The organism is Microbacterium sp. F1-18 (genome assembly GCF_052921305.1).
Window position 1 is genome coordinate 336,417 of record NZ_JBREVD010000003.1, and the last position, 110,768, is coordinate 447,184.

Sequence of the window (110,768 nt, forward strand, 5' to 3'; positions counted from 1 at the left end):
CGCGATCTGGGCGACCGACTCCGTCTCGGGACGCGGCACGAAGACACCGGGACCGACGCGGAGTTCGAGGTGACGGAAGGGCGCGACCCCGGTGAGATGCTGCAGGGGCTCGCGGGCCGCGCGACGCGCGACCAGTTCGGCCAGTCGCGCGGCATCCTCGGAGCCGATCGCATCGCCGCGGAAGACCGCGGCCGACAGCTCGCCGCGCCCGATGCCCAGCACGTGCGCGGCGAGGAGCTCGGCATCGACCTGTGGAGTCGGCACGAAGGCGGCCTCGAGCTCGGCGGTCGCGGCACGCAGGACCTCGGTCAGGGGCGGTGCAGGGAGGGACGCGGTGCTCATGGCGCCGACAAGCCTAATCACGCTCGCGGATTCGTCACATTCGGCTCTCTCATCGGAGCACGACAATAGGCTGGGGCGACGATCCCGCCGCGACGCGGCATCCGCTCGAAAACCCTGAAAGGCAGACATGTCCGACCCGGTCACCCACGGCATCCATCCCGACATCACCACCGCGTACGGCAACACGCCTCTCGTGCGATTGAACCGCGTCAGCGAGGGTCTGCCGGGCACCGTGCTCGCCAAGCTCGAGTTCTACAACCCCGCGTCGTCCGTGAAGGACCGTCTCGGCATCGCCATCGTCGACGCCGCCGAGAAGGCCGGCGCCCTCCAGCCCGGCGGCACGATCGTCGAAGGCACCAGCGGCAACACCGGGATCGCTCTGGCGATGGTCGGTGCTGCGCGCGGATACCGCGTCATCCTCACCATGCCCTCGTCGATGTCGATGGAGCGCCGCCTGCTGCTCAAGGCATACGGCGCCGAGCTCGTGCTGACCGACCCCTCGCTGGGCATGAAGGGCGCCGTGTCCGAGGCGGAGAAGATCGCCGCCGAGACTCCCGGCGCCGTTCTGGCGAAGCAGTTCGCCAACGAAGCCAACCCCGACATCCACCGTCGCACGACCGCCGAGGAGATCCTCCGCGACACCGATGGCCAGGTCGGCTACTTCGTCGCCGGCATCGGCACGGGCGGCACGATCACGGGGGTCGGTCAGGTGCTGAAGGAACGCGTCGCCGATGTGAAGGTCGTCGCGGTCGAGCCGAAGGACTCCCCCCTGCTGACCGAGGGCAAGCCCGGACCCCACAAGATCCAGGGCATCGGGCCGAACTTCATTCCGCCGATCCTCGATCAGGGAGTCATCGACGAGGTGCAGGACGTCACGTTCGACGACGCGATCCGCGTCGCGCGCGAGGTGGCGCAGAAGGAGGGCATCCTCGTCGGGATCTCGTCGGGAGCGGCCGTCTGGGCCGCACTCCAGGTGGCGGCACGCCCCGAATCCGAGGGCAAGAACATCGTCGTGATCATCCCTTCGTTCGGAGAGCGCTACCTGTCGACCCCGCTGTTCGAGGACCTGCGCGAAGACTGATGGGAACGCTCCGCGCACGCATCCGCGAGGATCTGGCCGCCGCGAAGCTCCGCGACCCCGCGGCTCGCAGCGGCCTGGAGATCGCGTTGCTGTACCCGGGGCTGCACGCGGTCTGGTCGTACCGCATCATGCACCGGCTGTGGCTCCGGCGTGCGCGGTTCCTCGCGCGCGCCGGGTCGCAGCTGACCCGCTGGCTCACGGGCATCGAGATCCACCCGGGAGCGCGGATCGGCCGGCGGTTCTTCATCGACCACGGCATGGGCGTCGTGATCGGCGAGACCGCCGTCATCGGCGACGACGTCATGCTGTACCACGGCGTGACGCTCGGCGGCCGCACCCGTCACGCCGGCAAGCGGCATCCCACTCTCGAAGACGGGGTCGCGGTCGGCGCCGGCGCGAAGATCCTGGGTCCGATCACGATCGGCGCCGGCAGCGTCGTCGGCGCCAACGCCGTGGTCACCAAGGATGCGCCCGCCGACTCGGTGCTGGTCGGTGTCCCCGCCCGGCCGCGTGCCCGCCGCGAGGGCGAGGACACCCGCGCGGTGCTCACCGCTCCCGAGTACCACATCTGACTACTCCCCCGACGCCCCCGTCGACTCGCCAGGAACGGCGGGTGCCAGGCCCGCCGGACCCGCAGATCTTGGCGAGTCGACGGACCGAAGCGAGAAGGGGCTGGGTCAGTCGTCGGCCAGAGCGGCTAGGCGCGCCTCTTCGTCGGCGGCGATACAGCTCTCGATGACCGGCGCGAGGGCGCCGTCCATCACCTGATCGAGGTTGTATGCCTTGTAGCCCGTCCGATGGTCGGCGATGCGGTTCTCGGGGAAGTTGTACGTGCGGATGCGCTCGGAGCGGTCCATGCCCCGGATCTGCGAACGGCGGGCGTCGGATGCCGCGGCATCCCGCTCCTCCTGCTGCTTCGCGAGCAGGCGGGCCCGAAGCACGCGCATGCCGGCCTCACGGTTCTGCAGCTGGCTCTTCTCGTTCTGCATCGAGACGACGATGCCCGTCGGCACATGCGTGATCCGCACGGCGGAGTCGGTCGTGTTGACCGACTGTCCACCCGGCCCGGACGAACGGAAGACGTCGATCTTCAGGTCGTTCGGATCGATCGTGATCTCTTCGGGCTCGTCGACCTCGGGGAACACGAGCACGCCCGTCGTGGAGGTGTGGATGCGGCCCTGCGACTCGGTCGCGGGCACGCGCTGCACGCGGTGCACCCCGCCCTCGTACTTGAGGTGCGCCCACACGCCCTGTGAAGGGTCGGTCGACGATCCCTTGATCGCGACCTGCACGTCTTTGTAGCCGCCGAGGTCGGACTCGTTGCGTTCGAGCAGCTCGGTCTTCCACCCGCGCGACGCGGCGTACTGCATGTACATCCGCAGCAGATCGGCGGCGAAGAGAGCGGACTCCGCTCCCCCCTCGCCCTGCTTGATCTCCATGATGACGTCGCGGGCGTCGTCGGGGTCACGCGGGATGAGCAGGCGCCGGAGCCGCTCCTGCGCCTCACGCAGCCCCTCCTCGAGAGCCGGGACCTCCGCCGCGAACGCGTCGTCCTCGCGGGCGAGTTCACGCGCCGCAGCGAGGTCGTCGGATGCCGCGACCCACGCATCGTGGGCCGCGACGATCCGCGACAGTTCGGCGTAGCGCCGGTTCACGCGCTTGGCGCGCGCGGCGTCGGCGTGCACCGCGGGGTCGGAGAGCTCCTCCTGAACCGCGCGGTGCTCGTCGAGCAGCCCTCGGACCGACTCGAACACGATCAGCGGATGCTGTTGTCGTGCCCGCCGGAGTGCGTGGTCGGCGCCGGGATCGACTTCTGCATCTGAACGAGGAACTCGACGTTGGACTGCGTCTCCTTGAGCTTGTCGAGGATGACGCCGAGCGCGTGCTGCTGGTCGAGGCCGGCGAGGGCGCGACGCAGCTTCCACGTGATCTTGACCTCGTCGGAGGAGAGCAGCATCTCTTCACGACGCGTCGAGGAAGCGTTGACATCGACGGCGGGGAAGATGCGCTTGTCGGCCAGCTGACGCGACAGGCGCAGCTCGCTGTTGCCCGTGCCCTTGAACTCCTCGAAGATGACCTCGTCCATCTTGGAACCGGTCTCGACCAGCGCCGTGGCGAGGATCGTCAGCGAGCCGCCGTTCTCGATGTTGCGTGCCGCACCGAAGAAGCGCTTCGGCGGGTACAGCGCCGACGCGTCGACGCCACCGGTGAGGACACGGCCCGACGTCGGGGCCGACAGGTTGTACGCGCGGCCGAGGCGCGTGATCGAGTCGAGCAGCACGACGACGTCGCGGCCGAGCTCGACCAGACGCTTGGCACGCTCGATCGCGAGCTCGGCGACCGTCGTGTGGTCCTCTGCGGGACGGTCGAAGGTCGAGGCGATGACCTCGCCCTTGACGGTGCGCTGCATGTCGGTGACCTCTTCGGGCCGCTCGTCGACGAGCACGACCATGAGGTGGACCTCGGGGTTGTTCTGCGCGATCGCGCCCGCGATCTGCTGCAGCACGATCGTCTTGCCGGCCTTGGGCGGCGCGACGATGAGACCGCGCTGTCCCTTTCCGATCGGAGCCACGAGATCGATGATCCGCTGGGTCAGCTTCTCGGGGCCGGTCTCGAGGCGCAGACGCTCCTGCGGGTACAGCGGCGTGAGCTTGCCGAACTCGACGCGGTCGGCGGCGTCCTCGACCGACAGGCCGTTGATGGAGTCGACCTTGACGAGCGCGTTGTACTTCTGGCGGCTCGACTGCTCGCCCTCACGCGGCTGCTTGATCGCGCCGACGACGGCGTCGCCCTTGCGCAGGTTGTACTTCTTGACCTGTCCGAGCGAGACGTAGACGTCCTGAGTACCCGGCAGGTAGCCGGTCGTGCGGACGAACGCGTAGTTGTCGAGGACATCGAGCACACCGGCGATCGGGATGAGGATGTCGTCCTCGTTGATCTCGGTCTCGAACTCGTCGCCACCGCCGCCCTGACCGCGGCGCTTGTTGCGCTGGCGGCCACGGCCGTTCTGGCCCGCGGCGTCATCGTCGTCGGGGCCGTTGTTGCCGGCCTGGTTCTGGTTGCCACCCTGGTTCTGGTTGCCGCCCTGGTTCTGGCCGGCCTGGCCCGGGTTGCCCTGGGCGTTGTCCTTGTTGCGGTTGCGGTTGCGGTTGCGTGAACGGCTCCGCGAGCGACCGGACGACTCGCCGTCGCCCTCACCGGAGTCGGACTTCGACGACTCGTCGGACGAGGCGTCCGTCTCCGGCGCCTGCTCTGCCGGAGTCTCGGCGGCGCTGTCGGCCGCCGGAGCGTCGCCGGGCTCGGCCGCGGCGTCGGGGCTCGGGGTGGCCTCGGCCTCGGCATCCTTCTTCGCGTTGCGGCCGCGCCCACGGCCGCGGGCCGGCTTCTTCGGTGCCTCGGCGGGCTCGGCATCGGCGGGCTCATCAACAGCCGCGTCGGCGGCAGCGGGTGCGCTCTCGTCAGCAGCAGCCGCGACGTCGGCCGAAACCGCCTCAGCAGCAGGCTCGGCGCCCGCATCCGTGCTCGTCGACGCATCGGTGACCGGCGTCTCGGCAGGAGCCTCGGCGACAGCCGGGGTCTCGTCGGCGGCGGCGGGCGCGACATCCGTGCTCTTGGCCCGGCGGGGCGCACGCTTGCGCGGAGCCTTCGCGGGCTTCTCCTCGGGCTCGGCCACGACGGCAGGCGCGGCAGCCTCCTCCGCAGCGGGGGCGACCTCGGGCGAGGCCTCCTCGGCGGGCACGTCCTCGGCGGGGGTCTCGACGACGGCATCCGGCTGCGCAGGCGTCTCTTCGTTCGGTGCGTCGACGGTCTCGTCGATCGTCAGGTTCTCGGAGTTGGACTCCACGAGTGCTCCTCTTAAACGGTGGATATGACAGAACCGCGTCCAGCGCCGTCCACGGCGGGCGCCATCCACCTGCCACACGCGTCCGGCCGACGGCACGGGGTATGGATCAGGGGTGTTCGCGGTGATTCGCAGAATTGCGACGGAGGCTCAGATCACAAGGGTGTGGAACCCTCCGTATGGTCCCTCACCATACCACCGCGTACATCGACCGCCAGCATCCGTGCATCCCACGGGGTGTCTGTGGTACGCGCGGCGACCTCGACGGCTGCCAGACGCTGGCCCGGACCGTCTGCGAGCACGAGCACGCTGGGGCCGGCGCCCGACACGACCGCCGCGAAGCCTTCGGCGCGCAGGGCACGGACGAGTTTGTCGGTCTCGACCATCGCCTGGGCGCGGTACGACTGATGGAGTTTGTCTTCGGTGGCGGCCAGCAGCAGGTCGGGGCTCTGCGTGAGGGCCGCGACCAGCAGCGCCGACCGCGAGAGATTGAAGATCGCGTCCTCGCGCGTGACCTGCAACGGGTCGAACCCGCGCGCGACCGACGTCGACATCGTGAAGTCGGGTACGAACACCAGCGGCGCGACACCGCGGTGGACGAGCAGCTTCTTGTGCTGCGGCCCGTGCTCGTCGACCCACGCGATGGTGAGGCCGCCGAACAGAGCGGGCGCGACGTTGTCGGGGTGGCCCTCGAGCTCGGTGGCGAGTCGGAGCAGCGCGTCGGCGCCGATCTCCACGTCGCCCGCGAGGAGCCCCTTCGCCGCCAGCAATCCGGACACGACCGCGGCGCCCGACGATCCCATCCCGCGCCCGTGCGGAATCGCGTTGACCGCCTCGAGACGAACGCCGGGCATGGTCCGCCCGAACGCCTCGTAGGCGTAGGCCATCGCCCGCACCACGAGGTGCGACGCGTCGGTCGGGACGTCGGCGGCCCCCTCGCCCGAGACGGTGATCTCGAGGCCGGGGCCGGGCAGCTCGGTGACGATCAGCTCGTCGTAGACGCTGAGCGCGAGCCCCAGGGTGTCGAAGCCGGGACCGAGATTGGCGCTGGTCGCGGGGACGCGCACCTGGACCGAGCGGGTCATGCCGTCGCCTCCGGCGCGAGGTCGAGCACGGATGCCACCTCGGCGGTCGAAGCGTCGACGACGACCGGTTCTGCCTGTGTGCCGTCCGCGTTGCGGAGGGCCCACTGCGGGTCCTTGAGCCCGTGACCGGTGACGGTCAGGACGACTCTCGAGCCCGCGGGGATGACGCCCGCCTCGGCGCGATCGAGCAGACCGGCGACGGTGATCGCGGATGCCGGCTCGACGAACACGCCCGCCGTGCTCGCGAGGAGCTTCTGCGCCGCGAGGATACGGTCGTCGTCGATGGCGCCGAACCAGCCCCGGGTCGCGTCGCGCGCCTCGAGAGCGAGGTGCCACGACGCCGGGTTGCCGATGCGGATCGCCGTCGCGATCGTGTCGGGATCCTTCACGACCTCACCGCGGACCAGCGGCGCCGACCCGGCGGCCTGGAAGCCGAACATCCGCGGGACCCGCGTCGCAGCCCCACGGGCCGCTTCCTCGCGGTACCCGCGCGCATGCGCCGTGTAGTTGCCGGCGTTGCCGACGGGAACGAAGTGGAAGTCCGGGGCGTCGCCCAGCTGCGAGACGATCTCGTACGCCGCGGTCTTCTGACCGTCGATGCGATCGGGATTGACCGAGTTGACCAGGTGCACCGGATAGTGGTCGGCCAGTTCCCGCGCGATCTCGAGGCAGTCGTCGAAGTTGCCCCGGATCTGGATGAGGCGACCGCCGTGGGCGACGGCCTGGCTCAGCTTGCCCATCGCGATCTTGCCTTCGGGGACGAGAACGGCGGCGGTGATGCCGGCGTGCGCGGCGTAGGCCGCCGCGGACGCCGACGTGTTGCCCGTCGAGGCGCAGATGACGGCCTTCGCGCCGTGCTCGACGGCACGCGAGAGAGCGACCGTCATGCCGCGGTCCTTGAACGAACCCGTCGGGTTCATTCCTTCGAACTTCACCCAGACGTCGGCGCCCGTGCGGTGCGAGAGCTCGCGAGCGGGGACGAGCGGCGTGCCGCCCTCGCCCAGGGTGACCACCGTCGAGGAGTCGGTGACGTCGAGGCGGTCGGCGAACTCGCGGAGCACTCCCTGCCACACGTGTGCCATGTCAGTCCCCCTCCACCCGCAGCACCGAGACGACGCGCTTGACGACGCCGCTCTCGCCGAGCGACGCGACCGCGTCGCTGAGGTCCTGCTCGCGCGCGGTGTGGGTGCCGATGACCAGGCGGGCGGTCTGGACGTCGCCGTCGGCGACGATCGTCTGCTCGAGCGTCGCCACCGAGACCTTGCCGTCGCTGAGCAGCCCCGCCACCGCGGCGAGGACGCCGGAGCGGTCGTCGACCTCAAGGGTGATCTGATACCGCGTCGTCACATGGCCGATCGGGACGACCGGCAGATTCGCGCGCGTCGACTCGCCCACCCCGACGCCGCCGGCGATGTGGCGGCGGGCCGCCGAGACGACATCGCCCAGGACGGCCGAGGCGGTCTGCACACCGCCCGCGCCCGCACCGTAGAACATGAGGTCGCCCGCAGCCTCCGCCTGGACGAAGACGGCGTTGTTCGCTCCGTGCACGCTCGCGAGCGGATGCTCGCGAGGAACGAGGGCGGGGTACACGCGCACCGAGATCGTCTCGCCGGAGGGCGACACCTCGGCGTCGGCGAGACGCTCGCACACGGCGAGGAGCTTGATGACGAAGCCGGCCTTGCGGGCGGCATCCATCATGTCGGCGTCGATCTGCGTGATGCCCTCGCGGTGGACGGCGTTCAGCGGCACGGCGGTGTGGAACGCGAGAGAGGCGAGGATCGCTGCCTTCTGCGCCGCGTCGTATCCCTCGATGTCGGCTGTCGGGTCGGCCTCGGCGTAGCCGAGCGCCTGCGCGTCGGCCAGCACGTCGGCGAAGTCGGATCCCTCGCGGTCCATGCGGTCGAGGATGTAGTTCGTCGTGCCGTTGACGATGCCCATGATGCGCTGCACCCGGTCGCCGGCGAGCGAGTCGCGCAACGGGCGGATGATCGGGATGGCGCCGGCGGCGGCGGCCTCGTAATAGATCGAGGCACCGACCTGGTCGGCCGCCTCGAACAGCTCGGGGCCGTGCGTCGCCAGCAACGCCTTGTTCGCTGTCACGATGTCGGCACCGGCACCGATCGCCTTCAGGATGCTCGTCCGGGCCGGCTCGATCCCGCCCATGAGCTCGATGACGATGTCGGAGCCGACGAGGAGCGGCTCGGGGTCGGTCGTCAGCAGCTCGCGCGGAAGCTCGACGTCACGCGGCGCATCGATGTCGCGCACCGAGATGCCGACGAGGTCGAGGGCGGCGCCGGCCCGATCGGCCAGTTCGTCTCCGTGCTTGAGCAACAGGGCGGCGACCTGCGAGCCGACGGCGCCGGCTCCGAGCAGGGCCACACGCAGGCGGCGGTAGTCCGTCATTCGGCTCCTTCTGTGGGGATGCCCGCATCACGGGCGAGCAGGTCGTCGATCGTCTCTCCGCGAACGATCACCCGGGCCAGGCCGTTCGAGACGGCGACGACGGGCGGACGCGGGACGTAGTTGTAGTTGCTGGCGAGCGAGAAGCAGTAGGCGCCCGTCGCGGCAACGGCCAGCAGGTCGCCCGGCGCGACGTCGGCCGGCAGGTACTCGGCGTCGACGACGACGTCACCTGATTCGCAGTGTCGCCCGACGACGCGGGCGAGCGCGGCGGGAGCGTCGCTGCGACGGTTGGCCACCCGCGCCGAATAGGCCGCGCCGTAGAGGGCTGGGCGGGCGTTGTCGCTCATGCCCCCGTCGACGCTCACATAGAGGCGCTCGAGCTCGTCGCTGACGCGGACGGGCTTGGTGGTGCCGATCTCGTACAGGGTGACGCCGGCGCGGCCGACGATGGCCCGACCGGGCTCGAAGGCCAGGGTCGGGACCGGGACGCCGTGCGCGGCGCACTCGCGCGCGACAGCGGCGACGATGCCGTCGGCCAGCTCCTCGATCGGGGTCGGGTCGTCGACACTCGTGTAAGCGATGCCGAAACCGCCCCCGAGGTTGAGCACCGGCACGTCGCCGTCGTCGAGCAGGCGCGCGTGGACGGCGACGAGCCGCGACGCCGACTCGGCGAAGCCCGCGGTGCCGAAGATCTGGGAGCCGATGTGGCAGTGCAGCCCGACGAAACGCAGTGACGGCAGCTCGCGGACCCGAGCGACCACGGCTTCGGCATCCGTCAGCGCGAATCCGAACTTCTGGTCCTCGTGGGCGGTGGCCAGGAAGTCATGGGTCTCGGCGTGCACGCCGCTGTTCACCCGCACGAGCACGGGCTGAACGGCCCCGCGCGCAGCCGCGATCTCGGCGAGTCGGTCGATCTCGATGAGACTGTCGACGATGACGGACCCCACCCCCAGCTCGACGGCGCGCGCCAGCTCGAGCGGCGACTTGTTGTTGCCGTGCAACCCGATGCGAGCCGGATCCGCCCCCGCAGCCAGGGCGACCGCGAGCTCGCCGCCGGTTGCGACGTCGATCGCGAGACCTTCCGCCGTCACCCAGCGCACGATCTCCGTGCTCAAGAACGCTTTCGAGGCGTAGTACACGCGCGCCGTCGTGCCGTGGCGCGCCGCGGCGCCGTCGAACGCCTCGCGAACCCGTCGCGCCTGTGCCACGACGGCATCCTGGTCGAGGACGTACAGGGGCGTGCCGAACTGCGCGGCCAGGTCGGTGGCCGCGATGCCGCCGATCGACACCGCGCCGTCGTCGTCGCGCTCGGCGCGGGGCGGCCAGACGGCTTCGACCAGCGCGTTGACGTCAGCGGGAGGGAGCAGCCATTCCGGCACGGCGGGGCGGACGTCGGACGCGGACACGGGAACACCAATCGGGAGAGACGCTGACCGTCAGGCAGACGGGGCCGCGACGGTGCCGCCAGTCTAGGACACCAGCCGCGCGCGCCCCGCCCGTGTGACCGCGGGCGACGGCCCGCACCGTCACCCTCCTCACGGAGACGACGAGACCTCGTCATCGCCCTCGAGACGCGCCACGACGCGGCGGATACGCGCTGCCCGTGCGGCCTCCGAGGGAGCGCTGAGCACCGGGTGCAGGACGGAGTACCGCTCGGCGGCACGCAGAGCTGCGAATCGGCGGGCTGCCGCGGGTGAGGCCGAGAACGCTGCCTCGAGATCGGCCGGGACCGCAGCTCCCGCTTGTCCGGCATAGGCTCGTTCCCAGCGCCCGTCCGCGCGCGCACGCTCGACTTCGATCCAGCCCCTCTCGCGCATGCGGCCTTCGCCCGTCAGCCGTTCGATGATCCCCACGTTGCGCTGTGACCAGATCGAGCGCGCTCGTCGTGGCGTGAACAGCTGCACGAACGTGGTCTCGTCCCGCGAGTTCCGCCGACCGTCGATCCAGCCGCTGCACAGCGCCTCATCGAGTGCTTGGGCGTAGGTGAGCGATGTCGGCTCGGTGACGTTCTTCTTCGCGAGCACCAACCTCACACCGTCGGAGTCGGATTCGTGCGAATCGAGCCAGGCCCGCCAGGCGACGGCGTCGGCGACCACGAGAAGAGCCGGACCTTCATCGCCGGCAGTCATGAGCACTCCACGCTTGTAGCCTGGCGCAGGAGGCGATCATGGGCAATGTCACGCACGAGTCGGCAGGACTCGACGAACGCATCGGAGCGCTGAAAGAACGCATCTACGCGACGGTGACCGGACTCGCGATCCTCGCGGGGCTCTTCACCGCCGAGCACGTCACGGTCGGTGAGTCGATCTTCGCGCTCGCGGTCGGCATCTTCGCGATCGCTGCCGCCGGCTTCGTCGCCGAGGTCATCGCGCATCAGATCGGTCATCGTCAGTTCCCGAGCGGACGGGAGCTGGCCGTGATGGCGCGGACGGCCACGGTCGCCCTCGGAACCGCGTCTCTCCCCCTGCTCGCGCTCGTTGTCGCCCTGTTCGACCTCATCGACCTCGATACGGCGCTGATCATCGGGATCATCGCCGACGCCGCCGTGCTGGTGGGCGTCGTGCTTCTCGCCAGCGCGCGCACGGGCTTGACCGCGTTGCAGCGTCTCGTTGCATCGGCACTGCTGCTCGGGCTGGTCGCCGTGGTCGCCGTTGCGCTGCTCCTCGCCCACGGCCACTGAGCCCCGGGCGGGCGGGTTCAGGCGCAGGTGCCGTCGGCCTGAAGCGCCGGATCGCGGACGATCGCCCCGTCGACGTCGACCTCGGCCACCAGCGCACCGCGTTCGACGCGCACCTCGCGCAGCGTCAGCCCGGCAGGCAACCGGTCGCGGATGCAGATCGAGTAGTCCCGCAGCACGCCGTCGGCGGCGGAGCCGAACCGCTGCCGGAGGTCGTCTCCGGTCAGCGCCGCACCCCCGAGCCGCACGGCCGTGGGCGTCAGGACGATGTCGCCGTCTACGGCGCTCGGAGTCAGATCCAGTCCGAGCGGCACCGACAGCGCGAACAGCGGCATCTCGACCTCGACCGTCACGTTCGGCGGATCCAGCTGCACGCCGGCGCCCGAGACGCCCGAAACCTGCGAGAGCAGGGTCTCGAGCTGGTCCTCCGCGAAGACCACCGTCGCCTCCGCCGATCCGATGTCACCCCCGTCGGCGCGAATGGGAACATCCGTCGCGCGCACGGACACATCGGCCAGGACGTCGCCGAGCGGGATGCCGTCGCTCGCGACGTCGAGACGGTCGAGCCGCCCGCCGATGACCTGGGGCAGCACCGGCTCGTCGAATCCGACGTCGATCTGCTGGTCCTCGGGCAGCGCGAGCCGGGTGATGACCTGCTCGCGCACGGTGTTCGTGAGGATGCTGCGCGTGATGCTCTCGGCGACGAACCAGGCGGCGACCGCGAGACCGACGACCACCACGAGAGCGATGATCCACGGCAGCGCCCGACGTCGCCGCTTCGGCGGGACCGCGGTCGCCTCGAAGAGCGGGAGGGTGGGCTGCGTGGCACCGCTCACGTCGGTCACATCCGTTCGGGGGCGCTGACACCCAGGAGGTCGAGCCCGTTGCGCAGCACCTGTCCCGTGGCGTCGTTGAGCCAGAGGCGCGTGCGGTGAAGGTCGGTGACCTCCTCGTCGCCGAGCGGCGTGACCCGGCACGTGTCGTACCAGCGGTGGTAGAGGCTCGCGAGCTCTTCGAGGTACCGGGCGACGCGGTGCGGCTCGCGCAGTTCGGCGGCGAACGCCACGATCCGCGGGAACTCCTGGAGTGCGCCGAGGAGAGCCGATTCGGTCTCGTGGTCGAGCAGCTCGGGGGCGAATGCGTCGCGGGTGACGCCCGAGTCCGCGGCGTTGCGCGCGACGTTGTGCGTGCGGGCGTGCGCGTACTGCACGTAGAACACGGGGTTGTCGTTCGTGCGCTTCTGCAGGATCTCGGGGTCGAGGGTCAGCGGCGAGTCGGCGGGGTAACGCGCGAGCGAGTATCGGAGCGCGTCGGTGCCGAGCCAGTCGCGCAGGTCGTCGAGCTCGATGATGTTGCCCGCGCGCTTGGACAGGCGAGCGCCGTTGATCGAGACGAGCTGTCCGATCAGCACTTCGATGTCCTTCTCGGGATCGTCGCCGGCTGCGCCCGCGAGGGCCTTCAGACGGTGGACGTAGCCGTGGTGATCGGCTCCCAGCAGATAGATCTTGTGCGCGAAACCGCGGTCGCCCTTGTTCAGGTAGTAGGCGGCATCGGCGGCGAAGTAGGTGTACTCGCCGTTGGAACGGCGGATGACCCGGTCTTTGTCGTCGCCGAAATCCGTCGTCCGCACCCAGACGGCATCGTCCTGATCGAAGACGTGCCCCTGCGCGCGCAGCCGGTCGACCGCCTGGTCGACGAGGCTCGGCCCACCGTCGGCGGGGGTCGCGTGCAGCAGCCGCTCGCTGAAGAAGACGTCGAAGTGCACGTTGAACTTCTCGAGCGAGTCCTTCAGATCCGCCATCTGAAGCTCGTAGCCGAGGTCGAGCGCGACCTGCTCCTGCTCGTCGGGGGCGAGGGCCAGCAGGTCGGGGCGCGCCGCCAGCACGCGCTGGGCGAGGTCATCGATGTACGCGCCCGGGTAGCCGTCTTCGGGCGTGGGCTCGCCCTTGGCGCTGGCGAGCACCGAGCGACCGAACCGCTGCATCTGCGCGCCGGCGTCGTTGATGTAGAACTCGCGGACGAGCTCTGCGCCGCTCGCGAGCAGCAGCCGGGCGATCGCGTCGCCGAGGGCCGCCCACCGCGTGTGGCCGATGTGCATCGGCCCGGTGGGGTTCGCGCTGACGAACTCGAGGTTGATCGAGTTGCCCGCCTGGCTGTCGTTGCGGCCGAAGGCAGCGCCCGCCTCGACGATCTCGCGGGCGAGGGCGCCGGCGGCCGCGGCATCCAGACGGATGTTGATGAACCCGGGGCCGGCGACCTCGACGGACGCCACACCGGGCGCCTCGGCGAGCGCTGCCGCGATCTCGGCGGCGAACTCACGCGGGTTCGCGCCGACGCGCTTGGCCAGCTTCATCGCCGCGTTGGACGCCCAGTCGCCGTGGTCACGGTTCTTGGGGCGCTCGAACACGAAGTCGGCGGCGGTGAGTCCGTCGCTCGACCCGGGGCGTCGCGCCTCGGCGAGCGGGGCGACGACGGACAGGAGGGCTTCGGCGAGAGCATCGGGATTCATAGCCCTCCGATTCTAGGCGGGCGCCGCAGCGCCGATGCTGAACGCCTCCCGCCGGCGTCAGGCGAGGACGACCCAGGCCTCGTGGTCGTCGCTGGCGGGGTCGTCGACGGCGGGGGCTCCCCCGTCGACCTCCGCGTCGACTCGCAGATGCGTGAGCGCGACGTTGCCGCCGTAGTAGCTCAGGAATGCGCAGTCGGCGGCATCCCGACCGGTCGCGATACGGACGAGACCGCGCCGGTTCGACAGCCGGGTCGCGTCGATGACGTGCCATGCGCCGTCGACGTACGCCTCGGCGACGGCGTGGAAATCCATGGGACGAAGGCCCGGCGCGTAGCAGGCGGCGTAGCGCGCGGGGACGTCCATCGCGCGCAGCAGCGCGATGACGAGGTGCGCGTAGTCGCGGCACACACCCTGACCGCTCGCGAGGGTCGTGACCGCCGAGTCGGTGCCGAGGCTGAGTCCCGGCGCATACGTCGTGCTGGTGGCGACGAAGTCGCTGACGGCCGAGACCAGCTCGCGGCCCTGCAGGCCCCGGAACTGTCGGCGCGCGTGCGCGAACACCTCGTCGGACTGCGCGTAGCGACTCGGCCGCAGGTAGGCGATGGTCTCGAGCTCGCTCGTCGGCGACGGGGTGGCGACACCCTCGACGACAGCGCGGTAACGGATCGCGATCGTCCCCGCGTCGCCCGCGACGCGGTGGATGCGGGTGCCCGCGGGAGACGCCGGAGGGTCGACGATCTCGGAGACGGAGAGCGCGCGGCCGGCGAGCGTGACGCTCAGTTCTTCGTCGCGAAAGGATGCCGCCCGCGACGCGGCGATCTGCAGGATGACATCGACGGGACCGGTCAGCTGGAGGTCGAGTTCGGCCGTCAGGATGCGCTGCACCGGGTAATCCTCGCACGCGGCGAAGCGGCGACGGGCCGCTCACGGAGGTGATCGGATCGGACGCGATGGCAGGCTGGTGCGCGGCCACGAAACGAGGAGCCCTCATGTCGAAGACCGTCACCCTCATCCGCGCGTCGTCCCTCTCGGATGCCGCCGAATACGCGTACGCCGCCACCGCCCCCGCGGATGCACGCCTCATCTTCCTCGCCGGGTCCTGCCCGCTCGCCGCGGACGGATCGACGGTCGGCGTCGGCGACTACGCCGCGCAGGCGGCATCCTGCATCGAGAACATGACGGTGGCGCTGAGCGCGGCCGGAGCGAGCATCGAGGACGTCATCAGCACCCGCGTGCTCGTCGCCTCGAGCTCGCAGGCCGACCTCGTGACGGCCTGGGAGGTCGTGCGCGGTGCCTTCGGAGACCATGACGTGCCGAGCACGCTGCTGGGCGTGACGGTGCTGGGGTACGACGACCAGCTCGTCGAGATCGAAGCGGTCGCCGCCGTCCGCGACTGAGCCGGCGCGTCGGGACCGGATCGCGTCACCACGCGGACGTCCCGCACACCCGATCCGATGACGTACCCTCAGCGTGTGCAGACCCGAAGCGCCCGCCCCCGCCGCAGGACCGTGTGGGCTGTCTCGGCGATCACGGCTGCGGTCGTCGCGCTGGCGCTCACGGCCGTCCTGCGCCCCTGGTCGGCTCCGACAGCCGCTCCGGTGGCGGCTGCGGACGGACCGGTCGCCAGCGTCGAGGCGCCGCCCCTCTCGCTTGCGTCGGGGGCGCGCGTCCTGATCTTCGGCGACTCGTGGACCTACGGCTCCGCGGCATCCGATCCGGCGCTCGGCTACGCGTACGTCGTCGCACAGCGAACCGGCTGGACGACGATCGTCGACGGCGTTCGGGGCAGCGGGTATCTCAAGCCCGGTATCGACGGCCCCTCGTTCGGCGACCGCATCGCCGCTCTCGACCCCGCGCTCGACCCCGACCTCGTGATCGTCCAAGGATCGATCAACGATCGCAAGCAAGGCGCGGCCGGATACCGCGACGCTGTGAACGCGGCATGGGATGACCTCGCGGCGATCTATCCCGACGCGCGCATCATCGTGCTCGGGCCCGCGCCGCAGGTGCTGCCGGTGGAGGCCGAGACGGCCCGCATCGACCGGGATCTCGCCGAGCTCGCCGGTGCCCGGGGCTGGTGGTATCTCTCCCCCATTGCGGAGGACTGGATCACCGACGCCAACTACGGCGACGTCATCGACACCAGCGCCACGGGCCGCGACCATCCCTCGACGGCGGGGCATGCGTATCTCGCCGATCGCCTCGCGGCCGACGTTGCGGCGATCACCGAAGCACCGGCGGTCGCCGCCGAGCCCGCCCCCGAGCCACTCGTTCCCTGACGGCGGCTGTCGCTCCGCGGCGCCCGGCACGCTCTCCCCTGCGAGGAATGCCCGGATGCCGTCGGCGAGTTCCGCCGACAGAGTCCGGTGCAGGTAGTGCTCCCCGGCCATCCGGACCACCACACCCCGCGATACCGAAGCCGCCTGCGCCTCGTGCAGCTCAACCCAGCCCTCGACGTCGGAATCATCGGCCACGACGAACAGGAGCACCGGGAGGTCCGCCGGGAAGGTCCGTCCGGTCGCCGCGGCGAAGTTGTCCGCCGCGCGTCCCATCTCGTCGATCATCGTGGGGGCCGCGGTGTTCCGAGCTTCGAGCATGCGGATCTGCTCCCGCGTCGTGTCGTCGTAGGCCTCGACGTCGTAGGGATCGTCAGCGAGGCCCCGCAGAAGTCGGCTGATCCCGAGGTCTCGCAGCAGCACGACGGCGTCGGTCGCGATGGGCTCATCGGCGCCTGGCTGGCCGGGAACGCTGCTGTCGATCCCGACGAAGGCGACCACCTCGTCGCGGTAGTCCTCGACGTACGACAGGGCGTACACACCCGAGATCGAGTGCCCCGCCAGCACGTACCGCTCGATGCCCAGCTGCTGCAGCGCCTCGTGCACCTCGGCGGCGATGTTCTCAGCGGTGCGCGGCACGTCGGTCTGATCGCTCAGTCCCGTCCCGAACGGCTCGACCGCGACGACGCGGTAGGTGTCGTCGAGCTCATCGATGAGCGGGGCGAAGTCGAGGCCGGGTGCCGCCGTTCCGAGCCCGGGGAGGAGCACGATCGTCTGCCCGTGGTCGCCGCTCACGACGACGTTCAGCTCACGCCCGCCGACCAGCACACGCTGCCCGTACGGCTCGATCCGGCCGGCCTCGTCTCGCGTGGCGACGGCGTTGACCGTCGCGGTCGTCGCGAGGGCCCCGGCGAGAGCGGCGACGAGCAGCACGGGCGGGAGGATGATGGCGAGCTTGGTCGATCTCTTCACGGGACTTCCTCGATGACGGGACCGCCGGGCGAGTGCGCCCGGCGTGTTCCCTCAGTCGACCAGGGCGCCGAGTTCCACGGGAGAGGCGACTGTCATCGATCGGAGTGACATATGTCATCGCCGTCGCTGCCTGCGCCAGCGGCCTCCGCGGGGCCCGCGCTCAGGTGCTCGTGCACCAGGCGCCAACCCGAGTCGGTCCGGTGGAAGACGTTGGTCGCCCGACCGGAACCGCTGCGGGTCTGTCCGTCGATGTGTCCGCTCCAGCGGTACGTGTAGACGGCCACCGCTGCGTCGGCGGCATCCACGACCCACGTGATGTCCTCCGCGCCGTACTCCTCGTCGGGGATCAGTGCCCAGGTCCGCTCGAAGTAGGCGCGCACGGCCGCGAGCCCGGCGCAGGTGGCATCGCCGAAGTAGTAGACGGCGCTCGCGTCGAGCAGCTGCTGCACCTCGTCGAAGTCGTGCGTGTTCGTCGCGGCGATGTAGCGCGCGAGAGTCTCGGATGCCGTCACGCCCGGGTCCTCCCGTTCGCCGGAGCGGCGTCGGCGACGACGGCTCTCATCCCCCACACCGGCGGCCCGTCCGGCGGGTCGACCCGTGAGACGACCGTGAAGCCGTGTCGTTCGTACAGCCGCACGTTGCGCTCGTCGGACGTGTCGAGGGCGAATCGGCCGGCTCCCCGCCGCGCACCCTCGGCGAGCGCGAATCGGATGAGCTCGGACGCGAGGCCGCGCCCCTGGCGTGCCGGCAGCACGCCGACAGTCTCGATGCGCCATGACCCGGGCTCGGGCGACGCGCCCTCGGAGTCGCCGAGCCGCCCGAGCCGGTCGCCGTGCAGCTGGACGATGCGGTCGACGGCGGCGGGCTCCGGCTCGGGCGCATCGGGCGGCAAGACGGCGATCACGCCGTCGGCCGGGCCCGTGATCCCGACGAAGCCGTGGGCGTGCGCGTGCCGCAGGTAGACGAGCTGCAGCTCACGGAGCCGCCACGCGTAGTCATCGTCGGGGATGACGTGACGCGTCCACGGGTAGTTCTCGAACGCCGCCGCGAGCGCGTCGGCGGCGGCATCCAGTTCGTTCTCGGCGGCGAGTCGGAGGTGAGATGTCATGCGGGGGTGTCCTTGTGTTCGGGGGCCGGTTCGGGTGCCGCTGCCGGTGGGTTCACGGAGCCGGATTCGACGATCGCCTGCAGCGTCTCCAGGTGGCGGGCGAACGCCTCGCGACCGGCATCGGTGATGCCGACCCACGTGCGCGTGCGCCGGCCGACCGCTTCCTTCCGCACCTCGACCAGACCCGCGTCGGCGAGCACGGTGAGCGTCTGCGACAACGTCGAGTCGCTCACCTCGAGCAGATCGGCGAGGAAGCGGAAGTCGACGTCTTCGAGATTGCGGAGGGCCGCGAGCAGAGAGAAGCGCACGGGTGAGTGGATGAGCGCATCGATGTCCTTCCGGGGATGACTCATCGGCGTGAGCTCGGGAAGAGGCAGGCGAGGATCGGAGAGATCGACACGACTCCCGCGAGCACCCACCACCACGGCGACGAGAGCTGCAGCAGCTGCAGGGCCGGATCGAGCATCAGCGTGTAGAGCGCGAACCACGTCGCGACCGCGATACCCATGTTGCGCATCCCGTTGCGCGGCGCCGATCGCTCGGATCGGAGCGCGATCATCCAGATGCAGACCGACGCGAGGACGAACGGCAGGAAGGCCTTCCAATAGTCCGCCCCGGCGACATCGACCGACAGCGTGAAGGCGAGCGCGTAGGCCGCCTGCAGCACGACGAAGATCCGGAACCAACGCGTCGCGCGACGCGCATCCCTCTCGGCCTTCGTCCCGACGGCGACCATGCGGGCGGCGTCATCGTATGCGAAGTTGTTTTGCGTCATGCAACGACTTTAACACTTGTAAAGCGCTCGTCGCCACTTCTCCCCCGGTCGTTCCGGTCGCCTCTGCGGTGATAGTCTCGATCGGCACGCCTCCGTAGCTCAGGGGATAGAGCGTTGGTTTCCGGTACCAAAGGTCGCAGGTTCGATTCCTGTCGGGGGCACCAGTGACAGAAGGGCAGTCGAGGATTCGGCTGCCCTTCCGTGTACCCAGACGGGTGCCCGATGGAGCCGGCCCCGGGGATGACGTCGCCGGGTCGCTCGGCGGGATCGAACCTCCGCGCCGTCGGCACGTCCGCGCAGACGAAATAGCTCGTGATCGAGAAAACAACGGCGCTCCCTCTGTGAGATTCGTTCCGATAGTGCGGCGCATCGAAAATCACATCGCCGGGAGTCGGTAAATCACCGACCTTCCTCGCGTCTTATCGATGGGCATTACGCTCGGGGCAAAAGCGGAGGGGTACCGTGCGACTGAAGTTGATTGTCCGTGATCAGCAGGGGGACCGTGACGTCGTCGTCACGTGCGACGCGACGGCGACGGTGGGAGATGTCGCAGCCGCCCTCGCGGGCCAGGCGGATGGCCAGCGTCGGTCTCAGCCGCTGACGCTTTGGGCCCATGCACCCGGCGCCCCGGACGCTCAGACGCTGAACCCGCTGTTGTCGCTGCACGATTCGGGGCTGCGTTCCGGAACGAGCGTTGCGCTCGTCGAGCCGCGGACCGCGCCGCCGTCCGAAGCCGACGCGCGGGCCACGCTCGCCGTCACCGACGGGCCAGACGCCGGCCTGACGGTTCGCCTCGGCTCGGGCGTGAGCTTCGTCGGCCGTGATCGCGCCGCTCACGTGCGACTGCGCGATCCACTCGTGTCGCGACGGCACGCGAGCGTGACCGTGTCGGGGAGGTCCGTCGTCGTCTCGGATCTGAACTCCGCCAACGGCGTGGAGGTCGACGGCGAACGCGTCGACCGCGCCGTCCTGCTGCACCGGTCTCAGGTGCGCATCGGGTCGACGAGGTTCCGCGTCGACCCGGTATCCACGGCGAGCGGCGCCGAAGCGACGCGAGAGTTCTCGCGATCTCCCCGTGTCGTGGAGCCCTGGCGAGCACCCGAGTTCGAAGCTCCCACGCTGCCGTCGGTCGGCGAGCGTCCCCCGTTGCCGTGGATCGGCATCGCGGCACCGATCATCGCGGGCGCCGCCTTGTTCGCCATCACTCAGAATCCGCTGATGCTGCTGTTCATCGCTCTGTCTCCGATCCTCATGCTCGGCATGTGGGTGGATCAGGTGTTCCGACGCCGGAAGCAGAAGAAGGAGCAGAGCGCCCGGTTCCGTACCGGTCTCGCGTCTCTGGAAACCGATCTGAGCGAGCATGCGGCAGCGGAGCACGCCGCACGATTGGCGGAGTCGCCGTCGGTGAGTGACATCGCCGAGGCGGTCTCGACCCGGTCGCCGCTCGTCTGGACGCGCGTCCCCGAGCACGGCGCCTTCCTCTCCGTACGATTCGGGCGCGGAACCCTGCCGTCGCGGGTGTCGGTCACGATGCCCTCGCGCGACCTCGGCGCGACCGACGAGTGGCACGAGCTCAAGCGCATGGTCGACCGCTTCGGGAATCTCGAGGGTGTGCCGGTGGCCGAGCGATTCCGGGATGCGGGAGCCATCGGCGTGGCCGGCCCCGACCAGTTCGCCGGTGATGCCGCGCGGGCGCTCCTGCTGCAGATCGCCGGCCTTCACTCCCCCGCGGATGTCGCGGTGTGCGCGTTCGCCGCGGGAGACGCCGCCGCGGAGTGGTCGTGGGTGAAGTGGCTCCCCCATACCGATGGCCCGCACAATCCCCTTCCCACTCCGCTCGCCGCGGACCTCCCCGCCAGCACGCGACTGCTCTCCGACCTCGAAGAGCTGATCCAACAGCGGACGCTCGCCCGAGGCGGAGCCGCGCAGGTGCGCTCGCACATCTCGGCGGAGACCCCGGGCGCACCGGGGTTGTGGGAGCCGGCGGAGCGCGAACCGCTGACACCCGCGGTGGTGGTCTTCATCGCCGGCGACCCGGCGGTCGACCGGGGGCGGCTCGTGCAGGTCGCGCACGACGGACCGGATGTCGGCGTCTATACGGTGTGGCTGGCCGGCGACGTGAGCCATCTGCCGGTGGTGTGCCGCACCTACATCGCTGCGCGCGCTGCGCAGGCCACGGTGTCGTTCGTGCGTCACGGCGCGGAGGTCGCCCTGACGCATATCGAGCTGGTCGACCCGCCGCAGGCGGAACGGGTGGCTCGCGCTCTCGCACCGCTCGAGGATGACGGCGCGCCGGTGCTGGACGAATCCGATCTCCCCTCCGCCGTGTCGCTCGTAGAGCTCTTCGACGACGACATCGCGGGCGATCCCCACGCCGTCGCGGGGCGGTGGGACAAGAACGACTCGCTCATGGCTCGCTGGATTCCTGGCGTCCCGAGGGAAGCCGGCGGGCTGGGAGCGCTCGTCGGCCAGGGTGCGACCGCGCCGCTGCGTATCGACCTGCGTCGCGATGGTCCCCATGCTCTCGTGGGTGGCACGACCGGCTCGGGAAAGTCCGAGTTCTTGCAGACGTGGATCCTGGGGATGGCCGTCGAGCATTCGCCGGATCGCCTGACCTTCCTCCTCGTCGATTACAAGGGGGGTTCGGCATTCGGCGACTGCGTCACCCTTCCGCATACGGTCGGACTGGTCACCGACCTGACGCCTCACCTGGTCAAACGCGCGTTGATCAGCCTGCGCTCCGAGTTGAAGCGCCGCGAGGAGATCCTGGCGGCCAAGGGAGCGAAAGACCTCGTCACGCTGGAGGAGCGCGGCGACCACGACGCACCTCCATCCCTCGTGATCGTCATCGACGAATTCGCCGCACTGGTGACGGAGGTGCCGGAATTCGTCGACGGGGTGATCGACATCGCACAGCGAGGACGCTCGCTCGGTCTTCACCTCGTGATGGCTACCCAACGACCGGCCGGCGTCATCAAAGAGTCACTGCGCGCCAACACGAATCTCCGTGTCGCCCTGCGCGTGGCGGACGAAGCCGATTCGCAGGACGTGCTCGGCATCGACCGCGCCGCGCACTTCGACCCCGGCACCCCCGGACGCGCCGCGGCGAAGCTCGGCGCCGGACGGGTCATCGACTTCCAGACCGCGTACGTCGGGGGACGCGCCGACCACCGGGATGCCGCAGAGGTGGAGATCCGTGATCTTCCCTTCGCCCCCGCGGCCGCCTGGCCACGACCGGCGGCAGCCGCGGCACCGACATCCGGGGAACGCGACATCGAGCGGCTCGCGGCATCGATCGGCGCCGCATCCGCCCAGCTCGCGATCGCGGCTCCACGCCGTCCCTGGCTGGACGCGCTTCCCGACGCCGTCGACCTCGCCGACCTCCGCGCGTCGGGCGACGGGCTCGCCATCGGGATGCAGGACGAGCCCGAGCATCAGACCCAGACGCCGTTCGTCGTCGACCTGGATGCCGTCGGCAACCTCGTGGTGTTCGGCACCGGCGGCGTCGGCAAGACGACGTTGCTGCGCACCCTCACCATCGCCGCGAGCGTGGGACGCGCCCCGGCGTGGGTCTACGCGATCGACTCCGTCGGCGGCGCACTGTCGAGCCTGTCGGCGCTGCCCAATGTGGGTGCGGTGATCGCACTCTCCGACGCCGAACGCGTCACCCGACTGTTGACCCAGCTCCAGGAGTGGGTGAACGAGCGGTCCCGCCTGTTCGCCACGGCGAATGCGGCCACCCTCTCGGCGTACAACCGCACCGCGGCGAATCCGCTCCCCCGCATCATCGTGCTCATCGACGGAATGGCCGCATTCCGTTCGGAGTACGAGTTCCGCGACGCCGGGCGGCTGTTCGACGGCTTCACCGGACTCCTCACGAACGGACGGCAGGTCGGCATCCATTTCGTCCTCACCGCAGACCGCCAAGCGGCCATCCCGCAGTCGATCCTCGCCTCGCTGCAGGAGCGCATCGTGCTCCGTCTGGCCGCCGATGTCGAATACGACCTGATGGGGGTGCCCCGCGACGCTCTCACCGACGCCCCGGCGGGGCGCGGATACGCGCGCGGGCGGGAGGTTCAGATCGCCACACCCGGCGGAACGGCCGACCTCGCCGCGCACACGCAGGCGCTGACCGACCTGGCGCGAGAGATCACCACGACAGCCACGCCGGTCCGCCGACTCGATGAGACCATCCCCTGGGCGAGCCTTCCGGCAACGGTGGACGGGAGCCCCACTCTCGGAGTCGCGGATGACACCCTCGAGCCGGTCGGCATCACCGACGGCCTGTTCGTCGTCTCGGGTCCGTTCCAGTCGGGTCGCACCACGGCGATGCGAACCATCATCCATGCCGTCACCGCGACGAGCCCGCCACTGCCCGCCTACCTCCTCAGTGCACGCCCGGGCGACCTCGCACACGCGACCGCATGGACCGCAGCGGGGACGGATGTCGACGACGCCGACGACCTCGCGAACCGACTCGCGATGGATCTGCAATCCGGCGCCGTGCCCGAAGCGCTGATCGTCATCGAGAGCAGCCCCGAGTTCGAGGCGACCGCGGCGGAAGGCTCGATCGCTCGTCTGCTGAAAACGGCGCGCCGCGCGCCCGGCATCCGCGTCGTCGTCGAAACGGATACCGTCACCGCGGGGGCGGCATGGCAGATCTTCACCGAGCTGAAGACCGCCCGGGGCGGCATCGTGCTGCAGCCCGAGGAGACCGACGGCGCGGGAATCTTCCGAGTGCCATTTCCCCGATCGACGCGCGCCGAGTTCCCCGTCGGCCGCGGGTTCCTCGTCACTTCCGGGAGAGTCCGCCGCGTTCACGTCGCACTTCCTCCTCGGTGACACCGAAAAGCGCCAGCATTGACCGTTCTGTCCCCCAAAAGGTGGACACGGGGGTTATCGGCGAACAATGTATGGTGGAAAAGCCTACGTAGAAGGGGATCTCACAATGGCGAACATGAATGTCACATATGGCGAAATGACCTCCCGCGCCGACCAGCTCATCGCCGGTCGCGACGAAATCAACACCACCCTGCAGCGCCTGCAATCGCAGATCAACGCGCTCGTCACCCAGGGCTTCGTCACCGACCGGTCTTCGGGCGCATACCAAGAGGCATACAACCGGTTCAACGCCGGAGCAACCAACACCATCGGCGGCCTGAACGACCTCGCCGCGTTCCTCCGCACCACCGCCCAGACCCTGCAGGACGTCGACACCCAGATCGCCTCCCGCATCGGCCGCTGAGCAAGACGAACATTCGCATGACCTCGGCTCTGTTCGCTGACTACGGTCGGATCCGAACCGCTGGAGAGCGCCTGGCAAGCGGCCCGAATGGGCTGCGAACATTCTCCGTAGAGGGCGACTCGTCGTGGCTCGGTTCCTCGGCCGTCGGTTCGGCCCTCATGGAATCGACCCGGCTCCGAATGGCTCGGGCGCAAGCGCTGGCCGATCAGCTCTCCGTGACCGCGGCGGGCGTCCAGGACGCCGTCGCGCAGCTGACGTCGGCAGACTCCTCTGCCGCTCAGGCGGTGGGTGGCTGATGGCGCAATGGACGACATCGGATCCGGGGGCGGGAAGCCCGGCCGACATCCGTGCGAGCGCGGGCCGTAGGCAGAGCGAAGCCGCTCGCACCCGTGACGCCCAGCACAACGTGTCACTTGCCGGCGCTGTCGCGGGCGACGGGTGGCAGGGCGCGGCGGCCGGGGCGCTGAGCGCGCGGACCGCGGCCCTCGCGGCAGAGATGAACGCGCTCGCGGGCCAAGCCGAATCGGATGCTGGAGCGCTGCGTCGTTACGCGGATGAGGTGGAGACCATCAAGCATCAGCAGAACACCCTCGCAGCTCGGCGCGGACGACTCGAGAGCCAGCTGCGCGCCGCGCAGCACCAGGATCCGGTGCAGCCCGTCCTGCCCGATGATCCCGCCCGCCGGATTCTCGAGCGGCAGATGACCGGGCTGCGCGATCAGATCGCAGTGCTCGACGCCCAGTTCGCAGCGCTCGCGCAACAGCGTTCGGCGGCCGACGGCGCAGCGATCATGGCGCTGACGAGCTCGTCATCACGGGGAGGCTTGGCTGCGCACCCCGCAGTGACATCGGGATCCGTCAGCGGAATCGGGCTATCGGACCTCGCGGGCATGAGCGAACTCGACCTGGCAACGCTGTTTCATCTTCACCCCGAACTCGCGACTCAGGTGCAGCAGAACGCCGGAAGCGCTCACGAAGTCGCTGCGTGGTGGGCCGCGCTGTCAGCCATTCAGAGACAGAACCTCGTTCTGGGTGCACCCGCTCTCATCGGCAACCTCGAAGGCGTGACGTACCGTGCCCGAGACGTCGCAAACCGTATCGTCCTCGACCGACGCATCGCCGAGGAGGAAGCCAGGCAGAAGCGACTCATCGCACCGCCGGGAGGATTCACCCCGACCGCGCCGGACGTGGTGGTCGTATCCGGAGACCTCATAGCACTCCGCAACATCCGAGACTCGCTGGAGTCGCCTGCCGGGGGCGGGCCACGCTTTCTCGTCTCTCTCACGGCCGATAGCCCGCCGCTCGCAGCGGTATCGATCGGCGACCTGGACTCTGCTGACAATGTCACCTACGCGGTTCCCGGGATGGGGACCACCACCGCCGGAATGTATGACTGGGCGGAATCCGCACAGAACATCTCTGACGCGCAGACTCGCGCGGATGCGACCCGGTCTCATGCGGTGGTGGCGTGGGTCGGATACAAGGCCCCTGAAACCCCGCCAGCCAGCCTCGATGTTTTCGGGGTGGAGCTCGCACATGCCGGGGCGACGAAACTGGTCACCGCGCTCGAGGGGTTCGCGGCGCTGCGGACCGATGCGCAACTGAATGTCGTCGCGCACTCCTACGGAAGCACCACCGCGGCCGCGGCGCTGTCCCGACCCGGGGTTCATGTGGATAGTCTTGCCATAGTCGGGTCCGCGGGTCTGCCCGCCACCATCGACTCCGCCTCCGATCTGCATGCCGATCAGATATTCGCCGGACAAGCCCAAGATGTCATGAGCATCGACCCTGCCGGCGGCGACCAATGGGCTTGGGTGGGCAGGCTGTCGGAAGAGCACCCCGTGAACCCCATCGACCCCAGTTTCGGAGCGAAGGGATTCAGCGTGGCAGGAACCAACGGCATGAGCCCCGTCACCGACCACGCCGTCAGCACGTCCGAGGGCAACGGATACCTCGACCCAGGAACGGAATCTCTCCGTAATGTTGCATTCGCGACGGTGGGCAGAGGGTCAGAGGTCACGCCTTATGAGCCGCCCCACCTCACCCCCTTCCAAGAAGCGCTGCTGTCAGGACTCGCGCGTGGCCACTAACCGACGCTGGACCCACGTGATCAGCGCAGCGACTGCCGTTGTGGTCTGTGGCGCCCTGTCTTCGAGCTGCACCCCGATTAAGGAAGCGTCAATGACCCCACACGAAGCACGCGACACCCTCATCTCCACGATCGAGGAGAGCGCTGCCCTGCTGGACGTGTCCGGGTGGAACCGCGACCACGCCGCCAACGTACAGAGTTGCGGCCCCGACGGTCAGAGTGCGAAGTACGGCTACGGGTACGGCGCACCCCAACCAGACCCTCCTCGAGACCGCCACGCCGACGCTAAAACGATCGCCGACTACTGGACCTCATTAGGCATGACCGTCCGCACCGTGGAGACCAATGGCACGCCAGCCGTCTTCGCAAACGGTGGCCCGATCGCCGCACTGAGCTTCTCCCCGGCCCCCGGCGACTACTACATCTCCGGAACATCACTCTGTGTTCCCGGCGACGTCAGCGAACTACGCAAAGAACAAACCCGCGGCTGACGACGACCACTCGCAGCACATCGCTTGACCCCGGCACACCCCCACGACCGAGGACGGTGATGCGATGGCACTTCCGGGAGAGTCCGCCGCGTTCACGTCACACTTCCTCCTCGGTGACACCGAAAAGCGCCAGCATTGACCGTTCTGGGGCTCGGGTGGGCGGGTCAGCGCTTATGCTCCGCCAGACCGAACACCGTTCGAGAAAGCGCTCATCTCCGGGATCGTACATGGACGCTAAACGACGGTGGATGCGAACGATGGTCGCGGCGGCCGTGGCAGCGGCGCTGGCGTCGATGTCTTCGAGCTGCACCGCGAGTCAGGGAGACCCAATGACCCCCCAGGAAGCACGTGACCTGCTGATCGCAACGATCGAAGAGAGCGCCGCCCTACTGCACGTGCCGGGGTGGAACAGTGACGGCGCGCCCGGCGTCCAAAAGTGCGGCCCGGATGGCACCAGCGCGAAGTACGGCTACGGATACGGCGCGCCTCAACCGGACCCACCCCGGGACCGTCACGCCGACGCCAAGAAAGTCGCGGATCACTGGAGGACGCTGGGCATGACCGTGCGCGTCATCATCAATCCCGAGGGTGATCCTGTCGTCTTCTCGACCGGCGGTCCGGTCTCCGGTCTAAGGTTCGTCACTGCCGCACCCGGCGACTACTACATCGCCGGCTCGTCGCTGTGCGTCCCCGGCGACGCGGACGACTTACGGAAGGAAGAAGCCCGACGGTGACGATGACGTATCGCGCTGACCAACACAACCATCGACATACCCGGGCAATCGCATCCGTCATCGCCGCCGGGCTCCTCCTGACCGGCTGCACAACGAATCAGCACGACACAATGACCCCGCACGAAGCACGCGACACCCTCATCTCCACGATCGAGGAGAGCGCTGCCCTGCTGGACGTGTCCGGGTGGAACCGCGACCACGCCGCAGGCGTCCAAAGTTGCGGTCCCGACGGCACGAGTGCGAAGTACGGCTACGGGTACGGCGCACCCCAACCAGACCCTCCTCGAGACCGCCACGCCGACGCTAAAACGATCGCCGACTACTGGACCTCATTAGGCATGACCGTCCGCACCGTCCTAAACCCCGAAGGCGACCCCGTCGTCTTCTCGACCGGCGGGCCGGTTCAGGGGATGAAATTCGTCACTGCGCCACCCGGCGACTATTACATCGCCGGAACATCCCTCTGTGTTCCCGGCAACGTGAGCGAGCTACGTAAAGAACAAACCCGCGGCTGACGACGACCACTCGCAGCACATCGCTTGACCCCGGCACACCCCCACGACCGAGGACGGTGATGCGATGGCACTTCCGGGAGAGTCCGCCGCGTTCACGTCGCGCTTCCTCCTCGGTGACACCAAAAAGCGCCATCATTGACCGATTGTCCCCCGAAAGGTGGACACGGGGGTTATCGGCGAACAATGTAGGGTGGAAAAGCCTACGTAGAAGGGGATCTAAATATGGCGAACATGAATGTCACATATGGCGAAATGACCTCCCGCGCCGACCAGCTCATCGCCGGTCGCGACGAGATCAACACCACCCTGCAGCGCCTGCAGTCGCAGATCAACGCACTGGTTTCTCAGGGTTTCGTGACGGATCGCTCATCGGGCGCATACCAAGAGGCGTACAACCGGTTCAACGCCGGAGCGACGAACACCATCGGCGGCCTGAACGACCTCGCCGCTTTCCTCCGCACCACCGCACAGACCCTGCAGGACGTCGACACCCAGATCGCCTCCCGCATCGGGCGCTGACCAGCCCGGCCTCGGTCGTCATCGTGGCTGAACAACTCGTCGCCGATTACGGTGCCATCGAACACAGCGCCGCACAGCTCGCGCTCGCCTCGAGCCTGGTGACGCTCGGCGCCGCGTTCCTCAACACGCCAGGCGCACTCGGATCGGGGAGCGTCCACAGCGCCCTCGAACAGACCACGGCCCTTCACCGCGCGCGGGTGAACGCTGTCACCGAAGTACTCGCACTCCAATCCCAGGGAGTGCGGCAAGCGGTCACAGACCTCATCGCAGCAGACGCCGCCACCGCGCAGGCCGCCTCGTGAGCGTCCAGTGGACGCTCGATAACCCCGGCGCCGGGGTTCCCGCAGACATCCGCGCAGAAACCGGCCGCCGAGACACCATGAGCACCCTCGCCCGGAGCGCGGCCGGCAACACGACCAGCGCCGCCCCGACCAGCGGATGGCAGGGTAAGGCCGCATCCGCGCTAACCGGTAGGACCGCTCAGCTATCCGCCGAACTTCGCATACTCAGCGACCACGCCGCGACCCATGCCGGCATCCTGCGGCGATACGCCGCGGAAGTCGAAGCCATCAAGGCCGAACACGCCATCCTCGCATCGTCCCACCAACAAACCGCCCACATCTTCGCCCGCGCGCACCGTGAGCACGACGCGATAGCGATGTTCGTCGAAGGCAGCGTGGTCGATGAGAAGGCCCGACTCGCCTCCCGAATCGACACCCTCGAAGCCGACATCGCCGGCCTCAACGCCCGCTTGCGGATCCTCGCGGATCGCCGCGCAGCTGCCGACAACACCGCCATCATGGCGCTCACCAGCCCCGAAGCTCGAGGGGATATCTCCGGCATCCTCGCCAACACCGTCGGTCTCCCCGGCTCCGCCGCGGCCAGCGGCCACACCCCGTCCCTGGAACAGCTCGCGGAACTCAGCGAGGTCGAGCTCGCCATCCTCTTCGCACTCCAACCAGGCTTGGCCCGCCAACTGCAGTCCGAATCGCAACCAGCAGACGTCGCCGCATGGTGGAGAACCCTCACCACCGACCAACAAGCCGCGTTCGTACTCGGAGCGCCCGCACTCATCGGATCCCTCGGCGGCATCACCCCCGCGAGTAGAGTCGCGGCGAACCTCGTGAACGCATACCACCGCATCCAAGCCATCGACGCTGAACAAGCGAGTACAGCCGCTCTTGCAGCAGAACGCGGCGGAAGATACTCCATGCCGGGTGCCTTGGCGAACGCGTCCACCCTTGCTCAAGAGAGGGAGTATCTGGAGCGAGCCGTGAGAGGCGATATCCAGCTCTACCTCTACGACCCCGAACAGGGTGCGCTCATCGAGATGACCGGAGATCCCGCGACAGCCAAGAGCGTCCTCTTTGTCGTCCCCGGTACCAACACCACAATGCAGAGCTTCATGGGCGCAGGTGATGTGACCGATTTCGCGACCTGGCAAGTGGAGAACGCATACGAGCACGCCCCGGTGCTTGCATTCACCGTTCTCGCCGGTGCGATGCCGCAGCTGTCAGCCAACATCTTCGAGGGACCACAGAACAACACCATCGCGACCGCGGCGGGTGCCAACTACGCTCGATTCGTGAAAGAGATTGACGCGTCCATGCCGTCGCTCCCGACCATGAGCTACGAGCACAGCGCAGGGTCCCAGGTAGGTAGCGCCGCCGAGCAGGACAACGCTCGTTTTGACATCAGGTACCTAGCTGCAGGAGTGGGTGCCACGGATGGCTTCCAGACCAGCGCCGACACGAAGTACTTCGCCGCGCAAGCACCGGACGACATCAACCGCTATTACGCCGGAATACAGGTCGGCGACGTCGGTTACGGCGTCGGTCCTGAGGAGTTTGCCGGGGTCGAGATCGTCGACACTGGAGTGCCGACTCAAGGTGCCACCGACAACCTGAGGGACATCAGTTTCGGCCTTGCGCTCCCTGGAGCTTGGCCCACGGCGGCCTTCGCGACCGCGAATCTCATCTCCGACAGCGTGACCCACCATAACTACGTTTTCAGCGCGAATGTGTCCCTAAACGGGCCTGTCCTCGATCATGTCCGCCAGCAGCTGGCCGGCATCGGGGGCGTACAGTGAAGCGAGCGACGAAGACCGTAGCGGCCATCGGGGCCGTTGCAATGGTCGCGCTGTTAGGAGGGTGCGCTGTGAACGACAGTCCCAGCTACGATGAGGTGCGCGCACAGACCGAGCAAGCCATTCGTCAAATAGTCGACCTGCTTCCTGATGGCGCTCAGTACGCGCCTGGTGACGAACAACAGCCGTACAGTTGCGGCGGCGATATCCTCCCACTTCAGGAAGGGCCAAAGGGAACCGCCTTCTACACCCGCCGCGGCGAGGCGACGATGCCCGAACGGTCGGACGTGGACTCTTTCGTCACCGGATTGCCGGCCGCCCTCGGGGAGAACTGGCGCGAGAAAGATCCCGCCGGTAGCGTTCCCTTCACCACGGTGTCCCTGACACACATCGCTACAGGGGTGAATGTGAGTGTGGATGCAATTGCCGGACCGGATCAGATGATCATTGGCATCACTGCAACTTCACCGTGTGGCAGCGTTGAGTAATGATCTTCACCGAACCCCGAACGTAGTTCCTCGCCGCATGAGTACGCCTACGGAATCGGCTCTGAACAGTTCGCCGGAATCCAGATCATCGACACCCGGGTTTCCGCGGACGCTGCAGCGAGGAACACCAATCAGATCCGTGGGGTCTTGGCGTCACGTTGACTGCCTCGACAGCTGGAATCACCATCTGGCCCGCGGCCGGCGAGCTTGTCGCGCGCAGCGTGGAACACCACAATTGGCTCATGAGCGTTGACAGAGCGGTGAACGCGCCGGTTCTCGATACAGTTCAGGACAAGCTCCTTCACCTCGGGGGGTTCGTGGTGAAGCCTCGGGGGCGGGTGGCCGCTATGGCGGTGGTGTTGAGCATGATGCCGACATTGGGGGGATGCACCGTGGCCGCAGAGCCAACGCCGACGTACGACGAGGTTCGTTCACAGACTCGAGCGGCTGTGTCAACCGTCACCGCCTTGTTCCCGGATGGCGTCGATTACGTCTCCCGCGACGAGTTGGAACCTTTCGGATGCGGCGGTGATGAGGCGCCGTTGGCGAACGTACCCGAGGGGACGGCGTTCTTCACCGAGCGGGGCGAAGCTGTGGTACCGGAGGGCTTCGATGCGAACGCATTCGTCCTCGGGCTACCCGACGCGCTAGGCGAGGACTGGACGGCGACCGAACCTCGAGACGGATTACCCTTCGTGTCTTTCACCATGACTTACCTGCCGGATCATGTGGACATCGCTGTCAACGCATCAACGCTCGAGGGAGAGACCCTCATCAACATCACGGCGCGCTCTCAATGTGGTCGACTCTCGGCTGCTCAGCAGTGAATCGGCGACAGTCCTGGAAGCTTCGCCTATGCGTCGCTCCTTATCTCGGGCAGGGCGACTGAATCTCTCAGTGATGTTGCATTCGCGACCGTGGGTAAAGGGCCAGAGCTCACACCTCATGAGCCGCCGCACCCCACTCCCCTCCAGAAGCGCTGCTGTCAGAATCCTCGCGTGGCCACTAACCCGCGACCCCGGTGATCAGCGCAGCGACTGCCGTTGTGATTTGTGGCGGACTTTTACCTATCCGGCCACGGCGCCGCGTTCTCACCGAATCCTCCTCCGTCCATTCCGGCAATGACGGATCCTATGGGCAATCACTATTTGCTCTCATCCCAGCAGGATGACAAACAAACCGCGCTACGGAACATGTATCTCGCGACCGAGGAAGAAGGGAAGCGATGAAGCGCATCATCTTCACCTCTTTGAGCGTGCTTACCCTTGGGGCGATGCTGGTGTCATGTGGACAAGGAGCAACAGTGGAGAACTCCATATCGGATCTCACCGTAGATGAGGCTAAGCAGACAGCGATGTCGATGGAGCGGGACCTCGTCAGCCACCTCGATCCCGACCGTGTGGTTTCCGTCGACCAGTTGCAGGTGGGCGGTTTTTTTCGGTGCGGCGAAGAGCAGGTCGTGCAATGGACGGGCCACACCGAAGTGGTCGTGACACCTGACTTCGATATCGAGGCCACGGTAGATCGAATCGTAGAAGAGTATTCCGATCGCGAAGGGTTCGAGGTCAAGCGAGATGTCACTTCGCTTGGTGATCCGGGAGTTCACATCATCGGTAGGTACGGCGCAGGCTACCTCCTCAGCCCTGGAGTCGACGACAATGTCATCGAGATTCTCTCGTTCTCGCCGTGCTTCACGTTGCCGGAAGGCATGTCCGGAGTCGACGAATACTGACGTCGTACGCAGAAGTTGGTGCTGTGACCAAGTTGAGGGCCCGTTGGGTCGGGCTGACGGCCCTCGTTGTCCTGGCCGTCGCGGTGAGTGGGTGTCAGTCCGGGGAGGAGTGGCCGGTGGATGAGTCGTTGACGGTGGAGGACGTGAAAGCGAGGACGCAGGCGATGGAGCTGCGGATCGCCGACGGTGTCCCGAAGGAGCTGGTGGATCGGGTTGAGCAGAACGAGTTCGGTGTGCTGACCGTCTGCGACACGACTGAGCGCCTCTACGCCTGGACCGGGGTGACCCGGGTACATCTTGTCGGCGAGTTCGATGCCGCCGCCGGCGACGCACTCACCAAGCGGATCGCTGGGGACCTCGGCGCGATAGCTGAGGACGGTTACGTCGTCGGCACTTCCGCAGCAACTTCCCGGCTCGCGATCGAGATACTGAATCAAAACGGTGAGTTCTACAGAGCCGGCACGACCCCGACGGGCGTGAGAGCCAGCGGGCAAGCGGAGTTCTTCATCATGTCCCGCTCGGAGTGCTTCCGTCTGCCTGCCGATGTCGACCCCGGAATGCACTTCTGACCTTGCTGTCAGCCACCTCCCGCACCGCCCGCATGTGCCTGCGATCGCGGTCCGTCGGCGAAGTGGATCCCGAAGTCGGTTCGCCCCGGGTGGATGTCGCTCCGCAGCGACCGGGTGCCGCGGTAGTCGCCGTCGCGGAGCGCCCGGTATCGGCGCGGCGTCTCGCTGTCGAGCCCGGCGATGCGGGCACGCAGACGTTCGGCCTCGCGGTCGACGCCCGCGGCATCCAGGCCATCGGCGTCGTGGACGACATGGAGGTCGAGGGTTTCGATCCCCACATACCAGAGCGCACCGTGGGTGAGGGGGAACAGGAGTGAGTCGAGGTCGCCGCTGATCCCGCGTTCGCCGATCGAGCGCTCATCCTCGCCCACGGTCACCACGACGAGTGCACGGCGGCCGGTGAGCCCACCGTCGCCGTAGCGCCTCGGCACGCCGAGCTCGGGGTCCATGTCTCCGTAGGCGAACCCGTTCGTGAACACCCGGTCGATCCACCCCTTGAGGATCGCGGGCGGCCCGTACCACCACAGCGGGAACTGCAGCACGAGCAGTTCGGCGGCGGCGAGCTTGCGCTGCTCCTCGATGACGTCATCCGGGAAGGGGGCGCGGCCGTACTCGCCACCGGCGGGGCCAGACGCGCGGCCAAGCGTCACGTCGAGCTCGCTGTCGGGGAAAACGGGATCGAACCCCTGTGCGTACAGATCGGATGTCGCCACGCTCCGCGTTCGTGACAGCTCCGCCACACCGTCGCGGAAGAGCCGGGCATTGAACGAGGTCGGTCGCGGATGCGCCAGCACCCAGTGGGCGGTGCCTGGCGTGGGCTCGTGCGAGATGGTCATGATTCCTCCGGTGGGGTGGCTGGGGTGACGAGGGCGTGCAGGACGCGCGTGAGGGTGGAGCGCGCCGCCGCGGGGCTCACGCGTTCGTCAAGTGCCGCCCGCGTGAGGGCGTCGCCGGCACCGATGAGGGCCCGAGCGCCCGCGTCATCGAGACGGACGCCGCACGAGACGAGCACGTCGTCGCACAGCGCGAGGTAGGCCCCCTCCGCTTCGCGCCGTACTTCGACGAGCGTCGCGGATCCATCGAGCGCCGAGACAACGTCCGCCAGCTCGCGCCCCTCGGCGAGCGAGCAGTCGATGTAGGCCCCCGCGACGGCGCGGCATACCGCATCGAGCGTGAGCGACGCTTCGGCGAGCGCCGCGGTCAGCGTCGCCCGCTGCTGCTCCTCGAACTCGCGGTAGAGCTCGGCGAGTGCGCCCGCACGATCGCGGAAGTGGTCGTACACGACGGGTTTGGTCACCCCCGCGCGCTCCGCGAGGCGGCCGAGCGTGAACTCGTCGGTCCCTCGCTCTCGGATCAGCTCGCGCGCGACCGCCAGCAGTTGCGCGCGCCGCTCGCCCCGCGGCATCCGCCGTCGCCACCCGTCGTCGCTCATGACGCCTCCCCGCTAAGTTACCAACAGTAGCTTAGCGGGGTTGGTGGCCGGATGGGCGTTGACTTGGCAGTTCCCGCCGCCAACACCAACGGGAGGCGGCGGGAACTGACAACCGAGCGACCGTCGCGAACCGGGATCAGCTCGCCGGCGCCGCCAGCTCCGCCTCGGCGGCGCCGGGCAGGACCTCGCGCAGCAGGTCGTCGAGCGTGACGACCCCGAGCAGCCGGTCACCGTCGACGACCGTCGCGAGCTGCACGTGTCCCCGGCGCATACGGGCGAGCGCGTCGTACGCCGAGGCATCAGGCGCGAGCACGAGCGCCTCACGCGCGATGTCGAGCGCGGGCGTCTCAGGCACGACGGCGAGCGTGTCGCGAACATGCGCGACACGGCTCGACGCGCCCTCCCCCACCAGGATGCGCAGATGGGCGGAGGATGCCGCGACCGCCTGCACATCGGCGGCGGTCGCCGTCGCCGGCACCGCGGTGGGCACCCGGTCGGTGCGGACGATGTCGCCGACCGTCAGCGATCCGAGCGCGATGGCACGTGCGATCGGCTCGGAGTACTGCTCCTCGAGGGTTCCCGCCGCACGCGAATGCGCCACGAGCTCGCGGATGGTGTCGGCGTCCTGCCCGCCCGCGGCGGCCTTCTCGACGGGCTCGACGCCCGAGGCCTTCACGAGCCGGTTCGCGATGTGGTTGATCCACAGCAGGAACGGGCGCAACGGCCAGGTCAGCGCACGGGCGGTGATACCCGTCGCCTTCGCCGCGACCTCGGGGTGGGCGATCGCCCACGACTTCGGCGCCATCTCACCGATGACGAGGTGCAGGAACGTCACCACGATGAGGGCGAGCATGAACGCGATGATGTCGGCGAGGACGTATGGCAGACCCCACTGCTCGAACACGGGCGCGAGGGCGTAGTCGATCGCCGGCTTGGTGATCGCACCGAGCAGGAAGGTGCACGCCGTGATGCCCAGCTGGGCGAACGCGAGCATGACGGTCAGCTCATTGACGCCGCGGAGCGCCGCCCGCGCCGACGCGCTGCGGTCGGCCTCCTCTTCCAGGCGGTGGCGACGGGCAGCGAGGAGCGCGAACTCGACGATGACGAAGAACGCGCTCGCGAGGATGAGTGCGATCGTGATGATCGTGACGACCCACCAGCTCATCGGATGACCTCCTCATCGCTCGCGCCAGCAGCGACGACGGCATCGCCGCCGCCCACGGGACCCGCCTCAGCGGCATCCAGATCCACCTCGTACAGGCGCACGACGAGTTCCGAGGGGACGAGTCGGGCGACCTCGGCGACCTCGACGTCGAGCCAGCGCTGCATCCGCAGCCCCTGCACGGTCTCGGACGCCCGTTCGGGCAGGTCGATGCGCACGACCGCACCCTCGGGCAGCAGGTCGCCGTGCTCGCTGATGATGAGTCCGGCGATGGTCTCGGCGTCGTCCCTCGGCAGGTCGTAGCCGATGAGGCGCTCGACCTCGTCGAGGTGGATGTCACCGGGCAGACGCCAATGGTCGGCGCCGACGTTCACGATCTCATGGATGTCGAGGTCGTGCTCGTCGGAGATCTCGCCGATGACCTCTTCGGTCAGATCCTCGATCGTGAGGATGCCGTCGAAGTTGCCGTACTCGTCGACGACGCAGGCGAGCTCGTTACGCGTCTGCCGCATGCGATCGAGGGCGACCGGCAGCCGCATCGTCGTCGGCAGCACCACGGCCTCGCGCATCATCGTCGAAACGGGAGCGTCGTCGGCGTAGTGCCCGCGCAGCAGGTCGATGAGCTCGACGACGCCGACGGGGTCGTCCTCGGCGCCGATGACCGGGTAGCGGGTGTGGCCGGTCGCCATGAGCGCACGCACCTCGCCCACGGTCGTGTCGGGCGAGATCGAGTCGATGCGTGAGCGAGGGACCATCGCGTGCTCGACGTCGCGCTGCGGGAAGTCGAGGATGCGGTCGATGATCATCGACAGGTCGTCGGGTAGATCGCCGCTCGCGCGGGACTCCTCGATGATCGCCTCGAGGTCGCGGGCGGTCGCGCTCTCGTCGACATCCTCTAGCGGCTCGATGCGCAGCAGACGCAGCAGCGCATTCGCGGCGACATCGAACACGGTGATGAGCCAGCCGAAGAGCATCAGGTAGATGCGGGTCGGCATCGCGAGGGCGCGGGCCAGCGGCTCGGGGCTCGCGATGGCGAGGTTCTTCGGATACAGCTCGCCGAAGATCATCGTGACGATGGTCGCCAGCAGCAGCGCACCCACCGTGCCGATCAGCACCGAGACGGCCGGGTCGATGCCGACCCCGCCCAGCAGCGTGCCGATCGACTCGCCGATCAGGGGCTCGGCGACGTAACCGATCAACAGACCGGTCACCGTGATGCCGAGCTGCGCGCCGGAAAGCATGAAGGACGTGCGCTTGGTGATCGCCAGCACGCGTGCAGCCTGCGCATCGCCCTTCTCGGCGCGCGCGGCCATGCGCGACCGGTCGACAGACATGTACGCGAACTCCTGGGCGACGAAGAAGCCGCAGGCGGCGATGATCGCCAATGTCAGCAGGATGCCGAGCAGCAGTGTCAGAACTGCTTCGATCATTCGGATTCACCCCCTCTCTCAGCGAGGGGGTACGAAGATCGACCCTCCTGGTCGGTGGAGGAATGGCGATTGCTCACGGGTGTTCTTTCTCGATAGGGCACGGGTGGGCTCTCACAGGATAACGGGCGACGGGACCGCGCGGGCCGGCGGCTCCGCGGGGCTGCAATGACCGGAAACCGCGGCAGTGGTCCGCTCGGCGAAGCATCCGGGACGTTCTCCAGATGGCCACGACTAAGGTGACTCCATGTCGGGAAGACGAGCCGGTCGTCCGCGCGCGCAGGACACCACCGATGACTTCATTCGCGCGGGCGAAGAGATCATCGCCGAACAGGGCTTTTCGGCTCTCACCGTCGACGGTCTCGTGAGTCGCGTCGGGTCGACACGACCCACCTTCTATCGGCGGTTTCGGAGCGCGGCCCACCTCGCCGTCGCTGTTCTCGCGCGACGCTTCGCACCCGGTCCGGCCCCCGAGACCGGATCCCTCGACGGTGATCTGCATGCGGTGCAACGCGAGGAGATCGCTGTCCTCTCAGCCCCGGTCGCCCGCAACAGCGTGGTCGACCTCATCGGAGTCGCGCGCACGGACGACGACCTCGCGGGACTGCTCGACGCCGACTTCATCCGACCGCGCCGTGAGCGCGTGAAACATGCCATTGACGCCGCTGTCGCGCGCGGGGAGATCGAACGGCCCGACACGGATGCCGATCAGATCTACGACCTCCTGATGGGACCCCTCATCACGCGGATGTTCGTGCCGCCGCACGCGCTGCCCGACGATGCGCTGGCCGCGAGCAGCCTCCGGTCCGCGCTGGCCCGCCTGGGATTCGGCAGGAACGACGACCATGGCGACGGCCCCGGGCTCAGTCCCGGGTGAGCCCGCTGCCATCGGCCGACATCCGAAATGATGCGCTCTCGTAGTCGCCGTCGAGCGAGAACCTGATCGCGACCGGCCCCACCATCTGGCCGAACGAATCGGTGTCGGGGGCACCCGAGGTACGCATGACCGTCGCCCCGGCGTCACCGACCGGGAGCCCGCTCTGAGACGCCGCCTCGTCCATGCCCGGAAGGACGGCGCTGAGGTCCACGTCGTCCCAGGAGAAGGCCTCCTCGGGAGTCTTGGGCTGCACCGATACCGGCCCGGAGTGCGAGACCTGCCCGCCGCGGTACATCCAGCGGTCGGTGTGCGTGGTGCCCGGGCTCACCGGAGCCTCGACGATGACGAAGTCGGGAGTGACGTAGATCGACATCACGCGGTCGTGGCCGATCTCGCGCCGGAGCGCAGCCTCGGCCTGCGCCAGCGGCTCGGGCTGGCGCAGGTCGACGTGCGCGCGACCGTCGAGAACCGCCGCGACGGTCTGCGCCACGGCTTCTCGATAGGGCATGACGACGGCCACCGCCACCGCGACGGCGACGATCGCGAAGACGAGAAGGCGAAGCGGACGACCGCGCCGCCCGACGCCGATCAGCGGGCCCTTGCGTCGCCCGCCAGAGATCCGCGTGTGGCTCTGCATCGGAACGAAACGCACCGCCGAACGATCCGGGACCGCGAGGTGGGCGACCTCGGCGGGCGAGAGTTCGCCGTCGACGAAGGCGACCTCGGGGCCCCCGTCGAGGAGGATGACGACCTGGCGCAGAAGTCCGGGCTGGAAGGCGGGAAGCTCGGTCAGCGCGACGACCGTGCGCAGAGTCGTCGCATACGAGTCGCCCCGGAGCGGGCGCACCGTCAGATCGATCTCGCACAACGGCTGATCGTTGATCTGCGTTCCGGTCTGTCGAATCGCGTCGACGCGGGCGAGGCCGAGCCGTCGAGAGTCGATCGCACGACGGATGTCGTCGTTCGACGCGGCCACTCCCCCGGCCATCGATCGACCGATGAGGATGAACGTCCCGCTGATGATGGCGACCGGAAGCGCGATGCTCATGATCCCCCAGCCGGCATCCGGCGGTCCGACATACTCGACGACCGCGCCACCCAAGAGCGCGCCGATAGCTGCGAAGAAGATCAGACGGAGCACCTTCCGACCCTATCGACGGCGCTCGTCACGGGGAGAATCAGCGCGGTGCGGGGTGCGCGGATCACGCGAACCTCGGCGGAATCTCAGCATCCTGTTAGGTTCTTCTCGTGTCGACGGACGAGAGCAAGACCCCGCGAGCGCTCAGCCGCCGCACAGTGCTGCTCGGATCCGTTGCCGCAGGCTCTCTCGTGCTCGCCTCGGCGGCACCCGCTCGAGCCTTGACGTACACGGTGAAGACCCCCGCGGAGCATGCGGCACTCCCGATCGTCTGGGGTTACCCCTTCGCGAGCCGCGCGACGCGCGGTTCGGGCGTGGACGGGTATCCCGGGCAGACGTACAGCGGTCACATCGGCGCCGACTACTACGTGAACCCACGCGTCGGCACCACGATCCTCGCGGTCGCCGACGGCACCGTGACCGCTGTCGGCGACGACGGCGACGTCAGCAGGGGTGTGTTCGTGATCGTCCAACATGCGGCGGGCGTACGGTCCGAATACCTGCACATGGAACGTGGCAGCCCCCTGGTGAGCGTGGGCCAGCGCGTCTTCCGGTGGACTCCCCTGGGGCGAACAGGGAACACCGGAGATGTCCGCCCGCGCACCGAAGCCAACGCTCACCTTCACTTGGCGATATTCTCGGGCCCGCACCGCACCGGAACGGTGTGGAACCCGGCCTGGCTCATCGAAGGAGCTCCGCTTCCGGTCACGTCGCCTACCGCCGCGACCCCGGTCTATCGCTTTTGGAGCGCCCGCTATCAGGGGCACTTCTACACGGCGAGCGCCGCCGAGCGCGACGGCATCGCGGCCCGCTGGCCCGACATCTGGTCGTACGAGGGAACCGCGTACCGCGCCTTCACAACTGAGGTCGTCGGCACCGTACCGCTCTTCCGATTCTGGAGCGCCCAGTACAACGGCCACTTCTACACGACGAGCGCCGGCGAACGTGACTCGGTCATGGCTCGCTGGCCAGACGTCTGGTCGTACGAGGGCACCGCATTCTTCGTGTACCCCGCCGACTCGTCTGCACCCGATACGGTCACCGTCGCCCGGTTCTGGAGTCCGTCCGCGCGACACCACTTCTACACGGCCAGCGCGCAGGAACGCGACGGCGTGATCGCGCGGTGGCCCGATATCTGGCAGTACGAGGGAGACAGCTTCCGAGTTCCCAGCGCGAGCGTCGAAAACTGAGACCGAGGAGAGCCCATGAGCAGCATCAATCTTCGGCGTCGGATCGGCCTACCGACCCTCGCCCTGTTCGCGCTGCTGGCCACAGGCTGCGCGACCGTCGGCGTCGGCGGAGCCGCGGGCTCGACCCTTCCCCCCTCGCCGACTGAGGACGAGACTCCGTCGTCCTCCCCGACGGCGCAACCCGAGTCATCCGCGACGCCTGAGCCGACAACGCCTCCCACCGGCGAGTCAGACACCATGTGGACGACATCCGAGCTGGTCGACGCATGCCTCGTCTCCGTCAGGGACGATAACGCGCCAGCATCGGAGCAACTCGATCGGTCGACCATCCGACGCGAGAACGCCCGGTCCGCCCTGCGGCCCGACGCGCTCTGGTACGTCGTCGTGCCCATCGTGGACCCCACCGTCGACGCGCGACTCGAGTACGCGTGCTTGCTGGCCGCCGACCTGAGCGTCGATGCGAGCTGGGGCCGGATCGCCCCGGAGGTGGATGACTTCGATCAGTGGTCGACAGCCACGGAGCCGCCTGAGGGCATGTGACCCCGTAGACGGCCTCGCCGGCCGCGCCCGTTCTCCCGCGAGAACACGAAGATGCCCGGCGAGAGAATCTCCGGGCATCTCGGGCAGAGCTTCAGGACTTCTCGTCCTCTTCGGGTTCGAAGGTCGACGCAGTCCCGGTGTGGCCCGCAGCGACCCCGTCCGGGTGGCTCGGGATCGTCCCGTCCTTTCCGAGTCCGCCCGGCTCTTGCGTACCGTCGCTGTCGGTCTGGGCCGTCGAGACCTCGACGTCCGGACCCTCGTAGGCGTTCTCGTCCGTCTCGCGACGGGTGTCGTCATTGCTCATGTCGTTCTCCTTCTCTTCGTGGACGGCTGCTGCCGTCCGGTCTCAGATGAACGGGGCGAGCGCTCCCGCCGTCAGGGCGAGCGCCCCGGCCACGGCACCCGAAGCCGTGGCGGTCATGCGCAGGTGGCGACGTGCACGCGACCTGCGAGCTCGGTTGCCCGGGGCTTCCGTCGTCAGGAGCGATCGCTGCGCGTCTTTCAGCGTGGCGTAGCGCCCGATCGGGGTCGCGTGACCGTCGAGGGCGATGTAGTGACCGTCGGGTGAGGTGTCGATCGAACCGACGAACTCCCCGTCGGTCGAGGCGACGTAGAAGCCGGGTGCGACCGTCGACCAGGTGATGTTGCGGGCACTGAGAACGCGAGGCGTCGCGGCGGGCCGCTCGAGCATGCTCATGCTGCGGTCGCCAGCTCACGCGAAGCAGGGACGACGTCGCCGCCGGGCAGTGCCGACGCGATCGGGGCCGCGGGAGCAACCTCGAAGTCTGCGAAGTCGACGACGAGGCCGGTCGACGACGTGGCCGCGCGGGCCATCTCGGTGAGCAGCGCCGAGTCGAGCTTCTCCGCCTCGATGCCGGTGAAGACGAAGCGGAGCGGGATGGACGGCTGCAGCCAGATCGTCTGCCGCCCTGCCGCTGTGTCGGCACCATGCCGCCAGGTGAGGGTGAAGCTCTCCGAGCGGCGGAGCTTCGTCGCCGTGAGCACCTTGAGGTGCGCGAGCAGACGGTCCGGGATCTCGATCGATTCGGACGTGTTCCCGTAGAACAGCTGGCCCATGGTGGCTCCTCACAGATGCTGGATGACTTGTTGGGAACGCTACTAGTTGGGCAAGTATCTCGTCAAGTTAGATATCTGCTAAGGTAAAGCTCGCAAGCCAATGACGCGGAGGTGTGCAGATGACCGGCTTCTTCTATGACAACGAACGTCGGCGTGCGACCAGCGCGCTCGAAGCCCTGCGGCTCTACCAGGCAGCCGAGGCCGCCATGCGGCGGCGCACGCGCGAGTCGATGTCGATGGGCGAGAACGAGCTGCTGGTCATCCGACAGTTGCTCCGGGCACAATCGCGCAACCTGCAGGTGAAGCCGGGAGACGTCGCCAAGTACCTCGGAATCTCGACCGCGAGCACGACGAGCCTCCTCGACCGCCTCGAATCGGCGGGGTATCTGCGACGAGTGCCGCACCCCAGCGACCGACGCAGTGTCTACCTGGAACCGACGGAACGAGCCGACGAAGAGGTGCGTGCGACCCTCTCGGCGATGCACGACCGCATGCACCAGGTCGCCGACGAGACCTCCCCCGAGGCCACGGCGGCCGTGATCGATTTCCTCTCCCGTATGCAGGACGCCGTCGACTCGGTCGAGCCTGCCCCCACGCTGCGACGCGAACGCGGCAGCGCATCCGCCGTCTGAACGATCAGCTCTTCCGGGGCTGACAGGACGGACACCACCAGGTGCGTCTGCGCCCGGGATCACCCGGACCCTCGGCGCGCACGACGATCGGAGTTCCGCACCTCAGACACGGCTTCCCGGCACGACCGGTCACCCAGTGCGCACTTCCGCGCCGGGCTGAGCCCGTCGTGACCTGGTACATGCCGGGCACCGAGGCCGAGAGCCGCAGAGCCCGCGCGGCACGGTCGACGAGGACCGCGAGGTCGGCCGTGCCGACGGGGTCGAACGGATGCACCCCCGAGAGGAATGCCAGCTCGTTCACCCACAGGTTGCCCAGACCAGCGATGTTGCGTTGATCGAGGAGGGCGGCGACGAACGAGCAGTCGGGCCGCACATCGAGGCGCCGGACCGCCTCGGCCGCTTCCCAGTCCGTCCGCAACGGGTCCGGGCCCAGGTGTCCGAGCACCCTAGCGACGTCCCCGGCTCGCAGCATCTCGACGACCGGCATGTCAATGCCCCAGAGCGTGGCACCGCCGTCGAGTTCCGCGCGCACGCGGACCGCCCGGTTCACTCGCGTCGGCACGGAGCGGCCGGCGCGCGTCACCGTCCACGATCCCTGCATCAGCAGGTGAGTGTGAAGTGCGAATCCGGGTTCGAGCCAGGTGATGAGGTGCTTGCCATGGGTCTCGAGCCCGGCGATCATCCAGCCGGCGAGAGACGTCCCGGCGGCCGCCCCAGAGCGCAGCTCGCCAGAGACGATACTTCGACCGGAGACGTGCGGACGCAGTCGGGCGGCGAGCCGGAAGACGCTGTCACCCTCCGGCACAGACGCCTCTGAGAGTCACGTCAACCTCATCCCTCCAGTCTGCCGCCTCACCTAGCCTCGGGGCGGTCATGCGTCAACTGCTCGAAAATCCTCGCGAAGGGGATGACGATGGCGTCATGACTGAGATCACCGCGCACAAGGGCCTCTTCAACGACATCGAGCTGCACGTCGACGACACCGGCGGGTCGGGCCGCCCCGTCGTCCTGATCCACGGGTGGCCGCTGTCGGCTGAGTCATGGTCCGAGCAGATCCCCGCGCTCACTGCGGCCGGATACCGCGTCGTGTCGTACGACCGCCGGGGCTTCGGGCACAGCGACAAGCCACGATCGGGCTACGACTACAACACCTTCGCGCAGGATCTGGCATCCGTGCTCGACACCCTCGACCTGCGTGACGCGACCCTCGTCGGCTTCTCGATGGGCGGCGGTGAAGTCGCCCGCTACGTCGCGAACCACGGTCAGGAGCGGCTCCGCAGCGTGGTGTTCGCCGCCGCGGTGCCGCCGTACCTGGCGCAGACGCCCGACAACCCCGAAGGTCCGCTGACGCAGGAAGCCGCAGACGAGATGGAGAACGGCCTGAAGTCGGATGAGGCGGCGTTCTACGACACCTTCACGACGGCCTTCTTCTCCGTCGACGGCGAGCTCAAGGTCACCGAGGAGCAGCGGCAGGAGGCGCTCGCGCTCACACGCCAGGCGGACCATCACGCGGCACTGAAGTCGATGGAGGCGTGGGCCACGACCGACTTCCGCCGCGACCTGGATGCCGTGACCGTTCCCGCACTCATCATCCACGGCGACGGCGACGGCACCGTGCCTTTCGAGGGTTCGGGAAAGCGCACCCACGAGCAGCTTGCGGGGAGCGAACTGGCTCTGATCCACGATGCCCCGCACGGCTTGAACGTGAGCCACGCGCGCGCGTTCAACGACGCGCTCCTCGCCTTCCTCGCGAAGTAGGAGCCACCCGCACGGCGACGAAGGGCCGTTCCGCATCGCGGGACGGCCCTTCGTCGTATGGGAGCCCGAGAGCTCAGAGCTCAGAGCTCGAGCTTCTCGTTGCGCCCCTCGTAGGTCTCGCCCGTGAGCTTAGACTTGATCAGACCGATGGCCGTCGCGATGCGCCCGCCCGCACTGCTCCAGTACTCGCCCGAGATCGCATCGACACGCAGCAGCGTGATCCTCGGGTCGTCCGGTCCGTCGGGGAACCACGCCTCGAGGGTGCTCGACCAGTAGTGCTCGAGCCGGGCTCGGTCATCGACGATCGCAGCTTCACCGGCGAGGGAGACCCACGCGTCATCCTTGCTGAGCGCCACCCCGACGGTGGGACGGACAGTCACATGCGAGGCGACGGACGAGCCCCGGTCGACGACGAACCACAGGTCGCCGTCGAATTCCGCTTCCTGAACGGTCAACGGGCGCGCGGTGAGCTTTCCCGCGTCGTCGATCGTGGTGACCATGGCGAACCGGAAGTCCGGCAGCAGCTCGGCGAGAATCGTCCGGGGGTCTTCGTTGTCGCTCATCGTGTCTCCTTCAGTGGGGCGGGTCCGGCGTTGGTGGGTACAGGCTGACACCGCTCATCGCGGCGCGTCGTGCTCTTGACAGGCGGTGCAGATGCCCGGCGGTGACGCCGTCAACCGCCCGACGGGTTCTCGAGCGGCTGTCCGCCTTCATCGGTGGTCGTGTCGACGTCGCCATCATCAGGCGCGGGCTCGTCGGGTGCCGCGCTGGGGGCGCCGGGGAAGGCCGATGCCCCGCCCGTGGTCGTGCCCTGCTCGGGCCCGTCGTGCTCGCCGCGCTGCGGATCGGAGTCGCTCATCGGATCGTCCTTTCGTCGATTGCTGCCCGCGACGGTACGCGCCGCATCCGCGCGGTCCGAGGGGATTGACACGCGTCGGGCCCGGATCATCCCCCAGTCGGATGCCTCTCAGCCGATCGACCGACGCGCAGACACCTCTCCGCTTCGTAACGTCGGAATGTGACCGCCGCACCTCTTTCGCCTCTCGACCGCATCCACCTCGCCGCAGGCCGGGGCCGCGCCCTGGTGGGGTCGATCCTGGGCAACATCGCCATCCTGGGCATCATCGCTCTAGCGGCGCTCGTGGTTCCGATCGCGGCGGCCCTCGTCTTCGGCCCGGCGCTCCTCGCCCGCCTGTGATCGCCTGATCGGGGCCGAGGCAGGCACGAGCTTCAGCCCGATGACGGCGATGACGATGCCCGCGATGAAGACGATCTTGCCCGGCGAGAACGCCTCGGCGCCGGTTGCCATCGACCAGGCGACCGTGAGCGCCGCCCCCACGCCGACCCAGACCGCGTACGCCGTGCCGATCGGGATCCGCTTCATGGCTTGTCCGAGTCCGATCATGCTCACGAGCAGTCCGGCGACGAACACGAGGGTCGCCACGGGCTCGCGGAACCCGTCGGACTGCCCGAGCGCCGTGGCCCAGACGGCCTCGCAGACGGCACTGGCGAGGAGGACGACCCATGCCCGCGCCATGTCAGCTCACCACCTTGAGGCCGATGACGCAGGCCACCAGCAGCACGAGCAGGAGGACACGCGCCACCGAGGCGCGCTCGCGCTGAGTCACCATCGCCCACACCACCGTGAGGGTCGCGCCGACGCCGACCCAGACGGCGTAGGCCGTGCCGGTGGGCAGCTCGGTCATCGCGATGGCGAGACCCGCAATGCTGCCCACGAGCGCGACGGCGAAGAGCAGAGCGGGCCGCTTGCGGCGGAACCCCTCGGATGCCGCGAGCGCGGCCGCCCATACCGCCTCGAGGACGCCGGATGCGATCAGGATCACCCATGACATGACAGACCTGTCCGAGTCAGTCTTGTCTGGTGCGGGTACTGCTCCCTCGTCCGCGGACCCGCGGTCGGGGCCCCGCGACCCAGGGTACCCCGGCCCTCAGGGCGCCGGGACGAGGAAGAGGGCGTCGAGGAGCCCCGGATTGTGCGCATGGACGAGCACGCCGAAGACGACGGCGTCGAAGAGCAGGTGCACCGTCACGACGTAGGCGAGCGAGCGCGTGCGCAGGAAGATGTAGCCCTGCAGCAGCGCGAACGGGATCGTCAGCAGCGGCCCCCAGGCTCGATAGCCCAGCTCCCACAGGAAAGATACGAAGACGATCATCTGGAGGACGTTCGCCGACGCGTCGGCGAAGTGCCGTCGCAGCAGCGCGAAGCAGGTGCAGATGAAGAACAGCTCGTCCCAGATGCCCACGGCGCCGACTCCGACGAAGAGCCTCGCGATCAGGTCGGGAGTATCGACGACCGGCCAGTTCGTGTACACGCCCGAGGTGATGAAGTAGAAGGGCAGGATGAGCCATCCGAGCACGAGGACGGCGGCGAGCCACACCCATTGGAAGGTGGTCCAGCGTCCCCCGCCGCGCCAGGGGAAGCGGATCGCGTGGTCGCGGTAGACGAAGCGCGACACGAGATAGGGCAGAAGCACAGCGCCGCCGAGCGCAAGGGTGAATCGCACCATCGCGAGGTTGTCGAGCTCGGCTTTCAGGTCGATGAGGCTCACGACGACGAGACCGAGGGCGATGAGCGAGAGGTCGCGGGCCAGCGAGGGCCGTCCCGCCTCGCTGACGCGCCAGCGGTCGACGCCGAGCGCAGCGACGAGACCGACGATGAGGAGCGCCCAGCCGAGCCAGGGCTGCAGGAGCACGAAGAACGCCGGTGCGGCCAGGCATACCAGCAGGGCCGGCAGCGTGCTCGCCGAGACGTAGGGGCGGGCGGCCAGGCCCGGATGCGTCTTCACAGCGACCGCATCCCGTCAGGCCGCGTCGACGCGGCGGTAGGCGAGATCGCGGATGTCGCGCCCCTTGGCGATGCCCTTACGCTCGAAGGCCGTCATCACCCGTCCCTCGAAACGCGGCGCCCAGTCGCCGTCGAAGTCGGGCGCGAAGCCAGCGGCATCCCCCATCACCTCTCGCATCTGACGGGCGTAGTCCTCCCAATCGGTCGCCAGACGCAGCACGCCGCCGGGTTTCAGCACCCGCGCGGCCAGCGGCGTGAAGTCGGGAGAGATGAGGCGCCGCTTGGTGTGCCGAGTCTTGTGCCACGGATCGGAGAAGAAGATCCACAGCTCGTCGACGGATGCCGCGGGCAGCAGGTGTTCGAGCACCTCGGGCGCATTCGCCTCGACGAGGCGCAGGTTGCGCACGCCCGCACGATCGGCGTCGAGCATGGTGCGCGCAAGGCCGGCGCGGAACACCTCGACCGCGAGGAAGTCGGTCTCGGGCGCGGCTTGTGCGGCCGCGACGATCGCGTGCCCCTGGCCCGAGCCGATCTCGACCACGAGCGGAGCCTCGCGCCCGAACAGCGACGCGGGATCCACGTGCGAACCCGGCCTGACGCTGAGGAGGGCCTGATCGCGCTCGACGGGGATGTTGTAGAAGTCGCCGAGCTGGTTCCAGGCGCGCTCCTGGCCGTCGCTCATGCGACCGCTGCGGCGCGCGAACGACACGGGCCGCTCGCGGTAGCGGGGTTCGTCACCGGTGTCGGGCGCGTCGGTCTGCGGCATGAGTCCAGGGTATCGAGCAGCCGGGTCGGCGCCGAGCCGAGGTGCCTGGTCAGGTGGTGACGAAGTCGATGAGCTCTTCGACCCGGCCGAGCAGGGCAGGGTCGAGGTCGCGATACGTACGGACCGATCCCAGGATGCGCTGCCACGCATGCGCGATGTCGGCTTGATCCTCGGCGGGCCAGCCGAGCGCCCGGCAGACGCCGGTCTTCCAATCGACTCCGCGCGGCACCTGCGGCCACGCGCGGATGCCGACGGCCTCGGGGCGGACGCACTGCCAGACGTCGATATGGGGGTGTCCGACGATCTTCAGGTGCGCGCCGTGCGGTCCGCGCAGGATCTGCTCCGCGATACGGGTCTCCTTCGAGCCGGCGACGAGGTGGTCCACGAGCACTCCGTAGCGGCGGTCGGCGGACGGAGGCTCGTCTCGGAGGAGGTCGTCGAGCAGGTCGATGCCCTGCAGGTACTCGACCACGACGCCCTCGACGCGGAGGTCGGCACCCCACACCTTCTCGACGAGCTCGGCATCGTGACGTCCTTCGACGAGGATGCGCGATGCCCGCGCAACGCGCGCCCGCTGCTGAGGCGCCACGAAAGAACCGGAGGCGGTCCGCATCCGTCCCGTGGGTTGCGTGGCCTTCGGCGCCACGAGCTTGACCGGTTCGCCATCGACGAGGAAACCTCCACCGAGCGGGAACAGGCGCACCTTTCCGAGGCGGTCCTCGAGTTCGACGTTGCCGCCACGGACGGCGACGACGGCTCCGCAGTAGCCGTCTGCCGCAACCTCGACGACGAGATCGGGATCGGCGGGGACGTCGGGAACGACTTTGCGTCCGGCGTCCCGCCAGCCCGCTGCGAGAACATCCGAGCCGTACCTGTCGTCCATGCTTCCTCCACCTCGAGCCTCTCCGGCCGCCGGTCAGCGTAACCGCGGCCCTTCCCGTCCCGCGGTATCCGCGCCGCGATTCCGCTGCCCGCTGATTCACAGTCGCGGCATAGGCTCGGACCCCGGGCCCTCAATAGAGTGGAAGCGAGGCCGGTCCTCCGACCTCGGAAGGGGAACGGATGCGCGTGCTCCGAGCAGCGACGCTCTCGATAGTGGCGAGCCTGATGCTCGTCGTCGGCGGCTCCGCCGCGGCCTGGGCGACCGACCCGGTCGACCTCGGTGCGGGGCGCGTCGTGGATCAGGCCGATGCGTTGTCGTCGGGTGAAGAGCGTGCCGTCGACGAGAGGCTGACAGCACTGAGCTCCGAGGCGGGTATCGACCTGTGGGTGGTCTACGTCGACGCCTTCAGCAGCCCGTCCGACGCCGAAGGCTGGGCCAACGCGGTCGCCGACCGGGGCGGCCTGGGTATCAACCAGTACGTGCTGGCCATCGCCACCGAGCAGCGCAACTTCTACCTCTCGGGCGACACCAACGGTCCCGTCGACGGCGACACGCTGGGCACGATCGAGACGCGCGACATCCTGCCCGAGCTCCGCTCCGAGGATTGGGGCGGAGCAGCCTTCGCCGCAGCCGGAGGGCTCTCGGCTGCGGTCGGCGGTTCCGGCGGCACGACCGAAGGCTCCGGAGGCGCCGCGCAGGGCTCCGGCATCCCGGTTCTGACGATCGTCCTCGGCATCCTCGCGGTCGGAGCCGTGATCGCGGTCGTCGTCGTCCTCGTGCGCCGTCGCCGAAGCGGCGCCGGCGGATCCGCTCGCGGTGCAGCCGCGGAACCGATCGAGTCTCTCGCGCGCCGCTCCGCCAGCGCGCTGGTCGCAGCCGACGACGCCATCCGGACGAGCGAGCAGGAGCTCGGCTTCGCGACGGCGCAGTTCGGCGACGACGCGGCCGCCGCTTTCGCGCAGACGCTGGCGCAGGCGCGGCGCGACCTCGACGAGGCGTTCTCGCTGCAGCAGCGCCTCGACGACGACCAGCCCGACACCGAGGCCGACGTCCGCGCCATCCACACGCGGATCCTCGAGCTGTGCGCGCACGCCGACTCCGAGCTCGATGCGCGTGCCGACGAGTTCGACCGCCTGCGCGATCTCGAGCAGAACGCACCCGAGGCGCTGGTGCGCATCCAGCAGGACCGCGCGGCGGCCGGAACCGGGCTCGACGGCGCGATCGCGTCGCTCGAACGGCTCCGATCGGCGTACGCGCCCGAGGAGCTCGCGACCATCGGCGACAACCCCGATCAGGCGCGCAGTCGCCTGACCTACGCCGACGAGCAGCTCGACGCGGCCCAGCGCGCGATCGCGGCCGGCGACGGCGCCAGCGCGGCCATCGCCCTGCGCGCAGCGGAGGGGGCCGTGACACAGGCCGCCCAGCTCGAAGCCTCCGTCGAGAAGGTGGCCGCCGACCTCGCGACCGCCGAACGCGACGCCGCCGCCCTCGTGACCGAGCTGGAGCAGGATGTCGCCGCCGCCGTCGGCGTCCCTGATCCCGACGGCTCGCTCGGCGCGGTCGCGTCCGCCACGCGCCAGCAGATCGACGCCGCCCGCGCTCAGCTGACGGGCGAGCACCGCCGCCCGCAGGCTGCGCTGTCGACGCTCCTGGGCGCGAACTCGGCGATCGATGCCGCCCTCGCCGGTGCGCGCGACGCCGCACAGCGCGCGGCCCGCGCACGGCAGACGCTCGACCAGCAGTTGCAGCAGGCGCGCGCACAGGTCTCTGCCGCGGAGGACTACATCGGCACGCGGCGCGGCGCCGTCGGCGCGACGGCCCGCACGCGGGTCGCGGAAGCGCGGGCGTCGCTCGATCGCGCCGAGGCGACATCGCAGATCGAGCCCGAACGCGCCCTGGCCGACGCGACGCGCGCGACACAGCTGAGCGGGCTCGCGATCGATGCGGCGCGCACCGACGTCGGCGGCTTCACGTCGGCCTCCGCCGGATCGAACTCCAGCGGCATGATGGGTGCCATGATCGGCGGCATGGTGCTGAACTCGCTCCTCGGCGGCGGCTCATCCGGCCGACGCTCGTCGGGATTCGGCGGCAGCGGCTTCGGCGGCGGTCTCGGCGGATCGCGCGGCGGATTCGGCGGCGGATCCCGCGGCCGCACCGGCGGTGGTGGATTCGGCGGCGGCGGTCGCTCCCGCCGCGGCGGCGGCCGCTTCTGACGATTTCTCCCTCTTCCGTACCAACCACGAAAGGAACCCCGATGGCAAAGCAGTCCATCTTCGGTCGCATCTCGACGCTCATGAAGGCGAACATCAACGCCCTTCTCGACCAGGCCGAGGACCCGCAGAAGATGCTCGACCAGCTCGTGCGGGATTACACCAACTCGATCGCCGACGCGGAGTCGGCGATCGCCGAGACGATCGGCAACCTGCGTCTGCTCGAGCGCGACCACCAGGAGGACGTCCAGGCGGCCGCCGAGTGGGGCAACAAGGCCCTCGCGGCCAGCCGCAAGGCCGACGAGCTGCGCGCGGTGGGCAACACCGCCGACGCCGACAAGTTCGACAACCTCGCCAAGGTCGCGCTGCAGCGTCAGATCAGCGAGGAGAACGAGGCCCGCACGATCGCGCCGACCATCGCGACTCAGACCGAGGTGGTCGAGAAGCTGAAGGACGGCCTGAACGGCATGAAGGTCAAGCTCGACCAGCTCCGCGCGAAGCGCTCCGAGCTGCTCGCGCGCGCCAAGACGGCGGAGGCGCAGAACCGCGTCCACGACGCCGTCAAGTCGATCGACGTGCTCGACCCCACCAGCGAGCTCGGGCGCTTCGAAGACAAGGTCCGCCGCCAGGAGGCACTCGCCGCCGGCAAGCAGGAGCTCGCCGCGTCGAGCCTCGACGCACAGTTCGAGAGCCTCGAAGACGTGGGCCAGCTCACCGAGGTCGAAGCTCGGCTCGCCGCGCTGAAGACGGGCGGGGCCGCCGGCGCCATCGAGCGCTGATGCCCGATGTCGACGCCCGGGCCGGCGCCACCGCCCGGGCGTCGACAATCGATTCCCGCACCCCGAACAGAGGATGACGTCATGACCCGATTCATCGTGGTCCCGCAGTGGCAGGGCTCGCCGTCGGCTCGATCGATGACCCTCATCGACGGCGCCGAGGCGATCGCCGGCGACCTGCCGCGCAGCGCGACGGTGCGGGTCGAGGTCCCCGTCGAGGCCGGTGAGGCCCTCGGCAGCGGCATCCGGCGGTTCAGCTCGCTTCAGCGCACACGAGACCTGGTGATGGCGGCACTCGGCGACGCCGACAGCCCTGCGGACGGCACGAGCGGCACCGGACCGACCGGGCACACGGTGGTCGTGGGCGGCGACTGCGGAGTGGCTGTGCCCGCGATCGCACACGCGGCCGCGCTGCATCCCGATATGGCCGTGGTCTGGTTCGACGCCCACGCCGATCTGCACTCCCCCGAGTCGTCACCGTCCGGCGCGTTCGCAGGCATGGCACTGCGCGCCGTGTTCGAGGCGAGCCCGCTGTCACCGGATGCTGCGGTGCCCGCCGAGCGGGTCGTTTTGGCGGGAGCCCGGGAGTTCGACGATCCCGAGATCGATGTGGTGCGGGCCTCGGGGCTCACGCATCTGGGCGTCGACGATCTCGCGGATCCCGCGCGCCTGGCCGATGCGGTCGCCGCCACCGGCGCGGGCTCGGTGTACCTCCACGTCGATCTCGATGTCCTCGACCCCGCAGCGATCACCGGTGTGAGCGCAGCCGTCCCGTTCGGACTCGACCTCCCGACGCTCACGAACGCCATCGGCATCCTGCGCGGGCGGTTCCCGCTCGCGGGAGCATCCGTCTCCGGGTTCGCTCCACCGCACCCCGAGGCGGTCGTAGAAGACATGGGTTCCGTGCTGCGGGTCGTCGGGGCCCTCGCGTGAGCGCGGTGCGCACGCCGCCCGCCGGATGGCGTCAGCGCGCCGACGAGGCGGTCGCTCGCGGGGCCGCGCTCGACCGCGTCATCCCCCGCGTGCTGCTCGACTCCCCCATCAGCGAGCTCGGAGCCCGCGCCGGCACCGCCTTCGGATTCGCGTGGGGCGCGCTATGGTCGACCGGCCGCATCGAGCGCCGTCACGGGCTGTGGATCTTCCGCGGCATGCCGGCCTGGACCTTCGGCCGCGGCGGCGTCTGCGTGGGGTCATGCTTCCTGACCGGCGACCGCGAGCCGAGCGAGCGGATCCTCACGCATGAGGCCGTACACGCTCGGCAGTGGCGGCGTTACGGGCTGCTCATGCCCCTGCTGTACCTGATCGCGGGCCGCAATCCCCTGCGGAACCGGTTCGAGATCGACGCGGGGCTCGCGGACGGCAACTACATCCCGCGCCGCGCCGAGCGCCACTGACCTGCTTCAGCGGGCGGTCGCGAGGCCGAAGCGTTCGGGTGTGTGGATCGACTCGGCGGCCATGCCGCAGCGCGAGGTCAGGTGATCGACGATGTCGACGGTGCCGAGGAACCCGCCCAGCAGGTGCACGCGCGTCGCCCGCGCGGCATCGGTGCAGAGCATCTCGTCGGCCCAGGCCGTGACGGCGCGCGATAGCGCCTCACCCGGCGCACAGCCGCGCCCCGAGCCCGGCGCGCCGGTGCGGCGGGAACGGTCGAGCCACGTCACCACCATGCGGGCCGGCGCCGAGACGGTGCCGATCCATGCGGCGTCGGGGACCTCGATGAAGACCCGTCCGGTCGAACACAGCGGCAGCGTCGCCAGCAGCGCCTCGAGCTCGGCGAGCGAGTGCTCGTCGGCCGTGACCAGGTGCTGCACCCGGACGTGCTTCGACGCACGACAGGCGGCGGCGCTGTGGAGCTCGGACATGATGAGTCCACTATACCCGCGGTGTAGGCATGCCTTACCTACCTAGCCGAATCCGGACGACTCCCCGGAGTTCTCACAGCAGGATGATGCGGCGCAGCTCATCCAGCTCGTCGTCGCCGAGTCCGTGCGACCGAAGGTACTCGGCCGGTGAACCGAATCGCTCGCGCAGATCCGCCAGCAGCGCGCGCATGACGGGGGCTGGCGAGCGCGTGGCCAGATCGACCAGCTGCGGGGCGTCGGGGTGGTGCGCGCGGAGGTACGCGAGGACCGGCGCATTCCGCTCGGCCGGGAGCAACGTCTCCGTCCGCGCGTAGTCGTCGACGACGGCATCCTCGTCCACTCCCGCCGCCGCGAGGATCATCGCGATCGTCACGCCCGTGCGGTCCTTGCCGATCGTGCAGTGGACGAGCACCGGCTGATCGGCGATGACACCGCGCACCACCTCGAGCACCCGCGGCGCCGACTCGTCGACCAGCGATCGGTACATCGACTCGAGCGACATGTCGGCGCGGAACAGCGAGGCGACCGATCCCAGGAACAGCGGAACACGCTGCGTCCGAATAGGCAGGTCTCCCAGGACCGTGGGCTCGGAGCGCACCTCGTCGTCGTCGCGCAGGTCGATGATGCGCCGCAGCCCGAGCTCGCCGAGAGCACGCCGACCGTCGTCGTCGACGCGGAACAGGTTGCCCGACCGGTAGAGGACGCCCGACCGTGTCGAGGTGCTGCCCGCCCGCAGGCCGCCGGTGTCGCGGAAGTTCAGGGCGCCCGGCACCGACAGCGAGGCCGCGCCGCTCATCGGCCGGCACGCGGGAGCGGCGGCACCGGGTACCGCCCCGCGATCGTCAGGCGATTGAACGCGTTGATCGAGATGAACAGCCAGCTCAGCGCGACGTACTCCGCCTCGGAGAACACCCCGCCGACGCGGTCGTAGAGCTCGTCCGAGACTCCGTCATCGGCGATGTTCACGTAGGCCTCGGCGAGCTCGAGCGCCGTGCGCTCCCGCTCGTCGAAGACCCCCGACTCGCGCCAGGTGGCGAGCTGGGCGACCTCGTCGGCCGTCACGCCGGCGGCGACCGCTCGCCCGACGTGCACACGGACGCAGTATGCACAGCCGTTGAGCTGCGAGCTGTGCACCAGAGCAAGCTCCTTCAGGCGCTCGCCGATGCCGGCATCCTGGGCGATGGTTCCCACCGTGCGCGCGAAAGCGTCGAGCGCGTCGTAAGCCGGACGAGCCGCCTTGGCGAGGTGGATGCGCCGCTCGGGGGTCATGCGTCAACCCTACCCACCGACCTCCGGCGCCGCGCGAGAATGGACCCGTCCCCGATGCGAAGGATCACCGTGCACGACGACACGTTCGACGAGTTCTCGTTCCTGCCCGTTCAAGCCGCCGAAGCGGGTGTGCCGACCCCCGCGGCCGAGCGACTGTTCACCTTCGCCCCCGATGGACGTCCCATCAGCGCGCTGCGACTCGGCGCGGGCGACCCCGAGTTCACGCTCCTTCACGGCGCCGGTCTGAATGCGCACACCTGGGATCGCACGATCCTCAGCCTCGGGCGCCCCGCACTGGCGTTCGACCTGCCCGGGCACGGCGACTCGGGTTGGCGCGACGACGCCGACTACACGGGACGGACCCTCGCGGCCGACATCGCCCCCGCGGTCGCGCAATGGACGCACACGCCGCAGGTCGTCGTCGGACAGTCGCTCGGCGGCCTGACCGCTGCGGCCCTCGCCGCGACGCATCCCGAGCTGGTGCGCTCCCTCGTGATCGTCGACATCGCACCCGGGCTCGACCCCGCCGGTGCGGCGTCGCAGATCCGGCGGTTCTTCGCCGGACCGACGAGCTGGGCCTCACGAGCGGAGATGGTCGAGCGGGCGCTGTCGTTCGGCCTCGGGGGCGACCGCGCGGCGGCGGAGCGCGGCGTGTACCTCAACTCGCGCGTGCGCGACGACGGTCGCGTGGAGTGGAAGCACCACTTCGCCCGCATCGCCAACGGGCTCGCCGCCGACCCGGGCGCCGCGGCCGCGGCATCCGAGCGGCAGGATGCCCTGGCGCCGGCGCTCGCGGCATCCGGCTGGGACGACTTCGCGGCGGTGACGGCACCCATCACCCTGGTGCGCGGGACGCGGGGATATCTCACCGACGCCGACGTCGCCGCCTTCGGCGACCGTGTGCCCGGGGCGCGGATCGTGACCGTGGAATCCGGGCACAACGTGCAGGAGGAGCTTCCGATCGAGCTCGCCCGCATCATCCGCGACGCCACCACCGCCTGACCCCACTCGGGCCGGCACGGCCCAGCCCCGGGGCCGGGCCGCGCCGGGCGACGTGCCGCCAACAGGCTGAGCCGCGGTGAGCCGGGCAGCGGCGCGCGAAAACAGCCGCTCAGCCTGTCGACGGGACACTGCGGGGCCGGGCCGCACACCGACCCGCCCGCGAAGGCTTGGTAGCGGGCGATGGGCCGCCGACAGGCTCAGTCGACGTCGCAGATGCCCAGGCACCGCAGGACGATAGCTCAGCCTCACGACGTCACGGGATGAGGCCTTCGGCCTGCGGAGACAGGCCCGGTCCGCTCTAACGCGGCGAGGTCCACCGGTGAGGCCGTGCCGCCGACAGGCTCAATCGTTTTCCTGCTGGGCTCCGCTGCCTGCTGACCCCGCGCAGCCTGTGCGCGGCCCGCTCCCGATGGAATAGCAAGGCGCCGTGCGACGCTAGAGGTCGGCGAATGCGTCTCACGGTCGCGCCGGACCCTAGGCTGTATGCCGCACTGAGTTCGCGGATCCCGCATCGGACAGCAACGATGCCGCCGCCCTTGCGAAAGGAACCCTCCTCCACATGCTCCGCCGCACCACCGTGACCGCCGCCGCACTGCTGGCCGCAGGCACGCTTCTCCTCGCCGGCTGCACCGGATCCACCGATCCGGCACCGTCCACCAGCGTCGGCGCCCCGAACCCTGACGCGACCGTCAACATCCGCCTCGTGCTCGAACCGTCGAACCTCGACATCCGGCAGACGGCGGGCATCTCGCTCGATCAGACGCTCATCGACAACGTCTACCAAGGCCTCGTCGCCCGCACCGCGGAGGGCGAGATCGTCGACGCGCTCGCCAGCGCTCACGAGATCTCGGCAGACGGCCTGACCTACACCTTCACGTTGCGCGAGGGAGTCACCTTCCACGACGGCCAGGCCCTGACCCCGCAGGATGTCGTCTCGTCATTGACCACGCGGCAGGGCACTCCCGAGTGGGCGGACAGCGAACGACTCGCGAACGTGACCTCGGTCGCGGCTGACGGGCAGAAGATCATCCTGACTCTGTCGCAGCCCGATTCGTCACTGCTGTGGAATCTCACGGGCCGCGCGGGCATCATCCTCAAAGAGGGCGACACCGTCGACTACAACACCGCTGCCAACGGCACCGGCCCCTTCCGTCTCGCGAACTGGCGTCAGGGCGCCAGCCTGACACTCGAGCGCAACGACGCCTACTGGGGCGACGCGGCTCAGGTAGCCGACGTGACGTTCGACTTCATCCCCGACAACCAGGCCGCCATCAACGCGGCTCTGGCCGGCGAGACCGACGTCGTGGTCGGTTTCGACGCGAACCTCGCCGACCAGGTCGAGGGCGGCGGCGACTTCGTCGTCGAGACCGGCAGCGCGACGGACAAGAGCGTGCTCGCGATGAATTCCACCTCGGGGCCCCTGGCCGATGTCCGGGTGCGCGAAGCGATCCGAACCGCGATCGACCACGACGCCATCGTCGAGGCCGTCGGCGCAGGGCAGACACTGTACGGTCCGATCCCGGAGGCGGACCCCGGATACGAAGACCTGTCGGATGTCGTGTCGTACGACCCCGAGGCGGCCCGGGCACTGCTGAGCGAGGCCGGCGTCAGCGACCTCGCTCTGACTCTGACCATCCCGTCGGCCTACGGCACGACGCTCCCCCAGATCCTGGTCTCGAACTTCAATGACGTCGGGATCGACCTGAAGGTCAACCCCGTCGACTTCGGCACCTGGCTCAGCGACGTCTACACGAACAAGGACTACGAGCTCAGCGTCGTCAACCACGCAGAGCCGCGCGACTTCGAGAACTGGGCGAACCCCGACTACTACTTCACCTACGACAACGCCGAGGTGCAGGACCTGTACGCGCAGTCGCTGCTGGCAACGGACGAGCAGTCCGCGGACGACCTCCTGAAGAAGGCCGCGCGGATCGTGTCCGAGGATCACGCCGCCGATTGGCTCTACAACTGGGCTTCGGTGGTCGCGGTCGCCACGAACGTCTCGGGCATGCCCGTCGACAACGTGAACGCCCGCATCAACCTCGCCGAGATCGCCAAGAGCGACGGGTGATCCGCTACGCGCTGACGCGACTGGCCCTGCTGCTGCTGGGTCTGGTCGTCGCCAGCGTGCTGATCTTCGTGACATTGCGGGTACTTCCCGGCGACGTCGCCCAGCAGATCGCCGGCACCAACTCCACCCCCGAGCAGGTCGCCGCGCTTCGTGAGCGGCTCGGCCTCGACGTGCCGCTGCCGACGCAGTACCTCGACTGGGTGTCCGGGCTGCTGCGCGGCGACCTCGGCGCCTCGCTGGTGACCGGCTCGCCCGTCGCGGCGGAGCTCGCCGCGAAAGCTCAGGTCACCGTGCCCCTCGGAGTGATGTCGATGGTGGTGGCGCTGATCATCGCGCTTCCGTTCGGCGTCGTCGCGGCCTTCCGTCGCGGGCGCGTCGACGGCACGGCGCTCTCCTTCGGCGCACAAGCGCTCGCCGCCGTGCCGGTCGTCTGGGCGGGGATGATGCTCGTCGTGGTGTTCGCGATCTGGCTCGGGTGGCTGCCCGCGCAGGGTTTCCCGCGCGACGGCTGGCGCGACCCGGCGCGGGCCTTCGCCGCGCTGGTCCTGCCCGCGATCACGATCGGGGTCGTGGAGGGCGCGATGCTGATGCGGTTCGTCCGCAGTGCGACCCTGTCGGCGATGGGTCAGGACTTCGTCCGCACGGCCGCCGCGAAGGGCCTCACCCGCCGAGCGGCACTGCTGCGGCACGGACTTCCGACGGTGGGGCTGTCGATCATCAGCGTGCTCGGCCTCCAGGTCGCGGGCATCGTCGTGGGTGCGGTCGTGATCGAGCAGCTGTTCACCCTGCCGGGCATCGGGCGCATGCTCGTCGCTGACGTCGGACTGCGCGATCTGCCGAAGGTTCAGGGCGAGCTCCTGGCCCTCACGGCGGTCGTCCTGGTCGTCGGGTTCGTCGTCGACCTCGTGCACCGCAGCCTGGATCCGAGACAGCGGGAGGCCGTATGAACGCCCGGATGCCGTGGCTGCGCCGACTCTGGTCGCTTCCCGCCGGCCGCTTCGGACTCGTCGTCGTCGTCACCATCGGGGTCGTGGCCGCGGTGTCGCTCGTGTGGACCCCGTTCGACCCGCAGCGCGTCGACATCCCGGCGCGGTGGAGCCCGCCGAGCTGGCCGCATCTGCTCGGCACCGACGCCTCGGGCCGCGACATCCTCTCGCTGTTGATCGTGGGGGCGCGCACGACGGTCCTCGTCGCCGCCGGTGCCGGTGTCGTCGCGACGCTCATCGGTATCACGCTCGCCTGTCTCGGCGCGCTCACGGGCCGCTGGACCCGCGAGGTCGTCGCGGTACTCGTCGACATCCTGATCGCCTTCCCCGTGCTGTTGATCGCGATGATGATCTCGGCGGTGTGGGGTGGCTCGCTCTGGGTCGTCGTGATCTCCGTCGGCATCGGTTTCGGCGTCAACATCGCGCGCGTCACACGGCCGGAGCTGCGCCGCACGCTGCACAGCGACTTCGTGCTCGCGGCGCGCGCCAACGGTCTGACGCCCGGGCAGATCGCGGTGCGTCATCTGCTCCCCAACGTCGCTCCGGTCTTCATCGTCCAGCTGTCGTGGGGCATGGCCGTCGCGGTGCTCGCGGAGGCGGGCCTGAGCTATCTCGGGTTCGGCGCTCCCCCGACGCAGCCGTCGTGGGGCCTGCTCCTGAGCGAGCTGCAGAACTATCTGACGGCGCATCCCCTGAGCGTGGTGTGGCCGGGCCTGGCGATCACCGTCACCGTGCTGGGTCTGAACCTCCTCGGCGACGGTCTGCGTGAGGCGACCGACCCGACGCTCGCCCGACGGCGGTCACCGGCTGCCTCGCACACCCCGGCGGTCGTCGCATGAGCCTCGAGGTCACCAGCCTGTCGATCGCGCTCGACGGCCGCCGCGTGGTCGACGACGTGTCTTTCACCGTCGCCGACGGCGCCCGGGTCGGCCTCATCGGCGAGTCGGGGTCGGGAAAGTCGTTGACCGCCCTCGCCGTCCTCGGGCTGCTGCCCGACGGCGCCGAGGTCGACGGCAGCATCCGGTGGAACGGGCGGGAGCTGATCGGGCTGCCCGACCGCGAGCTCGCCGCTCTGCGCGGCGAAGAGATCGGCATCGTCTTCCAGGAGCCCCAGACCGCCCTCAATCCACTGCGTACCGTGGGGCGGCAGATCGCGGAGCCGCTGCGCATCCACCGCCGCGCCGGCCGCCGTGAGGCTCTGGCCCGGGCTCAGGCCGATGCTGATCGGGTGAGGCTCCCTGAGGGCGCACTGCGCCGCTACCCGCATCAGCTCTCCGGGGGCCAGCGCCAGCGGGTCGCGATCGCCATGGCACTGGCGGCCCGCCCGCACCTTCTCATCGCCGACGAGCCGACGACGGCGCTCGACGTGACGATCCAGGCCGAGATCCTGTCACTCCTGGGTGAACTGGTCGAGAACGACGGGATGTCGTTGCTGTTCATCACGCACGACCTGGCGGTGCTGTCGCAGGTCGCGACGGGGGCCGTCGTGCTCGAACGCGGGCGCGTCGTCGAGACGGGTACGGTCGCCGATCTGCTCACCGCTCCGCAGTCGGAGGTCACCCGCGGCCTGCTGCGCGACGCCACGGCCACGGTGTGGCGTCCCGAGGGAGACGCATGACCGGCGAGTCGCTCATCTCGGCACGCGGCCTGAGCAAGCACTACCGGGTGCGCCACGGCGGTGCGGGGGCGCCGCGTCGCGAGACCGTCGCGCTCGATGATGTCGACGTCGACGTGCGAGCGGGCTCAGCGTTCGGCATCATCGGCGAGTCGGGGTCCGGCAAGTCGACCCTCGTCCGGCTTCTTCTCGGCCTCGACACGCCGTCGTCCGGCACGGTCACGATCGACGGCCGCGCCGTCGACGCCCGTGCGTCGGCACGCAGCCTGCACTGGCTCCGCCGTCGCACCGGCATCGTCTTCCAGGACCCGTACGCCTCGCTCGATCCCCGCATGAGCGTGGGCCGTATCGTCGCAGAACCGCTGTGGGCGCTCGACGTCCCGGGCGACCGACGCGCCCGCGTACACGAGGTGCTGTCGGACGTCGGGTTGGATGCGGACGCAGCGGACCGCTACCCGCACGAGTTCTCGGGCGGCCAGCGCCAGCGCATCGCCCTCGCGCGCGCGATCGCGCATCGCCCCGAGATCCTGGTCGGCGACGAACCGCTGTCGGCCCTCGACGTGACCGTCCGCGCGCAGATCCTCGACGTCCTGCGCCGCCTGCGAGCAGAACAGGGGATGACGCTGCTGCTGGTCTCGCACGACATCGGCGTCGTGCAGAACCTCTGCGACGAGGTCGTCGTGATGACCGAGGGGCGCATCGTCGAGGAGGGACCGACCGAGAAGGTGCTGCTGCAGCCGCAGGCCGCGTACACGCGTCGCCTGCTCGCCTCGGTGCCGGTGATCGATCCGCATCGCGCGCAGGACTGAGGGTCCGCGTTCGTGCTGTCATCGATGTCGGCGGTCACCGCTACCGTGAGGCCATGCGCGCGATCATTCCCCCCTACCTTCTGGCCCGCGTCGCCTCAGCCCGCGAGCCGCACCTCGCGCGGGCAGCGGTCGCGGCACGGACGACCCTCGCGGCACGCCCGTCCGATCTCGCCGGGCGTTCGCAGCTGCGGCTCTCCGTCGAGCCGGGCGGCACCCTCGTCGCCGAACGCGTCGCGGCTGCCGAGCGTGCCGTGTCCGACGCGCAGAACCGCGAGGAGCTCCCGGGAATCCTCGTCCGCCGCGAAGACGATCCCCCGACCGGCGACCGCGGGGCCGACGAGGCCTTCGACGGACTCGGGGCGACCTTCACCTTCTTCCGCGACGCGTTCGGCCGTGATTCGATCGACGGGCGAGGTGGCGTGCTCGCGGCCACCGTCCACTACGGCGAGGCCTACGACAACGCGTTCTGGAACGGCGAGCGCATGGTCTTCGGCGATGGCGACGGAGAGGTGTTCACCGGGTTCACCGGGTCACTGACCGTCATCGCGCACGAGCTCGCCCACGGCGTCACCGAGTTCTCGGGAGGGCTGACCTATGCGGGTCAGTCCGGCGCTCTCAACGAGTCGCTGTCCGATGTGTTCGGCGCACTCACCGAGCAGCATGTGCTCGGACAGACTGCCGAGCAGGCCTCGTGGCTCATCGGCGCGGGGATCTTCACGGATGCCGTCCAAGGCCGTGCCCTCCGGTCACTGGCCGCACCGGGGTCGGCCTACGACGACGACGTGCTCGGACGCGACCCGCAGCCGGGCCACATGCGCGACTACGTCGACACGACGAACGACAACGGGGGTGTCCACATCAACTCGGGGATCCCCAACCGGGCGTTCCACCTCGTGGCGACCCGGCTCGGCGGATATGCCTGGGAGCGAGCAGGTCTCATCTGGTACCGCACGCTGACGTCGCGCACCCTCTCCCCCGAGGCCGACTTCGTCACGTTCGCGCGCGCCACCGTCGACACCGCCACCGACGAGTACGGTGAGGGATCGGAGGAGGTCGCCGCGGTTCGTGCCGGATGGCGCGGCGTCGGCGTGTGGGAGGATGCCTGACACCGAAGGCGGCACATCGAGCCCGCTGCGCATCGTGGTCGAACGCAGCGGCGGGTTCGCGGGGCTGACACGGACCTGGCGGGTCGAGCCGAGCGACGCGGAACGCGGTCCCTGGCTCGAGCTGGTCCGGCGCTGTCCCTGGGACGCGTCGGCACCGCCGGCACCCTCCGCGTCAGCTCCGGGAGCCGACCGATTCCGCTGGCACATCGTCGTCTCCGACAGCGAGGCCACGCACCAGGCGGACCTCGCCGACGACCTCACGTCGCCGTGGCGGTCGCTGGTCGACGCGGTACGGTCGGGGCAACCGCCCGAGCCCGAAGACCGTCAATCCCCCGGCCCCTCGTGACCGCTCAGCCGGACTTCGGGGCGAAGAGCCCGCGCAGGCCTTTCCTGGGCTGTTCGAGCGACTTCTGCAGGTAGATCGTGCCGAGCCACCGGCCGAACTTGTGACCCACGCGCCCCATCCGGCCGACCTCGACGAACCCGAACCGCTCGTGCAGGGCGACGGAGGCTTCGGCGCCCTTGTCGCTCACGACGGCGACGATCTCGCGCAGACCCAGCTCACGGCACGCTTCGATGAGGGCTTCGAGCAGCGCGCGCCCCAGTCCTTTGCCGGTCGCCGCCTGGCCGAGGTAGATCGAGGTCTCGGCGGTGTACCGGAACCCGGTCTTCCCATTCCACGGCGACGCGAGGGCGTACCCCAGGATCTGCCCGGTCGGCGACACCGCGACGAGGAACGGCAGCGTGAGCTTCGTCAGGTAGTCGTACTTCTCGCGCCATTGCGCCAGCGACCATCGCTTCTCATCGAAGGTCACGACCGAGTTGGTCACGTAGTAGTTGTAGATCTCGCGGATATCGGGAAGATCATCGGGCCGCACCGGACGGATCTCGTACGAGAAAGGCCGTTCCGGTTCAGCCGGGCGACGCAGGTGCCGCGGAAGGCGGCGGCGATCGCGATTGGAGTCCTCCTCGAGCATGCAGCAACTCTACGGGCCGCACGTTTCACGCCGATGACGACGGCGGATCAGGCCTCCGGGATGCGCCAGTCGATCGGTGCACCGCCGCGCTCCACGAGCAACTCGTTCGCGCGTGAGAACGGTCGCGAGCCGAAGAAGCCGCGGCTCGCGGAGAGCGGTGAGGGATGAGGCGATGCGACGATCGCGGTGTCGCCGAGGAGCGGACGCAGAGTCGCGGCATCCTTCCCCCACAGGATCGCGACGAGCGGCTCCTCGCGGGCCACGAGGGCGCGGATCGCGTGCTCGGTGACGCGTTCCCACCCCCAGCCGCGGTGCGACGCGGGCGCGCCGGGTGCGACGGTCAGCACCCGGTTCAGCAGGAGAACGCCCTGGTCGCTCCACGCAGACAGGTCGCCGTGCGACGCGGGCGGGATGCCGAGGTCGGATTCGAGTTCTCGGTAGATGTTGCCGAGGCTGCGCGGCAGCGGACGCACATGCGCGTCGACCGCGAATGAGAGACCGATCGGATGCCCGGGAGTCGGATAAGGATCCTGGCCGACGATCAGGACGCGGACGTCAGCCATCGGCCGGCGGAAGGCGCGCAGCACGTGGTCGCCCGCCGGCAGGTAGCCGCGACCCGAGGCGGTCTCCGCGCGTAACCGGTCGCCCAGCGCAGCGATGTCGCCGGCGACCGGCTGCAGCGCCTCAGCCCAGTCGCGAGCCATCGAGCCGTCGGCGGCCAGGTCGGTGAGGGAGCGAGGCGTCACTATCCCAGGGTAGGCCGGGGGCGGCGGTATGCTCGCCCCGTGTCGACGACGCTGCGAACCTCCGCCCTGGGCGTCACCGCGGGCCTGATCGGGTGGTTCATCCTGGTCGAGATCGTCAGCGGCATCCTGCAGGGCTACTACGTCCCGCTCTTCAGCGATATCGTCACCGAGCTCGGGATCCACGACTCCGACGTCAACTGGTTCGAAGCCGCCCAGCTGCTGCTGTCGGCCCTCGTCGTCCCGGTGCTCGCCAAGCTCGGCGACATGTACGGGCACAAGCGGATCCTGCTGATCGCCGCCATCCTGACCGCCGGCGCGACCTGGTGGCTCGCGTTCGCAGCATCCTTCTGGACTTTCCTCATCGCCTGGGCGCTGCAGGGGTTCTACGTCGTGTGGCTCCCCCTCGAGATCGCGCTCATCTTCGAGCGCGGCAGACGGCAGAGCCGCGGGGTCTCGCTCACCCGCCGGGCCGCGGGGCTTCTCGTGGTCGGGCTGCAGGCAGGCGCCATCGTGGGCGCGCTGGCTGCCGGACGGATCTACGCGGCGACGGCCGGTGACATGACGCTCACCCTCATCGTTCCCGCCGTGGCCGTGACCCTCGTCGCCGTCGTCATCTGGCTCTGGGTGCCGGAGTCGACGCCGGAACCGGGCAGGCGTCGTCTGGACTCGCGCGGGTTCGTCCTCCTCGCCTTCGCGCTCCTGCTCGTCACCAGCGCGCTGACCTTCCTCCGTCTGAACGGTCCCGGGGCGCTGTGGGTGTGGGCGCTCCTGCTGGCGGGGATCGTGGGCTTCGTGCTCTTCGGGCGCTTCGAACTGCGTCAGCCCGACCCCGCGGTCGATGTCCGGATGCTCGCACGACCCGAGATGTGGCCGGTGCAAGCGACCGCGTTCCTCGTCGGTATCAGCCTTCTCGGGGCGCAGGGGCCGCTGTCGACCTACGCCGGCACCGATCCGTCGCTCGGCTACGGCCTCGGGCTCGACGCGACCGACCGGTCGAACGTCATCGGCGTCTACCTCGTGTCACTCATCGTGGGTGCCGTCCTGTTCGCGGTGACGTCGCGGCGGGCGAGCCCGCGGATCGTGCTCATCGTCGCCGCCCTGCTCGTCGGCGTCGGCTACGCCCTCTTCATCCCGTTCCACCGCGAGCTCTGGCAGGTGCTGCTGAACCTCTGCATCGCCGGCCTGGGCTGCGGCGCGCTGGTCGGCGCCATGCCTGCTGCTGCCGCTGCCGCCGCTCCACGCGGGCAGACCGGTGTGGCTTCGGCGATGACCAACACGACCAAGACCATCGGCGGGACGTTCTCGTCGGCGGTCTTCGGCGTCGTGCTCGCCGCCGGCGCGGGCGTCGTGGCGAGCGAGACGGCCGCGTCGCTCGGGGGATACCTCACGGTGTGGGCCATCTGCGCCGCGGGTGGCTTCGTCGCCGCAGTCCTGTTGTTCGTCGTGCCGAAGGTCGCGTTCGCCGACGCCGACGCGTCGCCTGTGGCGCGATCGGCGGACGGGTCAGGCGAGGCGGTGACTCAGCCGCGAGGGTGAGCCTGTCCGCGCGCGACGCGCCGCGACGTGTGTCAGGACATCACGCCTCGGCCGATCGCGGACGCAGGGGTCCCCGCGCGAGCAGGTGCTGTGCGGACTGCGCGACGGGACGCATCGTCACGAGGTCGAGGTTGACGTGCCCGGGGGCGTTCAGCGCGTAGGCGATGACATCGGCCACATCGGCGGCGACGAGCGGCTGCTCGACGCCCTCGTACAGGCGGTCGGCCGCCTCGTGATCGCCGCCGAGACGATTCAGCGTGAACTCCTCGGTACGCACCATGCCGGGGGCGATCTCGACGACGCGGATGGGCTCGCCGTTCAGCTCCAGTCGGAGCGCGTGGACGAGCATCGACTCTCCCGCCTTCGCGGCGTTGTAACCGGCACCGCCGGGGTACGCGGTCTGGGCTGCGGTCGAGGTGACGTAGACGGTGTCGGCGTGACCGCCGCCGGCTGCCACCCCTCGCCGCAGCAGAGGAAGGAGCGCAGCCGTCAGCCGTTGCGCCGACAGGACGTTCGCCTCGAACATCCACTGCCAGTCCTCGGGCGCGCCGTCTTCGACGCGGTCGGTGCCGCGGGCTCCACCGGCGACGTGGACGAGGGCGTGGAGGTCACCCGAGGCTACGAGGTGCTCGGTGAGCGCCGCGACATCCGCCTCGCTCGTCAGATCGGCGGCGAACGATGCTGAGCCGACCTCGGCATCGAGCGCCTCGAGGCGGTCGGCTCGGCGCGCGACCCCCACCACATCCCAACCGGAGGTGCGCAGCGCGCGGACGACCGCCTCGCCGATTCCCGAGCTGGCACCGGTGACCACTGCACGTCGCGTCATCCCTCCACCGTAGCCGCCAGATTACGCAGCGTGTCCCGTGCGTTGTCGGGCACAGCCGGCGCCCGTACGCTCGACCCAGGCCGGCGACCGTCGCCGCTTTCCGACCCGATGGAGCCACGCATGTCCGCACCCGAGAACTGGCGCTTCGAGACGAAGCAGATCCACACCGGGGCCGCGCCCGACCCGGTCACGAAGGCACGCGCGACGCCGATCTACCAGACGACCTCGTACGTCTTCGACAACTCCGACCACGCCGCGAACCTCTTCTCTCTGGCGGAGTTCGGCAACATCTACACGCGCATCCAGAACCCCACGCAGGATGTCGTCGAGCAGCGCCTCGCCGCGCTCGAGGGCGGCACCGGCGCACTCCTGGTCGCATCGGGTCAGGCGGCCGAGACCTTCGCGATCCTCAACATCGCCGAGGCGGGAGATCACTTCGTCGCCTCGAGCTCGATCTACGGCGGCACCTACAACCTGTTCAAGTACACGCTCGCCAAGCTCGGCATCGAGGTCACGTTCGTCGAGAACCAGGACGACCTCGACGAGTGGCGCCGCGCGGTACGGCCCAACACGAAGCTCTTCTTCGCCGAGACGATCGGCAACCCGCAGATCAACGTCCTCGACATCCGCGGTGTCTCCGACGTCGCCCACGAGGCCGGCGTACCGCTCATCGTCGACAACACGATCGCGACCCCGTACCTCATCCGCCCCTTCGAGCACGGAGCCGACATCGTGGTCCACTCCGCGACGAAGTTCCTCGGCGGCCACGGCACGGTCATCGGCGGCGTCATCGTCGACGGCGGCAGCTTCCCCTGGTCCGAGCACTCCGAGCGCTTCCCGGGACTGACGACGCCCGACCCCTCGTATCACGGCGCCGTCTACACGCAGGCTGTCGGCGACGGCCTCGCCTATGTCATCAAGGCCCGCGTGCAGCTGCTGCGCGACCTCGGCGCCGCGATCTCGCCGCAGAGCGCCTGGCTGCTCATTCAGGGCATCGAGACGCTCTCGCTGCGCATCGAGCGTCACGTGCAGAACGCGCAGGAGATCGCCGAATGGCTCGAGAACCACGATGACATCGCGTCGGTGAACTACTCCGGTCTGCCGACCTCGCCGTGGTATGCCGCAGCCAACCGCTACGCGCCCAAGGGCGTCGGCGCCGTGCTGTCGTTCGAGCTGAAGGGCGGCGTGGCCGCCGGCCGCGCGTTCGTCGACTCGCTGCAGCTGTTCAGCCACCTGGCGAACATCGGCGACGTGCGTTCGCTGGTCATCCACCCCGCGTCGACGACCCACTCGCAGCTCACCCCGGAGCAGCAGCTCACGACGGGTGTCACCCCTGGGCTCGTCCGTCTGTCCGTCGGTCTCGAGAACATCGACGACCTCAAGGCCGACCTCGAGCAGGCCCTCGCGGCCGCGCGCGACGTCGTCGAGGCAGCGCGCGCCTGATCGTTCCTCCTCAGAACGACCGGATGCCCCGGCCCACCGTCATCGGTGGGGCCGGGGCATCCGTCGTCTGCGGCGTCGTCAGTCGGCGTCGGACGCCGTCGTGATCTGCTCGCCCTGAACCTGCTCGCGGTCGTTCTTCGCCTTGTCGCCGCGGGTCTTGCGCAGACTGGCGATGGTGGCGACGGCGACGGTGGCCGCGATGAACAGCAGCGAGAACCAGATGGGGATCTCGGGGACCCACAACAGGGGCTCGCCGCCGTTGATGAAGGGCAGCTCGTTGACGTGGAGCGCGTGGAAGACGAGCTTCACACCGATGAAGGCCAGGATGACGGCCAGGCCCTGCGCGAGGTAGACCAGACGTTCGAGCAGGCCGCCGATGAGGAAGAACAGCTGACGCAGACCCATCAGAGCGAAGGCGTTCGCCGTGAACACGATGTAAGCCTCGTTGGTCAGGCCGTAGATGGCGGGGATCGAGTCGACCGCGAAGACCAGGTCGATGAAGCCGATCGCGATGATGACCAGGAGCATCGGCGTGACGAAGCGCTTGCCGTCCTTGCGGACGGTCAGCTTGTCGCCGTTGTACTCGTCGGTCACGGGGAGGTGACGACGGACGAAGCGCATGAACTTGCCGTTCGCCGGGTCGGAGTCGCCGTGGGAGAACGCCTGACGGTACGCGAGGAAGAGCAGCAGCGCGCCGAAGATGTAGAAGATCCACGAGAAGTTGTCGATGAGGGCCGCACCGATGGCGATGAACGCGCCGCGCATGATGAGCGCGATCACGATGCCGATCATCAGCACCTTCTGCTGGTACTTCTTGGGAACGGCGAAGCCGGTCATGATGATGAGGAAGACGAAGAGGTTGTCGATCGACAGCGCCTTCTCGGTCAGGTAGCCCGCGAAGTACTCGCCCGCGAACACCCAGCCCCAGCCCGGCACGAACCCGATGACCACGCCGAAGATGAGGGCGAGGCCGATGTAGAACGCCGACCAGCGCGCCGATTCGGCGATCGTCGGCTCGTGCGGAGTGCGCACGTGCGCGAAGAACTCGTACACGAAGAAGGCGATGGTCACCGCGATGGTGATGATCCATACGAGCGGAGTGATGTCCACGAAGGCTCCAAGGGGTCGACAGTAGCGAACGGCCAGGTCTCCTTCATCCCCGCAGGGACCGGCGTCCCGGGATCCGACGTCGGATCCGTAATGACGAGAGCGCCGCAGGTGGAAGTACTCCCCTTGCTTCGCGGTATCTTACGCGACGATGGTGACGCTCAGCGCATCTACGCTGAAGCGATGGACGCAGGGACCTCTCGTCGCTACCATGCATTCGCCGACTGGGCCCGGGGCAGCTCGCCCACCTATGCCGAATGGGCCGAGGGGATCGCCGGCGACGACGAGCTGACCGAGCGGATCTCGCGACTCGGCGAACGTCGTGGCCAGCCGAACCTCGTCTTCGCCGCGGCGCGCTGGGCCGGGTGCGGGCTCGAACCGTTCGCCGTCTGGCGAGACAGGCTGCTCGCGGAGTGGGATCGCGTGGCGGCCATCACCGCGGAGCGCCGTACGCAGACGAACGAGGTCGGTCGCTGCGCCACGCTCCTACCGCCCCTCTCGCACATCGAGGGTCCGATCGCCCTGCTCGAGACCGGCACCGCCGCAGGCCTCTGCCTCTACCCCGACCGGTACGCGTACGAGTACTCGTCAGCCGAGGAAGGTCCGCTTCGGACGATCGTCCCCGAGCGACCGGATGCCGCCGCGCTCCCCATGCTGCGCTGCCGCGTCGACGACCCCGGTGCCATCCCCGAGACCATCCCCGACATCGTCTGGCGGGCCGGCATCGACCTCGCCCCGATCGACGTGGGCGATGCCGACGCCGTCGCCTGGCTCGAGACCCTCATCTGGCCGGGTCCCGTGCACGACGAACGCATCGAGCGCCTCCGCGCCGCTGTCGACGTGGCTCGGTCCGACCCGCCGCGCATCGTCCCCGGCGACATCCTCGACCGCCTCCCCGAGGTCGCCGCTGAGAGCCCTCCCGACACGACGCTCGTGGTGTTCCACAGCGCTGTGCTCCTGTACCTCGACGCTGCCGAGCGTCGCCGCTTCGCCGAACTCGTGAGCACTCTCGGGGCGAGGGTGAACCGCCGGGTCGTCTGGATCTCGAACGAGACCGCCGGCACCCTGCCGGAGATCGACGGGCGGATGCCGCAGGGCGTCGACGCCACGGGGAGTTTCATCCAGACCGTCGACGGGATCCCGGTCGCGCTCGCGGGCCAGCACGGCGCGACCTACGAGGTATCAGCGCTCCGGTCGTGACGTAACACGCGAGCAGCGCGCGCCCTCACCCGGGAGAATGGCCGACATGGACTGGCAGACCTCCGAAGACACGGTGCCGAGCGCGCCGATCACGGAGGCCGATGCGCGCCTGTTGCGCGGACGGCCGCCCGCCACGGGCGCGTGGCGCGACGGCGACCCTGTCGGACACCGGAGCTTCGGCGCCTTCGGTCCGCTCGTCACCGAGAGCGGCGAGCAGCTGCCGAGCTTCCGCCTCGCCTACGAGACCTGGGGCGAGCTGTCTCCCGAGCGCGACAACGCCGTGCTCGTGCTCCACGCCCTCACCGGCGACAGCCATCTGCGCGGCGACGCGGGTCCCGGACACCCGACGGCTGGCTGGTGGGAGGACATCGTCGGTCCCGGCCTGGCGATCGACACCGATCGCTGGTTCGTCGTCGCCCCGAACATGCTGGGCGGCTGCCAGGGCTCGACGGGCCCCTCCTCGATCTCGTCCGACGGCTACGAATGGGCGGCGAGGTTCCCCTACCTCACGATCCGCGATCAGGTCGCCGCGCAGGTGCGGCTGGCCGACGCCCTCGGAATCGAGGTGTGGGCGGCGGTCGTCGGCGGATCGATGGGCGGAATGCACGCGCTCGAGTGGGGCGTCGGTCACCCCGACCGCCTGGACCGACTCGCGATCCTTGCCGCGCCGCCCGTCAACACCGCCGACCAGATCGCACTGAACTCGGTCCAGCTCGAAGCCATCCGCATCGACCCCCGGTTCCAGGACGGCGAGTACTACGACGCGGCCGACGGCGACGGCCCGCACCGCGGCCTCGCGCTCGCGCGCCGGATGGCGCTGCTGAACTACCGCAGTCCGACCGAGCTGAACCTGCGCTTCCAGCGCACGTGGCAGTCGGGAAAGAGCCCCCTGGGCCTGGGCGGACGCTTCGCGGTGGAGAGCTACCTCGACTTCCACGGCAACAAGTTCACGCGACGCTTCGACGCCAACAGCTACATCACCCTCGTCGAGGCGATGAACTCACACGACGTCGGCCGAGACCGCGGCGGCGTCGACGACGCTCTGTCACGCGTGACGGCGCGCACGCTCGTGCTCGGCATCGATTCCGATCGACTGTTCCCGGTCGAGGGGCAGCATCGCATCGCACGCGGCATCCGATCGACGATCGACGACGCGGCGGTGGTGATCTCGAGTGATTTCGGGCACGACGCCTTCCTCATCGAGACGCCGACCGTCGGCGCTCACCTGCGACGACTGCTCGAGGGCTGACGCCTCAGCGCGGAGGCGCGGGCGTGCCGGACCGCTCGACCTGCGGCGACGTGCGGCGCCGGGCACGGGCCTCGACGACGAAGCTCGCGCACGCGACTCCGAGCCCGGCGAGCGCCAGGACGACACCCACCCACACGGGTGCCACGTATCCGAGTCCCGCGGCGATGACGGCGCCTCCGAGCGCCGCGCCGAGCGCGTTGCCCATGTTCAGGGCCGAGTGGTTCAGCGCCGCCGCGATCGACTGGTTGTCGCCCGCGACATCCATCAGCCGCGTCTGGATGGTCGGGCTCAGCGCCGAGGAGAAGAACCCGACGAGGAAGACGAAGAGGCCTACGGCCACGATCCAGCCCGCCGTGAGCGCGAGGAGCGACTGGACGACGGCGAGGGCGAGCAGGCCGCCCAGGAGGCTGCGCCGCAGGTCACGATCGGCGAGCCTGCCGCCGACGAGGTTTCCGATCGTCATGCCGACCCCGGCCACGACGAGCACGATCGGCACCGCCCACTGCGGCGAGCCGGCCGCCTCGGTGACGAGGGTCGCGACGTAGCTGTACACCGCGAAGAATCCCCCGAAGCCGATGGCGCCGATCCCGAGGGCGAACCACACCTGGCCGATGCCGAAGACCCGCAGTTCGGCGCGCAGGGTTCGCGACGGCTCCCCCGCGTGGTGCGGGACCGTCAGGGCGATGGCCCCCGTCGCGATCGCGAAGATCGCCGCGACGACGAGGAACGCCGCTCGCCATCCGAACTGCTGACCGAGGAACGTGCCGAGCGGAACACCCACGACGTTGGCGATCGTGAGGCCGGTGAGCACGAACGCCACACCTTGCGCGCGCTTGCCCGGACCCAGGACGTCGGCGGCGACCAGGGCGCCGATGCCGAAGTAGGCCCCGTGCGGCAGCGCCGCGAGGAACCGGGATGCCGCGACGAGCTCGAAGGTCGGCAGGATGAGCGTCAGCGCGTTGCCGAGGGTCAGGGCGAGCGCGAGGAAGACCATGACCCGGTGCCGGGGATACTTCGCCACGATTCCCGCGATCGTCGGCGCGCCGACGACGACACCGGCGGCGTAGAGGGTGATGAGCCACCCCGCCTGCGCGATCGCCGCTTCCGGATCGCTCGCGTAGACGGAGGGCAGCAGCTCGCCGGCGATCTCGGGCAGGAGGCCCATGACGACGAACTCCGTCATCCCGATGCCGAAGCTGCCGATCGCGAGCGAGAGCAGAGCCCGGCGGGCCGTCGGGCGGGAGAGGTCGGGCGTCGTCACTCCGGGAGCGTAGCCCCGGCCTCCCCGTCATGTCGAATCGATTCGAGCGCGCTCTCGAGGCGCTCGACCTTGCCGTCGAGTTCGCCGCTGAATCCCGGGCGGATGTCGGCCTTCAGCACGAGCGAGACACGCGAGCCGAACGGCAGCACCGCCTCGGTCGCCCGCTTGACGACATCCATCACCTCGTCCCACTCCCCCTCGACCTCGGTGAACATCGAGGTGGTGCGGTGCGGCAGGCCGGATGCCCGCACGACGGCGACCGCTGCAGCGACGGCGTCGTGCACGGAGCCGTCGGCGCGGCCGGTGCCGCTGGGGGCGACGGAGAAGGCGATGAGCATGGTGACCTCCGGATCAGACGGGGATGGATGACGGCGTCCGAACCGGCACCCGGACGAGGCGGACCACCATCCAGACACCGAGGACGACGAGCAGGGCGTTGCGAACGGTGAGGATGCCGACGCCCAGCGGGTGCGCCGTCAGGACCTCGCCGTAGAACACCGGATAGACGAGCTGGGTGAGAGCGCACAGCACGAGCACGAGGACCGCGGGACGCGCCCAATCGCGGCGTGCGACGACCAGCCCGAGCACGACCGGCGGAACGAGCCAGCACAGATACTGGGGCGACCCGACCTTGTTGAGCACGATGAACACGGCGACGATCGCGAGCGCCGCGACCGGCAGAAGGTCCCGCACCGCGGCACCGCGGCGCACCTTGAGAGCGGCGACGACCGCCACGGCGCCGACTCCGAGCATGAGGATCGGAGTCATCGCCGCGATGACGGGATCGATCTCGGTGCCGGTCACCTGGAACGTGAGGATCTCCGTCGAGTAGTAGACGAAGAAGCCCGGGAGCCCGAGCATCTGACCCCAGAGGTAGAACATGCTCACGGGAGCCTCGACCTGCAGTCCGCGCCCGGTCTGATCGCCGATGAACCCGAGAGCGTGATCGAGACCCCCCGCGCCCACGACGACGGCGAGCGTGACGGCAGAGACGACGAGGCCCGCGCCGACCAGCGCCCATCGGCGCCGGAGTGCGATGACGGCGGCCGCGATGATCGCCGCCGGCCACACCTTGATCCAGGTCGCGACCGCCAGCAGGATGCCGGCGAGCCAGGGCCGTCCGCGAAGCCACAGGCACCCCATCACGGCGAGCGCGACGGTGACGGCGTCGAGCCGGTAGAGCCCCACGGGCCCGAGGAGCAGGATCGCGGCGAGCCAGAACCACGCCGCCGTCACACGGCCGCGCGACCGGGCACGCCCGACGAGGACGGCGAATGCCACGGCATCCAGGGCCGTGACGAAGACAGCCCATCCGACGGTGTAGCCCGCGATCCAGGCGAATCCGTGGGCGAGCACGAGCGGGACGAGGGCGAGCTGCGGATACACCCAGTCCTCGTCGACTCCCACGATGCCCTCACCGGCGAGCGCTCGCTGCGACCAGGGTTCGTAGACGAGGTAGACGTCACCCATCGGCTGGTTCGGGAAGACGAATCCGAGCGCCGCGACGACGACATGGACGAGCGCGAACGCGACCCACAGCGTTCCCCGTCTCGACACCGTCACATCCTACGGTGAGCCCGTTCCAGCGCCGCCGGACGTCAGCGGCCGCCCGGGTCACGGCCCGAGAGCAGCATGTCGACCACGGCGGGCACGGCCTCGGCGACATCCAACGCCGTGATCGGACCAGGCCCTGCGGTGCGACCGGCGTGCCCGTGGATGAACGCCGCGGCGGCGGCCAGCGGCGCCAGGGCCGCTGCATCCAGGTCGTGCTGAGCACCCCGGGCCGCCACGACCGCACCCAGGATGCCGCCGAGCACGTCGCCCGTGCCCGCGGTGGCGAGCCACCCGGTTCCGGCACGGACGACGGTGTTCCAGCCGTCGGGCGCGGCGACGACGGTCTCGGCGCCCTTCAGCAGCACGGCGATCCCCGCCGCAGCGGCGGTCTCGCGGGCCGCGGCGATGCGGTCGGCAAGCGACGTCGGTACCGCATCGTCGAGGCCGAGCAGGGCTCGCAGTCGTGCATGCTCGCTCTGGTGCGGCGTGACCACGAGCGGTGCTGCGGCGCCGGCGACCAGATCGAGAGCGCCCGCATCGACGACGACGGGGAGGTCGCCCTGCAGCAGCTCCCCCAGCCGGGCGGTCTCGGCGGCGGGCCGGGTCGCGGCATCCGTCCCCGATCCGATCAGCCACGCCTGCACGCGTCCGGGCGCGGTGACGGTCTCGGGCCTGCGCTGCAGCACGAGATCGGCGGGACGCTCGGGGCCGAGGTAACGCACCATGCCGACGCCGGTCCGCCACGCGGCCTCGACGCCGAGCACGGCGGCTCCCGGATACTCCTGCGACCCGGTTCGCACACCGAGGACCCCACGGGAATACTTGTGGTCGTCGGCAGTTGGCTTGCGCAGGAGCGCGGCCGTGTCGCGCGCATCCCATTCGTGGATCTCGACCATGGCGCCACCCTATCGGCGCCCCGAAGGAGCCCGGCGTGAGCCAGCTGTTCAGCCCCCTGACCATCCGAACCGTCGAGGTGCGCAACCGCCTCTGGGTCGCCCCCATGTGCCAGTACACGGCCCAGGACGGCATCCCGAACGACTGGCATCACGTCCACCTCGCGCAGTTCGCCTCGGGCGGCGCCGGACTCGTCATGGCCGAGGCGACCGCGGTCGTGCCGGAAGGTCGCATCACGCCCGAAGACACCGGCATCTGGAACGACGCGCAGCGCGACGCCTGGCGTCCGATCGTGACCGCGATCCACGACCGGGGTGCGGTGGCCGCGATCCAGCTCGCGCATGCGGGCCGCAAGGCATCGACTTATTCGCCGTTCGCCGCCGAGCGCGGGACCGTGCCGGCGACCGACGGCGGCTGGCAGACGCTCGCCCCCTCCGCCGTGGCCTTCGACGGCTACGCCCGGCCCGACGAGCTCGATCTCGCCGAGATCGACGCGCTCGTGACCGCATTCGCCGACGGGGCGCGCCGTTCACTCGAGGCGGGTTTCGACGTGCTCGAGATCCACGCCGCGCACGGCTACCTGCTGCACGAGTTCCTGTCGCCGTTGTCGAACCAGCGCACCGACGAGTACGGCGGCTCGCTCGAGAACCGCGCGCGGCTCCTGCTGCGCATCGTCGAGGCGGTTCGCGCCGCCGCACCGGACGCCCCGCTGTTCGTGCGCTTCTCGGCGACGGACTGGGCCGAGGGCGGTTGGGATGTCGCCGACACGTCGACGGTCTCGACATGGGCGCACGAGCGCGGCGCCGACCTCATCGACGTCTCGAGCGGCGGGCTCGTCGCACACCAGCGCATCACCACCGGTCCCGGCTACCAGGTGCCCTTCGCACGCGAGATCCGCACGACGACCGGCCTGCCCGTCAGCGCCGTCGGCGAGATCACGACCGGTGCCCAGGCCGAGGACATCCTCGTCGCGGCCGCCGCCGACGCGATCATGGCCGGCCGCGAGTGGCTGCGCGACCCGCATTTCGGGCTCCGCGCGGCCGACGAGCTGGGCGAGGACGCCGAGATCTGGCCGCCGCAGTACGTCCGCGCGCGGCGTCGCTGAACCGGCGTCCCCACCTCGCCCCTTCCGGGCCGGGCTCGCTCAGGCCCAGCGAGGTGCGCGGCGCGTGGCGTCGTGCACCTCGCCGATGAGCTCCTCGATGATGTCCTCGAGGAAGAGCACCGCGGTCGTCCGACCCTCGGCATCCCGCACCTGAGCGAGGTGACGACTCGACCGCCGCATCAGGGCGAGCGCATCCTCGAGATCGGTCGTCTCGGCGACGGGCACCATCAGGTGGATGCGCTTCGACTTGATCGGCCGTGAGGCCGCGCCGTCGGCATCCTCCGCCTCGCGCAGCACGTCCTTCAGATGCACGTACCCGACCGGCTGGTCGGCGTCGTCCACGATGACGTAGCGCGAGAAGCCGTGCCGCGCCACGGCGCGCTCGACGTCTTCTGGCGTGGCCGTCTCGGGCAGTGTCACCAGTTCGCTCAGCGGCACGGCGACGTCGGCGGCTTTCTTGTCTGTGAACTCCACGACCGCGGCGACCGTTCCCGACGCATCGTCGAGCACGCCCTCGATGCGAGAGGTCGCGACGATGGTGGCGACCTCGTCGAGCGTGTAGGTCGACGTCGCCTCGTCCTTCGGCTCGACCCGGAACAGGCGCACCGCGTGATTGGCGATCCAGTTCAGGGCGACGATGATCGGGTAGAAGAGCCGAGACACCCAGCGCAGCGGTGTCGCCAGCAGCAGCACCGCCCGGTCGGGCAGCGAGAACGCCAGGTTCTTCGGAACCATCTCGCCGAACACGACGTGCAGATACGACACGACGATGAGCGCCACCGCGAAGGCGACGACGTCGACGACCGCCTCACCCCACCCGGTGAGGCCGAGCGGCACGGCCAGCAGGTGGTGGATCGCCGGCTCGGAGACGTTGAGGATCACCAGCGAGCAGATCGTGATGCCCAGCTGGCAGGTAGCGAGCATGAGCGTCGCGTGCTCCATCGCCCACAGCGCGGTCTTCGCCGAGCGCGATCCCTTGTCGGCGAGCGGCTCGATCTGAGATCGGCGCGCGGAGATGACGGCGAACTCGCTCGCGACGAAGAACGCGTTGAAGGCCAGCAGCACGACGAGCCAGGCCAGTCCTGCCCAATCGTTCATCGACGATCACCGTCCTCGCGACGCGGCGCGCGTCGCATCGGCTCGACCGCCGATGCGGTCGTCGCCGTATCGGCGACCGGGGTGGGCTCGAACAGCACGCGGTCGACGCGCCTGCCGTCCATGCGCTGAACCGTGAGCGTGCCGTCCTCGATCTCGACCGTGTCGCCGACGACGGGAATACGTTCGAGCACGCTCATCACGAATCCGCCGACGGTGTCGTAGACGTCGCCCTCGGGGACGCGGACGCCGGTGCGGTCGAGCACCTCGTCGGGACGAAGATCGGCGGGGAACACGATGCCGCCCGCGACCCGAAGCACTCCGGCCCGGTTGCGGTCGTGCTCGTCGAGCACCTCGCCCACGATCTCTTCCACGAGATCCTCGAGGGTCACGACACCGGCGGTGCCGCCGTACTCGTCGACGACGATCGCCATCTGATAGCCCCGAGCGCGCAGTTCGCCCAGCACGGCGTCGAGGTGCACCGCTTCGGGCACCCGCAGCGGCTCCTCCGCGATCGCGGCGGCGGGCACATCGGCGCGGCGCTCGCGCGGAACGCTGACCGCCTGCTTGACGTGGACGATGCCGGTGATGTCGTCCATCGAGTCGCCGAAGACGGGGAACCGGCTGTGACCGGTGCGCCGCGCGAGCTGGATGACGTCCTCGACGCTGTCACCGGCCGCCACGGCGTGCAGGCTCGGCCGCGGCGTCATGACGTCGGCTGTGGTGAGCCGGGCGAACGTGAGCGATCGGTCGAGCAGCGACGCGGTGTCCTTTTCGAGCACGCCCGCACTCGCGGACCGGCGCACGAGGCTCGACAGCTCCTCCGCGGAGCGGGCGCCCGAGAGCTCCTCCTTGGGCTCGACGCCCATCGAGCGGAGCACCCCGTTCGCGCTGCCGTTGAGCACCGTGACGGCGGGCCGGAACACGGTCGTGAACAGGGTCTGGAACGGGATGACGAGCTTCGCCGTCTGACGCGGGATCGCCAGCGCGAAGTTCTTCGGGACGAGCTCGCCCAGGATCATCGAGAAGATCGTCGCGATCGACACGCCCACGATGGCGGCGACCGGGCGCGACACGGTCTCGGGCCAGCCCCACGCCTCGAAGACGGGCGAGAGCAGGTTCGAGATCGCCGGCTCCATCGTGTAACCGGTCAGCAGCGTGGTCAGGGTGATCCCGAGCTGCGCGCTCGACAGATGCGTCGAGGTGATCCGCAGCGCCGCGATCGTCATCGACAGTCGGGATTCACCCGCCGCCTGGCGCGCTTCGAGATCTGCGCGGTCGAGGTTGACGAGCGCGAACTCACTCGCGACGAACAGACCGGTGCCGACGGTCAGCAGGAGCCCCACGCCCAGCATGACGAAATCCATCAGGCGTCACCCCCGATCGGTCGGGGTCGGCGGGGCGAGGGTCGGCAACTAGGAGGGTCGTCCATCGTGCGCCCGATCTTACGCCTGTCGAGGGCGGCCCGGAGGGCGGCATCCGGTTCGCTTGCGTTGCCCTGGGGTCGGGCGCACCTTCGCGCGTCGAGCGCAGGTCGAACTGCGCTCCATCCCGCGAAGTGCGGGCCACGTCGATTCCTCCCCCGGAGCGTGTGGGACGGCGGATTCCGCGGTGACGGATGCCGCGGGCCCGGTGAGCCCCGCGCTCGGGCAGGCTTCCGGCATGAACTGGATGACCCGACCGCCGCTGGACGTCGTCGTCCGGCGGCGCGAGGCCGACGAGACCACCGCGCGGCTCCTCGATCGGGCGCGCAGAACCGGGGCTGCGACTCCGATCGCGCGCGGGTCGTACGCCGCGTCCGAGGCCTGGGCGGCGCTGAATCCGCGCGACGCGCACGCGCAGCGCGTGTGGGAGGCTGCGGCCCGCCTACGCCCGGGCACCGTCTTCTCGCATCACGCGGCCGCCGCCGTGCTCGGCATCGATCTGCTCGGCTCGTGGCCGCGAACGATCGACGTCACCACGGCCACGTCCGCGGGCTCATCGGGCGCCATCCGCCGCCATCACCGGCCGCTGGATGCCGACGAGGTGATGCCCTGGGGCGCGCATCTCCTCACCGTGCCCGCGCGTACGGCCGTCGACCTTGTGTCGCTCCTGCCCGCGGTCAGCGGGGTCGTCGCCGCCGACCAGGCCCTGTGGCACCGACGTTCCGGCGGCGCACTGTGCACGCGGCAGGAGCTCGAAGAAGCGGCATCCCGCTACACCGGCCGCGCCCACGCCCGAGTCGCCGCCGTGACCGCGTTCGCCACCGGCTTCTCCGACAGCGTCCGCGAATCCCAGAGCAGAGTCCTGATCGACCGGCTCGGCTTCCCCGCACCGACGCTGCAACAGCGCTTCACCCTGCCGGACGGCCGCGACGCGTTCGCCGACTTCTGGTGGCCCGATCACGACCACATCGGCGAGTTCGACGGCACCGGCAAGTACCTCGACCCGGCGATGCGGCAGGGACGCACACCCGAGCAGGTGCTCATCGCCGAGAAGGATCGGGGCGACGCACTACGGCGTCAGGTTCGCGCGCTCTCACGATGGCGCACCCCGCACCTGCGGAGCCCCCGGCTGCTGTACGACATCCTGCGGGCCGACGGCCTCCCCTCGGCCCGCCCGCGCCCCGGGCGGTGAGCCGAGAGCGGCGCAGTCATCGGGCGCACTTTCGGTCGTCGGCCGCAGTACGAAGCGCGCCCCATCCCGCGAACTGCGAGCGAAGCACGGCGCGCTGAGCTACCAGCTGACGGGAAGCGCCTTGCCCTCTTCGTAGCCGGCCGCCGACTGCAGACCCACTGTCGCGCGGTCGTGGAACTCCGCGACCGTGGCCGCGCCCGCGTAGGTGAACGACGAACGCACGCCCGAGGTGATCATGTCGAGCAGATCCTCGACGCCCGGACGCAGCGGGTCGAGGTAGATGCGCGACGACGAGATGCCCTCGGCGAACAGCTCCTTGCGCGCTCGTTCATAGGCATCGAGACGCCCGAACCGGCCGACGACGGCCTTCGTCGAGGCCATTCCCCACGACTCCTTGAACGCACGTCCCTCGTCGTCGAGCTGGACCTCGCCGGGCGACTCGATCGTGCCGGCGAACCACGAGCCGATCATGACGGATGCCGCGCCCGCGGCCAGCGCGAGGGCGACATCCCGGGGGTAGCGGACTCCACCGTCAGCCCATACGTGCGCGCCGCGTTCCGCCGCGGCCTGCGCGGTCTCGAGCACCGCGGAGAACTGCGGGCGCCCGACGGCTGTCATCATGCGGGTCGTGCACATCGCGCCGGGGCCGACGCCGACCTTGAGGATCGTGGCTCCCGCATCGACGAGGTCGGTCACGCCCTCGGCCGTGACGACGTTGCCCGCGACGATCGGCAGACCGAGATCGAGCGCGGCGACCTCGTGCAGTGCGCGGAGCATGCCCTCCTGGTGCCCGTGGGCGGTGTCGACGACGAGCACGTCGACGCCCGCGGCGGCGAGCGCCTGCGCCTTGGCCGCCGCGTCACCGTTGATCCCGATCGCGGCCGCGACGATGAGCCGGCCGTCGCCGTCGACGGCGGGGCGGTAGATCGCGGTGCGCAGCGCGCTGCGGCGCGAGAGGGTGCCGACGAGCACCCCCTGGTGGAGCATCGCGACGACCGGCACGTCGGCCGCGTCGATGAGGTCGAAGGCGGCCCGAGGATCGGCCACATCGTCGGCGTCGATCGCGGTCGCTCGGTCTCGGACGAGGTCGCCCAGACGCGCGTCGGGCAACGCGGTCGCGAGGCGGGCGGCGGGGACGATTCCGGCGATGTCCTCGATGCGCCGCGTCGGTGCCGCCGGGTCGGCGACGACGATGCCGTGCCCGTCGAGCGCGGGGAGGATGCGGGATGCCTCGGCCACCGTGGCATCCGGTGAGAGCACGATCGGGGTGTCCCACGCGACCGGCTGGTCCTTGACCCATCGGATGGCGGCGTCGAGATCCTGGAGAGGCATGTCCTGCGGCAGGACGCCCAGACCGCCGCGCCGCGCCAGGGTGGCGGCGAGGCGCGGACCGGTGACGGAGTTCATGTTGGCCGAGACGATCGGCAGTGTGGCAGCGGTGCCGTCGCCGGGGGCGAGATCGACGTCGAGCCGGCTCGTGATGGCCGATCGGCGCGGCACGAGGAAGACATCGGAGTACGTCAAGTCGACCGTGGGATCTGCACCGGAGAAACGCATGGCCCATACGCTACGCCGCCGACCCGACAGGCGGCCGGAGCGCCTCGATCACGATGCGATACCACGGATGCTGTGGCGGCATCCGGTCCGTTGATCTGGGCTACCCTAGGAGACTGTGCGCGGCGGCGGACCACCGCCGTGAGAACTGATCTTCACCGATGAAAGCAGGCGATCTGCCGTGTCCAGCCAGGCGACCGGAATCGGAACCTCGAACGACGGCGAGTTCGGGGCGAACGAATGGCTCGTCGCGGAACTGTACGAACAGTTCCGCGAAGACAAGAACTCGGTGGACAAGGAGTGGTGGCCGACGCTCGAGGCCTACGCCGCTCACGTGAGCGGCGCCAGCGCGAAGCCCGCCGCATCCGCTCCGTCGCAGCCCGCGGCCGCTCAGCCCGCCACGACATCCCACCCGGTGACGGCGCCCGTGCCTACTGTCGGCTCGCAGCCGGTCGCCCGCACGACGGCGCGGCCCGCGGCCGCTCAGCCCGTGCCCGCGCAGGCCCCGACGACGCCCGCCGCCGAGGTCGAGCAACGTGAAGACGTCGTGACCCCGCTTCGCGGGATGCCCAAGACCCTCGCGGCGAACATGGACGACTCGCTCACGGTGCCCACCGCGACGAGCGTGCGCACGATCCCCGCGAAGCTGATGATCGACAACCGCATCGTCATCAACAACCACATGTCGCGTACGCGCGGCGGCAAGATCAGCTTCACCCACCTCATCGGCTGGGCGCTCATCCAGGCTCTCAAGGCCTTCCCGAGCCAGAACGTCTCGTACGCCGAGGTCGACGGCAAGCCCTCGGTCATCGCGCACGCGCACGTCGGTCTCGGCATCGCGATCGACCTCCCCAAGCCCGACGGCACCCGCGCGCTCATGGTGCCGAGCATCAAGCGCGCCGAGTCGCTCAGTTTCACCGAGTACCTCTCGGCCTATGAGGACCTGGTCACCCGCGCTCGCAAGAACAAGCTGACGGCAGCGGACTTCCAGGGCACGACGATCTCGCTGACGAACCCCGGCGGCATCGGAACGGTGCACTCCGTCCCGCGCCTCATGCGCGGCCAGGGCAGCATCATCGGCGCCGGCGCCCTCGACTACCCGGCCGAGTTCCAGGGCTCGAGCGAGAAGACGCTGGTCAACCTCGGCATCGGCAAGACCATCACGTTGACGAGCACGTACGACCACCGCGTCATCCAGGGTGCCGGCTCGGGCGAGTTCCTGAAGACGGTGCACGAGCTGCTGATCGGCAAGAACGGCTTCTACGACGAGATCTTCGCCGCACTGCGCATCCCCTACGCGCCCATCCAGTGGTCGACCGACATCAACGTCGACCTCGCCGAGCGCGTCGACAAGACCGCCCGTGTTCAGGAGCTCATCAACTCCTACCGGGTGCGCGGCCATCTCATGGCCGACATCGACCCGCTCGAGTACCGCCAGCGCACGCACCCCGACCTCGAGATCGAGCAGCACGGCCTGACGTTCTGGGACCTCGATCGCGAGTTCGTCACCGGAGGTTTCGGCAGCAAGCGGGTCATGAAGCTGCGTGAGATCCTCGGCGTCCTGCGCGACTCGTACTGCCGCACGATCGGCATCGAGTACATGCACATCCAGGACCCCGATCAGCGCAAGTGGTTCCAGGACAACGTCGAGGTGAAGTACCAGAAGCCCGGCCACGCCGAGCAGCTGCGCATCCTCGGCAAGCTGAACCAGGCCGAGGCGTTCGAGACCTTCCTGCAGACGAAGTTCGTGGGTCAGAAGCGCTTCAGCCTCGAGGGCGGCGAGTCGCTGATCCCGCTGCTCGACGAGATCCTCCAGGGTGCCGCTCGCACCGGGCTCGAGGGTGCCGCGATCGGCATGGCTCACCGCGGCCGCCTCAACGTGCTGACGAACATCGCCGGCAAGACGTACGGCCAGGTCTTCCGCGAGTTCGAGGGTTCCGTCGCCATCGGCTCGAAGAGCGGCTCGGGCGACGTGAAGTACCACCTCGGCACCGAGGGCACCTTCGTCGGTGACGAGGGCGATGAGCTTCCGGTCTACCTCGCGGCCAACCCCTCGCACCTCGAGACCGTCGACGGCGTGCTCGAGGGCATCGTCCGCGCCAAGCAGGACCGCGGCCCGATCGCGTCGTTCTCGTGGCTCCCGATCCTCGTGCACGGCGATGCGGCCTTCGCCGGCCAGGGCGTCGTGGTCGAGACCCTGCAGATGTCGCAGTTGCGCGGATACCGCACGGGCGGCACCGTCCACGTCGTGGTGAACAACCAGGTGGGATTCACCACGCTCCCGCTCGACGCCCGCAGCTCGGTGTACGCGACCGACGTCGCCAAGACCATCCAGGCGCCGATCTTCCACGTCAACGGCGACGACCCCGAGGCCGTCGTGCACGTCGCGCAGCTCGCCTTCCGCTACCGCCAGGAGTTCAAGCGCGACGTCGTCATCGACCTCGTCTGCTACCGCCGCCGCGGCCACAACGAGGGCGATGACCCCTCGATGACCCAGCCCCTCATGACGAACCTCATCGAGGCGAAGCGCTCGGTCCGCCGGCTCTACACCGAGTCGCTGGTCGGACGCGGCGACATCACCGAGGAAGAGTACGAGCAGGCCAAGCGCGACTTCCAGGACCGCCTCGAGGTCGCGTTCGCCGAGACGCACGCCGCCGAGACCGGCGCCTCCGGCCCGGTGGGTCTGTCGGGGCCGGTCGATCAGGCCGTCGGCGCGCCCGAGACGACGGGTGTCGGCGAAGACGTCATCCGCCAGATCGGCGACGCGTTCGTCAACGCCCCGGAAGGCTTCACGGTGCACGGCAAGCTCAAGCAGCTGCTCGACAAGCGCCACGACATGAGCCGCAACGGCAACATCGACTGGGCGATGGGTGAGCTCTTCGCCTTCGGGTCGCTGCTGATGGAGGGCACGAACGTCCGCCTCGCCGGCCAGGACGCCCGTCGCGGCACGTTCGTGCAGCGCCACGCGGTCCTCCACGACCGCTCGAATGGCCAGGAGTGGCTGCCGCTCGCGAATCTCTCCGAGAACCAGGGCCGCTTCTACGTCTACGACTCGCTGCTGAGCGAGTACGCGGCGATGGCCTTCGAGTACGGATACTCGGTCGAGCGTGCCGATTCGCTCGTGCTGTGGGAGGCGCAGTTCGGCGACTTCGCCAACGGCGCCCAGTCGGTCATCGACGAGTTCATCTCGTCGGCCGAGCAGAAGTGGGCGCAGCAGTCGGGTGTCGTCCTGCTGCTCCCCCACGGCTACGAGGGCCAGGGGCCGGACCACTCGTCGGCCCGCATCGAGCGCTACCTGCAGATGTGCGCCCAGGACAACATGACGGTCGCTCGCCCGTCGACGCCCGCGTCGTACTTCCACCTGCTCCGTCGCCAGGCGTACGCACGCCCGCGCCGTCCGCTCGTCGTGTTCACCCCGAAGGCGATGCTGCGCCTGCGCGGCGCGACGAGCCCGGTCGAGGACTTCCAGAACGGCAAGTTCGAGCCCGTCATCGACGACATCGCGATCACCGACAAGAGCGCCGTCAAGCGGGTGCTGTTGCACTCGGGCAAGATCCACTGGGATCTGAAGTCCGAGCTCGACAAGAAGCCGAACCCGGCCATCGCGCTCGTGCGTCTCGAGCAGTTCTATCCCGCGCCGGTCGACGAGCTCAAGGCTGTCCTCGCGGGCTACCCGAACGCCGAGGTCGTCTGGGTCCAGGACGAGCCCGAGAACCAGGGTGCGTGGCCGTTCATCGCGCTCGAGGCCTCCGCCAAGCTCGACGGACGCGCCGTTCGCGGCATCACCCGACCCGCCGCCGCATCGACGGCCACCGGCTCACCGAAGGTGCATGCGGTCGAGCAGGCGAAGCTCATCGAGCAGGCGCTCACGCTCTGAGACGGTGACAGCGCAGAAGGGGCAGACGTGACGGACGTCTGCCCCTTCCAGCTTTTCGCCCCGTGCTCTCGTGCCGTCTCAGCCGGTCAGCGGTAGAGCCACACGGGCGGACTCAGGCGTGCGCGGCCTCCTGGGCCTGCCGCAGCCGCGCCAGCACCTGGTCGCGGAGCTCCTCGGGAGCAGACTCCCGGCAGGCGCGGGCCACCACCTCGGTGAGCGTGCGCGAGACCAGGGCCTCGTCACGACATGCCGGGCACGATTCCAGGTGCTCGCGGATGTCGGAATGCTCGGTCTTGCAGACCTCGTTGCGCAGGTACTCTTCCAGATCGCGTCGCGCCTTCTCGCAGCCGCAGTCACTCATTTCTTGCTCCTCGTGGGGGGCGTCGCGATGCCCCGCTCTTTCGCGTAGTCGGCCAGCAGGTCACGCAGCAGTCGTCTGCCACGGTGCAGACGACTCATGACCGTGCCGATGGGGGTTTTCATGATGTCGGCGATCTCCTGGTAGGCGAATCCCTCGACGTCGGCGAGGTACACCGCCAGCCGGAAATCCTCGGGGATCGACTGCAGGGCATCCTTCACCGCGGATGCCGGCATGTGGTCGATCGCTTCGGCCTCGGCCGAGCGGCTGCTGGATGCGGTGGTCGATTCCGCTCCGCCCAGCTGCCAGTCCTCGAGGTCGTCGATGGTGCCCTGGTAGGGCTCCCGCTGCTTCTTGCGGTAGGTGTTGATGTACGTGTTCGTCAGGATCCGGTACAGCCACGCTTTGAGGTTCGTGCCCTGCGTGAACGACGACCACGAGGCGAACGCCTTGACGAACGTCTCCTGCACGAGATCCGCCGCGTCGGCGGGATTGCGCGTCATCCGCATGGCCGCGGCGTAAAGCTGGTCCATGAACGGGAGCGCCTGCTCCTCGAACTGCACGCTCGGATCGGTGACCGCTTGCTCTTCCATCAGCGGCCAGTCTACGTGGGCGTCCCACGGCACGACGGTGGGATCGGCGAGTGCGATCATGGACTCCCTTCCCTCGGTAGGACCAACGACCTCGACAGAACGAGGGCGTTCGATACTGTGGAAACCCATGAGCACAGCCGCGTATTCCCCCCGTCCCGCCGACATCGGCGCGCCGTGGCGCGCTCCCGTCGCCGATGCCCCTGTCCGAGCCGAGGTCGCCGTCCCCGGATCGAAGTCGATCACCAATCGTGAGCTGGTGCTGTCTGCCCTCGCCGAAACACCTTCGCGGCTCATCGCGCCCCTCCATTCCGACGACTCCGCGCGCATGATCGATGCGCTGCGCGCGCTCGGTGCTCACATCGAAGCGGTCCCCGGCGACGGACGGTTCGGTCCCGACCTCATCGTGACCCCGTTCGGCGAAAGCCCCGTCGACGCCGTCGTCGACTGCGGCCAGGCAGGCACCGTGATGCGCTTCGTCACGCCCCTGGCGGGCCTCGCCCGCGGGGAGGTCACCGTGACGGCGCACGAGAGCGCCCTGCACCGGCCCATGGCGGAGATGATCCGTAGCCTCCGCGAGCTCGGTGTCGACATCGACGACGGCGGCCGTTGGACCCTGCCGTTCCTCGTGCACGGGCATGGGCACGTGCGCGGCGGCGAGGTCACGATCGATGCGAGCGGGTCCAGCCAGTTCGTCTCGGGCCTGCTGCTGGCCGCGCCTCGCTTCGATGTGGGCCTCCGACTCGTGCACGACGGCCACCGCCTGCCGAGCCTGCCCCACATCGACATGACGGTCGAGTCACTCGGCCACCGCGGCGTCGTCGTCGAACGCCCGAACGAACGCGAGTGGCTCGTGCCGGCCGGTCCGCTGCGCGGCAAGGAGCTCACGATCGAGCCCGACCTCTCCAACGCGGCCCCGTTCCTCGCCGCGGCCGTCCTCACCGGCGGCCGTGTGACCGTGCCCCACTGGCCCGTGCACTCGACTCAGCCCGGTGCCCTGCTCGTCGACATCCTGACGGAGATGGGCGCTCGGGTGACGCGCCGCAGCGGCGTCCTCGCCGTCACCGGAACCGGTGAGATCCGCGGAGTCGACCTCGACCTCTCTGCCGCGAGCGAGCTGACACCGTCGCTCTTCGCGCTCGCGGCCTTCGCTGACTCGCCGAGCACGCTGCACGGGATCGGCCACATCCGTGGGCATGAGACCGACCGGATCGCTGCTCTGGTCGGCAACCTGCGAGCACTCGGAGGTTCGGCGGAGGAGCTCGAGGACGGCATCCGGATCACACCCGCGCCGCTGCGTGGCGGGCTCTGGCGAGCCCACCACGACCACCGCATGGCGACCGCGGGCGCGATCATCGGTCTTCGCGTGCCGGGGGTCGAGGTCGACGACATCGGCACCACCGCCAAGACGATGCCGGAGTTCCCCGAGCTGTGGGCCGAGATGCTCGCAGACAATGCGCGGGTCGACGGGTGAGCTGGCTCGGCGGCGACGACGACCTCGACGAGGAGTACGACGAGTCCGACATCCGGATGCGTCCGAACCCCAAAGCGAATCGGCCCCGCACGAAGCGCCGCCCCGCGCACAGCGATGCGCAGGTGGCGCGCGTCGTGGGTGTCGACCGCGGTCGGTACACGGTGCTCATCGACGAGGACGGCGACGACGAGCACACGACCCTGGCGGTGCGGGCTCGGGAGCTGCGGAAGCAGCCGATCGTCAGCGGTGACCGAGCACGCGTGGTCGGAGACGTGTCGGGCGACGAGGGCACTCTCGGACGCATCGTCGGCATCGAACCGCGCACGACGCTGCTGCGCCGCAGCGCCGACGACACCGATCAGGTCGAACGGATCGTCGTGGCGAACGCCGACCAGATGGTCATCGTCGTGGCGGCGGCCGACCCCGAGCCGCGCCCGCGGCTGGTCGACCGCTACCTCATCGCGGCCCTCGACGCCGGCATCCATCCGATGCTCGTCGTCACCAAGACCGACCTCGCCGACCCCTCGACGTTCCTCGCTCACTTCGAGGGGGTCGACGGCCTCGAAGTCCTCACGAGCGGACGCGGACGGATGCCGGTCGACGAACTCGGCGCGAAGCTCGTGGGTCATGCGACGGTGTTCGTCGGCCACTCGGGTGTCGGCAAGTCCACCCTCGTGAACGCGCTGGTGCCGACGGCTGCCCGGGCGACCGGGCACGTCAACGAGGTCACCGGACGCGGTCGCCACACATCGAGCTCCACCGTCTCGCTGCGCTACCGCGGACCTGAGGGCCGCGGTTGGGTCATCGACACGCCCGGCGTGCGGTCGTTCGGACTCGGGCACGTCGATCCCGCCAACATCCTCGCCGCTTTCACCGACCTCGCCGCCGTCGCCGAAGAATGCCCGCGTGGATGCACGCATCTTCCCGACGCACCCGACTGCGCGATCATCGAGGCTGTCGCGGCGGGCCGACTCGGCGAACGCGGACCGGCACGTCTCGACTCGCTGCAGCGCCTGCTCGGCACGTTCTCTGCCGGCGTCGACCCGGCCGTGCGGCGTTCTAGGCTGGAATCATGACGCGTCTGGAACCGGGCGATCCCGCCCCCGAATTCACCCTCGACGACCAGGACGGCTCGACGCTCTCGCTGTCGGACCTGCGCGGACGGCGCACGGTCGTCTTCTTCTATCCCGCCGCCATGACCCCCGGGTGCACGCGCGAGGCATGCGACTTCCGCGACAGCGTCGACTCCTTGCGCGCCGCAGGGATCGAGGTGATCGGGATCTCGCGCGACGACGAGGCCAAGCTCCGCCGCTTCCGTGAGCAGGAGCAGCTGACCTACCCGCTGCTGAGCGATCCCGACCACGCCGTGCACGAGGCGTACGGCGCGTGGGGCGAGAAGAAGAACTACGGCAAGACCGTCGAGGGCGTCATCCGATCGACCTTCGTCATCGACGCGGACGGTCGCATCGAGCACGCGCTCTACAACGTCAAGGCCACCGGCCACGTCGCGCGCGTGCGCGCCCTGCTCGGTCTGGACTGAAGCGCTCTCGTCGCCCGTCGCGGTGGCAGGACTCGCGGTGGCAGGACTCGGTGTCAGGATTCGCCGCGATCGCGCGCTGCGCGCCGCGTAGCGGCCACGAGCATCACGAAACCGACGATGCCCGGCACCGCGATGAGCACCGCCGTTCCCGGGTCGGCGTACTGGCCCGTGGCCGCACCGAGCGCGACGGCCAGGATCAGCAGCTGCGCGACGATGCCTCCCGAGCGGCCCCAGGAGATCCGTCGCCACACCGAGACCGCGAATGCGGCGAGCGCCACCGCCCCGACCGCCGTCAGCACGATCAGCGCCACGGAGCTCGGCACGTCGATCGTGTCGCCGCTCACGAGAGCGACGATCTCCCACCCGACGACCGCGAGGAGCGCCAGGGCCTCGGCCGCGAGCACGGCTCCCGCGAGGCGTTCGACAGCAGAGGAAGCCATGGCATCCGACCTTCGATCCAGGCCGCGCAATGCCGGTATTCACGGCCCGGCGGCGAGCAAATCCACAGTTCACCCTTGATTCATCTGTCCGGGCTATGGGACGATAGATCAAGCCGTGTGCTCCCACAGCGAAGTGGGGCGAGCATCCGCTCGCACACTTATCCAGGGTAACGGACTACCCGAGTCCGGCCCGACAGAATCACCACCCCAAGGAGCACCACATGGATTGGCGCGACAAGTCTGCCTGCCTGACCGTCGACCCCGAACTCTTCTTCCCCGTGGGCAACACCGGCCCCGCCGTCGACCAGATCGAGAAGGCGAAGGCGGTCTGCGCCCGTTGCACCGTCACGGAGATCTGCCTGCAGTACGCCCTCGAGACCGGCCAGGACTCGGGCGTCTGGGGAGGCCTCTCCGAGGATGAGCGCCGTGCGCTGAAGCGCCGCGCTGCGCGCGCACGTCGCGCCTCCTGAGCCGCGCCGCAGCCCTCCTGACCGCCGGACGCGCTCGTCGCACTCAGCCCGCGTCGCGCTCGATGTAACGCAGCGGGATGTCGATGGTCACCTCGGTGCCGCTCCCGACGAGCGTGTGCCAGTCGATCGTCCCGCTGAGTTCGCCCTGGATGAGCGTCCGGACGATCTGCGTTCCGAGGCCGCGCCCGACCTGACCCTCCGGCAACCCGCTGCCCGAATCGCGGACCTTGACCTCGAGGCGCTCCGCCGAACGCTCGGCGACGATCTCGACGTCACCCTCCGTGCCGGCGAGACCGTGCTCGACCGCGTTCGTCACGAGCTCGGTGAGAGCGAGCGCGAGTGGCGTGGCGTACTCGCTCGGCAGCGTTCCGAAACGGCCGGTCGATCGCGTCCGGGCGCGCGTGTTGGGCGCCGCCGCCACCTCGGCGACGAGCTTGAGGACGCGCGCGAAGACCTCGTCGAAATCGACGTTCTGCGCGAGCCCCTCCGAGAGGGTGTCGTGGACGACGGCGATGGCCGACACACGCCGCATCGCCTGGGTGAGAGCGTCGCGGGCTTCCTCGGAATGCGTGCGACGCGCCTGGATCCGCAGCAGCGACGCGACCGTCTGCAGGTTGTTCTTCACGCGGTGGTGGATCTCGCGGATCGTCGCATCCTTGGTGATGAGCTCCTGCTCCTGGTGCCGGATCTCGCTGACGTCGCGGCACAGCACGATGGCACCGATGCGCGTACCGTGGTCGCGCAGCGGAATGGTCCGCAGCGACACCGTCACCCCGCGTGCCTCGATGTCGGCCCGCCACGGGGCACGCCCGGCCATCACGATAGGCAGCGACTCGTCGAACTCGCGCTTGCTGGGGAGGATCGCGGTCGCGACCTCGATGAGTGGCTCACCCTCGAGCTCATCCTCGAAGCCCAGCCGATTGAAGGCCGACAGCGCGTTCGGGCTAGCGAAGGTCGTCATGCCATCGACGTCGAGCCGGATGAGTCCGTCCGATGCGCGCGGCGCGCCGCGCCGCGGGGCGGTCGGGGCGTTGAGGTCGGGGAAGTCCGACGACGCGACCATCCCGAACAGGTCGTCCGCGCAGTCGTTGAAAGTGATCTGCTGGCGCGACGGTGTGCGCGCCTCACCGAGATTCGTGTGCCGCGTGAGCACTCCGACGACGTGCGCCGGTCGCCCCTCCGCGGCCCGCTCCCGCACGATGGGGACCGCGCGCACGCGCGTGGGGGTCTCCTCGAACCAGTCGGGCGACGCGGAATCGACGATGCGCGCCTGGGTGAAGGCATCCTTCACCTGCGTGCGCCACTGCGGCCGCACCCGGTCGCCGACGATGTCTCGATAGAACAACGTCGCCGCTCCCCCGGGCCGCGTGTGCGCCACGGCGATGAACGAGTCGTCGGCCGTGGGCACCCAGATGACGATGTCGGCGAACGCGAGGTCGGCCAACAGCTGCCCGTCGCCCGCGAGGCGGTGGAGCCACTCGACGTCGGCGTCGGTGGAGAGTCCTTGAGCATGGACGAGATCGCTGAGGGTCGACACCATTCCAGACTAGGGGGCCGACCTCACTGGCGCCGCCCGCCCCGTCACACGCTGCCGCCGGAGCTGGGCGGGGGTGGACGGCGTCGGCGGGGCGATCGCCTCGCCGACGAACCGGCGAACTGCCGCGGGGAGCGGCCCCCGCCCGTTGCCCTCTCCGATGGGGCGCGCCGCGAGGAGTGCGGCGTCCGCGGCACGCGGGTCCCAGGGAACGAACCAGCATCGCTCGATGCCCGCGTATCGCTCGAAGCTGCGGCGGATCTGACCTCGTGGATCGATCCCGAGTGGCCCGCCGCGCAGTTTGTTGACCACGACATGCACCGGTACGGCCCCGACCGTCGCCCGCAGGTCGGGATACGTGCGCAGGAACCGGGAGAGTCCGACGGGGTCGGCAGCCGCGACGGCGACGACCAGATCGGCCGATTCGAGCGCCGCGAGCGTCGCCCCGTTGCGTCGCGGGCCATCGAGATCACTGACGATCTCTTCGTCGCGTTCGAGAGAGGCCGAGACATCGACGAACACATCGTCGACCCAATCACGACAGGTGTCGAGGGCGCGCATGACGCGGTCGAGCGCGAGCTCCGGCCAGCGTGTCGTGCGATTGATCCCCGTCAGGACCTCGACGGCACCGGCCGGCTCGGCGATACGGGTCAGCTCGGCCGGGGTCAGCTCGCCCCGAGATACCCGTCGGCAGGCCGCCGCGAGCCCTGGCCCCTCATCGGCGATGCCCAGTGCGATGGCAACCGACGGAGCATGGGTGTCCGCGTCGGCGAGCGCGACGCGGCGCCCATCCCGAGCCGTCTCCCGGGCGAGCTCGATCGCGAGCGTCGTGCGCCCCGGCGCACCGGCCGCGCCCCACACGACGATCACCCGGCCTCGCGATCGGCCGCGCGGTCGCGGAGACGGGAGGGCGGTCACGGCATCCAGGGCATCCACGTCGGCATCGACGACCGCGACACCGAGGACCTCCGCGAACCGGCGCTCGGAAGGATCCCGAGCCCAGGCGACGATCCGCGTCGCCGCGCGATCGCACAGCTCGACGACCTCGCGGGTGAGCCAGGCCCGGGATGCAGCGAGCACCACGACATCCGCCTCGGCCAGGGCCTCGGTCGCACCTGAGCCCTCGAGCGCTACGCCGACCATCACGTCGGGGGCGAGCACCGCGACCTCCGTATGGCCGCCGGCACGCAGTCGTTCGACGAAAGGCCCGGCATCCGGGATCGCGACCACGACGCGCATCAGCGGTCCCCGCCCGCAGCGGGAATCACGGAGAGGGCGTCTCCCGCGCCGATCGCGGCAAGCAGGGCGCCGACATCCGCCCGGGGCACGACCAACTCGACGGCGGCGGAGCGCTGCTGCGCGACGAGGCCGTCACTGCTCTGCAGGGCTCGCACCGTCGCGTCCGCGACGAGGATGCGGGGGTCGGCGAACACACCGCGCTCGCGCTCAGCTGCGCTCCACACCTCCACCCGGGTTCCCGCCGAGACCGAGCCCGGCACGGCGTTCGTCGTCTGCACGACGATCGTCGTCGCAGCCAGCTGATCGGGCGACGCCACAGCGCCGCGCGGCACCAGCTCGCCCGCGGGTATCGTCCGGGCGGCGACGGCTCCGGGCGCGAGCGTGCCCGGAGCCGCGTAGATCTCGTCGGCCGCCCCGAGTGCCACCTCCACGACGCGCAGATCGGCCGCCTCGATGGGCTCGCCGACGACGATCGTGCGTGCTGCGCTGAGAACGGTCGAGGTCTGGCGGGCAGCCGACACGACCGACCACACGCCGGCGATGGAGATCAGCACCAGCACGATGCCGACGATGACGCGTGCGTCGGCGCGGCGGAGGCGTCTGCGGAGTGACGTGCGTACGACCATGCCACCATCGTGGGCGAACCGACGCGCGGACGTTCTCGGTTCTCCACAGGGGTGTCAAGGGCACGACGCGGCGGCGTGAGCGTGCCGATAATGGACGCATGCCCGCCACGCCCGACAGTGCGCGCTTCCTCACCCCGTCCCAGGTCGCAGAGATGCTGCAGATCGAGGTCGACGAGGTGATCGCGCTCGTCCACGAGGGCCGGCTGGTCGGAGCGAAGGTGGGAACTCCGTCTCGGTGGCGGATCGAGTCGGAGAGCGTCGAAGACTACCTCGACGCCCAGGTCGAAGATGCTCGTAGAGCGGCGCTGTGGCAGCAATCGCAGATCGCGAGCTTTCCCGAGCTGTGGGGTCGGCGGCGCCGAAGCGATTGATCCCTCACCCGTTTCCGCCGTCGAGATGCACGGTCTGCAGCGCCGGATAGGCGATCATGCGATGACCCGTGACGGCGCTCGTCCGCCGGTGCTCCCCCGCACCGTGGAGCGCGAGATCGAGGTGGTCCGCGCCGGCGCGGTCGATGGTGCCCGTCCAGGTCGCGTTCCCCGCAACCGCGATGCGGACGCCGACGCGACGACGCGCGAGGTCGCGCAGGACGAACCCGAGTGTCATGCGTTCCGCGAGCGCCGGGCGGCGTCCGGACGGACGGGCGCTGCGGAGCAGGTCGGATTCCGCAGCGGCGACCGAGGCCACTGCCGCGAGCGGCACGACTGCGGCGCGCAGCCCGGCGGCGCTCTCGATGCCGAGCCAGTCGGCACCGGCTCCCGTCACACGTCCGCGCACAGCATCGGCGGCGACGACATCGATCGCGACCTCGGTGCCGACCAGCTCGGCGACGCGTTCACGCAGCGTGAGCCGAGAGAGGCGCAACCGCTCGGCCTCGGTGTCGAGCGCCGCCCGCTCGGCCTCCCATTCGGAGTCCAGCTGGTGTTCGAGATCCTCGAAGAAGCGCTGCCATCGCACGCGACGAGGCTATCGGCGGCATAGCGGGCCGGGGTGAGTTGTCCACAGGTTGGAGGATTCTCATCCGGCCAGATTCGGCGGTGTGTTGTACTCGTCGGCGTTGGCAGAGCCGAGGGAGGGAGGTGCGCACGATGACGTCCGTGAACGCCGACGAGCCGCGTCGATACCCGCGTATCGGGTCGTCGCTCGACATCGCCGAGTTCTTCGCGGCGCAGCCGACGCCGACGTCGGATCTCCCCGATCCCGAGCCGTTGGCACGCAACCTGACCCGGGGTGTGCTCGAGGTGCTCGCCGGAGTACGCGAGGTCGAGCAGCTCGCGCGGTGGCTGAGCGAGGACGCCTTCCGCGTGCTCGTGACGCGCGCGAACCTCGCGGCGCGGGCGCGCAGCGCACGGCAGGTGACGCCGGCGCGGCCGGTCTACTCGATCGTCTCGGTGCGGACGTGCGAGCCGGCGGACGGGGTCGTCGAGGGCACGGTGGTCGTCACCACCCCGCACCGGACGCGCGCCGTCGCACTCCGACTCGAGGGGCTCGACGGCCGGTGGCGTGCGACGTCGCTCGCCCTGCTGTGATCGGCGCCCGCGTGCCCTCCCCGCATCACTGCTTGTAGGACGAGAGGAAGTTGCCCAGCCGCTCGATCGCCTCGGTCAGGACCCGCGCCTCGGGCAGCGTGACGATGCGCAGGTGATCGGGGTCCGGCCAGTTGAAGCCGGTGCCCTGCACGAGCAGCACATGCTCCGCGACGAGGAAGTCGTAGACGAGCTTGCCGTCGTCGTGGATGTCATACACCTCGGGGTCAAGGCGGGGGAAGGCGTACAGCGCTCCCTCGGGCTTGTGGCACGTGACGCCCGGAATGCTCTCCAGGCCCTGCCACGCGGCATCCCGCTGCTCGTGCAACCTCCCCGTCGGTGCGATGAGCGCCTCGATCGACTGCACACCCGACAGCGCCGCCTGCACCGCGAACTGTGCCGGCACGTTCGGGCACAGACGCGTCGAGGCGAGCAACTGGATGCCTTCGAGGAAGCCCTTCGCGTGCGCCTTCGGGCCGGTGATGACGAGCCAGCCCGACCGGTATCCGGCCACGCGGTACGTCTTGGAGAGCCCATTGAAGGTCAGGCAGAGCAGATCGGGAGCGAGCGTCGCCAGCGGGATGTGGCTCGCCTCGTCGTAGAGGATCCGGTCGTAGATCTCATCCGAGAGCAGCAGCAGCGAGTGCTCGCGCGCGATCTGGACGATGCCCTCGAGCACCTCCCGGCTGTACACAGCACCGGTGGGGTTGTTCGGGTTGATGACGACGATGGCCTTCGTCTGCGGAGTCACCTTCGAGCGGATGTCCTCGAGGTCGGGCTCCCAGCCCTGGCTCGCATCGCACAGGTAGTGAACGGGCTTACCTCCCCCGAGGCTCGTCATCGCCGTCCACAGTGGATAGTCCGGCGCGGGGATGAGCACTTCGTCGCCCTCATCGAGCAGCGCCTGCATCGTCATCGTGATCAACTCGGAAACGCCGTTGCCGAGGTAGACGTCATCGGGGTCGACGTGAGGGAACCCCGGAACCTCCTCATAGCGCGACACGACGGCGCGCCTCGCGGACAGGATGCCGCGACTGTCGCTGTATCCGTGCGCGTTGGGCACCGACTCGATCATGTCTCGCACGATCTGGAAGGGCGCCTCGAACCCGAAGATCGCGGGGTTGCCGGTGTTCAGCTTGAGCACCCGGTGCCCGTCGGCCTCGAGTCGGTCGGCCTCGGCCAGGGCGCTGCCACGGATCTCGTAGAGGACGTCCTTGAGCTTCGATGACTGATCGAGGGTACGGCGGTTCATCCGATCAGGATATCCGGGGGTCGAGCGGGCCGATCGACGAAGCGTGGCCCGCTCGCCGGATCACTTCTTCTTGCCTGCGGCGCGGCGCGCCGCGCGGTTGCCCGCATCGGCGGCATCCTCGCTCGCGGCCGTCTTCTGCCCGAACGCGCCGCGCGGGCCATCGGCGGGCGCATCCTGCTCGGCCGCGTGCTGACGCGCCTTCGCCGTCGCCGTCTTCTGCACCTGGCCGCGGTCGTTGCGCACCTCGACCTCGCCCGATCCGGTGTCACTCGGCGCCGAGTACTCGAGCTTCTGCGTCTCGACGGGCGTCGGGGCGAGCCCCTTGGCGTCGACATCGCCGCTCTCGGCCGAGCGCACCTCGACCTCGAGGTTGTAGAGGAAGCCGACCGACTCCTCCTTGATCTGGCTCATCATCGACTGGAACATCTCGTACCCCTCGCGCTGGTACTCGATGAGCGGGTCGCGCTGAGCCATCGCACGCAGGCCGATGCCGTCCTTGAGGTAGTCCATCTCGTAGAGGTGGTCACGCCAGCGGCGGTCGAGCACCTGCAGCACCACGCGACGCTCGAGCTCGCGCATCGCGGGCTCACCGAGCGCCTCCTCGCGGTTCTGGTAGGCGATCTTGGCGTCGGAGAGCAGCTCGCGCTTGAGCACCTCGGGCGTGATGCGGCCCTTGTTCCCCGCCTCCGCCACGACCTCGTCGATCGTGACGCCCACGGGGTAGAGCGTCTTCAGCTCGGTCCAGAGGGCGTCGAAGTCCCAGCTCTCGGTGTGACCGGACGAGGTGTGGTCGTCGATCACCGCGCTGATGGCGTCTTCGATGAAGTGCTGCACACGCTCGGAGAGGTCGTCGCCGTGGAGCACCTGGCGGCGGTCGGTGTAGATCGCCTCGCGCTGGCGGTTGAGCACGTCGTCGTACTTGAGGACGTTCTTGCGGATCTCGGCGTTGCGCGCCTCGACCTGAGCCTGCGCGCTCTTGATCGCGCGCGAGACCATCGACGACTCGATCGCGACGTCTTCGGGGAAGTTCGTGCGAGCGAGGATCGCCTCGGCCGCGCCCGACTGGAACAGGCGCATGAGGTCGTCGGTCAGCGACAGGTAGAAGCGGCTCTCACCGGGGTCGCCCTGGCGGCCCGAACGACCGCGCAGCTGATTGTCGATGCGGCGCGACTCGTGACGCTCGGTGCCGAGCACGTACAGGCCGCCGGCCGCGACGACCTTCTCGGCCTCCTCGGCGACGGTAGCCCGCACCGACGTGAAGACCTCGTCCCACGCCGCCTCGTACTCCTCCGGCGTCTCGACCGGATCGAGACCGCGCGACTTCATCTCCTGCACGGCGAGGAACTCGGCGTTGCCGCCGAGCATGACGTCGGTGCCACGGCCGGCCATGTTCGTCGCGACCGTCACCGCCCCCAGACGACCGGCCCGGGCGACGACCTCGGCCTCACGCGCGTGGTTCTTGGCGTTGAGGACCTCGTGCTTGACGCCCTTCTTGGCCAGCAGCCGCGACAGGTACTCGCTCTTCTCGACGCTCGTCGTTCCCACGAGCACGGGCTGACCGCTGGCGTGCCGCTCGACGATGTCCTCGACGACCTGCGCGAACTTCGCCGTCTCGTTCTTGTAGACGAGGTCGGGCTGGTCCTTGCGGATCATCGGCTTGTTCGTGGGGATCGGCACGACACCGAGCTTGTAGGTCGACATGAACTCGGCCGCCTCGGTCTCGGCGGTACCGGTCATACCCGACAGCTTGTCGTACAAGCGGAAGTAGTTCTGAAGCGTGACGGTGGCGAGGGTCTGGTTCTCGGCCTTGACCGGAACGCCCTCCTTCGCCTCGATGGCCTGGTGGATGCCCTCGTTGTAGCGGCGCCCGACGAGGATGCGGCCGGTGTGCTCGTCGACGATCATGACCTCGTCGTTCATCACGACGTAATCGGTGTCGCGCTTGAACAGGGCGCGCGCCTTGATCGAGTTGTTGAGGAACGAGATGAGCGGGGTGTTCGCCGATTCGTAGAGGTTGTCGATGCCGAGGTAGTCCTCGACCTTCTCGATACCGGGCTCGAGAACGCCGACGGTGCGCTTCTTCTCGTCGACCTCGTAGTCGACACCGGGCTCGAGCGTCGTGGCGACGCGGGCGAACTCCACGAACCACCGGTTGGCCTCGCCCGACGACGGGCCCGAGATGATGAGCGGGGTGCGTGCCTCGTCGATGAGGATCGAGTCGACCTCGTCGACGACGGCGAAGAAGTGACCGCGCTGAACCAGGTCTTCACGGCGCCACGCCATGTTGTCGCGCAGGTAGTCGAAGCCGAACTCGTTGTTGGTGCCGTACGTGATGTCGGCCGCGTACTGCTCGCGGCGGACGTCGGGGGTCTGCCCGGAGACGATCGTGCCGGTCGTCATGCCCAGCGCCCGGTACACGCGCCCCATGAGCTCGGACTGGTACGAGGCGAGGTAGTCGTTGACCGTGATGACGTGCACGCCCTGGCCAGCGATCGCGTTCAGGTAAGCCGCGAAGGTCGCCGTCAGCGTCTTTCCCTCACCGGTCTTCATCTCGGCGATGTTGCCCAGGTGGAGCGCCGCGCCACCCATGACCTGAACGTCGTAGGGACGCTGACCGAGCGTGCGCTTGGCAGCTTCGCGCACGGCTGCGAACGCCTCGGGCATCAGACGGTCGAGGGTCTCGCCGGCTTCGTGGCGCGCACGGAGCTCGGCGGTCTCGTTCCGCAGCTCCTCGTCGGTGAGGCGGGCGTAGTCCTCTTCGAGCGCGCCCACGGCCTTGACGATCTGCTGCAGGCGGCGCAGCACACGGCCCTCACCGGCGCGGAGCAGTTTCTCGAGAGGGTTGGCCACAGCGGATCTCCATCTGTCGGGTGCGCCGACGCCACGTCGGCCGCGCCCGCGCGTACGCACGGGCATATGGAGCCATGTTATCGGGCCGTGACCTTGGCGTCGCCTGCGAGAGACGACGACATCCCCTCCCGTGCGGACCGGCGAGACCTAGGATCAGAACATGGCCGGATTCTGGGGCAGACGCAAGCAAGAACAGCAGAAGGTCTCCGACGCGGATGCGAGCCTCGCGCGCGAGGCCGACATCGCCCTCGTCGGGGCGGACGAGCGTCTGCGCGTCACGAGCGATGAGATGGTTTTCGCCGAGGCCGAGCTGGGCGAGGAAGCGACCGCTCCCTTGCGCGAGGCGATCACCGCCGTGCGTCATCACCTGGGCGAGGCGTTCCACCTCAAGCAGCTCAATCACGACGAGATCCCCGACACCCCCGAAGAGGTGCGCACGCGTAACGCGCGCATCGTGCAGCTGTGCGAATGGGCGCAGGATCTGCTCGACGACCGCACGTCGACATTATCGGAGGCGATCGAGCGGGCGCGGCGCGCGCCGGAGATCCTCGCCGGCATCCGGGCCGATGTCACGACGCTGCGCGAGCGAATCGAGCCCGCACGCGCCGTCATCGAGCGCGTCTCGGGGCGCTACCACCCCGACGCGCTCAACCGCATCAGCGGCAACGCCGACGAGGCGGCGGGGCTGCTCGAGTTCGCCGAGCACGGAGCGGATGTCGCCGAGCGCCGCCGTTCCGCGGGCGAGCGCGGACCCGCGAACATCGCGCTCGAGACGGCGACCGAGGCCGTGCGCCGCGCCCGCACCCTCCTCGATGCCGTCGACGACTTCGAGGTCGAAGCGCTGCGCGCCCAGTCGACGCTCGCCGATGTCGTGGCCGACTCGCGTGACGACCTCGTGACGGCACGGACCGCGCCGCAGACCCCCGCGGTCACGACCGCGATGGCAGAGCTCCAGCAGGCGCTGACCCGCATCAGCCCCGCCGGATCGAAGGGCGATCCGTTCGCCGAGCTCTCGATGCTCCGCAAGAAGAACGCCGCCCTCGATGTCGCCGTGGACACCGCTCGAGAGCGCGCCGCCCGACCGGTGCCGCCCGAGAGCCACGTGCGGCATGCCATCGACGACGCCGACCGGCAGCTCTCGGTCGCGCGAAGCGTCATCGCCGGTCACCGCGGCTGGATCGGCGCGGACGCGCGCACCCGGCTCGCCGAGGCCGAGAGTCTGCGCCTCGGCCTCGCACCTGTCGGCCCCATCGCCGAGGACGACCGCGAGAAAGCCCTCGCCGATGCTCGGCGATGCGCCGCTCTCGCGGGTGAAGCCCTCCACCTGGCCCAGCGCGACATCGACGGCTCGCGCCCCAACGACGGTTGGGGCGGCCCGGGCGGCTACGGCGGCGGCTGGGGCGGCCGCGGCAACGGCGGCAACATGGTCGGCGGCATCCTGGGCGGTCTCGTGATCGGCAGCATGCTCGACGGCATGTTCGACTGAACGCCGGCGGGACCGAGCACCGGCGGCTTCGGGCGACATACGACGGGGGCGGATGCCGCGATGGCACCCGCCCCGTCGTCGTCCTCAGGTCAGGACGCCAGCTCGGCCTCGGGCGGAGCTGCGGCGGTCAGCGAGATGACGCCGTAATCCCACCCCTTTCGGCGGTACACCACGCTCGGGTGGTCGGTGCGGGCGTTGATGAACAGGAAGAAGTCGTGCCCGACCAGCTCCATCCGGTCGACGGCCTCTTCGACGGTCATCCATTCAGCACCGAATTCCTTGGTGCGGATGACGACGGGCGTGTAGTCGTCTTCTTCGGCGGAGTCTCCGATGACGGGGACCTCGCCGGTCGCGACAGCTCGAAGGACCTCGACCGATGCGGGCTCCACGTCGATGCCCTCGAGAGCACCCGTGCCCTTGTCGAGCTTGGCTCCCCGCGGGTGGTTGCGCGCGTCGACGCGCTTGTCCTTCGCGCGGCGCACCTGCTCGACGAGCTTGTCGACCGCGAGGTCGAGCGCGACGAACTTGTCGCCGTCCGTGGCCTCGGCCCGGACGATCGGTCCTTTTCCGGTGAGGGTCAGTTCGACGGTTTCGTCATCCATGCGCCCGTTGCGGTACGCGTGATGAGTGACCTTGATGTCGAGGCGCTGCGCACGAGGTGCGAGCGTCTCGATGCGACTGGACTTCTCTTCAGCCACCGTGCGGAAGCGATCCGTGATCCCGACTCCCACGCCGACGATGCTGGTTTCCATCCTGACCTCCTTGCTCCGGTCCGCCCGGTTCAAGGGCGGACCTTCGTTCGCCTTGGTCTCCCCCACGCTAGTGCGGCGAGGGCGCGTTGTCACTCATGAACCGCCGGGAATATCTTCAGCGGCCACCCGAAGCGGCGTGTCGGCCAGGACGATGGCACCGACGACCCGCAGACCGGCACCGCCGAGCGCGTTCTGCGCCGCGCGCAGGGTGGCCCCCGTGGTCATGACGTCGTCGACGATGACGACGGGGCCGGTACCCGGCCGCGCGACGAACGCTCCGGCGACGTTGCGCTGCCGCTCCGCGCGGCCGAGCAGACGCTGGTCGGCGACGCTGCCGCGCGCACGGAGCCACCGCGCAACGCGCGCGTCGCACCGCCGAGCGAGCATCTCCGGCACTGCGTACCCTCTGCGCCGCAGCGCCGGCCGCGACGGCGGGACCGGCACGAGCACGGCATCGCCCCACCCCGCCTCTCGGACGAGCCCTGCCATCAGCCGGCCGAGCGGGCGGCCGAGGCCGGTGCGGCCATCCTCCTTGAGGGCGCGGATGACGCGGGCGGCCACGCCCTCGTACCGCGCGACGCTCCAGACTTCGAGGCCGTCGGTGTCGCATCGGCGCGGGCGCGGGAACTCCGAGACGCACGTCGCGCAAAGGGGGCGGCCGGGTGCATCGCATCCGGCGCACCAGACGGGAAGGATGAGGTCGAGCGCGTCGGCGAGGTGTTCTCGCCAGCGCTCACGGCGGGGGGCGGTGGACGACACGAGCCCATGGTCTCGCCGGACTCCGGCCGAGACCGCCGCGAGTCCCGCCGCGGGGGAGGAGAACGCCTGCGTCGTCGCCGGGGAGAAGTCAGCGGGGCGAGCCCTGCTGCGACGCGAGGACTCGGATGCCGCCCGCCACCGTCGGCCAGGCCTGCCCCTTCTGCGCATAGAGCACGCCCTCCCCGTCGAGGAGACGCACGGCTCGCAGCTGGTTCGTCGCCGCGATCGTGACGGGGCCGAGCGGTGCCGTGAGCTCCTCCCCGAACCCGCCGACCGACTGCGAGATGACGACGTCGGCGTCGCCGTCCTCGGCGAGGACCGCGATCGTCGACCCGTCGACCCAGCTCGCGTCGATTCCGGTGCCCGGGAGCTGCGCCACCGTCTCACGGTCACCGAGACCGGCGGGAGCGCCGTCGTCGTCGCGGAGGATGCCGGCGATCCACAGGGCCGGGCGCGAGCCGTCGCGCACGAGCGCGGCGATGCGGGTGCCGTCTCGCGACACCTCGATGCTCGAGATCTGCGACGCACCCGGCCATGCGTTCGCGATCGAGACGACCGTGCCGTCCGCACCCGTCGCCGTGAGACCCGAGGGCGCGCCGGCAGGCACGCTCCAGATGAAGCCCTGCGGATCGATCGTGGGATCGATGAGCCCTGCTCGTTCGTCGACGACTTCGAAGGTCGCGTCATCGCGCACCCGCACGACGGCGCCGGAGGATGTGCGGACGGCGGCCGCGCTGCGATCCGCCCCCACCTGGATCGATTCCGGATCGAGGTCGGGGATGACGTCGGACAAGCCCGGCAGCGGCTCGATCTCGGAGCCGGAGAGGAAGCCGAAGGCGTCCTCGGTCAGCACGGCGGGCCGCACATCGACACGGATGGGCCGGACGTCCACGGCCTGAGCGGCGACCGGCTCGCCATCGACAGACATCTGGGCACCGCGGATGCCGGCCGACTGCAGGCTCGCGTCGAGCTGCGCCTGCATCCGGTTGCGGGTCTCGGGCACGATCGCCAGCGCTGACTGCGACAGCGGCACCTGGGCCACTCCCCCCTCGAGCGGAACCGCGCGCGTCGCGAGCTCGAGGCTCTCGGGGAACGCCGAGTAGACCGCGCCGGACAGCCAGGGGCTCGGGTCGCCGTCGATCAGTGCCTCCGTGATGTGCGTCGCCGCGTTCGTCGCGGGGAACCAGCGACGGTCGGGCACGAGGTAGGACCACGACCGGTCGAAGTACATCACGGAGTACTCGCGGAAGACCGCCTGGAACCGTGCCCGGTCGAGCACGACACCGTCGGGGGCGTCCGAGATCCGCCATTCGCCGTCCACCTCGACGAGGGTGAAGTCCAGCGGCATAGACCCGCCATCGGTCACCGACAGCGCCCCGGTGGCATCGACGGCGGCCTCGGGTGTGATCGAGACGGTGACCGTCCCGTCACCGGCGACGGTGAACACCCGCTCGCCGGGAAGGTCGATCGTGGCGCGGGCGGTCGGCTGCCACGATGACCGGAATTCGGGGGCGAGGAACTGCCGAGCCGTCCCCCAGTCGTCGCGGGGCCCAGAGCCTGCCGCGAGGAATCCCGCCACGATCTGCTGCGGCGTCGCTCCCGGCGGCGGATCGTCGGGAAGGAAGGAGAAGTCGACCGCGCCGGCCTCTTGATCGATCGGAGCCCCCGCGACGACGGGGCCCGAGGTCGGCAGCCCCGTGCAGGCGGTCAGCAGGACGGCGAACAGCATCCCGACGACGGCGACGACCGGGCGAAGACGCTTCACGACGAGCCTTTCGCGGGACGGGGCAGGGAGATCGGCTGGGTCAGCCCCAGATCGTCGAAGGGTACGCCATCCTCCCCGGGATCGACCGGGAGCGGCGAGTGACCGTCGAGGGGCTCGCTGCGACGCGGAATCGTGAGCACGAAGTTCGTCCCCCGACCCAGTTCGGACCACACTGCGAGGGTGCCGCCGTGCAACCGGGCGTCGCCGAGGGCGATCGACAGTCCGAGGCCGGTGCCGCCGATGGTGCGTTTGCGGGAGGGATCGGCGCGCCAGAAGCGATCGAACACGCGCTCGGTGTCGGCCGGCCGCATCCCGAGGCCGTAGTCGCGCACCCCGATCGCCACCGCGCGGGCATCGCTGTCCACGCTCACCACGATCGGTCTGCCCTCGCCGTGCTCGATCGCGTTGCCGAGCAGGTTGCGGACGATCCGGCGCACGCGTCGCGGGTCCATCTCCACGGGCGAGTATCCGCCCGGGGCGACGAGGCGCACATCGCTCCCGTGCTGCTCGGCGAGCTGAGCCATCGAGGCGATGACGTCTTCGGCGAGCTGCGTCATGCTCGTCGGCTCGCTCTCCAGCTGAACCGAGCCCGCGTCGTAGCGACTGATCTCGAGCAGATCGGTCAGCAGCACCTCGAACCGGTGCACCTGGTCGTGCAGCAGCTCGGCCGCGCGGGCCGCCACCGGATCGAAGTCCTCGCGTCGATCGTTGAGCATGTCGGAGGCGAGACGGATCGTGGTCAGCGGGGTTCGCAGCTCGTGCGAGACATCCGACACGAATCGCTGCTGCACCTGCGACAGCTCGGCGAGCTCCTTGATCTGCGCCTCGATGCTGTCGGCCATCGCGTTGAACGACCGTCCGAGGGTCGCGAACTCGTCCTCGCCGCGCACCTGCAGTCGTACGGCGAGATCTCCCGCCGCGAGCCGCGAACTGCTCTCGGCGGCCTGCGCGATCGGCTCGGTGACCGAGCGCAGCACGATCCACGAGATCGCGCCGATGAGGACGACCAGTCCGACGCCGACGATCCACAGGGTGATCTGGACGAACCCGAGGGTCTGCGCCTCGCCCGCCAGGTCGTAGCCGAGGTACAGCTCGTACGCCCCCACCTCGGGTAGGACGATCTGCTGCCCCACCACGATGCCGGGCACCTGACCGCCCCCGGATGCGGCGAAGCCGACGGGCTGCCACCACTGCAGCTCGTCGTCGCTCTGCACCTGCGCGCGCAGCTCGTCGCTGATGCGGTCGGCGGGAAGGCCGGCCGAGTCGAAATCCTGGGGCGCGATGGCCGACGGCTCCGATGAGATCCGGAACGCCGCGATGCGGTCGGTCGACGACTGCCGCTGGATGGAGGTGCGCACACTTTCCATGAGGTTGTCGACGGCCACGACGTCGCCCCCGACCTCAGCGGCATCCAGCGTCGCCTGGGCCGACTGCGTCGCGCGCTGAGCCTCGGCGAGCAGCTGCGAGGTGCGCGACTCGAAGAGGTCGTTCTGGATCGCCAGCGACATCCACACCAGCGCCACGGTGATCGTCAGCGCGGTGGCGCCGAGCGTGATCGCGACCGTGCGGAATCGCAGCGATCGCCGCCACGTGCGGGCGAGTCGACGCCCCCACGACCGCCAGCCGTGCGTCGCCACCGTCGCCGTCGTGACGGTGCGGATAGGCATCGGATCGTCAGATGACGGCGCCGGCGCGATAGCCGACGCCGCGGACGGTCGTCACGATGCGCGGGTTGTCGGGATCGATCTCGACCTTCGCCCGCAGCCGCTGCACGTGCACGTTCACCAGACGCGTGTCGGCCTTGTAGTGATAGCCCCAGACCTGCTCGAGCAGCATCTCGCGCGAGAACACCTGCTGCGGCTTCGAGGCGAGCGCGACGAGCAGCTCGAACTCGAGGGGCGTCAACGCGATCACGTCGGTGCCGCGCCGGACTTCGTGGCCCTCGACGTCGACGACGAGGTCGCCGATGCGCAGCGATTCCGACGCCGACGCTACCGCGGGACGCAACCGCGTCCGGATACGGGCGACCAGTTCTTTGGGGTTGAACGGCTTGACGATGTAGTCGTCGGCTCCCGACTCGAGGCCGCGCACGACGTCCGCGGTGTCGGTGCGCGCGGTCAGCATGATGATCGGCACGCCGGACTCGGCCCGCACCTGGGTGCAGATCTCTATGCCGTCCACACCGGGGAGCATGAGGTCGAGCAGGATCAGATCGGGCTTCTCGGTGCGCCAGGTCTCGACGGCCGCCGCGCCATCGGCGCAGAACACGGTGTCGAACCCCTCGGTGCGCAGCACGATGCCGATCATCTCCGCCAGGGCGGTGTCGTCATCGACCACCAGGATGCGAGAAGTCATGGGCGGCGTTCGTCTTTCGGCTCGGGCTCGCGCGCGACGTGCGCGTACTCACCGTACCCGACCCGCGCGCCGTCGACTCCGGATGCTGCGCGCTCGTGTGACACGATGGGTTCGACCGAGCCGACTGTTCCAGGAGTGCATCGTGACGTCATACCCCGCGTGGACGCCGGCGCCGCGTCCCGGCATCATCCCGCTTCAGCCGCTCTCATTCGGGGTGATCCTGGGACGCTCGTTCTCGGCATTGCGCCAGAATCCGAAGGTCCTGCTGGGCTTCGCCCTGGTCGTGCAGACCGTCGCGATCCTGGTGGCGACCGCGGGGATCGTCGCGGTCGGTTTCGCGACCTTCGGCAGGCTCGCGTCGCTGCGGCCCGGTACCGAGGAGTTCGAGACCGTCCTGGCCGGCTCGATCGCGATCAGCGGGGCGACGGCGCTCGTGCTGTCTCTGGCCTCGGGGGCGCTCGGCGTCCTCGTCCAAGGCGTCGTGGTCAGCGAGGTCGCGCACGCTGTCGTCGCCGAGAAGCACACCCTCGGGGCACTGTGGCGTCGCGTGAAGCCCGTGGCGTGGCGGCTGATCGGATACTCCGCCCTGGTCTTCCTCATCGTCGCGGTCGTCGTCGGCATCCTCGCCGCCGGGATCGTGGGGCTCGCGGTGAGCGTCGGCCCCGCGGCGATCATCCTGGCCGTCGTCCTGGGCCTGTCGGCGATCCCGCTGAGCCTCTGGCTGAGCACGAAGCTTCTGCTGGTGCCCTCGGTCATCGTCCTCGAGCAGGCGACCGTCTTCGGCGCCATCGCTCGATCGTGGCGACTCACCCGGGGTCGGTTCTGGCCGACGCTCGGCATCATCGTCATCATCTCGATGAGTTTCGGGGTCCTGGCCCAGGTCGTCAGCGTGCCGTTCTCGTTCGTCACGATGGGGCTCACCTCGGTCATCACCCCCACCGGCGACCCCGAGCCCGGCCAGATCATCGCGCTGCTGGTCGGCACGCTCCTGGCGCAGGCCTTCGTGACCCTCATCCAGACCATCGCCGTGATCGTGCAGTCGACCGCGGGAGCGCTCGTGTACATCGACTGCCGTATGCGGCGCGAAGGACTCGACCTCGACCTGTCGTCGTACGTCGACCAGCGCGATGCCGGCGTCGCCGCCCCCGACCCTTATCGCCGCAACGTCGGTCGCACGCTGGACGGCCGCTGGCAGCAGCCGACGTACGCCGGTGCGCAGCCGGGCTACGGCTATGCACCGGTGCCCGGATATGCGCCGCAGCCCGGCTATCCCCCGCCGCCGGCGTCGCAGCCCGGATATCAGCCGGTTCAGCCCGCGCCGCCCGCATCCCCCGAGCCGCCCCCCTCCGCGCAACCGGGCCCGGGCGCGGAGACGCCCGCCGCATCCGCTGATCGCCCGTCATCGACCGACTGGACCGCTCCGGGCGCTGACCGCGCATGAGATTCATCGGCACACCGGTCGCCCCCGACCCCGACGAAGCCCGTCGGTGGGCGGAGGCGGAGCTGTCGAAGGCCGCCTACCAAGAGGCGGAGCCGACGCCCATCGACCGTTTCGCACGCGGCGTCGTCGAGTTCCTCGGGGCCCTGTTCAGCGGGCAGGTCCCCGCGACGCTCGGGCCGTGGCTCGCCGTCGGGGCGATCGTGGTCCTTCTGCTGCTCGTCGGCGTGGCGATCCTGATCTGGGGGCGGCCGCGGACGGTCGTGCGTTCGCGCGCGAGCGTGTCCCTCTTCGGCGAGGACGAGACGCGCAGCGCCGCCCAGCTGCGTGCCGACGCAGAGGATGCCGCGAGCCGCGGCGCGTGGGACGAGGCGATCGTCCTGCGCGTGCGGGCCCTCGCGCGCGGGCTCGCGGAGCGCACGATCGTCGACCCGGCTCCCGGTACGACGGTGCACCGCTTCGCCGCCGACGCAGGACGCATCTTCCCGGCGGAGAGCGACGATCTCGACCGGGCAGCCCGGGTCTTCGACGACGTGCGGTACTTGCGGCGGCCCGGAACCGCCGCGGCATACGCCTCCGTGCGCGCTCTCGACGAGCGTCTCGCGACGGCACGAGCGCAGGTGCCGGTATGAGCGTCACAGCGGCGACGGTGGCGCCTGCGCCTGGGGCTGTGCGACGGCGATCCCGGGCGGTGCTCGGCTGGGCGGGTGTGGCAGCCGGCCTCCTCGTCGCGGGCATCGCGGTCGCAGCCGTCGCGGGTATCAACACGATGCCCGCACAGGGGCTCCTCGACCCGGATGCAGCCGGCCCCGAAGGATCGCGCGCCCTGACCGCGCTGCTGCGCGACCGCGGCGTCGAGGTCACGGTCGCACGCGATCGAGCGGCGGCTCTGCAGGCTCTCGAGGGCAACGGCGCGACGCTCGCGATCGCCGACACCGCACCCCTCGACGACGACGACATCCTGGAGCTGCGCGATGCCGCCGCCGGTGTCGTCCTGCTCGAGCCGCGAACGCGCGATCTGCGCCTGTTGCTGGGAGACGCACGCAGCGCCGGGTTCACGGACGGCTCGACCGTCGAGCCCGACTGCGACCTGCCCGCCGCCGACATCAGCGGCCCCGTCAGCCCGGGCGAGGTGTTCACCGGCGAGGGGGTGGACCACGCCTGCTACCCCGCCGCATCGGGCTACGGGCTCGTCGCCTCCGTCGATGACGCGGCGAGCGTCGTCGCTGTGGACGCCACGGCTCTGCTGGTCAACCAGCGACTGGCGGACGAGGGCAACGCCGCGCTCGGGCTGAACCTGTTGGGCGCGACCGGCGCCGTCGTCTGGTACCTGCCGTCGATCGGCGACGGCTCCATCACCGCGGCCCCGTCGCTGGGCGAGCTCACGCCCGCGTGGGTGACTCCGGCGATCCTGCTCCTGCTCGGTTCGGTCGTCGCCGCAGCCGTCTGGCGCGGCCGCCGCTTCGGCCCGCTCGTGGCGGAGAACCTGCCGGTGACCGTCCGCGCGTCGGAGACCACCGAGGGCCGAGCGCGCCTGTACGCGGCATCAGCCGACCCCGTGCACGCGCTCGACCAGCTGCGGCGCGAGGCGCTCCGCCGCATCGCCCGGTCGCTGGGGCTCGGCTCAGCCGACGCCGGCGCCATCGCCGATGCCGCCGCGAGCCGCATCGGTGACGACCGCACGCGCGTCCGCGGCATCCTTCTCGACGACCTCCCCCGAAACGACCGCGAACTCGTCGACGCCGCCGACCGTCTGCGCGACGTCGAAGCAGCAGTCCTCCGATCCGTCCGCCCCGAAAGGAACACCCCATGAGCGAGACCGCACCCGGCGACCTCCGCGAAGCGATGAACCGCGTCCGGCTCGAGGTCGGCAAGGCCGTCGTCGGGCAGGACGGAGCCGTCACCGGCCTCCTCATCGCGCTCCTCGGCCGCGGGCACGTGCTGCTCGAAGGCGTGCCCGGCGTCGCGAAGACGCTGCTCGTGCGTACCTTCAGCCGAGCCGTCGGCCTCGACACCACCCGCATCCAATTCACTCCCGACCTCATGCCGGGCGACGTCACCGGGTCACTGGTCTACGACGCGCGCACCGGTGAGTTCGAGTTCCGTTCCGGCCCGGTCTTCACCAACGTGCTGCTCGCCGATGAGATCAATCGGACGCCGCCGAAGACGCAGGCCGCCCTGCTCGAGGCGATGGAGGAGCGTCAGGTTTCGGCCGACGGCGTCTCGCGCCCCCTCCCCGACCCGTTCCTCGTCGCCGCGACGCAGAACCCCGTCGAGCACGAAGGCACCTACACCCTTCCCGAGGCGCAGCTCGACCGCTTCCTGCTCAAGCTCGTCATCGACC

At 69.6% G+C, this 110,768-nt stretch carries 114 protein-coding genes, 1 tRNA gene, 1 pseudogene and 1 riboswitch (2 of these 117 cut by a window edge); of the genes and pseudogenes, 56 read left to right on the forward strand and 60 right to left on the reverse strand.

All coding sequences use genetic code 11. The annotated features are described in order from the left end of the window. Nucleotides 1-342: the start of a peptide chain release factor N(5)-glutamine methyltransferase gene (gene prmC, locus ACU6RU_RS10285; protein WP_289329927.1), read on the reverse strand. It extends 540 nt beyond the left edge of the window; the window shows 342 of its 882 coding nt (coding positions 1-342); it begins with the start codon at nt 340-342; the stop codon falls past the left edge of the window. A gap of 127 nt (nt 343-469) precedes the next feature. Here prmC and cysK point away from each other — a divergent pair, with 127 nt between their 5' ends. Both cysK and epsC read left to right on the forward strand, forming a co-directional pair. After that, nucleotides 470-1,423, forward strand: a complete 954-nt coding sequence (gene cysK, locus ACU6RU_RS10290) for a cysteine synthase A (RefSeq protein ID WP_120264812.1) — start codon at nt 470-472, stop codon at nt 1,421-1,423. Beyond that, on the forward strand, nt 1,423-1,995 hold the full coding sequence (epsC, locus tag ACU6RU_RS10295) for a serine O-acetyltransferase EpsC (RefSeq protein WP_120264811.1): 573 nt from the start codon (nt 1,423-1,425) through the stop codon (nt 1,993-1,995). The genes cysK and epsC overlap by 1 nt, the downstream gene beginning before the upstream one ends. A gap of 105 nt (nt 1,996-2,100) precedes the next feature. On the opposite strand, the gene prfA is transcribed toward epsC, so the two are convergent. The 7 genes from prfA to ACU6RU_RS10330 all read right to left on the reverse strand — a co-directional run bounded on the left by prfA (nt 2,101) and on the right by ACU6RU_RS10330 (nt 10,881). Then, entirely contained in the window at nt 2,101-3,177 is a 1,077-nt protein-coding gene (gene prfA, locus ACU6RU_RS10300) for a peptide chain release factor 1 (RefSeq protein ID WP_120264810.1), read from the reverse strand. Between the two features lie 2 nt (nt 3,178-3,179). Further along, the gene (gene rho / locus ACU6RU_RS10305) at nt 3,180-5,267 is read right to left on the reverse strand and encodes a transcription termination factor Rho (RefSeq protein ID WP_446726479.1); all 2,088 of its coding nucleotides are present in this window, start codon (nt 5,265-5,267) and stop codon (nt 3,180-3,182) included. Between the two features lie 152 nt (nt 5,268-5,419). Next, nucleotides 5,420-6,349 (reverse strand): homoserine kinase, encoded by a 930-nt coding sequence (gene thrB / locus ACU6RU_RS10310; RefSeq protein WP_120264808.1) that lies wholly within the window; start codon nt 6,347-6,349, stop codon nt 5,420-5,422. Further along, on the reverse strand, nt 6,346-7,431 hold the full coding sequence (gene thrC, locus ACU6RU_RS10315) for a threonine synthase (RefSeq protein ID WP_289329929.1): 1,086 nt from the start codon (nt 7,429-7,431) through the stop codon (nt 6,346-6,348). The genes thrB and thrC overlap by 4 nt, the downstream gene beginning before the upstream one ends. A 1-nt stretch (nt 7,432) precedes the next feature. Beyond that, on the reverse strand, nt 7,433-8,752 hold the full coding sequence (locus tag ACU6RU_RS10320) for a homoserine dehydrogenase (RefSeq protein WP_289329930.1): 1,320 nt from the start codon (nt 8,750-8,752) through the stop codon (nt 7,433-7,435). Beyond that, nucleotides 8,749-10,158: a diaminopimelate decarboxylase gene (gene lysA / locus ACU6RU_RS10325; RefSeq protein ID WP_120264805.1), complete on the reverse strand. Its 1,410-nt coding sequence runs from the start codon at nt 10,156-10,158 to the stop codon at nt 8,749-8,751. The genes ACU6RU_RS10320 and lysA overlap by 4 nt, the downstream gene beginning before the upstream one ends. 129 nt (nt 10,159-10,287) lie before the next feature. Then, the gene (locus tag ACU6RU_RS10330) at nt 10,288-10,881 is read right to left on the reverse strand and encodes a YdeI/OmpD-associated family protein (RefSeq protein WP_120265170.1); all 594 of its coding nucleotides are present in this window, start codon (nt 10,879-10,881) and stop codon (nt 10,288-10,290) included. Nucleotides 10,882-10,919: 38 nt separating this feature from the next. Between ACU6RU_RS10330 and ACU6RU_RS10335 the strand changes: the two genes are divergently transcribed. Continuing rightward, on the forward strand, nt 10,920-11,432 hold the full coding sequence (locus tag ACU6RU_RS10335; RefSeq protein ID WP_120264804.1) for a hypothetical protein: 513 nt from the start codon (nt 10,920-10,922) through the stop codon (nt 11,430-11,432). A gap of 17 nt (nt 11,433-11,449) precedes the next feature. Here the strand turns inward: ACU6RU_RS10335 and ACU6RU_RS10340 are convergent, their stop codons facing one another. From ACU6RU_RS10340 to ACU6RU_RS10350, 3 genes are read right to left on the reverse strand one after another with little or no spacing between them, the layout of a single operon-like run. After that, nucleotides 11,450-12,265 (reverse strand): LmeA family phospholipid-binding protein, encoded by an 816-nt coding sequence (locus ACU6RU_RS10340; protein ID WP_120265169.1) that lies wholly within the window; start codon nt 12,263-12,265, stop codon nt 11,450-11,452. 5 nt (nt 12,266-12,270) lie between these two features. Next, on the reverse strand, nt 12,271-13,938 hold the full coding sequence (argS, locus tag ACU6RU_RS10345; RefSeq protein WP_446726480.1) for an arginine--tRNA ligase: 1,668 nt from the start codon (nt 13,936-13,938) through the stop codon (nt 12,271-12,273). A 57-nt stretch (nt 13,939-13,995) separates the two neighbouring features. After that, complete coding sequence (locus ACU6RU_RS10350; protein ID WP_120264802.1) at nt 13,996-14,823, reverse strand: transglutaminase-like domain-containing protein; 828 nt, start codon at nt 14,821-14,823, stop codon at nt 13,996-13,998. A gap of 104 nt (nt 14,824-14,927) precedes the next feature. Between ACU6RU_RS10350 and ACU6RU_RS10355 the strand changes: the two genes are divergently transcribed. Beyond that, nucleotides 14,928-15,335, forward strand: a complete 408-nt coding sequence (locus tag ACU6RU_RS10355; RefSeq protein WP_446726481.1) for a RidA family protein — start codon at nt 14,928-14,930, stop codon at nt 15,333-15,335. Nucleotides 15,336-15,410: 75 nt separating this feature from the next. After that, on the forward strand, nt 15,411-16,217 hold the full coding sequence (locus tag ACU6RU_RS10360) for an SGNH/GDSL hydrolase family protein (protein ID WP_446726482.1): 807 nt from the start codon (nt 15,411-15,413) through the stop codon (nt 16,215-16,217). Between the two features lie 507 nt (nt 16,218-16,724). Here the strand turns inward: ACU6RU_RS10360 and ACU6RU_RS10365 are convergent. The 5 genes and pseudogenes from ACU6RU_RS10365 to ACU6RU_RS10385 all read right to left on the reverse strand — a co-directional run. Next, nucleotides 16,725-17,186 (reverse strand): annotated as a pseudogene (locus ACU6RU_RS10365) (alpha/beta fold hydrolase); the annotation flags it as partial. Nucleotides 17,187-17,278: 92 nt separating this feature from the next. Further along, the gene (locus tag ACU6RU_RS10370; protein ID WP_446726483.1) at nt 17,279-17,698 is read right to left on the reverse strand and encodes a YybH family protein; all 420 of its coding nucleotides are present in this window, start codon (nt 17,696-17,698) and stop codon (nt 17,279-17,281) included. Further along, a complete protein-coding gene (locus ACU6RU_RS10375) occupies nt 17,695-18,294 on the reverse strand; it encodes a GNAT family N-acetyltransferase (RefSeq protein ID WP_446726484.1) in 600 nt (199 codons plus the stop codon). The genes ACU6RU_RS10370 and ACU6RU_RS10375 overlap by 4 nt, the downstream gene beginning before the upstream one ends. Then, entirely contained in the window at nt 18,291-18,647 is a 357-nt protein-coding gene (locus ACU6RU_RS10380) for a transcriptional regulator (RefSeq protein ID WP_289329937.1), read from the reverse strand. Before ACU6RU_RS10380 ends, ACU6RU_RS10375 begins: the two co-directional genes overlap by 4 nt. After that, nucleotides 18,644-19,069, reverse strand: a complete 426-nt coding sequence (locus tag ACU6RU_RS10385) for a hypothetical protein (protein WP_446726485.1) — start codon at nt 19,067-19,069, stop codon at nt 18,644-18,646. Before ACU6RU_RS10385 ends, ACU6RU_RS10380 begins: the two co-directional genes overlap by 4 nt. Nucleotides 19,070-19,157: 88 nt before the next feature. Here ACU6RU_RS10385 and ACU6RU_RS10390 point away from each other — a divergent pair. The 15 genes from ACU6RU_RS10390 to ACU6RU_RS10460 all read left to right on the forward strand — a co-directional run bounded on the left by ACU6RU_RS10390 (nt 19,158) and on the right by ACU6RU_RS10460 (nt 33,536). Beyond that, nucleotides 19,158-19,233, forward strand: a tRNA-Arg gene (locus ACU6RU_RS10390). 298 nt (nt 19,234-19,531) lie between these two features. Next, complete coding sequence (locus ACU6RU_RS10395; RefSeq protein WP_446726486.1) at nt 19,532-23,911, forward strand: FtsK/SpoIIIE domain-containing protein; 4,380 nt, start codon at nt 19,532-19,534, stop codon at nt 23,909-23,911. A gap of 115 nt (nt 23,912-24,026) precedes the next feature. Continuing rightward, the gene (locus ACU6RU_RS10400) at nt 24,027-24,314 is read left to right on the forward strand and encodes a WXG100 family type VII secretion target (protein WP_289329940.1); all 288 of its coding nucleotides are present in this window, start codon (nt 24,027-24,029) and stop codon (nt 24,312-24,314) included. A gap of 158 nt (nt 24,315-24,472) precedes the next feature. Next, nucleotides 24,473-24,610, forward strand: coding sequence for a hypothetical protein (locus tag ACU6RU_RS10405; RefSeq protein ID WP_446726487.1), 138 nt, complete (start codon nt 24,473-24,475; stop codon nt 24,608-24,610). Next, nucleotides 24,610-26,403: an alpha/beta hydrolase gene (locus tag ACU6RU_RS10410; RefSeq protein WP_446726488.1), complete on the forward strand. Its 1,794-nt coding sequence runs from the start codon at nt 24,610-24,612 to the stop codon at nt 26,401-26,403. Before ACU6RU_RS10405 ends, ACU6RU_RS10410 begins: the two co-directional genes overlap by 1 nt. Before the next feature lie 91 nt (nt 26,404-26,494). Beyond that, entirely contained in the window at nt 26,495-26,893 is a 399-nt protein-coding gene (locus ACU6RU_RS10415) for a hypothetical protein (protein WP_289329942.1), read from the forward strand. Between the two features lie 329 nt (nt 26,894-27,222). Next, complete coding sequence (locus ACU6RU_RS10420) at nt 27,223-27,627, forward strand: hypothetical protein (RefSeq protein WP_446726489.1); 405 nt, start codon at nt 27,223-27,225, stop codon at nt 27,625-27,627. Then, complete coding sequence (locus ACU6RU_RS10425; protein ID WP_446726490.1) at nt 27,624-28,142, forward strand: hypothetical protein; 519 nt, start codon at nt 27,624-27,626, stop codon at nt 28,140-28,142. Before ACU6RU_RS10420 ends, ACU6RU_RS10425 begins: the two co-directional genes overlap by 4 nt. Before the next feature lie 222 nt (nt 28,143-28,364). Continuing rightward, nucleotides 28,365-28,661, forward strand: coding sequence for a WXG100 family type VII secretion target (locus ACU6RU_RS10430; RefSeq protein WP_446726491.1), 297 nt, complete (start codon nt 28,365-28,367; stop codon nt 28,659-28,661). Between the two features lie 23 nt (nt 28,662-28,684). Continuing rightward, nucleotides 28,685-28,963, forward strand: a complete 279-nt coding sequence (locus tag ACU6RU_RS10435) for a hypothetical protein (RefSeq protein WP_289329946.1) — start codon at nt 28,685-28,687, stop codon at nt 28,961-28,963. Beyond that, nucleotides 28,960-30,750, forward strand: a complete 1,791-nt coding sequence (locus ACU6RU_RS10440) for an alpha/beta hydrolase (RefSeq protein WP_289329947.1) — start codon at nt 28,960-28,962, stop codon at nt 30,748-30,750. The genes ACU6RU_RS10435 and ACU6RU_RS10440 overlap by 4 nt, the downstream gene beginning before the upstream one ends. A 68-nt stretch (nt 30,751-30,818) precedes the next feature. After that, nucleotides 30,819-31,235 (forward strand): hypothetical protein, encoded by a 417-nt coding sequence (locus ACU6RU_RS10445; protein WP_446726492.1) that lies wholly within the window; start codon nt 30,819-30,821, stop codon nt 31,233-31,235. A gap of 242 nt (nt 31,236-31,477) precedes the next feature. Then, nucleotides 31,478-32,062, forward strand: a complete 585-nt coding sequence (locus ACU6RU_RS10450; protein WP_289329949.1) for a hypothetical protein — start codon at nt 31,478-31,480, stop codon at nt 32,060-32,062. A gap of 398 nt (nt 32,063-32,460) precedes the next feature. Then, nucleotides 32,461-32,967, forward strand: a complete 507-nt coding sequence (locus ACU6RU_RS10455; protein ID WP_289329950.1) for a hypothetical protein — start codon at nt 32,461-32,463, stop codon at nt 32,965-32,967. 116 nt (nt 32,968-33,083) lie between these two features. Further along, a complete protein-coding gene (locus ACU6RU_RS10460) occupies nt 33,084-33,536 on the forward strand; it encodes a hypothetical protein (RefSeq protein ID WP_446726493.1) in 453 nt (150 codons plus the stop codon). Between the two features lie 8 nt (nt 33,537-33,544). Here the strand turns inward: ACU6RU_RS10460 and ACU6RU_RS10465 are convergent, their stop codons facing one another. From ACU6RU_RS10465 to ACU6RU_RS10480, 4 genes are all read right to left on the reverse strand, one after another. Further along, nucleotides 33,545-34,372, reverse strand: a complete 828-nt coding sequence (locus ACU6RU_RS10465; protein ID WP_446726494.1) for an NAD(P)H-dependent oxidoreductase — start codon at nt 34,370-34,372, stop codon at nt 33,545-33,547. After that, nucleotides 34,369-34,968, reverse strand: a complete 600-nt coding sequence (locus ACU6RU_RS10470; RefSeq protein ID WP_446726495.1) for a TetR/AcrR family transcriptional regulator — start codon at nt 34,966-34,968, stop codon at nt 34,369-34,371. The genes ACU6RU_RS10465 and ACU6RU_RS10470 overlap by 4 nt, the downstream gene beginning before the upstream one ends. Before the next feature lie 136 nt (nt 34,969-35,104). Beyond that, entirely contained in the window at nt 35,105-36,133 is a 1,029-nt protein-coding gene (locus ACU6RU_RS10475) for a CNNM domain-containing protein (protein WP_446726496.1), read from the reverse strand. Beyond that, entirely contained in the window at nt 36,130-37,560 is a 1,431-nt protein-coding gene (locus ACU6RU_RS10480; protein ID WP_446726497.1) for a hemolysin family protein, read from the reverse strand. Before ACU6RU_RS10480 ends, ACU6RU_RS10475 begins: the two co-directional genes overlap by 4 nt. 244 nt (nt 37,561-37,804) lie before the next feature. On the opposite strand from ACU6RU_RS10480, the gene ACU6RU_RS10485 reads away from it, so the two are divergent. Continuing rightward, nucleotides 37,805-38,434: a TetR/AcrR family transcriptional regulator gene (locus ACU6RU_RS10485; RefSeq protein WP_446726498.1), complete on the forward strand. Its 630-nt coding sequence runs from the start codon at nt 37,805-37,807 to the stop codon at nt 38,432-38,434. On the opposite strand, the gene ACU6RU_RS10490 is transcribed toward ACU6RU_RS10485, so the two are convergent. After that, on the reverse strand, nt 38,421-39,575 hold the full coding sequence (locus ACU6RU_RS10490; RefSeq protein ID WP_446726499.1) for a hypothetical protein: 1,155 nt from the start codon (nt 39,573-39,575) through the stop codon (nt 38,421-38,423). The two genes, ACU6RU_RS10485 and ACU6RU_RS10490, sit on opposite strands and share 14 nt — an antisense overlap. 107 nt (nt 39,576-39,682) lie before the next feature. Here ACU6RU_RS10490 and ACU6RU_RS10495 point away from each other — a divergent pair, with 107 nt between their 5' ends. Both ACU6RU_RS10495 and ACU6RU_RS10500 read left to right on the forward strand, forming a co-directional pair. Further along, on the forward strand, nt 39,683-40,762 hold the full coding sequence (locus ACU6RU_RS10495) for a peptidoglycan DD-metalloendopeptidase family protein (RefSeq protein ID WP_289329957.1): 1,080 nt from the start codon (nt 39,683-39,685) through the stop codon (nt 40,760-40,762). 15 nt (nt 40,763-40,777) lie between these two features. Beyond that, nucleotides 40,778-41,302, forward strand: a complete 525-nt coding sequence (locus ACU6RU_RS10500) for a hypothetical protein (protein ID WP_446726500.1) — start codon at nt 40,778-40,780, stop codon at nt 41,300-41,302. Between the two features lie 91 nt (nt 41,303-41,393). On the opposite strand, the gene ACU6RU_RS10505 is transcribed toward ACU6RU_RS10500, so the two are convergent. Genes ACU6RU_RS10505 through ACU6RU_RS10515 form a run of 3 tightly spaced genes read right to left on the reverse strand, consistent with a single transcriptional unit; the run spans nt 41,394 to nt 42,379 of the window. Further along, the gene (locus ACU6RU_RS10505) at nt 41,394-41,606 is read right to left on the reverse strand and encodes a hypothetical protein (RefSeq protein ID WP_120264785.1); all 213 of its coding nucleotides are present in this window, start codon (nt 41,604-41,606) and stop codon (nt 41,394-41,396) included. Nucleotides 41,607-41,648: 42 nt separating this feature from the next. Continuing rightward, nucleotides 41,649-41,999 (reverse strand): peptide ABC transporter permease, encoded by a 351-nt coding sequence (locus ACU6RU_RS10510; protein ID WP_147374417.1) that lies wholly within the window; start codon nt 41,997-41,999, stop codon nt 41,649-41,651. Further along, on the reverse strand, nt 41,996-42,379 hold the full coding sequence (locus ACU6RU_RS10515; protein ID WP_259455376.1) for a DUF7882 family protein: 384 nt from the start codon (nt 42,377-42,379) through the stop codon (nt 41,996-41,998). Before ACU6RU_RS10515 ends, ACU6RU_RS10510 begins: the two co-directional genes overlap by 4 nt. 119 nt (nt 42,380-42,498) lie before the next feature. Here ACU6RU_RS10515 and ACU6RU_RS10520 point away from each other — a divergent pair, with 119 nt between their 5' ends. Next, complete coding sequence (locus ACU6RU_RS10520; RefSeq protein WP_446726501.1) at nt 42,499-43,011, forward strand: MarR family winged helix-turn-helix transcriptional regulator; 513 nt, start codon at nt 42,499-42,501, stop codon at nt 43,009-43,011. 4 nt (nt 43,012-43,015) lie between these two features. Here the strand turns inward: ACU6RU_RS10520 and ACU6RU_RS10525 are convergent, their stop codons facing one another. Further along, the gene (locus ACU6RU_RS10525) at nt 43,016-43,816 is read right to left on the reverse strand and encodes a DNA-formamidopyrimidine glycosylase family protein (protein WP_446726502.1); all 801 of its coding nucleotides are present in this window, start codon (nt 43,814-43,816) and stop codon (nt 43,016-43,018) included. Between the two features lie 116 nt (nt 43,817-43,932). On the opposite strand from ACU6RU_RS10525, the gene ACU6RU_RS10530 reads away from it, so the two are divergent. After that, a complete protein-coding gene (locus ACU6RU_RS10530; protein WP_289329961.1) occupies nt 43,933-44,769 on the forward strand; it encodes an alpha/beta fold hydrolase in 837 nt (278 codons plus the stop codon). 80 nt (nt 44,770-44,849) lie between these two features. On the opposite strand, the gene ACU6RU_RS10535 is transcribed toward ACU6RU_RS10530, so the two are convergent. Both ACU6RU_RS10535 and ACU6RU_RS10540 read right to left on the reverse strand, forming a co-directional pair. Then, nucleotides 44,850-45,332, reverse strand: a complete 483-nt coding sequence (locus tag ACU6RU_RS10535) for a pyridoxamine 5'-phosphate oxidase family protein (protein ID WP_120264780.1) — start codon at nt 45,330-45,332, stop codon at nt 44,850-44,852. 110 nt (nt 45,333-45,442) lie between these two features. Then, entirely contained in the window at nt 45,443-45,628 is a 186-nt protein-coding gene (locus tag ACU6RU_RS10540) for a hypothetical protein (RefSeq protein WP_289329963.1), read from the reverse strand. Between the two features lie 159 nt (nt 45,629-45,787). Here ACU6RU_RS10540 and ACU6RU_RS10545 point away from each other — a divergent pair, with 159 nt between their 5' ends. After that, nucleotides 45,788-45,967, forward strand: coding sequence for a hypothetical protein (locus ACU6RU_RS10545; protein WP_023955275.1), 180 nt, complete (start codon nt 45,788-45,790; stop codon nt 45,965-45,967). Here ACU6RU_RS10545 and ACU6RU_RS10550 read toward each other — a convergent pair. From ACU6RU_RS10550 to ACU6RU_RS10570, 5 genes are all read right to left on the reverse strand, one after another. Continuing rightward, on the reverse strand, nt 45,899-46,306 hold the full coding sequence (locus ACU6RU_RS10550) for a DMT family transporter (RefSeq protein WP_120264777.1): 408 nt from the start codon (nt 46,304-46,306) through the stop codon (nt 45,899-45,901). The two genes, ACU6RU_RS10545 and ACU6RU_RS10550, sit on opposite strands and share 69 nt — an antisense overlap. A 1-nt stretch (nt 46,307) precedes the next feature. Next, nucleotides 46,308-46,622 carry a DMT family transporter gene (locus ACU6RU_RS10555; protein ID WP_120264776.1) on the reverse strand — a complete coding sequence of 105 codons (315 nt, stop codon included), beginning with the start codon at nt 46,620-46,622 and terminating at the stop codon, nt 46,308-46,310. Between the two features lie 10 nt (nt 46,623-46,632). Further along, nucleotides 46,633-46,698, reverse strand: a riboswitch (guanidine-III (ykkC-III) riboswitch). A 20-nt stretch (nt 46,699-46,718) separates the two neighbouring features. Continuing rightward, nucleotides 46,719-47,576: a CPBP family intramembrane glutamic endopeptidase gene (locus ACU6RU_RS10560; protein WP_289329965.1), complete on the reverse strand. Its 858-nt coding sequence runs from the start codon at nt 47,574-47,576 to the stop codon at nt 46,719-46,721. 15 nt (nt 47,577-47,591) lie between these two features. Continuing rightward, nucleotides 47,592-48,341, reverse strand: a complete 750-nt coding sequence (gene trmB, locus ACU6RU_RS10565) for a tRNA (guanosine(46)-N7)-methyltransferase TrmB (RefSeq protein ID WP_446726503.1) — start codon at nt 48,339-48,341, stop codon at nt 47,592-47,594. A 49-nt stretch (nt 48,342-48,390) separates the two neighbouring features. Next, nucleotides 48,391-49,224, reverse strand: a complete 834-nt coding sequence (locus tag ACU6RU_RS10570) for a DUF3097 domain-containing protein (protein WP_120264774.1) — start codon at nt 49,222-49,224, stop codon at nt 48,391-48,393. Nucleotides 49,225-49,403: 179 nt separating this feature from the next. Between ACU6RU_RS10570 and ACU6RU_RS10575 the strand changes: the two genes are divergently transcribed. The 4 genes from ACU6RU_RS10575 to ACU6RU_RS10590 all read left to right on the forward strand — a co-directional run bounded on the left by ACU6RU_RS10575 (nt 49,404) and on the right by ACU6RU_RS10590 (nt 53,604). Continuing rightward, the gene (locus ACU6RU_RS10575) at nt 49,404-51,437 is read left to right on the forward strand and encodes a TPM domain-containing protein (protein WP_446726504.1); all 2,034 of its coding nucleotides are present in this window, start codon (nt 49,404-49,406) and stop codon (nt 51,435-51,437) included. A gap of 41 nt (nt 51,438-51,478) precedes the next feature. Then, nucleotides 51,479-52,213, forward strand: a complete 735-nt coding sequence (locus tag ACU6RU_RS10580) for a PspA/IM30 family protein (protein ID WP_120264772.1) — start codon at nt 51,479-51,481, stop codon at nt 52,211-52,213. 81 nt (nt 52,214-52,294) lie between these two features. After that, nucleotides 52,295-53,143, forward strand: coding sequence for an arginase family protein (locus tag ACU6RU_RS10585; protein ID WP_289329968.1), 849 nt, complete (start codon nt 52,295-52,297; stop codon nt 53,141-53,143). Further along, complete coding sequence (locus ACU6RU_RS10590; RefSeq protein ID WP_446726505.1) at nt 53,140-53,604, forward strand: Fe-S oxidoreductase; 465 nt, start codon at nt 53,140-53,142, stop codon at nt 53,602-53,604. Before ACU6RU_RS10585 ends, ACU6RU_RS10590 begins: the two co-directional genes overlap by 4 nt. A 6-nt stretch (nt 53,605-53,610) precedes the next feature. On the opposite strand, the gene ACU6RU_RS10595 is transcribed toward ACU6RU_RS10590, so the two are convergent. The 3 genes from ACU6RU_RS10595 to ACU6RU_RS10605 all read right to left on the reverse strand — a co-directional run bounded on the left by ACU6RU_RS10595 (nt 53,611) and on the right by ACU6RU_RS10605 (nt 55,341). Continuing rightward, the gene (locus ACU6RU_RS10595; protein WP_289329970.1) at nt 53,611-54,072 is read right to left on the reverse strand and encodes an SIP domain-containing protein; all 462 of its coding nucleotides are present in this window, start codon (nt 54,070-54,072) and stop codon (nt 53,611-53,613) included. 73 nt (nt 54,073-54,145) lie between these two features. Next, nucleotides 54,146-54,868: a tyrosine-protein phosphatase gene (locus ACU6RU_RS10600; RefSeq protein WP_446726506.1), complete on the reverse strand. Its 723-nt coding sequence runs from the start codon at nt 54,866-54,868 to the stop codon at nt 54,146-54,148. Further along, nucleotides 54,865-55,341: a carboxymuconolactone decarboxylase family protein gene (locus ACU6RU_RS10605; RefSeq protein ID WP_120264767.1), complete on the reverse strand. Its 477-nt coding sequence runs from the start codon at nt 55,339-55,341 to the stop codon at nt 54,865-54,867. Before ACU6RU_RS10605 ends, ACU6RU_RS10600 begins: the two co-directional genes overlap by 4 nt. Before the next feature lie 54 nt (nt 55,342-55,395). On the opposite strand from ACU6RU_RS10605, the gene ACU6RU_RS10610 reads away from it, so the two are divergent. From ACU6RU_RS10610 to ACU6RU_RS10645, 8 genes are all read left to right on the forward strand, one after another. Beyond that, nucleotides 55,396-56,343, forward strand: a complete 948-nt coding sequence (locus tag ACU6RU_RS10610) for an alpha/beta fold hydrolase (RefSeq protein WP_446726507.1) — start codon at nt 55,396-55,398, stop codon at nt 56,341-56,343. Nucleotides 56,344-56,902: 559 nt separating this feature from the next. Further along, nucleotides 56,903-58,414: an ABC transporter substrate-binding protein gene (locus tag ACU6RU_RS10615; RefSeq protein ID WP_446726508.1), complete on the forward strand. Its 1,512-nt coding sequence runs from the start codon at nt 56,903-56,905 to the stop codon at nt 58,412-58,414. Further along, on the forward strand, nt 58,411-59,361 hold the full coding sequence (locus ACU6RU_RS10620; RefSeq protein ID WP_446726509.1) for an ABC transporter permease: 951 nt from the start codon (nt 58,411-58,413) through the stop codon (nt 59,359-59,361). The genes ACU6RU_RS10615 and ACU6RU_RS10620 overlap by 4 nt, the downstream gene beginning before the upstream one ends. 8 nt (nt 59,362-59,369) lie before the next feature. After that, nucleotides 59,370-60,239: an ABC transporter permease gene (locus tag ACU6RU_RS10625; protein WP_183045401.1), complete on the forward strand. Its 870-nt coding sequence runs from the start codon at nt 59,370-59,372 to the stop codon at nt 60,237-60,239. Further along, nucleotides 60,236-61,018: an ATP-binding cassette domain-containing protein gene (locus ACU6RU_RS10630; RefSeq protein ID WP_120264763.1), complete on the forward strand. Its 783-nt coding sequence runs from the start codon at nt 60,236-60,238 to the stop codon at nt 61,016-61,018. The genes ACU6RU_RS10625 and ACU6RU_RS10630 overlap by 4 nt, the downstream gene beginning before the upstream one ends. After that, nucleotides 61,015-61,824, forward strand: a complete 810-nt coding sequence (locus ACU6RU_RS10635) for an ABC transporter ATP-binding protein (RefSeq protein WP_120264762.1) — start codon at nt 61,015-61,017, stop codon at nt 61,822-61,824. Before ACU6RU_RS10630 ends, ACU6RU_RS10635 begins: the two co-directional genes overlap by 4 nt. Nucleotides 61,825-61,877: 53 nt before the next feature. Next, a complete protein-coding gene (locus ACU6RU_RS10640) occupies nt 61,878-62,930 on the forward strand; it encodes a M4 family metallopeptidase (protein ID WP_446726510.1) in 1,053 nt (350 codons plus the stop codon). After that, the gene (locus ACU6RU_RS10645; RefSeq protein ID WP_446726511.1) at nt 62,923-63,276 is read left to right on the forward strand and encodes a protealysin inhibitor emfourin; all 354 of its coding nucleotides are present in this window, start codon (nt 62,923-62,925) and stop codon (nt 63,274-63,276) included. The genes ACU6RU_RS10640 and ACU6RU_RS10645 overlap by 8 nt, the downstream gene beginning before the upstream one ends. A 4-nt stretch (nt 63,277-63,280) precedes the next feature. Here ACU6RU_RS10645 and ACU6RU_RS10650 read toward each other — a convergent pair whose 3' ends face one another. Next, nucleotides 63,281-63,907 carry an N-acetyltransferase family protein gene (locus tag ACU6RU_RS10650; RefSeq protein ID WP_446726512.1) on the reverse strand — a complete coding sequence of 209 codons (627 nt, stop codon included), beginning with the start codon at nt 63,905-63,907 and terminating at the stop codon, nt 63,281-63,283. Between the two features lie 47 nt (nt 63,908-63,954). After that, on the reverse strand, nt 63,955-64,611 hold the full coding sequence (locus ACU6RU_RS10655) for a uracil-DNA glycosylase (RefSeq protein WP_446726637.1): 657 nt from the start codon (nt 64,609-64,611) through the stop codon (nt 63,955-63,957). An 81-nt stretch (nt 64,612-64,692) separates the two neighbouring features. On the opposite strand from ACU6RU_RS10655, the gene ACU6RU_RS10660 reads away from it, so the two are divergent. Beyond that, on the forward strand, nt 64,693-66,189 hold the full coding sequence (locus ACU6RU_RS10660) for an MFS transporter (RefSeq protein WP_446726513.1): 1,497 nt from the start codon (nt 64,693-64,695) through the stop codon (nt 66,187-66,189). 40 nt (nt 66,190-66,229) lie between these two features. Here the strand turns inward: ACU6RU_RS10660 and ACU6RU_RS10665 are convergent, their stop codons facing one another. Beyond that, on the reverse strand, nt 66,230-67,015 hold the full coding sequence (locus tag ACU6RU_RS10665; protein WP_446726514.1) for an SDR family oxidoreductase: 786 nt from the start codon (nt 67,013-67,015) through the stop codon (nt 66,230-66,232). A gap of 120 nt (nt 67,016-67,135) precedes the next feature. On the opposite strand from ACU6RU_RS10665, the gene ACU6RU_RS10670 reads away from it, so the two are divergent. Next, nucleotides 67,136-68,458, forward strand: a complete 1,323-nt coding sequence (locus tag ACU6RU_RS10670) for a bifunctional o-acetylhomoserine/o-acetylserine sulfhydrylase (RefSeq protein ID WP_120264756.1) — start codon at nt 67,136-67,138, stop codon at nt 68,456-68,458. Nucleotides 68,459-68,536: 78 nt separating this feature from the next. Here the strand turns inward: ACU6RU_RS10670 and ACU6RU_RS10675 are convergent, their stop codons facing one another. Then, nucleotides 68,537-69,568 (reverse strand): TerC family protein, encoded by a 1,032-nt coding sequence (locus ACU6RU_RS10675; protein WP_289329984.1) that lies wholly within the window; start codon nt 69,566-69,568, stop codon nt 68,537-68,539. Nucleotides 69,569-69,748: 180 nt separating this feature from the next. Between ACU6RU_RS10675 and ACU6RU_RS10680 the strand changes: the two genes are divergently transcribed. Further along, nucleotides 69,749-70,765 (forward strand): DUF2332 domain-containing protein, encoded by a 1,017-nt coding sequence (locus tag ACU6RU_RS10680; RefSeq protein WP_446726515.1) that lies wholly within the window; start codon nt 69,749-69,751, stop codon nt 70,763-70,765. Nucleotides 70,766-70,811: 46 nt separating this feature from the next. Beyond that, nucleotides 70,812-72,014 (forward strand): homoserine O-acetyltransferase MetX, encoded by a 1,203-nt coding sequence (gene metX, locus ACU6RU_RS10685; RefSeq protein WP_446726516.1) that lies wholly within the window; start codon nt 70,812-70,814, stop codon nt 72,012-72,014. Between the two features lie 4 nt (nt 72,015-72,018). Here metX and ACU6RU_RS10690 read toward each other — a convergent pair whose 3' ends face one another. Genes ACU6RU_RS10690 through ACU6RU_RS10705 form a run of 4 tightly spaced genes read right to left on the reverse strand, consistent with a single transcriptional unit; the run spans nt 72,019 to nt 75,725 of the window. Beyond that, complete coding sequence (locus tag ACU6RU_RS10690; protein ID WP_446726517.1) at nt 72,019-73,275, reverse strand: MFS transporter; 1,257 nt, start codon at nt 73,273-73,275, stop codon at nt 72,019-72,021. Then, the gene (locus ACU6RU_RS10695) at nt 73,272-73,613 is read right to left on the reverse strand and encodes a thiamine-binding protein (protein ID WP_120264753.1); all 342 of its coding nucleotides are present in this window, start codon (nt 73,611-73,613) and stop codon (nt 73,272-73,274) included. Before ACU6RU_RS10695 ends, ACU6RU_RS10690 begins: the two co-directional genes overlap by 4 nt. Nucleotides 73,614-73,626: 13 nt before the next feature. Next, on the reverse strand, nt 73,627-74,832 hold the full coding sequence (locus ACU6RU_RS10700; RefSeq protein WP_446726518.1) for a glycosyltransferase 87 family protein: 1,206 nt from the start codon (nt 74,830-74,832) through the stop codon (nt 73,627-73,629). Nucleotides 74,833-74,873: 41 nt separating this feature from the next. Then, the gene (locus ACU6RU_RS10705) at nt 74,874-75,725 is read right to left on the reverse strand and encodes an ADP-dependent NAD(P)H-hydrate dehydratase (RefSeq protein ID WP_446726519.1); all 852 of its coding nucleotides are present in this window, start codon (nt 75,723-75,725) and stop codon (nt 74,874-74,876) included. Nucleotides 75,726-75,760: 35 nt separating this feature from the next. On the opposite strand from ACU6RU_RS10705, the gene ACU6RU_RS10710 reads away from it, so the two are divergent. Further along, complete coding sequence (locus ACU6RU_RS10710; RefSeq protein WP_446726520.1) at nt 75,761-76,828, forward strand: NADH:flavin oxidoreductase/NADH oxidase; 1,068 nt, start codon at nt 75,761-75,763, stop codon at nt 76,826-76,828. A 39-nt stretch (nt 76,829-76,867) separates the two neighbouring features. On the opposite strand, the gene ACU6RU_RS10715 is transcribed toward ACU6RU_RS10710, so the two are convergent. Together ACU6RU_RS10715 and ACU6RU_RS10720 are read right to left on the reverse strand one after the other, a co-directional pair. Then, entirely contained in the window at nt 76,868-77,926 is a 1,059-nt protein-coding gene (locus ACU6RU_RS10715) for a hemolysin family protein (protein WP_289329991.1), read from the reverse strand. Next, nucleotides 77,923-79,290 (reverse strand): hemolysin family protein, encoded by a 1,368-nt coding sequence (locus ACU6RU_RS10720; protein ID WP_446726521.1) that lies wholly within the window; start codon nt 79,288-79,290, stop codon nt 77,923-77,925. Before ACU6RU_RS10720 ends, ACU6RU_RS10715 begins: the two co-directional genes overlap by 4 nt. Before the next feature lie 244 nt (nt 79,291-79,534). Here ACU6RU_RS10720 and ACU6RU_RS10725 point away from each other — a divergent pair, with 244 nt between their 5' ends. After that, nucleotides 79,535-80,539, forward strand: a complete 1,005-nt coding sequence (locus ACU6RU_RS10725; RefSeq protein ID WP_120264748.1) for a hypothetical protein — start codon at nt 79,535-79,537, stop codon at nt 80,537-80,539. Between the two features lie 99 nt (nt 80,540-80,638). Here the strand turns inward: ACU6RU_RS10725 and guaB1 are convergent, their stop codons facing one another. Next, nucleotides 80,639-82,096 (reverse strand): GMP reductase, encoded by a 1,458-nt coding sequence (gene guaB1, locus ACU6RU_RS10730; RefSeq protein ID WP_446726522.1) that lies wholly within the window; start codon nt 82,094-82,096, stop codon nt 80,639-80,641. 178 nt (nt 82,097-82,274) lie between these two features. On the opposite strand from guaB1, the gene ACU6RU_RS10735 reads away from it, so the two are divergent. Beyond that, entirely contained in the window at nt 82,275-85,970 is a 3,696-nt protein-coding gene (locus tag ACU6RU_RS10735; RefSeq protein WP_446726523.1) for a multifunctional oxoglutarate decarboxylase/oxoglutarate dehydrogenase thiamine pyrophosphate-binding subunit/dihydrolipoyllysine-residue succinyltransferase subunit, read from the forward strand. Between the two features lie 112 nt (nt 85,971-86,082). Here ACU6RU_RS10735 and ACU6RU_RS10740 read toward each other — a convergent pair whose 3' ends face one another. Both ACU6RU_RS10740 and ACU6RU_RS10745 read right to left on the reverse strand, forming a co-directional pair. Then, nucleotides 86,083-86,331, reverse strand: coding sequence for a zf-HC2 domain-containing protein (locus ACU6RU_RS10740; protein ID WP_120264746.1), 249 nt, complete (start codon nt 86,329-86,331; stop codon nt 86,083-86,085). Then, nucleotides 86,328-86,981, reverse strand: a complete 654-nt coding sequence (locus ACU6RU_RS10745) for a sigma-70 family RNA polymerase sigma factor (protein ID WP_120264745.1) — start codon at nt 86,979-86,981, stop codon at nt 86,328-86,330. The genes ACU6RU_RS10740 and ACU6RU_RS10745 overlap by 4 nt, the downstream gene beginning before the upstream one ends. Nucleotides 86,982-87,048: 67 nt before the next feature. Here ACU6RU_RS10745 and aroA point away from each other — a divergent pair, with 67 nt between their 5' ends. The 3 genes from aroA to bcp are packed head-to-tail and all read left to right on the forward strand — an operon-like array spanning nt 87,049 to nt 89,932. Further along, nucleotides 87,049-88,392: a 3-phosphoshikimate 1-carboxyvinyltransferase gene (gene aroA / locus ACU6RU_RS10750; RefSeq protein ID WP_120264744.1), complete on the forward strand. Its 1,344-nt coding sequence runs from the start codon at nt 87,049-87,051 to the stop codon at nt 88,390-88,392. Next, on the forward strand, nt 88,389-89,468 hold the full coding sequence (gene rsgA, locus ACU6RU_RS10755) for a ribosome small subunit-dependent GTPase A (protein ID WP_120264743.1): 1,080 nt from the start codon (nt 88,389-88,391) through the stop codon (nt 89,466-89,468). Before aroA ends, rsgA begins: the two co-directional genes overlap by 4 nt. Next, nucleotides 89,465-89,932 carry a thioredoxin-dependent thiol peroxidase gene (gene bcp / locus ACU6RU_RS10760; protein WP_120264742.1) on the forward strand — a complete coding sequence of 156 codons (468 nt, stop codon included), beginning with the start codon at nt 89,465-89,467 and terminating at the stop codon, nt 89,930-89,932. The genes rsgA and bcp overlap by 4 nt, the downstream gene beginning before the upstream one ends. Before the next feature lie 53 nt (nt 89,933-89,985). Here bcp and ACU6RU_RS10765 read toward each other — a convergent pair whose 3' ends face one another. Then, nucleotides 89,986-90,372 (reverse strand): histidine kinase, encoded by a 387-nt coding sequence (locus tag ACU6RU_RS10765; protein ID WP_120264741.1) that lies wholly within the window; start codon nt 90,370-90,372, stop codon nt 89,986-89,988. A 221-nt stretch (nt 90,373-90,593) separates the two neighbouring features. On the opposite strand from ACU6RU_RS10765, the gene ACU6RU_RS10770 reads away from it, so the two are divergent. Next, on the forward strand, nt 90,594-90,842 hold the full coding sequence (locus ACU6RU_RS10770) for a WhiB family transcriptional regulator (RefSeq protein ID WP_023955350.1): 249 nt from the start codon (nt 90,594-90,596) through the stop codon (nt 90,840-90,842). 43 nt (nt 90,843-90,885) lie between these two features. On the opposite strand, the gene ACU6RU_RS10775 is transcribed toward ACU6RU_RS10770, so the two are convergent. The 3 genes from ACU6RU_RS10775 to ACU6RU_RS10785 are packed head-to-tail and all read right to left on the reverse strand — an operon-like array spanning nt 90,886 to nt 94,241. Beyond that, entirely contained in the window at nt 90,886-92,379 is a 1,494-nt protein-coding gene (locus ACU6RU_RS10775; RefSeq protein ID WP_120265160.1) for a sensor histidine kinase, read from the reverse strand. A gap of 9 nt (nt 92,380-92,388) precedes the next feature. After that, nucleotides 92,389-93,615, reverse strand: coding sequence for a nucleotide-binding protein (locus tag ACU6RU_RS10780; protein ID WP_446726524.1), 1,227 nt, complete (start codon nt 93,613-93,615; stop codon nt 92,389-92,391). Then, nucleotides 93,615-94,241, reverse strand: a complete 627-nt coding sequence (locus tag ACU6RU_RS10785; RefSeq protein WP_289329997.1) for an SAF domain-containing protein — start codon at nt 94,239-94,241, stop codon at nt 93,615-93,617. The genes ACU6RU_RS10780 and ACU6RU_RS10785 overlap by 1 nt, the downstream gene beginning before the upstream one ends. A 98-nt stretch (nt 94,242-94,339) precedes the next feature. Between ACU6RU_RS10785 and ACU6RU_RS10790 the strand changes: the two genes are divergently transcribed. Beyond that, nucleotides 94,340-94,612, forward strand: coding sequence for a helix-turn-helix domain-containing protein (locus ACU6RU_RS10790; RefSeq protein ID WP_446726525.1), 273 nt, complete (start codon nt 94,340-94,342; stop codon nt 94,610-94,612). A 4-nt stretch (nt 94,613-94,616) separates the two neighbouring features. On the opposite strand, the gene ACU6RU_RS10795 is transcribed toward ACU6RU_RS10790, so the two are convergent. After that, complete coding sequence (locus tag ACU6RU_RS10795; protein ID WP_446726526.1) at nt 94,617-95,198, reverse strand: hypothetical protein; 582 nt, start codon at nt 95,196-95,198, stop codon at nt 94,617-94,619. Between the two features lie 131 nt (nt 95,199-95,329). Here ACU6RU_RS10795 and ACU6RU_RS10800 point away from each other — a divergent pair, with 131 nt between their 5' ends. After that, nucleotides 95,330-95,770, forward strand: a complete 441-nt coding sequence (locus ACU6RU_RS10800) for an Rv3235 family protein (RefSeq protein ID WP_120264736.1) — start codon at nt 95,330-95,332, stop codon at nt 95,768-95,770. Nucleotides 95,771-95,795: 25 nt separating this feature from the next. Here the strand turns inward: ACU6RU_RS10800 and ACU6RU_RS10805 are convergent, their stop codons facing one another. Together ACU6RU_RS10805 and secA are read right to left on the reverse strand one after the other, a co-directional pair. Next, nucleotides 95,796-97,019, reverse strand: a complete 1,224-nt coding sequence (locus ACU6RU_RS10805; protein WP_120264735.1) for a pyridoxal phosphate-dependent aminotransferase — start codon at nt 97,017-97,019, stop codon at nt 95,796-95,798. A 60-nt stretch (nt 97,020-97,079) separates the two neighbouring features. Beyond that, on the reverse strand, nt 97,080-99,869 hold the full coding sequence (secA, locus tag ACU6RU_RS10810; RefSeq protein WP_120264734.1) for a preprotein translocase subunit SecA: 2,790 nt from the start codon (nt 99,867-99,869) through the stop codon (nt 97,080-97,082). Nucleotides 99,870-100,029: 160 nt separating this feature from the next. Here secA and ACU6RU_RS10815 point away from each other — a divergent pair, with 160 nt between their 5' ends. Further along, nucleotides 100,030-101,355 carry a hypothetical protein gene (locus ACU6RU_RS10815; RefSeq protein WP_446726527.1) on the forward strand — a complete coding sequence of 442 codons (1,326 nt, stop codon included), beginning with the start codon at nt 100,030-100,032 and terminating at the stop codon, nt 101,353-101,355. 89 nt (nt 101,356-101,444) lie between these two features. Here ACU6RU_RS10815 and hpf read toward each other — a convergent pair whose 3' ends face one another. From hpf to mtrA, 5 genes are all read right to left on the reverse strand, one after another. Further along, the gene (gene hpf / locus ACU6RU_RS10820) at nt 101,445-102,107 is read right to left on the reverse strand and encodes a ribosome hibernation-promoting factor, HPF/YfiA family (protein WP_120264732.1); all 663 of its coding nucleotides are present in this window, start codon (nt 102,105-102,107) and stop codon (nt 101,445-101,447) included. Between the two features lie 93 nt (nt 102,108-102,200). Further along, complete coding sequence (locus ACU6RU_RS10825) at nt 102,201-102,866, reverse strand: ComF family protein (RefSeq protein WP_446726528.1); 666 nt, start codon at nt 102,864-102,866, stop codon at nt 102,201-102,203. An 88-nt stretch (nt 102,867-102,954) separates the two neighbouring features. Continuing rightward, nucleotides 102,955-104,631 carry an LpqB family beta-propeller domain-containing protein gene (locus ACU6RU_RS10830; RefSeq protein WP_446726529.1) on the reverse strand — a complete coding sequence of 559 codons (1,677 nt, stop codon included), beginning with the start codon at nt 104,629-104,631 and terminating at the stop codon, nt 102,955-102,957. Further along, nucleotides 104,628-106,298: an MtrAB system histidine kinase MtrB gene (mtrB, locus tag ACU6RU_RS10835; RefSeq protein ID WP_120264729.1), complete on the reverse strand. Its 1,671-nt coding sequence runs from the start codon at nt 106,296-106,298 to the stop codon at nt 104,628-104,630. The genes ACU6RU_RS10830 and mtrB overlap by 4 nt, the downstream gene beginning before the upstream one ends. A gap of 7 nt (nt 106,299-106,305) precedes the next feature. Beyond that, nucleotides 106,306-106,986 (reverse strand): MtrAB system response regulator MtrA, encoded by a 681-nt coding sequence (mtrA, locus tag ACU6RU_RS10840; RefSeq protein WP_120264728.1) that lies wholly within the window; start codon nt 106,984-106,986, stop codon nt 106,306-106,308. A 142-nt stretch (nt 106,987-107,128) separates the two neighbouring features. Between mtrA and ACU6RU_RS10845 the strand changes: the two genes are divergently transcribed. The 4 genes in view from ACU6RU_RS10845 to ACU6RU_RS10860 are tightly spaced (at most 38 nt apart) and all read left to right on the forward strand, a layout consistent with a single transcriptional unit that may run on beyond the window. Beyond that, nucleotides 107,129-108,427, forward strand: a complete 1,299-nt coding sequence (locus tag ACU6RU_RS10845; RefSeq protein ID WP_446726530.1) for a glycerophosphoryl diester phosphodiesterase membrane domain-containing protein — start codon at nt 107,129-107,131, stop codon at nt 108,425-108,427. After that, entirely contained in the window at nt 108,424-109,056 is a 633-nt protein-coding gene (locus ACU6RU_RS10850) for a DUF4129 domain-containing protein (protein ID WP_120264726.1), read from the forward strand. The genes ACU6RU_RS10845 and ACU6RU_RS10850 overlap by 4 nt, the downstream gene beginning before the upstream one ends. 38 nt (nt 109,057-109,094) lie before the next feature. Then, a complete protein-coding gene (locus tag ACU6RU_RS10855) occupies nt 109,095-110,237 on the forward strand; it encodes a DUF4350 domain-containing protein (protein ID WP_446726531.1) in 1,143 nt (380 codons plus the stop codon). Further along, nucleotides 110,234-110,768 carry the 5' portion of an AAA family ATPase gene (locus ACU6RU_RS10860; RefSeq protein WP_120264724.1) on the forward strand. The gene runs 431 nt beyond the window's last position, so 535 of the gene's 966 nt are visible here — the first part of the coding sequence; the start codon lies at nt 110,234-110,236; its stop codon lies beyond the right edge, outside the window. The genes ACU6RU_RS10855 and ACU6RU_RS10860 overlap by 4 nt, the downstream gene beginning before the upstream one ends.

Excerpts from the sequence above, each read along its gene's own strand:
- ACU6RU_RS10505 (WP_120264785.1), bottom strand. The coding sequence starts at position 41,606 with ATGAGCAATGACGACACCCGTCGCGAGACGGACGAGAACGCCTACGAG.
- ACU6RU_RS10450 (WP_289329949.1), top strand. The coding sequence starts at position 31,478 with ATGAGCGTTGACAGAGCGGTGAACGCGCCGGTTCTCGATACAGTTCAG.
- mtrA (WP_120264728.1), bottom strand. The coding sequence starts at position 106,986 with ATGACTTCTCGCATCCTGGTGGTCGATGACGACACCGCCCTGGCGGAG.
- ACU6RU_RS10600 (WP_446726506.1), bottom strand. The coding sequence starts at position 54,868 with ATGAGCGGCGCGGCCTCGCTGTCGGTGCCGGGCGCCCTGAACTTCCGC.
- ACU6RU_RS10625 (WP_183045401.1), top strand. The coding sequence starts at position 59,370 with ATGCCGTGGCTGCGCCGACTCTGGTCGCTTCCCGCCGGCCGCTTCGGA.
- aroA (WP_120264744.1), top strand. The coding sequence starts at position 87,049 with ATGAGCACAGCCGCGTATTCCCCCCGTCCCGCCGACATCGGCGCGCCG.
- ACU6RU_RS10530 (WP_289329961.1), top strand. The coding sequence starts at position 43,933 with ATGACTGAGATCACCGCGCACAAGGGCCTCTTCAACGACATCGAGCTG.
- ACU6RU_RS10630 (WP_120264763.1), top strand. The coding sequence starts at position 60,236 with ATGAGCCTCGAGGTCACCAGCCTGTCGATCGCGCTCGACGGCCGCCGC.
- ACU6RU_RS10535 (WP_120264780.1), bottom strand. The coding sequence starts at position 45,332 with ATGAGCGACAACGAAGACCCCCGGACGATTCTCGCCGAGCTGCTGCCG.
- ACU6RU_RS10585 (WP_289329968.1), top strand. The coding sequence starts at position 52,295 with ATGACCCGATTCATCGTGGTCCCGCAGTGGCAGGGCTCGCCGTCGGCT.
- ACU6RU_RS10780 (WP_446726524.1), bottom strand. The coding sequence starts at position 93,615 with ATGCGCGTCGTGGTCGCGATCCCGGATGCCGGGCCTTTCGTCGAACGA.
- ACU6RU_RS10650 (WP_446726512.1), bottom strand. The coding sequence starts at position 63,907 with ATGCTCGAGGAGGACTCCAATCGCGATCGCCGCCGCCTTCCGCGGCAC.
- guaB1 (WP_446726522.1), bottom strand. The coding sequence starts at position 82,096 with ATGCGTTTCTCCGGTGCAGATCCCACGGTCGACTTGACGTACTCCGAT.
- ACU6RU_RS10470 (WP_446726495.1), bottom strand. The coding sequence starts at position 34,968 with ATGAGCGACGACGGGTGGCGACGGCGGATGCCGCGGGGCGAGCGGCGC.
- ACU6RU_RS10765 (WP_120264741.1), bottom strand. The coding sequence starts at position 90,372 with ATGGCTTCCTCTGCTGTCGAACGCCTCGCGGGAGCCGTGCTCGCGGCC.
- ACU6RU_RS10330 (WP_120265170.1), bottom strand. The coding sequence starts at position 10,881 with ATGACTGCCGGCGATGAAGGTCCGGCTCTTCTCGTGGTCGCCGACGCC.
- ACU6RU_RS10385 (WP_446726485.1), bottom strand. The coding sequence starts at position 19,069 with ATGACGCAAAACAACTTCGCATACGATGACGCCGCCCGCATGGTCGCC.
- ACU6RU_RS10575 (WP_446726504.1), top strand. The coding sequence starts at position 49,404 with ATGCGCGTGCTCCGAGCAGCGACGCTCTCGATAGTGGCGAGCCTGATG.
- ACU6RU_RS10335 (WP_120264804.1), top strand. The coding sequence starts at position 10,920 with ATGGGCAATGTCACGCACGAGTCGGCAGGACTCGACGAACGCATCGGA.
- ACU6RU_RS10695 (WP_120264753.1), bottom strand. The coding sequence starts at position 73,613 with ATGCTCATCGCCTTCTCCGTCGCCCCCAGCGGCACCGGCCGCGCCGAC.
- ACU6RU_RS10580 (WP_120264772.1), top strand. The coding sequence starts at position 51,479 with ATGGCAAAGCAGTCCATCTTCGGTCGCATCTCGACGCTCATGAAGGCG.
- ACU6RU_RS10850 (WP_120264726.1), top strand. The coding sequence starts at position 108,424 with ATGAGATTCATCGGCACACCGGTCGCCCCCGACCCCGACGAAGCCCGT.
- ACU6RU_RS10405 (WP_446726487.1), top strand. The coding sequence starts at position 24,473 with ATGGAATCGACCCGGCTCCGAATGGCTCGGGCGCAAGCGCTGGCCGAT.
- ACU6RU_RS10420 (WP_446726489.1), top strand. The coding sequence starts at position 27,223 with ATGACCCCCCAGGAAGCACGTGACCTGCTGATCGCAACGATCGAAGAG.
- ACU6RU_RS10670 (WP_120264756.1), top strand. The coding sequence starts at position 67,136 with ATGTCCGCACCCGAGAACTGGCGCTTCGAGACGAAGCAGATCCACACC.
- ACU6RU_RS10555 (WP_120264776.1), bottom strand. The coding sequence starts at position 46,622 with ATGTCATGGGTGATCCTGATCGCATCCGGCGTCCTCGAGGCGGTATGG.
- cysK (WP_120264812.1), top strand. The coding sequence starts at position 470 with ATGTCCGACCCGGTCACCCACGGCATCCATCCCGACATCACCACCGCG.
- argS (WP_446726480.1), bottom strand. The coding sequence starts at position 13,938 with ATGAATCCCGATGCTCTCGCCGAAGCCCTCCTGTCCGTCGTCGCCCCG.
- ACU6RU_RS10465 (WP_446726494.1), bottom strand. The coding sequence starts at position 34,372 with ATGACCATCTCGCACGAGCCCACGCCAGGCACCGCCCACTGGGTGCTG.
- ACU6RU_RS10520 (WP_446726501.1), top strand. The coding sequence starts at position 42,499 with ATGACCGGCTTCTTCTATGACAACGAACGTCGGCGTGCGACCAGCGCG.
- ACU6RU_RS10430 (WP_446726491.1), top strand. The coding sequence starts at position 28,365 with ATGGCGAACATGAATGTCACATATGGCGAAATGACCTCCCGCGCCGAC.
- ACU6RU_RS10605 (WP_120264767.1), bottom strand. The coding sequence starts at position 55,341 with ATGACCCCCGAGCGGCGCATCCACCTCGCCAAGGCGGCTCGTCCGGCT.
- ACU6RU_RS10790 (WP_446726525.1), top strand. The coding sequence starts at position 94,340 with ATGCCCGCCACGCCCGACAGTGCGCGCTTCCTCACCCCGTCCCAGGTC.
- metX (WP_446726516.1), top strand. The coding sequence starts at position 70,812 with ATGGACTGGCAGACCTCCGAAGACACGGTGCCGAGCGCGCCGATCACG.
- ACU6RU_RS10770 (WP_023955350.1), top strand. The coding sequence starts at position 90,594 with ATGGATTGGCGCGACAAGTCTGCCTGCCTGACCGTCGACCCCGAACTC.
- ACU6RU_RS10745 (WP_120264745.1), bottom strand. The coding sequence starts at position 86,981 with ATGATCGCACTCGCCGATCCCACCGTCGTGCCGTGGGACGCCCACGTA.
- ACU6RU_RS10705 (WP_446726519.1), bottom strand. The coding sequence starts at position 75,725 with ATGGTCGAGATCCACGAATGGGATGCGCGCGACACGGCCGCGCTCCTG.
- ACU6RU_RS10815 (WP_446726527.1), top strand. The coding sequence starts at position 100,030 with ATGGCCGGATTCTGGGGCAGACGCAAGCAAGAACAGCAGAAGGTCTCC.
- ACU6RU_RS10665 (WP_446726514.1), bottom strand. The coding sequence starts at position 67,015 with ATGACGCGACGTGCAGTGGTCACCGGTGCCAGCTCGGGAATCGGCGAG.
- epsC (WP_120264811.1), top strand. The coding sequence starts at position 1,423 with ATGGGAACGCTCCGCGCACGCATCCGCGAGGATCTGGCCGCCGCGAAG.
- ACU6RU_RS10410 (WP_446726488.1), top strand. The coding sequence starts at position 24,610 with ATGGCGCAATGGACGACATCGGATCCGGGGGCGGGAAGCCCGGCCGAC.
- mtrB (WP_120264729.1), bottom strand. The coding sequence starts at position 106,298 with ATGCCTATCCGCACCGTCACGACGGCGACGGTGGCGACGCACGGCTGG.
- ACU6RU_RS10400 (WP_289329940.1), top strand. The coding sequence starts at position 24,027 with ATGAATGTCACATATGGCGAAATGACCTCCCGCGCCGACCAGCTCATC.
- ACU6RU_RS10485 (WP_446726498.1), top strand. The coding sequence starts at position 37,805 with ATGTCGGGAAGACGAGCCGGTCGTCCGCGCGCGCAGGACACCACCGAT.
- ACU6RU_RS10550 (WP_120264777.1), bottom strand. The coding sequence starts at position 46,306 with ATGGCGCGGGCATGGGTCGTCCTCCTCGCCAGTGCCGTCTGCGAGGCC.
- ACU6RU_RS10715 (WP_289329991.1), bottom strand. The coding sequence starts at position 77,926 with ATGAACGATTGGGCAGGACTGGCCTGGCTCGTCGTGCTGCTGGCCTTC.
- bcp (WP_120264742.1), top strand. The coding sequence starts at position 89,465 with ATGACGCGTCTGGAACCGGGCGATCCCGCCCCCGAATTCACCCTCGAC.
- ACU6RU_RS10635 (WP_120264762.1), top strand. The coding sequence starts at position 61,015 with ATGACCGGCGAGTCGCTCATCTCGGCACGCGGCCTGAGCAAGCACTAC.
- ACU6RU_RS10515 (WP_259455376.1), bottom strand. The coding sequence starts at position 42,379 with ATGGGCCAGCTGTTCTACGGGAACACGTCCGAATCGATCGAGATCCCG.
- ACU6RU_RS10355 (WP_446726481.1), top strand. The coding sequence starts at position 14,928 with ATGTCGAAGACCGTCACCCTCATCCGCGCGTCGTCCCTCTCGGATGCC.
- thrB (WP_120264808.1), bottom strand. The coding sequence starts at position 6,349 with ATGACCCGCTCGGTCCAGGTGCGCGTCCCCGCGACCAGCGCCAATCTC.
- ACU6RU_RS10480 (WP_446726497.1), bottom strand. The coding sequence starts at position 37,560 with ATGATCGAAGCAGTTCTGACACTGCTGCTCGGCATCCTGCTGACATTG.
- ACU6RU_RS10540 (WP_289329963.1), bottom strand. The coding sequence starts at position 45,628 with ATGAGCGACTCCGATCCGCAGCGCGGCGAGCACGACGGGCCCGAGCAG.
- ACU6RU_RS10615 (WP_446726508.1), top strand. The coding sequence starts at position 56,903 with ATGCTCCGCCGCACCACCGTGACCGCCGCCGCACTGCTGGCCGCAGGC.
- ACU6RU_RS10570 (WP_120264774.1), bottom strand. The coding sequence starts at position 49,224 with ATGGACGACAGGTACGGCTCGGATGTTCTCGCAGCGGGCTGGCGGGAC.
- ACU6RU_RS10510 (WP_147374417.1), bottom strand. The coding sequence starts at position 41,999 with ATGAGCATGCTCGAGCGGCCCGCCGCGACGCCTCGCGTTCTCAGTGCC.
- thrC (WP_289329929.1), bottom strand. The coding sequence starts at position 7,431 with ATGGCACACGTGTGGCAGGGAGTGCTCCGCGAGTTCGCCGACCGCCTC.
- ACU6RU_RS10375 (WP_446726484.1), bottom strand. The coding sequence starts at position 18,294 with ATGACATCTCACCTCCGACTCGCCGCCGAGAACGAACTGGATGCCGCC.
- ACU6RU_RS10645 (WP_446726511.1), top strand. The coding sequence starts at position 62,923 with ATGCCTGACACCGAAGGCGGCACATCGAGCCCGCTGCGCATCGTGGTC.
- ACU6RU_RS10380 (WP_289329937.1), bottom strand. The coding sequence starts at position 18,647 with ATGAGTCATCCCCGGAAGGACATCGATGCGCTCATCCACTCACCCGTG.
- ACU6RU_RS10655 (WP_446726637.1), bottom strand. The coding sequence starts at position 64,611 with ATGGCTCGCGACTGGGCTGAGGCGCTGCAGCCGGTCGCCGGCGACATC.
- ACU6RU_RS10610 (WP_446726507.1), top strand. The coding sequence starts at position 55,396 with ATGCGAAGGATCACCGTGCACGACGACACGTTCGACGAGTTCTCGTTC.
- ACU6RU_RS10455 (WP_289329950.1), top strand. The coding sequence starts at position 32,461 with ATGAAGCGCATCATCTTCACCTCTTTGAGCGTGCTTACCCTTGGGGCG.
- ACU6RU_RS10415 (WP_289329942.1), top strand. The coding sequence starts at position 26,495 with ATGACCCCACACGAAGCACGCGACACCCTCATCTCCACGATCGAGGAG.
- ACU6RU_RS10595 (WP_289329970.1), bottom strand. The coding sequence starts at position 54,072 with ATGTCCGAGCTCCACAGCGCCGCCGCCTGTCGTGCGTCGAAGCACGTC.
- ACU6RU_RS10640 (WP_446726510.1), top strand. The coding sequence starts at position 61,878 with ATGCGCGCGATCATTCCCCCCTACCTTCTGGCCCGCGTCGCCTCAGCC.
- ACU6RU_RS10680 (WP_446726515.1), top strand. The coding sequence starts at position 69,749 with ATGGACGCAGGGACCTCTCGTCGCTACCATGCATTCGCCGACTGGGCC.
- ACU6RU_RS10740 (WP_120264746.1), bottom strand. The coding sequence starts at position 86,331 with ATGAGTGACTGCGGCTGCGAGAAGGCGCGACGCGATCTGGAAGAGTAC.
- ACU6RU_RS10785 (WP_289329997.1), bottom strand. The coding sequence starts at position 94,241 with ATGGTCGTACGCACGTCACTCCGCAGACGCCTCCGCCGCGCCGACGCA.
- ACU6RU_RS10720 (WP_446726521.1), bottom strand. The coding sequence starts at position 79,290 with ATGGATTTCGTCATGCTGGGCGTGGGGCTCCTGCTGACCGTCGGCACC.
- ACU6RU_RS10320 (WP_289329930.1), bottom strand. The coding sequence starts at position 8,752 with ATGACGGACTACCGCCGCCTGCGTGTGGCCCTGCTCGGAGCCGGCGCC.
- ACU6RU_RS10475 (WP_446726496.1), bottom strand. The coding sequence starts at position 36,133 with ATGAGCTGGTGGGTCGTCACGATCATCACGATCGCACTCATCCTCGCG.
- trmB (WP_446726503.1), bottom strand. The coding sequence starts at position 48,341 with ATGCCGCAGACCGACGCGCCCGACACCGGTGACGAACCCCGCTACCGC.
- hpf (WP_120264732.1), bottom strand. The coding sequence starts at position 102,107 with ATGGAAACCAGCATCGTCGGCGTGGGAGTCGGGATCACGGATCGCTTC.
- ACU6RU_RS10805 (WP_120264735.1), bottom strand. The coding sequence starts at position 97,019 with ATGAACCGCCGTACCCTCGATCAGTCATCGAAGCTCAAGGACGTCCTC.
- ACU6RU_RS10800 (WP_120264736.1), top strand. The coding sequence starts at position 95,330 with ATGACGTCCGTGAACGCCGACGAGCCGCGTCGATACCCGCGTATCGGG.
- ACU6RU_RS10500 (WP_446726500.1), top strand. The coding sequence starts at position 40,778 with ATGAGCAGCATCAATCTTCGGCGTCGGATCGGCCTACCGACCCTCGCC.